Origin of the sequence: Bacillus sp. FSL M8-0350 (assembly GCF_038593345.1) — a bacterium.
In the GTDB taxonomy this organism is placed as follows: domain Bacteria; phylum Bacillota; class Bacilli; order Bacillales; family Bacillaceae; genus Bacillus; species Bacillus safensis.
Window position 1 is genome coordinate 1,091,028 of sequence record NZ_CP151985.1, and the last position, 115,343, is coordinate 1,206,370.

The following is a 115,343-nucleotide window of genomic DNA, read 5'->3' on the forward strand; positions in this document are numbered from 1 at the left end:
CTCTCACCGGGCCTGTCTCATGGTGGACATCTGCCGTGTGAAGAGGAAACGCACTATGAGTGGCTGCATTTCTCAATTGACCGATTTGAGCTGACGAACCGGCCGAGAGAACACTGGATTGATATGAAACAAAATCAAGCGACCTTCGAAAAGCCGGCAACCTATGAATTTAGTCTGCCCCGTTTAGGAAAAGTGAAAGGGCGAAGTGTGTTAAAAAAACATCTTTCAGCGATGAGAGCACTAAATCATGATGCATCTGAACTTCCGCTGAAAAAACAGCTATTATTTGAGGAAATGCTCATTCACCTGCAAAAGGAAGCATTCCATATTCCAAGTGCAAAGGAGACTGTCGCATCAGAAGTGGTTCATTATCTTGAGCATCACTTTATGGAGAAATTACACATGGAGCAGCTTGCAGAGAAACTGCACTATCATCCTGATTACATGACAAGATGTATGCAGACGGTGTATGGATTGACGCCAAACCAGTACAGCCATCGTCTCAAAATCGAAAAAGCCAAAAGCATGCTGGCCTCAACGAATGAAAAAATCGCTGCCATTGCAGATCATGTAGGTATTGACGACCCTACTTATTTTTCTAAGCTGTTTCGGCAAAATGAAGGCATGACGCCGATTGAATACCGTCATTTAGCAAAAAGAACAACAAAGTAAAGGAACGTGAACAGATGAAAAAAGAAAAGGAAGAGCTTGTGAACATACGTCCATTAACCGAAACGGACTTAGAGACGGTGTGGCATTTAAAATTTAAAGCATCAGACCAGTCCTATCGAAAATGGAATGCCCCTTATTTTTATGAACACGAAATCCCGCTTGCTGCATTTAAGAAACGGTACTTACAGGAAGAATCCATTCCCCAAAAGCTATATGGCATTGAAATAGATGGTGATATCAAAGGCACCGTATCATATTATTGGGAGAATGAACGTACGAGGTGGCTTGAATGCGGCATTATCATTTATGATTCACGCTTTTGGAGCGGGGGTATTGGGACAAAGGCATTAAATCTTTGGATTGATGTGTTATTTACGTATATTGATATCCCTCGAATTGGTTTAACAACTTGGTCAGGTAATGAACGGATGATGCGGTGCGCAGAGAATTGCGGATTTATCCTTGAGGGGAGACTGAGAAAGGTCCGTTATTATCAAGGGGTTTATTATGATTCAATGCGCTACGGAATGTTGAGAGAAGAATGGAGAAGCCTTCCGCGGAACAATGATAAAATATTTTAGGACAAAAGTATCGTATGTTTGAATAAACTGAAAAAAATCGGTTTTTCAAGCGAATAATAGAAAATGTGTTTTTTTTACATAAGGGGGAATTTAAATATGAGATTAACGGGTCTATTCGTTTCACTTGCTGTTGCCATCTATTTATGGTTTGATGCGCCAAAACATAACAAAGACAAATGGCTGTGGGCTGTTTTAGGCGTGCTATTTAGCACCATCGTACTCGGTATTTATTTGATCAAGACAGAGAGGAAGGGGCTGGGCTGGACGATCTTGATTTTAACCATCTTGTTTTATCTCATGCTGCTCATCTCTGTTTTGATCGGTGTTATTCTTTTTTATCAGGCGCCTTCATGAAGAAGGGCCTTTTTCTTTTACCTTTTGAGCCGGTACACCAGCAATGACGATCTGCTGTTCATGAAAGGAACGATTCACCACGGCATTTGCTCCGATTGAAATATGATTTGCAATATAAATGTCTCCAAACAGCTTAGCACCAGGGCCAATCCATACGTGATCTCCAATGGTTGGGACATCCTTTTCGGAATGGTTTTGGCCAATATTCACCCCTTGATGAATATCACAAAATGCCCCAATTTTTGCGTGCTTATTCACAATTAAGAGACCACTATGATTGATTCTAAGGCCTGGGCCAAAGACGCCAATCGGAATATCAAAGCCAAGCTGCACGCCTTTCTTTTTATGTAAATAGCGATAAAACCATTTGCGCAGTAGAGCGCCGCTATTAGAATAGTATTCATATTTTCGTAAATACCTTTGATATTTCCATATATCGTCCCCAAACCACTTTGGTCTTCTGCGCGTAATCGCTAATGCTTTCTTATCCTGCGTTAAGTAATGGTGAAGATCGTGCTTTGTAAAAATCATCAAATTCCCCTCCATTCCTTTATGTTTCAGAGAAATTATACCACCCAAACCATTTATATCAAGAAAAAATGATGTTACTTCTTCAATTTTCTACCTTCATTTCATCCAAATTTCTTCATAAAATGAGCGCTTTAAGTTGAATAGAACAAAAGAACCAGGAAGAATGATTTGTAATTTTTTTCAATATCAAATCGTCTCATGCGTTCCATCTCCTTATGGCAGTAAGGTTTGTAAAAATTACTCGAAAATACTCATTAAAAAGAGAATATTGCATTCATATGCTTTTTGAATCATCTTTTTGAATACAATTGACTTTCCTATCTCACATCCTCTAGGCTAATAAATGAAAATGATAATCTTTATCAATTGGAGGAGTGTTTTATTATGTCCATCAAAACCGTTTCTAAAAATCAGCAATTTTTAGAGCAGCAAAGTCAAAGAGAATCTAATGCAAGGTCTTACCCGAGACGGTTCCCATTAGCCATGCAAAAAGCCGAGGGTATGATCGTGACAGATGCAGATGGCAGAGAGTTTTATGACTGTCTGGCAGGCGCAGGAACACTTGCACTTGGTCACAATCATCCGGTTGTTATAGAAGCTATTGAACGTATGCTTCATGAAAAAAGACCATTGCATACGTTGGACATAACCTCAGAAATTAAAGAAGAGTTTGTGAATGAAATTTTTTCTCACCTGCCAGAAGAGTTTGCAAAGAGAGCAAAAATTCAATTTTGTGGACCAACTGGCGGTGATGCCATAGAAGCTGCGATTAAATTAGTCAAGACAGCGACAGGTAATCGTTCCATTCTTTCTTTCCACGGTGCTTATCACGGTGCGACACATGGCACGATGTCATTAAGCGGAAATTTGTCTCCAAAGGAAAGAGTGCAAGGGTTAATTCCAGATGTGCATTTCATGCCTTATCCATATGAATATCGCTGCCCATTTGGCATTGGCGGTAAAGATTCACACCGTATTTCCAGTTCTTATATTGAGCGTGTATTAAATGATCCTGAAAGTGGTATTCTTCCGCCAGCAGGTATGATCTTTGAAGCTGTGCAAGGTGAGGGAGGCTCAATTCCAGCATCTATTGAATGGATAAAAGAAATGAGAAGAATCACAAAAGAAAAAGGCATTCCGCTCATTATCGATGAGGTTCAATCAGGCATTGGCCGAACAGGTAAGATGTTTGCCTTTGAACATGCAGGAATTGTGCCAGACGTTATTGTATTATCTAAAGCCATTGGTGGAAGCCTGCCGCTTTCAGTTGTGATTTATGATCAAGATTTGGATCAATGGAATCCAGGTGCACACATTGGCACATTTAGAGGAAATCAAATGGCGATGGCTGCAGGAACTGCTACGCTTAAATTTATAAAAGAAACCAATCTGCTAGATCATGTAGACCAATTAGGGAATCGCATGCAGGCTTATTTAAAAGACATTCAAAAAAATGTACCTGCTATCGGTGATGTTCGAGGAAGAGGATTAATGATTGGTGCTGAAATTGTCAATCCAAATGAAAAGCAGGATGTGGATGGAAGTTATCCAGCAAATCCTGAGCTAGCAAGTCTCATTCAAAAGAATTGCTTCGACAAAGGCTTAATTGTAGAGACAGGAGGCCGTTTCGGTAGCGTCATTCGATTCTTACCGCCATTGATCATGACAGAAGAACAGCTTGAACAAGTCATCGCCATTTTCAAAGAGGCCGTTTACGATGCAATCAACTAAAGCTAATGTGGATTCATTATTTATCAATCAAAGCCAGCTTGGAAGAGAGTCCTTCCGAGCGGCTCTTCATACATCTATCGACAGCTTACTGGATCAGTGGCAAAAAGACCAGGGACCATACAGCGGAATATTGCCTGGGAAATTAGCGGCTAGTGTCGAATCCTTATTTCAGTTTCAACCGTCTGGCGAATCAATGGAATCTGTCTTTCAAGATATAAAGCAGCATCTTTTGCCGCATCTTGTTGATGTATCGCATCCTAAATGCTTGGCACATTTGCATTGCCCGCCGCTCATACCTGCTCTTGCCGCAGAGGTGATGGTAAGCTCCTTTAACCAATCAATGGATTCCTTCGATCAAAGCGGTATTGCATCTTTGGTTGAGGAGGAAATTTTAAAGTGGCTATGTGCGAAGTTTTCTTATGGAAATCTAGCAGATGGGACATTTACGAGCGGTGGCACCCAATCTAACTACATGGGACTGCTTCTTGCAAGAGATGCATTTTGTGAAAACACATGGCAATGGAATGTTCAGCAGAAAGGCTTGCCGAGTGAGGCTCACCGCATGAGAATTCTTTGCTCTAAGAATGCTCACTTCACTGTGAAAAAATCTGCATCCCAGCTAGGCTTAGGGGAGCAGGCAGTTGTTCTAGTAGAGACAGATGAGCATCACCGCATGGACCTCAACGATTTGAAGAAGAAACTTGTTGAGTTAAAGGAACAGGATCTCCTGCCTTTTGCGGTAGTGGCGACTTGCGGGACAACTGATTTTGGCAGTATTGACCCGGTTCGAGAGGTGTATGACATCGTCAAGCCATATGGTCTGTGGATTCATGCAGATGCTGCCTATGGTGGAGCGCTTGTATTAAGTGAAAACTATCGAGATAAATTAGACGGTGTTGAGCTTGCTGATTCCATCACGATTGACTTTCATAAACAATTTTATCAGCCGATCTCTTGCGGGGCATTTTTGCTGAAGGATAAGAGACATTTCGGCTTGATCAATTATCATGCAGATTATCTTAATCCAAAAGAAGATGAACTGGATGGAATACTACATCTTGTCCATAAATCTGTCCAAACGACGCGCCGGTTCGACGCACTGAAATTGCTTCTTTCTCTTCGTCTGATTGGGGAGGAAGGGTTTGGTGACATTATTGACCATACCATTGATTTTGCGAAGGATGTGGCTGCGCTTATCGAGAGAAATGATCACCTTGAAGTGATCAATCCTGAACCAGAAATCAATGCAGTTGTGTTTCGATTTAAGGGGGCGGATGACATCAATAGAATCATCCATCGAACGTTATTCAAATCAGGAACTGCTGTCATTGCGAAAACAGTGGTGGATGGTCAAACATGCTTAAAATTCACTTTGTTAAATCCGAGAACGACAATCACACATATTGAGGAAATCCTTTCTGACATCGTTGATATCGGGATCGCTCATATTCAATCCGGGAGGGTACTACGTTGAGTCAATATAAACAAATGGCTGAAAATGCAACTATGCAAAGCTTTTTAAACTGTTTTTTACGTGAAACAGGAATCGATCGATCTGCAAAAAAAGAGACGAAAGCAGATGGTTCGCTTGTATTCGTGGCAAAACTAGCAAAGCAAGACCTTGAGCTTGTGATTCCGATCCGATATTTTTCATCTGTAGGCCGCCATCTCTTTGATTTTCCGATTCGCTTTCGTCCAAGTGGCAGCGAAAAAGAGGGAACGGTCGTCGATTACACGACACTTGTTGCTTTATGTTCAAAGGAGCTTCTCATTGCATATGGCCGCACAGATGCAGAGGATGAATTCATGCTTCGCATCATTTTAAGCTGCCGAAATATTGAACGATTCTTAAAGGAGAGAGAAAGTGATCAAGCTGCTTTATCTCAAGCTGATTTTGAGTACATCGAGGCTGAGCAGTCACTTCTCCTTGGACATTTAACACATCCTACACCAAAAAGCAGACAAGGGATGACAGAAGAAGAGGAAGCCGTCTATTCTCCTGAGCTGAAAGGAGCTTTCCAGCTTCATTACTTTAAAGCGCACCATTCGATTGTGCTTCAGGATTCGTCTATTTCACAATCTGCGGCAAGCCTCATGTTAGAAGAGCTTTCGCGTCAGGTGCCAGAAGAAACAGAGAGGCTGAATAGGTTAACAGAAAACGGAGAATATGTGCTCATTCCGATTCATCCGCTGCAAGTCAAAGTGGTCATGGAGAAGGCATTCGTGAAGCGTTATATAGAGGAGGGGAAACTGACTTATTTAGGATCGCTCGGGTCTGAATACACAGCGACCTCATCCTTTAGAACGGTCTATCAAAAGGATTCTGCTTACATGCTCAAATTCTCTGTTCCTGTGAAAATTACAAACTCGTTACGCATCAATAAACAAAAGGAACTGGATCGAGGAGTAGAGATGTCCCGCATCCTAAAAACAGAATTAGGCGTTTCTTTATATGAAAAATTCTCTGGATTCCGGGTCATTGAAGATCCTGCATATCTCTCTATTCGAGGAGATGAAACGGAATCTGGCTTTGAAGTGGTCATTCGTCAAAATCCATTCTTGCATCGTGAAAAAGGCGCAAGCTTAATTGCTGGGCTGTGTCAGGATCATGCGTATGGAGGAAAATCGAGATTAGCAGGAATTATTCATAAACTTGCAGGCGCAGAAGGCCGGTCAACAGAAGCGGTCAGCCAAGATTGGTTTAAACAATATTTGACTATTTCGTTAAAGCCGATGCTCTGGCTGTTTGAAACGTATGGTCTTGCACTCGAGGCCCATCAGCAAAATGCTGTTGTGCAAATGAAGGATGGTTATCCAGAGACCTTCTATTACCGTGACAACCAAGGCTACTATTATAGTGAATCGAAAAAGGATAAGCTCGCGAATCTAGTTCAAAACTTGAGCGTAAGAAGTGAAACCATTTGTGCGGATGATGTAGCCGTTGAGAGACTCCGTTATTATTTCTTCTTTAATCATTTATTTGGTCTCATTAATGGCTTTGGCACGGAAGGATTAGCAAAGGAAGAAGACTTGCTGGCACTCGTGAGAGATACATTGCTCGCTCATGAGGAGACGTACGGAGCATCTGATCTGACTAACAGCCTTCTCCGCTCAAAAGAACTTCCTTCAAAAGCGAATTTGCTGACACGATTTGAAGATATGGATGAGCTGACTGGATCTCTGGAAACACAATCTCGTTACACGGCTGTCTTGAATCCGCTCTTTTTACATAAGGAGGCGCTGATTGGATGAGGCAACGTATTAGGTTTATTCGCGCTGAATATGAAAGAGACGTTCAGCTTGTCCATAAGTGGATGCAAGAAGAGTACGTTCACCCATTTTGGCATTTGAATATTCCGTTTCCTGCTTTTGAAAAGCATTTTTATCAGGCCATACATGATCCGCATCAAACCCTTTATTTAGGCACGATTGATGGGACGCCAATGAGTTATTTTGAGGCTTATAACGTGAAAGGGGATATCATTGAATCCTACTATGAGCCTTCTCCGCATGATCAAGGCATCCACCTGTTAATAGGGGAGCCGAATTATGTGGGAAAAGGATTTGCTGCGCCGCTCCTTCAGGCAATGACAGCATTTCAATTTGAGCAGAACAAACGAACAGAAAAAATCGTTGCTGAGCCGGATATTCGCAATGAAAAAATGATTCATGTATTTGAAAAATGCGGCTTCGAACGTGTAAAACCAGTTACTTTACCCGACAAAACAGGTCTTTTGATGTTTTGTGATCGAGAACGATTCGAAAGGAAGTATAACCATGACGCGGTTCAACAAGCAAAATAATGTAGTGGATGTAATAGGGATCGGCATTGGCCCGTTTAACCTGGGGCTTGCCGCATTATCTGAAGAGGTAAATGAAATCAACGCTTTGTTTTTTGAAAGAAGTGAAGCCTTTCACTGGCACCCAGGGATGCTCATTGAAGGGACAACACTGCAAGTCCCATTTTTAGCGGACCTTGTCAGCATGGCAGATGTGAAAAGCAAATATAGCTTTCTCAACTATTTGCAGGAACAAAACCGTTTGTATTCATTTTACTTTCTAGAGGACTTCCATATCCCGCGCAAGGAATACAGTCATTATTGCCGCTGGGTCGCTGACCAGTTAGATTCCTGCCGATTTGGCATGAACGTCGAATCTGTCTCACTGATTGAAAAGGCAGGGGAAAAGCGCTATGAAGTGCATGTCCGTCATGTAAAGGACCAAACTGTAGAGGTGTTTGAAAGCAAACATCTCGTCTTAGGAATTGGCACGCAGCCGGCGATACCCGCATCGCTCCAGCCAGCTTTAGGAGAGAAGGTTTTTCACTCAGCTGACTATTTAAAACGAAAAAAAGAAGGCTGTTTCAAAGGGAAATCTGTAACAGTTATCGGCTCTGGTCAAAGTGCGGCAGAAGTGTTTTATGACATTTTATCAGATGATGAGGCAAAGGATATTCACTGGTTTACACGATCAAAAGGATTTTTCCCAATGGAATATTCAAACCTTGGACTTGAGTATTTCTCCCCTGACTATATTGATTTCTTTTATGAGCTTCCGCAAGCCAAAAAGGATGCGTTATTAAAACAGCAAGACTTGCTGTATAAAGGTATCAGTTCGGCGATGATTCGTGATATTTATCATTTGCTTTATGAACGTTCTGCCTGCGGAAACCAGCTGAACACAGTGCTTCAAGCCATGACAGAGGTCAACTTGATTGAGGAAACAGCGGGCGGGTTATCACTTTCATGCACGCAATGGGTCAAGGAAGAATCCTTTACACATGAGACGGATATTGTCGTATTGGCGACTGGCTATCAATCCGTTCTGCCGCCATTTATCAACCCTATTTCTCATCACATTCAATGGGATGATCAAGGGAGATTCCAAGTTGAACGTGAATATCGTTTGAAAACAAATACGATGGGTGAAAATGATATTTTTGTACAAAATGCAGAGCTTCATACACATGGAGTCGGCGCTCCAGATTTGGGACTGGGGGCTTATCGAAACAGTGTGATCATCAATGAACTGGCTCGTCAAACTGTGTATCCACTTTATCAAAAGCACGTCTTCCAGACATTCGGTACACACAAGAACGCACACACATTTGAAGAAATGAAAGGATAAGGAGGATGAAGCGATGAGTGTACAAGATGAATTGAAAAAAGCGGTGAATCCTGCTGCTTGGAAAAAGGCAAACCAGCGAATGGTGGCTAAAATGCTGTCTGAATATATGTATGAGGACATGCTTCATCCTGTTGAGCTGGATTGTAAGGATGGCATCGCGCAGTATGAATTAATCATTCACGAACATAAGAAATATCGTTATCTGGCAAAACCTCGGTTGTTTGATAGTTTTGATACAATCGCTGAATCAATTGAGTACTGTCAAGATGGAAAATGGTTAAAGGATGTCAGTGCTATTGTGTTTTTACTAGACATTCAGCCGATCATTCCAATGTCTTCTGACACAACAGGCCATCTTATCAAAGAGCTTCACCATACTTTGTTAGCCGATGTCCATTTGCTGTCGAAAAAAGCACTTCGTGCGGATGAACTGACAGATACGGATTATGCATGGATTGAAGGAGAAATGACAGGCCATCCTTGGATTGTGTATAACAAAGGACGTATAGGATTCAGCTATGATGATTACTTAGCCTATGCACCAGAACGGCAGGAATGTGTGCAGCTGTCTTGGATTGCTGTACATAGAGAGCTTGCGACATTCCATGCAGTCGATCATGAAAACTATGAGCAGGTGATCGCCAAAGAATTAGATGAAGTCACGATTCGTCAATTTCAGCGTGTGTTAAAGGATGAAGGACTGAATGCAGCTGACTATTATATGATGCCTGTCCATCAGTGGCAGTGGACGCATATGATTATTCAGCATTTCCCTGAAGATTTGGCCTTGCGCCGGATTGTGTATTTGGGAGAGGGGCTGGATCAATATATCCCGCAGCAGTCGATCAGAACCTTTACAAATATCTCAAATAAAGACAAGCATCATATTAAACTGCCAATGAGTATTTTAAATACGCTCGTGTACCGTGGACTCCCATCAGAACGTACGGTCATTGCCCCGCGCATTACAGCGCATATTAAAGGGATTGCCGATCAAGACTCATTTTTATCTGATGTGTGCCGCGTCATTTTACCAGGTGAGAATGCAAGTATCAATGTCGATCATCCATACTACAGCAAACTGCCTGGTGCGCCATATCAATATCTTGAGATGCTCGGTGTCATTTTTAGAGAAAGCATTTATACGTACTTAGAAGAGGGGGAGAGCCCTGTTACACTTGCGGCACTTACTTACGAGGATCATGAAGGTGAGCCGTATATCAAGCAGCTGATTGAAAAATCAGGTCTCTCAGCAAAAGAATGGATGGCGAAGTTCTTCCATGTCGTGATGCCGCCGCTGCTGCACTTTATGTATCAATACGGCACAGTCTTTTCACCGCATGGGCAAAATACAATTCTTGTGTTAAAAAATCATCAGCCGCATCGTTTGGCGATCAAAGATTTCGTTGATGATGTGAATATAAGTGACCAGCCGCTGCCTGAATTAGCTTCATTAGAAGAAGATTTAAAAGAAGTGCTGCGCAGTGAGCCGCCAGAAGGTCTAGTACAATTTATCTTTACAGGATTATTTATTTGCAATCTGCGTTATGTATCCAACGTATTAGACAATCACAATCTGTTAGATGAAACGACTCTTTGGCGTTTGCTTGCGGAAGAAATTCAGCAGTATCAAAAGCAATTTCCGCAGCTAAAAGACCGTTTTGAATTATTTGATCTATTCCAGCCGAAGCTGACAAAGCTTTGCTTAAATCGTAATCGAATGATTGATTATGGCTATGGAGATGGTGATGACCGCCCGCATGCATCAGAGCATGGGAAGGTCACAAATGCACTCGCTCATGTTCTTTCGTCAGTTGGGGAGAAGTAATAGAAAAGCTGTAGACATTAAGTGTCTACAGCTTGTTTGTTTTTTAAGAAAATGCTTGAGAGGCAAGAAAATAGAAAAGGGCGGGATCATTCAGTTTTTCTTTCCCGCGAATCATCATAAAATGGGCTACGTTTGTTTTCGTAAATCCTGCTTCAACAAGTGTTTCATGCAGGCGTTCAGCAGTTTCTTCCTGCATATCTAAACGAATTGCCCCTGAATAAGACGAGATGAGTGATTGGATGAGCGAGAGAGCGGTTTGTTCATCGTTTGCTGTAAGCGGTCCAATCATTAGATTAGCAGGGGTTTCGACGCCAAATGCAAAGCCAGTTGTTTCATGATGCTCATTCTTTGCGATCAGCCGGAACGATGCTCGTTCCATTCGCTTTCTTATAAAGCTTGATCGATTGGTGCCTGCACCTTTTTCGTCAAGTGCTTCAATAGACGGCAGGTCCGTTTCATCAGCAGGAGAAAGGTGAATCCCGCCTGACACACGAAAAGCCGATGGAGGATTCGTGGTCTGTGCTTTGTATGTATGAATATAGCCGGCCGTTTGAAATCCGATTTTTTCGTAAACGGGCTGTCCTTGTACAGTAGCAGTTAAAACGACAGGAACACTTTGATCGCTTCTGCGAAGCAGGGTGTCAATCATTTTCCGTGCAAGGCCTAAGCCGCGATGTGTCTCAGATACAATAACGGCACCAATTGATGCTGCTTTATCATATTGGAAAAGTCCTGCACATGAGATCACTTGTCCATCTGTTGTTGAAAAACCTGTAAAATATCCGTTTGTTAAAAGAGATGTAAGCTCATCCGCATTGTAATCAGGCCAGTCGACCTCTTTTGACAATGCGATAAGATCGGGTATGTCATCAAGTGTTAAAGTTCGTTGTACAACGTTTTCCAATACACGCAACTCCTTCTTAGCTGATTTCATCTATATGTATCGTACCATATGAAGGCATAAGAAAAAGGAAAAGGGATATCCTTTTCCTCACAGCGTGTATCAAAAAAGAAGAACCCCCAATGACGGAGGGTCCAGTCTTAATGAACATTAAAATATCGAGCTTCAGGGTGGGAAACGACGATCGCTGAAACAGATGCTTCAGGTTCCATCATGAATCCTTCTGTGAGATGGATGCCGATTTTTTCAGGCTGAAGCAGCTTGAACAGCTTTTCTTGATCCTCAAGATTTGGACACGCTGGATAACCAAAGGAATAGCGCTGCCCTTGATATTTCGCTTGGAATCGTTTTTCCATTGTAAAATCGACTGGGTCAGGGAATCCCCATTTGTCACGAATCACTTGGTGGGCTCTTTCAGCTAATCCCTCTGCAAGCTCAAGTGCCAGAGCTTGGACAGCATGCATTTTTAAATAATCTCCTTCCTGCTTAAATTGCTGCGCGACCTCGCGTATACGCGCGCCGGCTGTGACGGCGAATAAGGCAATATAATCTTTCTCGTTTTCATTACTTTTCCGTACATAATCAGAAATGGAGCGGTACGGGAGCTTCTCCTGCCTTGGAAATTGGAACGTTTCAATGATGCGGTCAGACTCTTCGGGATCATAAATATGCAAATCATTTCCGTCTGAACTGGCAGGGAAGAATTGATACACAAATGCTGGCGCAAACCAGTTTTTCTCTCTGCCTTCGTTTAGAAGATCTGTGACAAGCTGTTTTAATTCCAATGCTTTTGGCTGCTTTTCAGCTAATAAGGTTTTGATCTTTCCCTTTAAGCCGAGATGATGACCAATAAGCATTTGTTCATTCACATAAGGCATAATATGATGCAAATCGATGTCCCTCACATAATGGCGTGTGGTATTTTCTGGTGTAAATACCGGTGCCTGCGGGAGAGATGCGCGTTTTTCTAGTAATTCAATGACAGCTTTCGGCTGCTTTCCTTCTTTCTCCTTGATAGGTGCCGCTGGCTCTTCTGGCGGCTTTGTTTGAAATTGCAGTGGATTTGCTTTTAACTCATTGGCTAATGACAGTCCGTCCATAGCATCTTTTGCGTAAAGAACAGGCCCATCATAATGAGGCGAAATTTTCATTTTTGTAAATTTACGAGAAAGGGCAGCACCGCCGACCAAAATAGGAACAGAAATGTTTGCTTTTTGTAAATCCTGAGCGGTTAGTACCATTTGCTGTGCGGACTTTACAAGTAAGCCTGATAACCCAATCATATCTGGTTTTTCCTTTTGCACAGCTTCAATCAATGTTTGAGGTGTCACCTTGATGCCGAGGTCGACCACTTGAAAGCCATTATTGCTCAAAATGATGTCGACAAGGTTTTTCCCGATATCATGGACATCTCCTTTTACAGTCGCAAGAAGAATCTTTCCTTTCCCGCTTGCATGCTGCTTTTCCATATATTGCTCAAGAAACGAAACAGATGCTTTCATGACCTCTGCCGATTGGAGTACCTCGGCTACGATCAGTTCGTTTTGATTAAAAAGACGACCAACTTCAGCCATTCCCTGCATTAACGGGCCATTGATGATATGAAGCGGCGATTCATAATGCTCCAAAGCAAGGGCTAGATCATCGATGAGACCTTCTTTCGTTCCCTCGACGACGTAGAGCGCCAGCCTTTCATCAAGTGATAAGGAGATCTTTGGTTTTTTCTCCGTTTTCTTTTTACCGCGGTAAAATTGGGTGAATTCAGCTAGTGTTTGATCATTTGTTTCATAAAGCAAGGTTTCAGCTAGTTTGATTTCTTCCTTTGGAATGGAAGCGAAGCGTTCAAGCTTTTCTGTATTGACAATGGCATAGTCAAGCCCTGCTTGCACGCAGTGATACAAATAGACGGCATTTAAGATTTCTCTGCCAACAGGCGGAAGTCCGAAAGATACGTTGCTGATGCCTAAAATAGTGAGGCACTCAGGCAGGGTTTCCTTGATCATTTTAATGCCTTTGATTGTTTCTTCAGCGGCGCCAATATATTGCTCGTCTCCAGTGCCTACGGGAAAGACAAGCGGATCAAAAATGATGTCACTTGCGGGAATTCCATACTTCCTCGTTAGCAAATCGTGAGAACGTACAGCAATTTCAAGCTTTCGTTCTGCTGTCACGGCCATTCCTATTTCATCAATCGTGCCAACAACAAGTGCACCGCCATATAGCTTCACAAGAGGAAGAATCTCTTCAAAGCGTTCCTCGCCATCCTCAAGGTTGATGGAATTGATGATGGCTTTCCCTTGAGAATAGGTGAGTGCCTTTTCAATCACGTGTTTGTCCGTTGAATCAATGACAAAAGGGGCTTTCACCTTTTTCATGGCTTCTTGTAAAAAGCCTTCCATGTCTGCTGCCTCATCACGGTCTGGGTCGGCGAGACACACATCAACGACGTGAGCACCATTTTTCACTTGAGCACGAGCAATTTCTGCTGCTTCTTCAAACTTTTGTTCCGCAATGAGCCGTTTGAATTTGCGAGAACCAATGACATTTGTCCGTTCGCCTACAAAAAGAGGACGCATCGAATCCTCATAAATAAGGGGCTCAATTCCTGATACGGTATGCTGCGGTGATTCGCGATTGATATGACGCGGCTGAAGCGTGCGTACTTCATCTGACAATGCTTGAATATGCGCAGGTGTAGTCCCGCAGCAGCCGCCGACGATATTTAACCAGCCTTCCTTAGCAAAGGCGGCGATTTTCTTCGCAAGAGAGGCAGGGGATTCATGATATTGGCCTTCTTCATCTGGGAGACCAGCATTCGGATAGCAGCTCACCGCTGACTTTGCGATGGAGGAGAGCGTGCGGATGTGGTCTGTCATAAATTCTGGACCAGTCGCACAGTTCAGGCCCACACTGATGGGTTTCATATGCTCAAGAGAGATATAAAAGGCTTCAATATCCTGGCCAGCAAGGGTGGTGCCCATCGGTTCAATTGTACCTGATACCATGAGTGGTAATTGAATGCCCGTCTGCTGAAAGGCTTCTTGAATCCCTTTGAATCCAGCTTTTACATTCAGCATATCTTGGCTTGTTTCTAAAAGAAGGGCATCACACTTTCCGTCAATCAGAGCGCGGGCCTGCTCTTCATAGTTTCTGACGAGCTCACTGAAGGTTGTGCCTCCTGTCACAGATAATGTTTTCGTTGTTGGGCCCATTGCGCCTACAACAAAACGAGGCTGCTCCGGTGTGGAGAAACGGTCTGCTTCTGCCTTTGCCAGCTGCGCAGCTCGAACATTGAGTTCATAGGCAAGATGGCCAAGCCCATATTCATCAAGGACGAGCTCTGTCGCGCCGAACGTATTTGTTTCAATGAGGTCAGCATTTGCTTCGAGGTACTCCCTATGGATCTTAGAGATGATGTGAGGGGCTGTCACATTCAAATACTCGTTACAGCCCTCATACTCTTCTCCGCCAAAGTCCTCTGCTGTCAGGCTGGCGTTTTGAATCATTGTGCCCATTGCCCCATCAAGCACGAGGATGCGTTTTTTGAGCTGTTCAGTGATAGTTGACATGGACGTTAGACTCCTTTTCTTTCTGATGGATGTAGGTGGTCAGTTCTGCTGTTAAATCTGATCGAAGGAAAGGAGTAATTAAATAAATGCCATTAAACAATTCGCAGGCTGTATCTAATAAAGAGCGGGCAATCGCTAAGCCTTCTGCTCGCTGCTTTTCTTTATCCTCGCCAGCTTTGGCCATAATGTCACGAATAGAATCAGATAATTTGATGCCTGGAATTTCGTGATGAATAAACTCGGCGTTTCGGCTGCTTGTTAATGGCATAATGCCGATGTAAATCGGTTTATCCAAGTGGCGGCTTTCCTCATGAATTTTCACAAGCTGTTCCTCAGAATAAACAGGCTGAGAAATAAAATAATCAGCACCGTATTCGATTTTTTTCTCAAGACGTTTGACTGCTTTATCAATATGGCGCACATTTGGGTTAAACGCGCCAGCCACTGAAAAATTGGTCTTTTTGCCAAGGGGCTTTCCTGAGAAAGAAAGGCCTTCATTAAATTGTTTGATGAGACGAATCAAATCAAAGGAGGTTAAATCATAGACAGATGTTGCGCCTGGGAAGTCTCCAATTTTAGATGGATCGCCTGTGATCGCTAAAATATCGGTTAATCCAAGGGTGTCGAGCCCCATTAAATGAGATTGAAGGCCAATCAAATTACGGTCGCGGCATGTGATATGAACAAGAGAACGCATATCGAGTTGCTGCTTTAATAATGCGCCGCAAGCGACATTGCTAATGCGCGGAGTCGCAAGAGAATTATCGGCTAACGTCAATGCATCAATGCCAGCATCCTTTAATTCATTTGCAGCAACGAGAAATTTTTCGAAGTTCAGCTTCTTCGGCGGATCAAGCTCTACGATAATCGAACGTTTTTTCACAGCCAGCTCATCAAGACCTGGCTCAGTGCGCTGATCTTGGATGGAAATGATTTCTTCTTTTAACACCTTCACTTCTTTTTCAGTGATCGGTGCTAAATCTTTGACCGCTTCAGCCATTGCGCTAATATGCTGAGGTGTTGTTCCGCAGCAGCCTCCGATAATACGTGCGCCCTGATTTCTAAATTCAAGTGCACTTTTTCGGAAATACTCGTTATCGGTATCATAGACGAGTCTGCCTGCTTCAAGAGAGGGGAGACTGCTGTTAGGATAGACAGATAAATGCGAATTTTCCAAAAGTGGAACGCCTTCTAGTGCCTGAATCATGTGATAAGGGCCCAGCCGGCAGTTGATGCCGACAACATCTGCACCAAGAGATGATAACTCAGATAAACCATCCTTCAGCGGGGTACCATCCTGCAAAACGCCTTGTTCATGCATAGAGACGTTCATGACAATCGGAAGAGTCGTTTCTTTGCGGGCAATTTGGAGAACAGCCTTTGCTTCTTCTATGTCATAATACGTTTCAAGCAACAATCCGTCAGGTTCTTCATTTAATAGGATGTACAGCTGCTCTCTAAAGCTTCGTTTGATTTCTTCTATAGAGTAGGCATTTTTGTTAAACGTCCGAATGCCGCCAATTGTTCCGAGTACATAAGCAGAGCCTGCGGCTGCTTTTGCAATTTGTACTGCTTTTGTATTGATGCGTTTCGTTTCTTCCTCTAAGCCGTAGCGGGATAGTTTAATATAATTCGCGCCGTATGTGTTCGTTTGGATGATGTCAGCGCCAGCCTGCACATATGCCTCGTGAACGCGTTTCACTTCATCCTCTTTCGATAAATTTAATTCTTCAAAGCAGCGGTCAATGCCGTAAGAGTATAAAAGTGTTCCCATCGCTCCGTCAGCTATCAGTACGCGGTTTTGTAAGTCTTGTAATAGGCCCATTGTATTCCTCCTTATTTCTATGTAACAAAAAAAGCCTTCTGATAAGAAGAAGACTTTTTGGCTGTATCGTAATTCTTCTCCTTATCTTCCAAGCAGTTGCTTGCTGGATTTAGCACCTTGGTCATAGAAAATAGATTTCTACTACACCGGTTGCTGAGGCTTCACAGGGCCAGTCCCTCTGCCTCTCTTGATAAGAAAGCAATATGAACATGTCAATGAATTGAACTTCCATCAACTGTAACGAAAAATGCAGAAATAATCAATGGAAAATTTGAAATTTATCGAAAATTTATAAATTGGACATCAATCGGCAAATCAGCCTTGCGCATAAGAGAAATCACCTCTTGTAAATCATCTTTATTTTTCCCTGTCACACGCACTTGGTCATCCTGAAATTGTGATTTCACTTTGATGCCAGACTGCTTGATAAGCGCGTTAATCTTTTTGGCGTTGTCTTGATCAATCCCGCTGATGAGCTTCGCACGCTGGCGCACTGTACCGCCTAGGGCATGCTCAGTTTTTCCATAATCGATATTTTTAGTTGGAACATTTCGTTTGATCAGCTTTGTCACAAGCACATCTTTTAGCTGCTCAAGTTTGAAGTCATCATCAGAGATGAGAACGAGCTCTTCTTTTTCGAGAGAAATATCACTTTTACTTCCTTTAAAATCATAACGGTTTTTAATTTCTTTCAGTGCTGCTTGAACAGCGTTTTGCACTTCAGGCAGTTCAACCTTCGATACAATGTCAAATGAGCTTTCTTTTGCCATCACACATGACCTCCAAGTTTAGATATTGCGTCTATTTTATCATGCAAATAGCAGAAGAAGAAAACTTTATCAAAGAGTACAGCCGCCAGCCGTATAAATCGTGTCCAGTTTGTCCACTTTAGCTAACAGAACTAGAGATGTTCATGCGGGGAGAAGTATAGTAGAATAGAGTGAATCAAAAGATGAACGAACGCTCTTTTATGGGCAGATAGGAAGGAAGAGAACATGAGACCAGGTGAGCAACTGACCTTGCAAATAGAGAATGAAATGGAATACGGCTACTTTTTGACAGACGGTGAAGATTCGGTCCTCTTACACCGCAGTGAAATGACAGAAGATATTGGTGACCGAGATGAAGTAGAGGTCTACTTATATGTAGATCATGAAGAAAGACTCGCTGCCACGATGAAAATACCTACAATTAACGCACATACATACGGCTGGGTAGAAGTCGTGGACGTGGTAGAAGACATGGGCGCATTTGTCGATGTTGGGCTGTCAAAGGATGCACTTGTTGCAACAGAACATCTCCCGCCTTTTGAGGAAGCATGGCCGAAAAAAGGAGACAAACTCTACTGTATGCTGAAAGTCACAAGCTACGGCAGAATGTTCGCAAAACCAGCCACAGAAGACGTGATCAGTGAATTGTTCACTGAGGCACCAGAAACCTTAATGAACAAAGAAATCACTGGAACCATTTATCGTTTAATTGCAACAGGTTCCTTTATGCTGACAGATACAGGCGTGCGAGGGTTTATTCACCGCACGGAACGAAAGGAAGAGCCAAGATTAGGATCGACCGTTACAGGACGCGTCATTGCAGTGAAAGAGGATGGAACCGTAAACGTTTCTCTGCTTCCTAGAAAACAGGATGCATTATCTGTCGATGCAGAAGAAATTTTAACCTATATGAGAACAAGAAACGGCGCCATGCCTTATGGAGACAAAAGTGATCCAGAAGATATCCGCGAAAGATTTCAAATGAGCAAGGCAGCCTTTAAACGAGCACTAGGTCATCTCATGAAAAATGATCTAGTTTACCAAAAAGAAGGCTGGACATACGAGAAAAAGTGAGCATTTGCTCACTTTCAGCGTGTAGACAAACCCTCGCATTCGCCCGCAGGTCTGCGCTCCGGTGCTCACGAATGTCAAATTCGCTCCGCTCCTGTGCTCGTCCTTCCTAGACTGCAAAGGTTTTCTATTACACTGAAAAGAAGACAAAGGGCTAAAATCAAGATCATTTTAGCCCTTTGTCAACAATCTAAAAGTGAGCATTTGCTCACTTTTTTATTTTTGTTTTAAATAATGGATTTTTTCTATGAAAAAAGTCATGAAAAACCTTCACTATATCATTGAAACAACGCCCCTCAAATCCGATAAAAAAGGAGTAAGGATGATAAAAGGAGTGTGTTTTTGGATGAAAGTGAAAATATCATTACTTCTGATGGCAGCCATGCTTATGGTGCTCGCCGCATGCGGTAATCAACAGGAAGGGGCGCCAAAATCAACTGCGAAGCATATTGGCGTTATGCTCACAGATGATGGTCTTGGTGATCAATCATTTAACGATTCATCATTTAAAGGATTAGAAAAAGCACGTGATGAGCTTGGCATTGAATTTGATTATAGAGAAATTGCAGAAACTGATACATATGAAAAAGGGCTGACAGAACTCGTAAAAGATGGAAATGATCTTGTCATTGGTGTAGGTTTCAGTATGCAAGAAGACCTGGAAAAAGTCGCAAAGAAATATCCGAAGAAGCAGTTCCTTTTGATCGATGCTGTATCTGAGCTGAAAAATGTGACCTCTGTGACGTTTAAAGAAGAGCAAGGCAGCTATTTAGCGGGAGCACTTGCTGCAATGACAACGAAAAGCGATGTCATTGGATTTGTTGGGGGTGTTGACGCAGATGTCATTCATCGTTTTGAAAAAGGATTTCAAAAAGGCGCCAAATCAGTCAATCCGAAAATCAAGATCTTATCCACCTATGCCGGTACGTTTAGTGATGCAGGCAAGGGTAGTAAAATAGCCAAAGACATGATCAAAAAGAAAGCAGACGTTTTATATGCCGCAGCCGGTTATACAGGTGTCGGTGTATTAAAAGAAGCGCAGTCACAGGGGAAATATGCTATTGGTGTAGACAGCGATCAGTACTATACTGCTGAAAAAGCGGTCATTTCGTCTATGGTGAAAAAAGTCGATGAAGTGGTCTATCAATTCAGCGAACAGCTCGTTAAGAACAATCAAATGAAAAGCGGGCATGTTGTCTATGACTTAAGCAATGATGGAATCGATATGGCAAAAATCCGGATCCTGAAAAATGCTGAGACACTGACCAAAAAATTAAATGGTCTGAAGCAGACGCTTCTAAAAGAAGAGGGGGACGCATCATGAGCTTACGCGTCAAAATTTTACTCAACTCACTTATCTCACTTCTTTTAGCAGTTGGCGTTATCGCCTTTATCATTGTCAGCATGACAAAAATCCAATCATCAAATGAGACAGATGTCCAAACCTTATTAAATGTTCAAAAAACGAAGGCAAGCTTTGAAAGTGTCGAGCAAGCCATGACCAATTATTCGATGACACTCTCAGATGAACAGCTAGAGATCGTTCAAAACGATATTTCTACAGCAAAAAAACAGCTGCAAACGTTAAACAAACATGCAGGAAATATGAACAAAGAGGCATTAACAAGGTTAAATTCAAAATATGACACGTGGACCAAGGAAGCAAACAATGCCATTGGTGAAAAAAACGCATCGGATGCAAGACGTGTGGCAGCAAGAATTGATGGCGTTTTAAACGATGTGCATACGATGAATAAAAGGGCAGAAGAAGCGTATAAACAAAATCTAGAGGCTGCAGCAGACAATGTCCAATGGATTATCACAAGTGCACTCGTCTCAGCCCTCACACTGATTGTCATTGCCGTCTTTTTGAATATTGGATTAACGCGATCCATCGTGACACCCATTAAATCACTATCCTACAGAGCAAAGCAGATCGCAGAAGGCAACCTTGCTGTGGAGCGGATGGATATTCAGCGCAAGGATGAAATCGGCGGTTTGAATGAATCCTTTAATCAAATGACAGATCAGCTGATTAGTCTGATTAAAGAAATCAGCAATGTCTCAAGCCGAGTAGAGACATTCTCGATCCACCTGAATGATGAAAACAAAAAGATGATGGAGTCTGCGAATCAAGTATCTGTTTCGACAGACGAAATGGCCAATGGATCACAAGCGATTTCAGAAGATCTCCAGCACGGCGTCAGCTTGATTGAGAAAATGGACCAGCATGGACGTAAAAATTCCGAACGCTCACAAACGGTCATCCGCAGTACAGAGGATGCCATCGAAGCCGTAGAAAGCGGAAAGCACACGTTAACAGAAACAAAAAAAGCGATTGAAAAAAATACACATGCGACGAGACAAATCGAAGAATCAGCAGGAGAATTCACGCAATACGCCAGCGGAATCTCGGCCATGGCCAAAACGGTTTCTGACATTGCGGACCAAACAAACCTGCTTTCCTTAAACGCAGCCATTGAAGCGGCAAGAGCAGGTGAAGCTGGAAAAGGCTTTGCCGTTGTAGCAGATGAAATTCGCAAGCTTGCTGATGAATCGTCTAATGCAACAAGACAAATCTTTGACATGGTCAGTCATATTGAAAGAGGCATTCAATCCATTAGTCAAACTGTCCAAGAAGGGGTCAAGCTTTCACTTCAGCAGCAGGATGCGATGGACAAAACCTCACACTCCTTTGAAGATATAGAAACAAAAGCGCAGCATATTAAACAAGAAATGGCGGTCTTAAATGACCAAATTATGCAATCAACAGAACTTGGCGGACAAGTACTGCACTCGATTGAAAATATTAGTGCAGTGGTAGAAGAAACAGCAGCTGGCAGCGAAGAAATTTCTGCCTCAGCCAATGAACAGCTGCAATCGTTCCATCAAATGAACAAACAGGTCGAAGAATTGATGAGTATGACGGCAAGGTTAAATGAAACCGTGCAGCGATTTAAACTTTCATAAGAAAAGCACCCTTCCCGTGTTGTGTCAGGGAAGGGTGCTTTTTATGATCATTTGCCTGTAAAAAAGATCGCAAGCGTGCTAGGTCCTGAATGGGACCCAACAGCGGCGCCGATGATCTGAATATCAATTTCCTTTGGATGAAATTCGGCTTCGATCAGCTGTTTCATGTCTTCCGCCAGTGCAGGATCATCACCATGACTAATACCAACGGTTTGGTTCGACCAATCCGTTCCGCGTTCTTTCATTAGTTCAATAATGCGTTTCAGCAGCTTTTTACGTCCGCGGATTTTTTCAAGCGGGATGAGTTTTCCATCTTCGACATGTAAAATGGGCTTAATGCTTAACAAACCGCCAACAAATGCGGACGCTTTACTGATTCTTCCCCCTCTTGCTAAATACGATAAATCGTCTACAGTAAAAATATGTTGTAAAGATTCACAAAAATGCTTTACAGACGTTTCAATTTCTTGTATTGTATTTCCGTCAATGGCAAGTGATTGAGCGTGTTTGACAGCAAGCCCATAGCCGAGTGAAGCGCATTTAGAATCAATGATTCGTAAATCAAAATCAGGGTATTCTTCCTTCACTTCGTTTGCCATCATCACAGCTGTCTGGTATGTACCTGAAAGCTCTGATGAAAAAGCGACATAGATGGCAGATGTATGGGTTTGAGCGGCAGAAACAAAGGTTTCCTTGATCCGGTTTGGTGAAGCCTGTGACGTTTTTGGACTGGCTCCTTGTCTCATCGCATCAAATACTTGTTTTGGTTCAATGGTGATCAAATCCTCAAATTCCTGCTCGCCAAGCAATACGCGAAGCGGAATGAGCGTTATGTTATGTTCATCATAATAAGAAAGAGGCAGATCAGCAGCACTGTCTGCTATGATATGAACAGTCATATAAATCCCTTCTTTCTAAAAAATAAGCCATATTTTACATCTTTTTAGCCTAACTATATCATAGAAATCATCTTTTCGTGTTCAAATTCTAAATTTTAGGGAAAACCATAGAGAGAATGGTAAGTGGAGGAATGACAACATGTTCATTGGAGAAGCAAAAAAACTCATTGTCGTCGTTATTGGTGCATTACTCAATGCGATTGGACTGAATTTATTCTTAATCCCAGCTGACGTATATGCGAGCGGTTTTACAGGGGTAGCCCAGCTGTTATCCAGCTTAATCGATCAATATGCGCCATTTTATGTATCAACAGGGATTCTATTATTTATTTTAAACATTCCAGTCGGTATTTTAGGCTGGATGAAAGTTGGCCGTTCCTTTACTTTGTACAGCATCATCAGTGTTGCGCTGACGACCATTTTCCTTGGTATTTTACCAGAAACGAGCGTTTCCCACGATATTTTATTAAATGCTGTGTTTGGCGGTGTCATATCCGCAGTAGGGATTGGGATCACGCTCAAATACGGGGCATCAACAGGCGGACTCGACATTGTTGCTATGGTTTTAGCGAAATGGAAGGATAAACCGGTTGGCACGTATTTCTTCATTTTAAATGGAATCATCATTTTTACAGCAGGATTATTACAAGGTTGGGAGAAAGCATTATATACCCTTGTCACATTATATGTGACCACAAGGGTCATTGATGCCATCCATACAAGACATGAGAAGCTGACCGCGATGATTGTCACGAAGAAAGCAGATGAAATCAAAGAAGCCATTTATGGAAAAATGGTCAGAGGCATTACGACTGTACCTGCAAAAGGCGCATTCACCAACGAGCAAAAGGAAATGATGGTGATCGTCATTACAAGGTATGAGCTATATGAACTTGAACAAATTATTAAAGAAGTCGATCCAAAAGCCTTTACAAATATTGTTCAGACAACCAATATTCTTGGATTTTTCAGACGAGATTAAAAGGTGGGTAGCAGATGAAAAAAGGGTTGGTGCTTCTTCTCATTCTATTGGTTTTAGCCGCTTGTGGACAACAAAAAAAGGATGAACCAGACAAGGAGGTATCCGGTCAAATGGGAGAAAAAACGGTTGAGCTCACAGTAGACCCCGTCCAGAAAGGTTCTTCAGTTCAATTTAACATGTCGCTGAAAAATGAATCAGATCGAGATTTTGAATTTACCTTTAACACAAGCCAAAAATTCGAGCTTAGTTTGTATGACGAAAACGGGAATGAACAATACCGCTATTCGAAAGACCGTATGTTCACACAGGCCATCCAAACTTTTGTGCTGAAAAAAGGCGAGGCCTATGATTTTCAAGATACATGGTCAAACGGTGTAAAGCCCGGAACATACGAAGCAGTCGTAACGTTTAAAGGAAAAGCAGAAGGGCTGAAACAAATCACGGAGAAGAAAACATTCCAAGTCAAATAAGCAAGGGAATCAAAAAAGCTGTCCACTTAATGTGGCCAGCTTTTTTATGTTAGAGATCATCGAGCAAGTCTTGGAAGGTATGCAGCTGGTTTCTTTCTGCATCTGTCGAATTGGCAAATGCAGAGGATACGGCATTTTTCGCACGCTTGACTGCCTGTTGACGCTCTAACCCAGATGAAAATGAAGAAGTAAGAGCTTCTTCAGTAAACGATTTGGCTTGATCAAAAAGTTCGTTTCTCACAATGAACCTCCAGAAGCATCAGTCTTCATATTCCCTCTGTCTGACGCTTCTTCAAGTGTCGAACGATAAGGAAAACGTGCGTCATGAAGACTGACTGAATCTTTACCTTGTTGTATAAAGCGTTTCGATTTGCTTCTTTTACCCATTCGGAATCCGCCCCTTTACACAAGCTGACAGGACAACCTGTCTAACGGTAGTATGCCCGCTTCCATCTGCTATGTATGAATGGAAAAATTAAAGCGAGAAGTAATTCGTTAGAAACTTTGCAATCCCGTCTTGTTCATTTGTATCAGTGACTTCATTTGAGACACGTTTCACGGCATCAATTCCGTTGCCCATTGCTACACCGCATCCAGCAAATTCAAGCATTTCTAAATCATTGTCTTCATCTCCGAATGCGACAATCCGCTCCTTAGGAACGCCGTAATAATCACTGATCTTTTGCAGTCCAACGGCTTTGTTCATGCCTGTTTTAATGATTTCAATCACGTGCCACGGGGCAGCCCAGCGCCTGTGATCAATCATTTCTGCATGGACATCTGATAAATAGCTTCGAATGGCTCCAACGTCCTCTTCTTTTGCATGAATTAACACGCTCGTCACATTCTCTCCAAGGTTGTCCCTAAGGTCTCCAACAGTGACTTTGTTTGCATTCATATTAAAGATATCAATGAGTTTTTCATCATGATAATGGAAATACAAATCGTCTAACACTTCAGCTAACACATTGTGCACTTTATACTCTTCACTAATGTCTACAAGCTGTTTGACCACTTGAAGATCAAGTGACGTATGAAATCTGCCCCATTTTTCATCAAGAGGATGATGGACAAACGCTCCGTTAAAATTCACAATGGGTGAATCAAGCTGTAATTGCTGATAATAAGGAGAGCTGGATCGAAATGGCCGGCCTGTTGATATACAGACGTGATGACCGCTGTCTCTCACTTTTTGAATGACGTCAAGTGTGTGCGCAGAAATGGTTTTATCATCTTTTAATAATGTGCCATCCAGGTCAAGTGCGATTAGATAAGGTTTAGTCTCCATAAAATCTCCTTTGATCTGTAAGTGATAGGAGGCAATTTCATGTTAGCGCCTCTATCTATAGTGTATCTTTATCACATCTTTGTTGTCTACATGTTAAAATAAACAAAGACGGGAATGATAAAGGAGGATTCAGAGGCTGTGATCACCATTGATGAGCAAATTACGCGCGATATTCCATTTTTACATATCGTAAAAGCTGAAAATAAAGACAAACCGCTGCCGCTTGTATTTTTTATTCATGGATTTACAAGTGCACGCGAGCATAATTTACACTTCGCCTTCCATTTGGCGGAAAAAGGCATGAGAGTCATTTTGCCTGACTGTGCTTATCATGGTGTAAGATCAGAAAACCTCAGCTTAGAGGAACTGGCATCAAAGTTCTGGGAAATTGTCCTGAACGAAATTCGTGAAATCGATATACTCAAAACATACTTTCAAGAAAAACAATTGATTGAAGCCGATCTGATAGGCGTTGCGGGTACATCCATGGGCGGCATCACCACCTTTGGTGCACTTGCCAAGCATGATTGGATCAAAGCCGCTGTCAGCTTGATGGGAAGTCCAAACTATACGACATTTCTAAAAGCACAAATCATGGACATGCGTCACAAAGGGTTGATGAAAGACATTACAGACGAAGAGGTTCATCTGCAATTAGACGCTCTGCGCCCATATGATTTAACGCTGCAAACAGATCGATTAAACAAAAGACCGCTGTTATTCTGGCATGCAGAAAACGATCCTGTCGTCCCTTACCGGCACGCAAAAACTCTATATGATGAGTTAGTAGCCACACAATATAAGCAGGATCCGCATCTGATTCGTTTTATCACTGATGGACAAGCTGGACATAAGGTCTCAAGACAAGCGATGTTCGAAACGATTGACTGGTTTGAGACACATCTGAAAAGCACAAACGTTTAGTCATAAGAAAAAGTACGTTATACTAATGGAAAAAGGAGTGGATATCATGGATGAAGCATTGAAAGAAAATATTTTAGGCGCCCTAGAACAGGTGATTGACCCTGAGCTGAATGTCGACATCGTCAACCTTGGACTTGTCTATGATGTCGATCTTGATGAGAATGGAAAAGCGGATATCACCATGACCTTAACATCAATGGGTTGTCCTCTTGCACCAATTATCGTAGATGAAGTCAAAAAAGCATTAAGTGATCTTCCAGAAGTAAAAGAAACAGAAGTTCACATCGTATGGAATCCCCCTTGGACACGAGACAAAATGTCAAGATACGCAAAAATCGCGCTCGGTATTCAATAAGCACAAAATGAAAAATGCCTGGTATGAGTTAAACTCATGCCAGGTTTTTTTATGAAAAATTAAGGTGGAGGAAGAGAGTAGCTTGATATAATGGATGTAATTTTATAGAACGGAGTACCTATCATGAAACAAAAATGGCTATGGATCGTTCTTTTGATCGTATATGCTGCTGCATTTCTTATATCAATCACTATACGAGAAGGCCAAGTACACAAAAAAAAGGATCTTGAGGCTTTTACTGATGTCAGTCATCTCATGCCTGTCAAAATCAAAAAAGTTGTTCAAGGGAAAGAGATAGACACGTTAAAAGAAGTATTGAAAGAAGCAAAAGCTAAACACCTGCCGATTTCTATTGCCGGAAAACAGCATAGTATGGGCGGCCACACATATTATGAAAACGGCATCGTGCTCGATATGACGGAATTCCGCCAGATTTTAGCGTTTGATCCAAAAAAGAAAACGATTCGGGTTCAAAGCGGTGCTACATGGGATGATATACAAAAATATGTGAATCCATATGGCCTAGCTGTGAAGGTGATGCAATCGCAGAATATCTTTACAATTGGCGGATCTTTAAGTGCAAATGCACATGGACGTGACATTCGCTACGGGTCACTCATTGATACGGTACGTTCTTTTAGGCTGTTAAAAGCAAATGGTGAGATTGTCACAGTAAAGCCAGGTGATGATTTGTTTTCTGCGGTCATTGGGGGATACGGATTGTTCGGTGTCATTTTAGATGCTGATCTTTCTTTAACAAAAGATGAATTATATAAAATGGAGACAACCTCTCTAGATTACGATGAGTATACGGATTATTTTCAAAAGCATGTCAAACACAATAAAGAAGTACGCATGCATCTTGCCAGAATCTCAACAGCAAAAACAAACTTTTTGAAAGAAATGTATGTGACGAATTATTCCCTCTCTTCAGATCAAAAAAACGAATCATATCAAGAGCTGAAAGAAGATCAACTCGTTATGCCATTGAAATTTATGCTCGGCCTTTCCAGGAGATTTGATATGGGGAAAGATCTGCTCTGGAATTTGCAAAAGAAGTATTTCCTAAGTCAAAATGATCAGCTGATCACAAGAAACAATGTGATGCGTTCTGATTCTGCCTTTTTGGAATATAAAAATGAGTCAGACACAGATGTGCTGCAGGAATATTTCGTCCCAGTTGACCGTTTTCGTGCGTACATCGATGACATGAGAGCCTTTTTACAACAGGAAGATTTGAATCTAATGAATATCACAATCCGCTACGTTCAAAAAAATGAAAAAGCGGATCTCTCATATGCGAAACAAGATATGTTTGCCCTTGTGCTTTTAGTGAATTACGGGTTCGAAAAAGAAGAGAAGGCGGAAGCAGAGCGGATCATTCGAAAAATGACAGATATCACGCTGCGGCACGATGGAAGCTATTACTTACCGTACATGCCTTATCAAACGAAGGCGCAAATGAAGCGGGCTTATCCTAAAACCGATGTATTTTTCCAAAAGAAAAAACAAGCAGATCCAGATGGCACGTTTACCAACTACTTTTATGAGAGGTACAATACACAATGAATGCAAAAGCAATGAAATGGTTCGTCTACTCTCAAAGTCTGCTGTTTTTCGCCAGCAGTTTGATATTCCCCTTTTACATTCTTTTTATTAAAAATGTTGGATCAAGCTATTCACAGTTTGGACTCGCCTATGGTCTGTTTGGTTTAAGCGGTGCGTTTATTCATTTACTTTTAGGAAAACTGCCGGAAACCACCGACAGGCGGCTCTTTTTAATCATTCATTCGTTTGGTATGGCGTTTCTTTTATTGCTTTTTCCGCATATAACAGAAGTGGGGCAAGTGTATATAATCCAGCTTGCACTTGGTGCACTTGGTGGCTTTCAAAAACACGGAGAGAAATTGCTTGTTACTGATCTCACAACAGAGAACAAACGAATGAAAGAAGTCGGTCACTATCATTTTTGGACAGCCCTATTTTCATCCATTGCCATTATGCTTGGCGGCCTGTTTGCTGATTTCTTTACCGTTTACTTCATTTTTTATGCAAGCTCCATATTATATTTATGCAGTGCACTCATGGTCCTCTATATCAAAAACGAAAAATAAATCCGCATGTCTCATGAAGATATGCGGTTTTTTTGTTGAAAAAAAATGAAAACAAATATTAAATATACAATTGAATTAATTTTTATACATGTTATAATGTTAAATAATTTCACAAAGATCAAGAGGGTGTATTGACGTTGAAAATAGGTATTATAGGTGCTACAGGATACGGTGGTGCGGAATTGGTTCGTATCTTCAAGCATCACCCGCATGTGGAGGAATGTATATTGTATTCATCAAGTGGTGATGGGCAATCATACAGTCAATCTTATCCGCATCTAACAACGATTACTGACCAAACATTAAAAGCCATTGACCCGGCTGCCATTGTGCGAGAGACAGATGCTGTGTTTTTAGCGACACCAGCAGGCGTATCAAGCGAACTGACGCCAAAGCTTATGAATCAAGGAGTGCCGATCATTGATTTATCAGGTGATTTGCGCATTCAAGATGGAGCAACCTATGAAGCTTGGTATAAACGAAGGGCAGCGGATGCAGCATCTGTTCAACAAGCGGTGTACGGTTTATCCGAACTGAATCGTGACAAAATTCAACAGGCTGAAGTGATTGCCAATCCGGGCTGCTTTCCTACCGCAGTTCTTCTCGGTTTAGCACCGCTCATCAAACAGAATGTCATCGATGAATCCATGATTATAATAGATGCAAAAACAGGGGTGTCCGGTGCAGGACGATCTGCCTCACTTGGCACGCATTTTTCAGAACTAAACGATAACTTTAAAATTTATAAGGTGAATGAGCATCAGCATACGCCGGAAATAGAGCAAATATTAAGAGAATGGAATCCGCAGACGGCGAACGTCACATTTTCTACGCATCTTGTCCCGATGACAAGAGGGATTATGGCGACGATGTATACACAATTAAAAACAGATGTCACAAAAGAAGAATTGATGAAGCGAATGAAAGACTTTTATGAAGATTCCTATTTTGTCAGAGTGAGAGATCACGGCGTTTATCCACAAACGAAAGAAGTATACGGCAGTAACTTCTGTGATATTGGCTTTCATTTAGATGAGCGAACAGGGAGACTGACAATCGTGTCGGTCATAGACAATCTCATGAAAGGTGCGGCCGGTCAAGCGGTTCAAAACTTCAACATCATCAAAGGCTTACATGAAGAGGCGGGCCTCACAATGACACCTCTTTATCCATAAGAGAACAGGGGAGACAACAAACATGATCGAATTGAATGAAAAAAGCATTGTCAAAATAGATGGTGACGTATCATCACCAAAAGGCTTTGAAGCAAAGGGGATTCACATTGGCTTGCGCTATTCAAAAAAAGACCTTGGCCTCATCGTCAGCGAAGTGCCAGCAGCAAGTGCAGCGGTCTACACACAAAGTCACTTTCAAGCTGCGCCTCTCAAAGTCACACAACAAAGCTTAAAAAAGACAGGACAATTAAAAGGTGTCATTGTCAATAGTGCCATCGCCAATGCATGTACTGGTGAGCAGGGATTAAAAGACGCATACGACATGCAGGCAGCCTGTGCAGATATGTTAGGTGTAGCACCTGATTATATTGCTGTTTCTTCTACAGGTGTCATTGGGGAATGTCTTGAGATGGATAAAATCAAAAAGGGCATCGCCGAGTTAAAAGAAGCAAAAGCCGAAAAAGGCCATTTTGAAGAAGCGATCTTAACGACAGATACTGTCATTAAAAATACAGCATACACCCTTACGATAGACGGAAAAGAGATCATCATTTCAGGCGCAGCGAAAGGCTCTGGCATGATTCACCCGAACATGGCGACAATGCTTGGCTTTGTCACAACAGATGCAAATGTCGAACAGGAAGCCTTACAGCAAGCGCTTCGTGACATTACGGATGTGACCTTTAATCAAATTACCGTCGATGGAGAAACTTCGACAAACGATATGGTGCTTGTGATGGCAAATGGAATGGCACAAAACGATGCACTCAATGAAGAGCATCCAGAGTGGCCATTGTTTAAAGAAGGATTAAAACTAGCTTGCGAGGATTTAGCCAAAGAGATTGCGAGAGATGGAGAAGGCGCAACCAAATTAATTGAAGCAAAAGTCGCTGGTGCTAAAAATAACTTGGAAGCCGGCATCATTGCAAAAAAAATCGTTGGTTCAAGTCTTGTTAAAACCGCTGTATATGGTACAGATGCCAACTGGGGCCGAATCGTTGGAGCTATTGGTCATAGCGCAGCTTCCGTCACACCGGAAGAGGTAGAAGTCTATTTAGGCGGACAATGTTTATTCAAACACAATGAACCGCAGCCATTCTCAGAAGAGGAAGCAAAAGCATATCTAGAGCAGGATGAGATTACGATTTTCATTCAAATGAGTGAGGGGAATGGTGAAGCTGCAGCATGGGGCTGTGATCTTACCTATGATTATGTGAAAATTAACGCGAGCTATCGCACATAAAGAAGGAGATAGACATGAATAAAACGATCGTGTTCAAGTGTGGAGGCAGTGTCATTCGAGAACTTTCAGATACATTTTATGAAAATGTCCGCTCACTTCAAGCTGCTGGATTTAAGCTGGCTATCGTGCATGGCGGAGGACCTGAAATCACCGACATGCTGCAAAAATTAGAAGTGAAAACAGAATTTGTTGACGGTCAGCGTAAAACAACGAAGCCTGTGTTAGAGGTAGCCGAAATGGTTCTCTCGGGAACAGTCAATAAATACTTTGTGTCAGAGCTCGCAAAGCATGATATATCATCTGTCGGCGTATCCGGTAAAGATGGGCAGATGCTTGTCGCCGATTTCCTTGATCAAGACGTTTACGGGTACGTTGGTGAAATCAAAGAAGTTCATCCAGAAATGGCAGAAGCACTCATGGAAAAACAATTCATTCCTGTGATTGCGCCGCTGTCTATGACGGAAGAATGCCAAACCTTAAATGTGAATGCTGATTTAGCTGCATCAGCTGTCGCCGGAGCTATGAAAGCTGATAAGCTCATGTTTGTCACAGATGTTGAAGGCATTTTAAAAAATGGTGAACTATTAGATGTCGTCACAGAACAAGAAGCCCTTTCACTCATTGATGAAGGCATTATTTCCGGGGGAATGATTCCAAAAGTACAATCCGCTTTGAGTGCTTTATCAGGTGATGTAGATGAAGTGATGATCGTAAATGGCAAAGGCAGTATCTTTACAGGAGAAACCTTTAAAGGAACAAGAATCGTGAAACAAAAGGAGGCGGTCCTGTGAGTCATCTTTTTCAAAACTATGGACGGTGGAATGTTGAAATCAAAGAGGCAGCAGGTTCTTGGGCAATCGATACAAATGGAAAAAAATATTTAGACTTTATACAAGGCATTGCTGTTACAAATTTAGGCCACAATCACCCAAAGGTCAATCAAGCCATTAAGGAACAGCTTGACCACGTCTGGCATGTATCGAATCTATTTGAAAATGGACTGCAAGAAAAAGCAGCAGAAAAGCTGGCAGCAAACAGTTCAGGGGATCTCGTGTTTTTCTGTAATAGCGGGGCAGAGGCAAATGAAGGTGCCATTAAATTAGCACGTAAAGCGACTGGGAAAACAAATATCGTCACATTTTTGCACTCTTTCCATGGGCGCACGTATGCTGGTATGGCTGCCACAGGTCAAGATAAAATCAAAACTGGCTTTGGCCCTATGCTAGAAGGCTTTCACTACGTACCGTTTAATGATCCAGACGCTATGTCAGCCTGTGCAGTCGATGATGTGGCAGCGGTGATGCTGGAGGTTGTGCAAGGTGAAGGTGGAGTGAATCCAGCGACACCAGCATTTCTTGAAGCCGTTCAAGCATTTTGCAAAAAGCATGAAGCACTGCTGATTGTAGATGAAATTCAAACGGGCATCGGTCGTACAGGAACAGCATTTGCGTACGAAGAGACGTGTCTTGACCCTGATATTATCTCAGCAGCAAAAGGGTTAGGGAACGGCTTTCCAGTTGGTGCAGTCATAGGGAAAAAAGCTCTAGGAGATGCATTCTCTCCAGGTTCACATGGTACAACATTTGGTGGGAATATGCTCGCCATGGCCGCTGTGAATGCGACACTCGATGTCATTTTCAAAGAAGAGTTTCTTTCAGAAGTGAAAGAAAAGGGTGATTACCTGTTAGAAAAGCTGCAAAATGTCAAACAGCTGAATATCGTAAAAGAAGTGCGGGGAAAAGGATTGATGGCAGGTATTGAATGTGATCAGCCAGTCGCCGGCTATATCACAGCTCTTAGAGAACAAGGGCTGCTGGTGCTTCCAGCTGGTCCGAATGTCATTCGTTTATTACCTCCGCTGAATGTGAAGAAAACAGAGCTGGATCAAGCGATCGAAGCAATTGTTCAAGTATTAGCCAATAAAACAGTTTCGGTGTAAATTTTTTTACAAACGAACGTATAAAAATACATTTGTATCATTAATTATTCAATTTTTGGGGTGACATAAGCATGAAAGGTTATTTAAATTTAGAAGATGGAGCCTCTTTTGAAGGAGATCTGACAGGAGAAGCTGGCATCACAGGTGAAGTGGTCTTTTTTACAGGTATGACAGGTTATCAAGAGGTGCTCACAGATCCTTCCTATAAAGGTCAGATCATTGTTTTCACATATCCGCTGATCGGAAATTACGGCATTAACCATGAAGACTTTGAGAGCAAGAAGCCTCAAGTAAAAGCGGTAGTTGTTTACGAGGCAGCAGAGCATTTTTCACATCATCTTGCAGCGGTCAGCTTAAAAGATTATTTACAAAAGTGGAATATCCCGCTTCTGACACATACAGATACGCGCGCAGTTGTGCAAAACATCCGGGCAAATGGAACGATGAACGCTGTGCTCAGTGTAGACGAAAACGAAACGCCGCCTGCAATGAAACAAGACAATGTCGTCGCACAGGTGACAGATAGTGAGATCTACACACAAGGCAGCGGTGAGGAACATGTGGCGCTCATTGATTTTGGCTTTAAAAAATCAATTGCAGATTCGCTTGCAGCGCGCGGCTGTAAAGTAACCGTCATTCCATATAAACAAATGGAAAAGGTATTTGAGATCAAGCCGGATGCGATCCTCTTGTCAAACGGACCTGGAGACCCGAAAACCATGACACCGTATTTAAAAACAATTCATGACATCATGATGTCATTTCCGACACTTGGGATCTGCCTAGGTCACCAATTAATCGCTCTTGCACTTGGCGGAGATACGTATAAGCTGCCATTTGGCCACAGGGGAGCGAATCATCCTGTTCAGGATACAGAATCCAAACGTGTCTTTATGACAAGTCAGAACCATAGCTATGTTGTGAATGAAAAAAGCATGAATGACAAAGAAGTGGACGTGAAATTCCTTCATGTCAACGATGGATCTGTAGAAGGATTCATTCATAAAGAAAAGCTGATTATGTCAGTTCAATTTCATCCAGAAGCACACCCAGGGCCTGCTGAAAGTGAATGGGTATTCGATGATTTTATTGAGAAAGTGAAACAAGCAAGGAGAGAAGTCGCACATGCCTAAAGATCAAAGCATACAAACCATTCTAGTCATCGGGTCTGGTCCAATCATCATTGGTCAGGCAGCAGAATTTGATTACTCAGGAACACAAGGATGTATGGCCTTAAAAGAAGAAGGCTACAAAGTCATCTTAGTGAATAATAACCCAGCAACCATTATGACAGACGAGTCATTTGCTGATGAAATCTATTTTGAACCGCTTTCAGTTGATTCAGTGACAAGAATTATTGAAAAGGAAAAACCAGATGGTCTTTTAGCCAACCTTGGCGGACAGACAGCTTTAAACCTTGCTGTCGAGCTAGAAAAAGCCGGTGTGCTGAAAAAGCATGGAGTGACCCTGCTCGGAACGTCAGTTGAAACCATTGAAAACGGTGAAGATCGAGAGAAATTCCGTGCTCTCATGAAGCATTTGAACGAACCTGTGCCAGATAGTGAAATTGTGGATAATGCGGAAGATGCTCTTCAATTTGCAAAAGAAGTCGGCTTCCCAGTCATCCTAAGACCAGCATACACACTTGGCGGTAAAGGCGGCGGAATCGCTCTAACAGAAGAGGCTTTTAAGCCGCTCATTGAAGGAGCTCTTTTAGCGAGTCCAATTCACCAGTGTTTAGTTGAAAAAAGCATAGCTGGCTTTAAAGAAGTCGAATATGAGGTCATGAGAGACCGTCAAAATACGTGTATCACGGTATGCAACATGGAAAATATCGATCCAGTTGGTGTGCATACAGGAGACTCGATTGTCGTTGCACCTTCCCAAACATTAACGGATCAGGATTATCAAATGCTCCGTTCAGCGAGCCTGAAAATCATTTCAGCGCTGGATGTAGTCGGCGGCTGCAACATTCAATTTGCCCTTGATCCACTCAGTAAAGAATACTTTGTCATTGAGGTGAATCCTCGGGTCAGCCGTTCTTCTGCTCTTGCATCAAAAGCAACAGGCTATCCGATTGCGAAAATGGCAGCTAAGCTTGCGGTGGGTTATACGCTAGACGAATTGAAAAACCCGCTTACAGGTACAACCTATGCTAGTTTTGAGCCGGCACTAGATTATGTTGTCGTGAAATTCCCGCGCTGGCCGTTTGATAAATTTAAACAGGCAGACCGTCAATTAGGCACAAAAATGAAGGCGACTGGTGAAGTCATGGCGATTGATCGGAATTTAGAGTCAGCCATTCAAAAAGCAGTTGCATCACTTGAAATTAAAACGAAGGGCTTCCACCTGCCAGAACTGAAAGAGCAATCGACAGAACTTTTATTTGAACTTATCAAAACACCAGACGATCGCCGGTTTTTCGCTGTTATGGAGCTTCTTTCAAGACAAGAAAAGGTTGAAACAATTCATCAAACGACGAAAATCGATCGATTCTTCTTACATGTGTTCCAGAATATGATTACGCTCGAACAAGAATTGAAAGATCATAAGGGGACTCTATCAAAAGATACCTTGAAAAAGGTAAAGGAAAAGGGTTTCCTTGATGAAACGATTGCTCTGCTTACGGGTCACACGGAAGAGTCAATCAGGCAGCTTCGTCAAGAATACGGCATTGCTGCTTCATTTAAAATTGTCGACACATGTGCGGCGGAATTTGATGCTAAAACGAATTACTTCTATTCCACCTACTTCGGCAAAAGCGATGGTGAACATCAAGAAAAAACAAAGCAGCGTGCACTCATCATTGGCTCTGGTCCGATTCGAATCGGGCAGGGGGTCGAGTTTGATTATAGCGCTGTTCATGGCGTTCTGACCTTGCAAAAGCTTGGATTTGAAACCATCATGATGAACAACAATCCAGAAACAGTCAGTACTGATTATGAGATTGCAGATCGTTTATATTTTGAGCCGATTACATTAGAGCACATCCTAAACGTTGTGGAAGCAGAACAAATTGATTTTGTCATTGTCCAATTTGGCGGACAGACTGCGATTAACGTCGCAGAAGGCTTAGAAAAAGCCGGTGTCACATTGTTAGGTACGTCCTTTGATACGCTGGATGCACTTGAAGACCGCGATTTATTCTATCAGCTTCTTGATGAACTGAATCTTCCTCACGCAAAAGGAGATACGGCTCATTCAAAAGAAGAAGCACTCGTACATGCGAAAAGCATCGGTTACCCTGTATTAATTCGTCCATCGTATGTCATTGGCGGAATGGGAATGATCGTTGTTCAGTCAGAAGCACATTTGGCATCACTGCTTGATCAGCCAGATCATTTGCCATACCCAATCTTAATTGATGAGTATGTCACGGGAAAAGAAATTGAAGTCGATCTTATTTCTGACGGAAAAAAGGCGTTCATTCCAACCATCGTAGAACATATTGAGAAAGCGGGCGTGCACTCAGGTGACAGCTTTGCCATTTTACCAAGTATCTCAATCAGTGAAGACATCAAACAGCAGGTGCATACCGCGTCTGAACAAATAGCGAAGAAATTATCATTCAAGGGCATTATGAATATCCAATTTGTCATCAAAGGGGATCAGGCGCTTGTATTAGAAGTGAATCCGCGGGCAAGCCGGACTGTACCAGTCGTCAGTAAGGTAATGGGCATTGATATGATCCCAATGGCCACTCAATTATTAGCTGGTGCATCGCTTGAAGAACTAAACCCTGCAACGAAAAACAAAGGGGGGACAGCGGTCAAATTCCCAGTGTTCTCATCACATGCCATTCAAGATATCGACCTCAAGCTGACACCTGAAATGAAAGCGACTGGAGAAGGAATGTGTGTAGGCAAGAACGCCGAAAGCGCATTGAAAAAAGTATTTGCACCGATCTGGAAGCAAAAAGGAAGCCTTTTTATACAAGGCAGCGAGCAATTGATAGATGAAGCGAAGCATGCAGGCTTTGACGTCTGGACTGGCAGCTTTGAATCTTGGCTGCAGAATGAAGATAAATCCCTTCATATTCATTTAGGAGAAGATGAAGAGGCAAAAGAGCAGCGTGTAAAAGCACTCACACACGGCGTTCAAGTCCTAACCGAATATGAAACAGTTCAAGCATTCCTGCAAGGAAAAAATGGAGATGTATCACCAGTATCGCTCCATGAATTATATAAAAAGGAAGTGACGGCATGAGTCAAGTCCACGTGCAACCGGCATTATACGGAAAAGACTTTTTATCATTAAAAGATTTCTCAATCCATGAGATTGCATATTTAATTGAAAAAGCGGAAGAAATGAAACAAAACCCATATCAAGATTTATTCAAAGGAAAAACGTTAGCGATGATCTTTGAAAAATCTTCAACTAGAACCCGTGTCTCGTTTGAAGCGGGGATGACGCAGCTAGGAGGACATGCGCTCTTCCTCAGCTCAAATGATTTGCAAATTGGCAGAGGAGAAACCATCAGTGATACAGCGCAGGTGCTGTCTGGTTATGTCGACGGTATTATGATTCGAACCTTTGAACATGAGAAGGTTGAAGAGCTTGCACAATACGCGTCTATTCCAGTCATTAATGGATTAACCGACTACTCACATCCATGTCAGGCGCTTGCTGATTTATTAACCATTAAAGAAACAAAAGGTACTTTAAAAGGAATCAAAGTGGTTTATATCGGTGACGGAAATAACGTGGCGCACTCCTTGATGGTCGGCTGTGCGCAGCTAGGCTGTGACATTGCGGTTGCATCACCAAAAGGCTATGAACCACTTCAAGAAGTCACAGACACTGCCCGTGAGTTTGCAAAACAATCAGGGGCAGAAGTGACCGTGACCACAGATCCTGTTGCAGCTGTAAAAGATGCAAATGTTATTTATTCAGATGTGTTTACAAGCATGGGGCAGGAAGCAGAAACAGAGAAACGTCTTGCTGAATTTAAAGAATATCAAGTCAATAACGAACTGATGAGTCATGCAGCAAAGGATTATATTTTCCTTCATTGTCTCCCGGCACATCGCGGGGAAGAAGTGACGGCAGATATTATTGACGGGCCGCACTCAAAAGTATTTCAACAGGCAGAAAACCGCCTGCATGTGCAAAAAGCGTTAATGAAAGAACTTATGTATCAACCATCCAAATAAATCCAAGTGTCCCTGACTCGTATGAGCAGGGACTTTTTGCATAAAGGATTGGAGAGGCAAGGGACGGGACATAATAACATCAATCGAGAAAGGAGGATGAAAATGGGTCAGCAGCATCAGTTTAAATCAGGGAATAAAGCACCGAATAATGGTGTGTATATCGAGATCGGTGAAACTGGCAGTATGGTGAAAGATCCTTTAAAGATTAAGCTTAAAGCAGGCGATGTCTTTCCTGATAACTCGAACCATAATCGTGTTTGGACCTACCAAAGAAAGCCGTAAGCAATTGACTAAGAGTCAGCAGGAATAAGACTTTAGAGGCATGTGTCATGCCTCTTTTTTCTTTATAATAAAAAACAATTAAGTTCAAATTTTCAAATAAATAGTATGAAAAAGAGAGAACTTAAGGTAAAATATGTAATATATTGTTGAAAGGATTTGTGTGATGGAAAAGATGAATCTCAGTGAAAGTGTTTGGAATAAACGCTTCACCTCATTATTCATATCAAGACTCATTAAAAACACAGGGGAAAGTTTTGCTTTTACATCCGTCCTTTGGCTATTGATTTTAAGAGGGGATGGAGCGCTCGGTACAGGACTTCTTCTAGCAGTAACGGTTCTCCCTTCATCTTTGTTAGCCCCAATTTTAGGACCTCTTATGAAAAAGCACCATTTGTCTAAATGGATGTTCGCTTCAGATGTTGTTCGAGCAACAATTGTACTCATTATTCCACTTTTGCACTTTTCGCATCTATTGCCTCTATGGTTATTGATTTCATTAATGGTTATTCAATCGGCAACAGGTGCAGCATATAATCCAGCTTCGGTGGCGATCTTACCGCAGATTGTTCCAAAGCATCTCATTCAAAAAGCAAATGCAATCCTGCAATCTTCTTTTGAGATTGTTGCACTTGCAGCAGTCATGGTAGCTGGTCTTTTGGTTAAATTAATTGGACCTGCAGATACTCTGCTGATCACCACTGCTTTATTTGTGATTTCTGGTCTGTTTATTATCGGGGTCAAACTAAAGAAAACCGATGAAGAAAAAGCAGCGGGCATTAAACAAGCGAAGAATACATATTTGTATAACTTAAAAAGAGGGTTTCTCGTTGTCAAAAACCATCACATTTTATTTGCGCTCACGCTGTATTGTATCTTAATGAATGTCGCAGCAGCTCCGTGGCAGGCACTGTCAGCGGTATACGTAGCAGAAGCGCTGCAAAGCGACTCCATGGTGTATTCCATTTTAAGAGGTGTTGCCGCAGTTGGCGCGTTTATGATGGGCTTTGCTCTGGCAAAGGTGAAAATTAAGAGATTTGGTTTGTTCTTTATTGTCGCTGGCATGATTGAAGGGGCTGCATTCTTTATGACAGGGATGAGTACATGGCTGCCGGTTGTTCTGCTTGCTTCCTTTATTTTCGGAGCTGCTGTCAGTGCGATCAATGTGCCGGAAATGGTCATTATTCAAACATCTGTTGACCAAGAGGATCAGCCGCAAGTATATGCTGTGATCAATGCCTCATCAAATGTCTTTCTCCCGCTTGCAGCTGTCGTATCAGGCGTCCTGGCAGAAAGATTTGGAGCGGGACCTGTCATTGCTGGCGGAGGAATCCTTGAAATTTTATCAGGTATCGCGATCTTCCTGTTTACAGGGCTTGCGAAAAGCCATTTGACAGAGGACAAACAGAAGTCCGAAACCGTCGAGGTGTAAACAATAAAAACCCCCTGTATGTTTAAGGCAGGGGGTTTTAGCGTGCCGCAATCACTCTGCAAAAAGAAAAAAGAGCTAAACATCAATTTAGCTCTTTTTCACAAGTCATATTAAGAATGTTTTGTTGAACTTTCCGTTTCTTTCATTGGACTTACTTCAGCAAAGATGAATAAAATAACCGTAAACACAACTGCAAGAATGGAAGTGAGCGTAAAATCATAAGCAGCTCCATTCATAGAGGCAACGATGTAACCAGCCATATGTGTCAGCAGAAAAGTCCAAATGAGGGTGATAATATAATGCATAATCCCACCGTCCTTTATGTAATAATCTATTGATTATCATACCATAGATGCAAGTGAAGGGAAAAGACTGTTTTCCGCCTTTATGTGACCATTTTGAGACCTTCTGCTATAAAAATAAAAAGAATTCTTCTGTCTTTAGGGGATTTCCTTATTCCTACAAGAGTTGTTGTTCATATCATAGAAAGCAGAATCACTGAAAGGAGGCTGGCCATATGGGTGTAAGCGAACGTTTTTTCCAGCTTGGTTCCCAGTGGAACATCATTCACCTTCCTCAAAAACCAAATGGCTTTGGCATTCTAATCCTCGGTGACCGGAATCACTTTGTGCAGGAAAATACATCATTCTGGCTTCAGCATTATGGAAGAAACCAGCTTTTAACTGCCTTAAAGGATGAAGGATATACATTGTTTAATAGTCATCTTCATGGGAATCACTGGGGATGCGAAGATGCTGTTTTTAGCGCCAAGCAGCTCGTGCATCACACACTAAAACAAGAAATATTAAACCGGGAAATTCATGTGCTCGCAGAGGGAATGGGTGCACTTGTTGCCATGAGCCTTGCTGAGGAGATGCCTGAAGTACTAAGGTCCATTGCGATGGTGAATCCATGTCTGAATCTGGATGCACAACGAGAAAGAGAAAAGGAACACAAATTCTTTTATAAGCAGCTGCTCAAAGAGTTAGCAGAGAGCTATGGCTGTTCTGAAAAGGAAGCTGGAACGTATCCACTGCCTTCTTGTCCTGTTCATTCTGCTCATGTACCGATTCATATATGGCAAAGGCTAAACGGCGCACCTTATGCATATGAACTTCACGCAAAGCCTTTTATTGATCAGCATATGAAAAATCCAGAACATTGTCAGGTCGATCTCACGCTGCATATGTTTGATCATCCGAGAAGAATCTTTCAATCCATTCACAAGTTTTATAAATCGCATGAAAGAGAATTGTGATGAATAGGATGATAACAGCCCTTCATAGAAAGGGCTCTTCTTTTTATTCGATATTAAAAAAGGGGACATGAACATGGAAACAGGACTGATCATAGGGGCAGATGAGTTTTTTGGCCTGACACTTTGTGAATATATGATGAAAGAGGGCATTCAAGTGGATATCACGCGTCCTCATGATCTTAAAGAAGAACAAAAGGCACTGTTAGAAGAGCGGATGATGTGGCTGGGCAGAAATGATCTCGTTCGTGTCATTGACCTTCAGGATAGCAAGGACACGTATGACCTCATTTTTATTCAATCAGAGGAACCGCATAACAGGCAGAAAGACATCAAAGCAGAGCATGGCATGTACCAGATTCTTTATGAAAAACCTGAAAACGAATCAGCGAAACAGAATGTGCCGGCAGTTATTCTTCCTCGCATGTTCGGACCATGGACACTCAATGAAGATCAAACAAAGCGTGCAGATTCACTTTTTGTAGAAGATGTGGCAAAGGAATTGTTACAATGGGCATCGGACACAGGTCAAAGACAGGACATGACGTATGAATTGAAGGTAGAAAGCCAAACAGATGACAAACAAGCAGAAGACATGATTGCAGAATGGAAAAGACAAAACTCAACATTTTTCGACAAAAAGCAAGAATGATCTTCCATCTTATCTTTTTTCAGTATAAAATAAACCTATATTTAACATACAGGTTCATCACTGCATGTTGTAAAAGGGAGTTGAACATGGCATGAAGTACCAGCGGCTTGTCATGATCTTTTCGTTCCTTCTTCTATTATCTGCCTGCTCGCAGGCGCCTTTAAAAGGAAAAATTGAGAAGGTGGGTTTACTCGTCCCCGATACGATCAATGATCAAGTTTGGGGAACGAAAGGTTATAAAGGCTTATTAAGTATCCAATCAACATTTGGTGTAGATGTTTATTATAAGGAAGGAATGGTCGACAAGGAGAAAATCGTTGATGCCATTGAAGAATTCCATAAAAAAGGAGTCAATTTGATTATTGGCCATGGCAATGAATACAGTGAAATTTTTAACTTGATCAGTGAAGATTATCCAAACATACAATTTATTACGGTCAATGGAAACAAGCCTCAGGCGGGCAATGTCACAAACGTGACGTTTAAAGGTGAAGCGATGGGCTTTTTCGGAGGCATGACAGCTGCACATATGTCAAAAACAAAAAAGATTGGTATTCTTGCTACATATGATTGGCAAAGTGAAGTAGACGGCTTTATCAAAGGAGCAAAATATCAAGATGAACATGTACAAGTATTAGCAGAGTTTGTCGAAAACTGGGATGATGCTGACAAAGCGGTGGAGCTCTATCAAAAATTAAAAAAGCAGGGCGTTGATGTTGTGTATCCAGCAGGTGATGGTTATAATATCCCTGTCATTGAACAAATCAAAGCCGATAATTTATCAGCGATCGGGTACGTCACCGATCAATCCAACCTCGGCAGCCATACAGTTTTAACGAGCACTGTACAGCATGTTGATAAAGCGTATAGTATCATTGCAAAGAAGTTTAATGAAGGCAAGCTAAATGAACAAGATGAGTACTCCTTTGATTTTAAAGAAGGAGTGGTCGAGATGGGGAAATTTAGTTCCACCATTGACGACGCTTTTGTGAAAGACATTGAAAGTGATATTGCGTCATACAAAAAAACAGGTAAACTGCCAAATGAAAAGTGAGGAGACGACGACATGCAGCACGAAAAATCGATGGAATTTTTACAAATTGCCATGAAGTATTTTCCACAGGCGAAGGAAGAGTTAGATAAAGCAGGGATTCAGCTTGAGCCTGAAGCACTTCAGCCGCTTCTAACATTATTTACATCTGTCATGCAAGAAGCATACGAGCTTGGAAAAGCAGATGCAGAATCAGAAAAAGCCACAGAATAGTGGCTTTTTTTATGATAATTTTTTCTTGAAGGCACTAATCATAGGACCAACATCTTTAAACACAGGCTTCAGCTCATCGATGGAATTCATAATGTTCCCAATTTGATTCATGACATGCATGTAGTCAATTGAGTCCTCACTTGAAGATGTCTCCGCACGTTCCTCCTTTGCCTCTGTCTTGCTTTTCTCCTTTTCAAGCGGCTGTCCAAACATCATTGCTGAGAAAATATCTTTTTGCGCCATATCACATGTTCCTTTCTACTATTGGTATATATCATTAATCTATGAAAAAAGTGAGAGGAAAGGTTAGACGTTTGTATTGCCAAGAAGAAAAAAATAAGGTAAAATTAGTACCAGATACTAATATAAGATCACAATATCACATGCTCGTATGAGTAAAAGGAGTCTTATTCAATGAATGCTGGAATTATTGGCCTTGGCCGCTATATACCTGAAAAAGTATTAACAAATCATGATTTAGAAAAAATGGTTGAAACTTCTGACGAGTGGATTCGTACTAGAACAGGTATAGAAGAAAGAAGAATTGCATCTGATGATGTCAATACATCTCATATGGCGCTTGCTGCTGCAAAAAAAGCATTAGCTGACGCAGATGTGGCTGCAGAAGATATCGATATGATTCTTGTGGCGACAGTCACGCCAGATCAAGCATTTCCGACAGTTGCTTGCATGATTCAAGAGCAGCTCGGTGCACATAAAGCATGTGCAATGGATATTAGCGCTGCGTGTGCTGGCTTTATGTATGGGCTTGTTACTGGAAAACAATTTATCGAATCAGGAACTTACAAACACGTGCTTGTCGTCGGTGTTGAAAAGCTTTCTCGCATTACCGACTGGGATGACCGCAATACAGCTGTTTTGTTTGGAGATGGAGCTGGAGCTGCTGTGCTGGGAGAAGTCAGCGAAGGTAAAGGAATTCTATCATTTGAACTTGGAGCAGATGGAAGCGGCGGGAAGCACTTGTACTTAGATGAAAAAGATCATACAATCATGAATGGACGAGAAGTATTTAAATTTGCTGTAAGACAAATGGGCGAGTCAAGTGTAAATGTCATTGAAAAAGCTGGACTATCAAAAGAAGACGTTGATTTCTTGATCCCGCATCAAGCAAATATTCGCATTATGGAAGCAGCACGCGAACGCTTAGAGCTTCCAGTTGAAAAAATGTCGAAGACTGTCCATAAATATGGAAACACATCAGCAGCATCCATTCCAATCTCACTATGTGAAGAAATCGAAGCCGGAAAAATTCATGACGGCGATGTGATTGTAATGGTTGGTTTTGGTGGCGGATTAACTTGGGGCGCAATCGCTATGCGATGGGGCCGATAAAAGAGTGGGGTGCACAAATTAATGGATAAAAAACGAGTAGTTGTTACAGGATTAGGTGCTTTGACACCACTTGGCAACGATGTAGAGTCAACATGGAAAAATGCTTTAGCGGGTGTATCAGGGGTTGGACCGATTACACGTGTCGATTCAAGTGAATATACCGCAAAAGTAGCGGCAGAACTAAAAGATTTTAACATTGAAGATTACATGGAGAAAAAAGAAGCGCGAAAAATGGCACGCTTCACGCAATATGCAGTCGTTGCTGCTCAAAAAGCGCTGGAAGATTCACGTCTTGAAATCACAGATGAAATCGCACCGCGTGTTGGTGTATGGGTTGGGTCTGGTATTGGCGGACTTGAAACATTTGAAGAGCAGTTCGAAGTGTATTCAAATAAAGGGGCAAGACGCGTCAGTCCATTCTTCGTCCCAATGATGATTCCTGATATGGCGACAGGCCAAATCTCTATTGCACTTGGCGCAAAAGGGGTTAACTCTTGTACAGTGACAGCATGTGCAACAGGAACAAACTCAATTGGTGATGCATTTAAAGTTATTCAACGCGGCGATGCAGATGCGATGATCACAGGCGGAACAGAAGCGCCATTAACAAAAATGTCGTTTGCAGGTTTCTGTGCGAACAAAGCCCTTTCGACAAATCCTGATCCAAAGACAGCAAGCCGTCCATTCGACAAAAACCGTGACGGATTTGTCATGGGTGAGGGTGCAGGGATTATTGTTCTTGAAGAACTTGAGCATGCCTTAAAACGTGGTGCGACCATTTATGCAGAAATCGTTGGTTATGGTTCAACTGGAGATGCCTACCATATAACAGCACCAGCTCCAAATGGAGAAGGCGGCGTCCGTGCAATGAAAGAAGCGATTCGAGATGCAGGTTTGTCTGTGGAAGACATTGATTATATCAATGCCCACGGTACAAGCACACCTTACAATGATAAATTTGAAACAATGGCGATTAAAGAAGTGTTCGGAGAGCATGCAAACAAGCTTGCGATCAGTTCGACAAAATCAATGACAGGTCACTTACTTGGCGCAGCAGGCGGAGTAGAAGCCATTTTCTCTGTTCTTGCGATTAAAGACAGCGTCCTTCCTCCAACCATTAATCTTGAAACACCGGATGAAGAATGTGATCTTGATTATGTAGCAAATGAAGCACGTTCAAAAGAAGTACAAGTGGCTTTAAGTAACTCACTTGGTTTTGGCGGGCATAATGCGACAATTATTTTCAAAAAATACGAAGCATAATACTTGCTGAGAAAGCGGCGGTCGATAAACAGATCGCCGCTTTTTTGCATATGATGAAAATGGAGGTGTTCAGCGGTATGGGTCTGATCAATACACAATATCTCATTCATCAATCATCATCATTTCAGGAGCTTGCAGCGCGCTTTGTTCCTTATTTTAAAGGGGCCGAGGAAAAAGAATGGTCGTCTATCCTCGCTCACCTGCAACATCACGGGATGGTTCGGTCTTGGAGCTCGTGCAAAAACATGATCGACAAGCTCAAGGAAAAAGGGTACTTCAAGCTTGTCATGAAAGAATATCAAACGCTTCAAAAGCAGTGGGAAGGTCCAGACATTCCTGTGTTTATTTTACCTGTCAATGAGAGCAGCAGAGAAATCAGAGAGCAATTTTATTATCAATCCGGCATGGCATTTGATGACAAGGTCTTTCTTTTTTTGTCTCCAAATACCCCGAAGGAGCGAATCGGTACATTGCTGACTCATGAATATCACCATGTATGCAGGCTGCATTTTCTCTCAAAAGAAGAAAAAGACTTTACATTCCTCGATACAATCATGATGGAGGGGCTCGCTGAATATGCTGTGTATCATAGATATGGAGAAAACTATACAGCGAAATGGACCACCTTCTATAGCGAAGAACAGCTTCAGCGTATGTACAAGAAATGGGTATCCAGTCATCTTGATCAAAGAGTCCAGGACGACGAAAGGCTGATACAGAATCTTCTTTATGGAAAAGGGAACTACCCTAAAATGCTTGGTTACGCTACCGGGTTTTATATCGTGAAAAAATATTTCAATGAGCACCGAATCAGCGAGGAATCTATGATTGCAGAGCCAGCAGAAACCTTTTTAAAGGCAATAGAATCACAAAGTGAATAATTCACATAAAAAGAGACATATTACAAATTTACTAAATACTTCTTGATTTCGTCATAACGATGTAATAATATACAAATAATTCTTTTTATTTTTAAAATACAGAATATTCAAGTTCGATTCTATTGATCTAAGGAGAAAGGGGCGAATGAATGAGCACGCTGCTTGAAGTGCAAAACTTAAAAACATATTTTTTTCGAAAAAAGGAACCGATACCTGCTGTGGATGGCGTTGATTTCAGCATCAACAGAGGAGAAACTGTCGCATTAGTCGGTGAGTCTGGGTCTGGCAAAAGCATTACGTCCTTATCCATTATGGGTCTGATTCATGGCACGGGCGGGAAAATTATGGACGGTTCCATCAAACTTGATGGAAAGGACCTTGTTACATATAGTGAAAAGGAATTATGCAGCATCCGTGGTAATGATGTATCTATGATCTTTCAGGAACCCATGACCTCACTTAATCCCGTCTTAACCATCGGAGAACAAATAACAGAAATCCTCATCTATCACAAAAAACTTTCAAAAAAAGAAGCGGTCAAAAAAGCGGTTGATCTGCTGAAGCTTGTTGGTTTTTCCCGCCCGGAGCAAATCATGAAAGATTATCCGCATCGTTTATCAGGCGGCATGCGGCAAAGAGTGATGATTGCCATAGCGCTAAGCTGTGATCCGAAGCTTCTCATTGCAGATGAACCGACAACTGCCCTGGATGTGACCATTCAAGCACAGGTACTCACTTTAATGAAAGATTTATGCTCTACCTTTGGTACATCTATTCTTCTTATCACACATGATTTAGGTGTCGTGTCTGAAGTGGCAGATCGAGTGATTGTCATGTACTGCGGACAGGTTGTTGAAAATGGGACTGTCGAAGAGTTGTTTGAACAGCCGCTTCATCCTTACACAGAAGGGCTGCTTGAATCGATTCCTGTCATTGACGGAGACATACAGCCGTTAACAGCCATCAAAGGAAATGTTCCTGCGCCAGATCAGCTTCCAGCCGGATGCCGCTTTGCTCCTAGATGTCCGCAAGTGAAGGAACGCTGCCTTGGAGAACTGCCTAAGCTGAGAACATTTGAAGATGGCAGAAGCGTCAGATGTTTCTTATATGAGGAGGCAGACCACACATGACACTTGCTCAAAATCAAACACAAATAACAGACTTACCAGAGAAAGAAACGATCCTTGAACTGAAACAGATTCGAAAACATTTTCCGATTAAAGCGGGCGTCTTTCAGAAGAAAGTCGGTGCAGTGAAAGCTGTTGACGGCATAGACTTGAAGATTTATAAAGGTGAAACGTTAGGTATTGTCGGGGAGTCAGGATGCGGGAAATCCACCCTAGGCCGGACAATGATTCGCCTATACGAACCAACCGACGGTCAAATCTTTTTTAAAGGGCAAGACATCACGCGCGTGTCAGAATCAAAGCTAAGACAATCTACACGAAAAAACATCCAAATGGTTTTTCAAGATCCCTTTGCATCACTCAACCCTAGAAAAACACTTCGAAGCATCATCAAAGAACCCTACAAAACACATCACTTATATTCCTTAAAAGAAAGAAATGAAAAAGTAGAACAGCTTTTATCAAAGGTAGGTCTTCATCCAAGCTTTGCGAACCGCTATCCCCATGAATTTTCAGGCGGGCAGAGGCAGCGGATCGGCATCGCTCGTGCGCTTGCCATGAATCCCGACATGATCATCGCAGATGAGCCTGTATCAGCACTTGATGTATCTATTCAGGCGCAGGTTATTAATCTGATGGAGGAGCTTCAGGAGGAATTTGACCTTACCTATCTATTTATCTCTCACGATTTAAGTGTGGTCAGACATATTAGCGATAGAGTCGGCGTCATGTATCTCGGCAAAATGATGGAGCTTGCCGATAAGCACAGTCTGTACGATGAACCGCTCCATCCGTATACACAGGCTCTGCTTTCTTCCGTTCCTGTCACCCGTAAAAAAGGGCAGACGAAAAGAGAACGCATTATGCTGCAAGGCGATTTGCCGAGTCCTGCAAATCCGCCAAAAGGCTGCGTATTTCACACAAGATGCCCGCATGCGAAAGAAATCTGTAAAGAAAAAGTACCAGCATTTCAAGAATTAAAAACGAACCACTTTGTTGCCTGCCACCTCTACAACGCTTGATCAAGCTTGTATGATCTCATCTTTGAGAGGGGGGATGAAACAGGATTCAGTCATTATTTTTAAAAAAGAATAGGGGGAATTGTCTATGAAAGGTAGAAATAGAAAGTCCATTCTGGTCAGTTTACTGCTGATTTTTACATTAATCCTTGCTGCTTGTTCTGGTGGAAATAAAACGTCTGGAGACAGTGAAAAGAAATCCACAGGTAAACCGGTACAAGGCGGCGATCTTGTCATCGGTTCAATTGCAGAGCCAACATTATTTAACTCGCTGTATTCTACAGATGTGGCAAGCTCTGATATTGAGGAAAGAATCTACAGCTTCTTACTTCAAACAGACGGAAAGCTCAACCCTCAGCTATCGCTGGCAGAGGATATTAAAGAATCGGATGATGGCAAGCAGTTTGATGTCACCATTAAAAAAGGTGTGAAGTTTCATGATGGTGAAGAACTGACTGCTGATGATGTTGTGTTTACATACAGCATACCAATCAATAAGGACTACAACGGGGAGCGCGGATCAGGCTTTGAAGTTTTAGAGTCTGTTAAAAAGACAGGGGACTACTCGATCGAATTCAAGCTCAATAAAAAAGATCCTTATTTTTATAATGTCACACTAGGAAGCTACGGTATTTTACCTAAGCATATTTTAGGTGATGTGCCTATAAAAGATCTAGGTGAAAACGAATTTAACCGAAAAAAACCAATCGGTTCAGGTCCATTTAAATTCGCAGAATGGAAAGAAGGAGACTACGTCAAACTAGAAGCCTTTGACGATTATTGGGATGGACGTCCTTACCTTGATACTGTCACCATTAAAACCATTCCTGATCAGAATGCAGCGATTGCCCAGCTGTCAGCAGGAGATATTGATTTCTTTGCTGTACCAGGATCCGAGCTGCAAACAGCTGAAAAAGTGAGCAACATTAAAATCGAATCTGATCTAGGACTCAATTATTCATACATTGGCTGGAACCAGAAAAATGAACTCTTTAAAAGTAAAAAGGTCCGCCAAGCACTGACACATGCCATTGATCGTCAAACGATTGTTGACCAAGTGCTAGATGGAGACGGCAAAGTAGCCAATATTCCAGAAAGTCCGCTGTCATGGAACTATCCAAAGGATGAAAATGTTCCAGTGTTTGAGTTTGATCAAGAAAAAGCGAAAAAGATGCTGAAAGAAGAGGGCTGGGAGGATACAGATGGAGACGGCTATCTTGATAAAGATGGCAAGAAATTCTCCTTTGTCATAAAGACCAACCAAGGAAATAAAGTTCGTGAAGATATCGCTGTCGTTGTCCAGCAGCAGCTCAAAGAAATCGGTGTAGAAGCGAAGCCGCAAATTGTGGAATTCAGTGCACTCATTGAGCAGACGACACCGCCTAAGTGGGATTATGATGCGCTTCTGCTCGGCTGGAGCCTTGCGACATTCCCTGATCAATTCAGCATATTCCACTCAAGCCAGTCAGAAAAAGGTTTAAATAACATCTGGTATAAAAATAAAGAGGTCGATAAGCTGTTAGTTGATGCTAAAAACTTAAGCGATCGAAAAGATTATTCAAAGGCATATGAAAAAATTTATAAACTGATCGCAGAGGATCAGCCGTATACGTTCCTTTACTATGCTAACTCACATCGTGCTATGCCATCTAATCTCCAAGGCTACTCTTACCACCCGAAAGATGAATATTACAAAATCGAAAAATGGTGGCTTGAACAGTAGGCTGATAGTGAAGAAGGGGGGATTCTCCCCTTTCACCGTGAGAACAATCCCTTGCATTCGGTGTCAGTTCTCTGCGTGGGTGCTAAAAAGATCACTTCGTTCGCTCCGCATCAGCACGAGAATTCAAGGGTTTTCAGATCACGCTGAAAAGCAGACAAAGGGCTAAAATACCATCATTTTGGCCTTTTTTTTACAGATTGGCGATCCGATGAAAAAGGAGTTGTGCATATGGTTACATATATCATTAGAAGGACATTACTCTCCATTCCCATTTTATTAGGGATTACTATCTTGTCCTTTGCCATTATGAAAGCAGCACCAGGCGATCCGATGTCACTCATGATGGACCCTACCATTAGTGCGGCAGACCGGGAAGCCTTTATTGACAAGTACGGCTTGAACGATCCTGAATATGTGCAATATATGAAATGGCTTGGCAATATGCTTCAAGGTGACTTTGGCACATCCATTGTCAAAAAGGGAACACCCGTGGCTGATTTGATTTTTGCCCGGCTGCCAAATACCCTCATCCTCATGATCTTTTCTACATTAGTTGCCCTGCTGATCGCCATTCCATTTGGTGTCCTTTCAGCAAAACGTCCATATACAAAGCTTGACTATGGCATTACGGTTACATCTTTTATCGGACTGGCTATTCCAAACTTTTGGTTTGGTCTCATCCTCATTATGGTTTTATCGGTGAACCTGGGTTGGTTTCCAACTGGCGGAGTTTCTACCTTGAATGCCGATTTTAATGTGTTAGACCGGCTCCATCATATCATTTTACCTGCCTTTGTTTTAGCAACTGCTGATATGGCAGGGCTGACCCGGTACACAAGGTCGAGTATGCTTGATGTGATGAGGCAGGATTACATCCGCACAGCAAGAGCGAAAGGCTTTAGAGAAAACAAAGTCATTTTTAAGCATGGTTTAAGAAACGGTCTTATGCCTGTCATAACGATTTTCGGATTAATGATACCATCTTTTATTGGCGGCGCAGTCGTGGTGGAACAAATCTTCACCTGGCCTGGACTTGGAAAGCTGTTCATTGATTCTGCCTTTTCGAGAGATTATCCGGTCATTATGGCAATGACCGTTATTTCCGCAGTGCTTGTGGTGGTTGGAAATTTAATAGCGGATATTTTATATGCGATCGTTGATCCGCGTATTGAATATTAGAAGGGAGCTGAAGCACAATTGGCACAGCCTAATATGGGAACACCTCCTGTTGATATCAAATTAAAGGAGGGCCTTCCGCCAAAGCCTGAGACGATGCTGCGTTTGTTTTGCGAGAAATTTTTCAAAAATAAATTGGCGGTTGCCGGCTCCGTGATCTTATTGATCATTATTTTTTCTGCCATTTTCGCTCCAGTGATCGCTCCATATGCACCAGAGCATCAAGATTTATTGAAGCGGCTCCAGCCGCCAAGTGCTGAGCATTTTATGGGCACAGACAAGTTTGGCCGTGATATTTTCTCAAGGGTGCTATATGGCGCGCGCGTTTCTTTATTGGTCGGTTTCGTCTCGGTGGTTGGTGCAATCACTATTGGAACTGTCGTTGGCGCGGTCGCGGGGTATTTCAAAGGGTTTGTTGATTCCTTGTTAATGAGGTTTGTGGATGTCGTGTTGTCGATTCCAGACATTTTCCTATTGATCACGCTCGTCACCATTTTCAAACCGGGCATTGATAAATTGATTTTAATCTTTGCTTTGACAGGCTGGACAACAACCGCCAGGCTCATACGCAGTGAATTCTTATCACTTCGAACAAGAGAATTCGTCCTCGCGGCAAGAACCATTGGAACGAAAAATCATGTCATCATCTTTTCACATATTTTACCGAACTGTATCGGTCCTATTATTGTATCAGCTACATTAAAAGTAGGCTCCGTCATTTTAGCTGAATCAACGCTCAGCTACCTTGGCTTTGGTATTCAGCCGCCAACAGCAAGCTGGGGCAACATGCTGCAAGATGCACAAAATTTCTCGATTATGGTGCAAGCGTGGTGGTACCCGCTTTTCCCAGGTTTACTCATTTTGCTGACTGTTTTATGCTTTAATTTTTTAGGAGATGGGCTGAGAGATGCGCTTGATCCTAAAAAGCTGAAATAAAGTTTAAAGGGGCTCTGCGGTTCCTGAACGAAAGAAAGACATGAAGCCATCATATACTCACGTTGAAGTTTTGATAAAGTTGGAATAATTTCTCTATCCCTTGCCCATACTGTGGACAACAGTTTTTATAAAGTGAGGGATTGGTTATGTTATTTCTTCATGACGTATGGGTGAATTGGTTTGAAGGGGAAGAAAATGGCTACAATGTGTGTCATTTTCATGAGTGGCGTAAGGAGGACAGCGTTGAACTGTTAGATCAAGTGCCTTTACTTAAGGTGCAGAGTCCTTTGTTTGATTACATAGAAAATGATCTTTCAGAGCTGCCAAAGACACTGCTAGAGTCTGTATTTGAGAAATCTTATATTCGAAAAAATCATGAACGCCGTAAATTAGAGTATTGCTTTGTGGTCACAGACGGCATTCGAATTATTGCGGTAGATACGATTGGGTATTCCATACCTGTGAGAAAAAGCCGCTTGATCCCAAGGCAGGAGCAATTGGTGTATGAAATGGTGAAAGATGTGAAGGCAGAGGAATATGAATTTTCTAAGGACAGCCTTGAATCGACGAAAGAGTATCACATTCTATCACTGCCGCCGCAGCATATCAGCGGATTAACGAGAAAAGAAAGACAGCTGAAACAACTGATGTTTATGGCGCTCGATCAATTAAAAGGGCTCAAAAACAGGGCGGAGATTGCGTATTGGTATACGGAATGGAACCCGCGCATGTACAACCAAATCAAACGAATGTCTTTCGAAGAGATTTGGAACATGCTTTACAATGAAACGATTGATGGGTGGTCAGAGAATCATTTAGCCTTCTGTGAAAAAATGATTAAAGGACAGCCTTTTTTCGAAAAGCTTTGGGAAATGGAAAACGAATCAAAAGTAAATTAGAAAAAGCTTGCAGCGAGTCGTGCTGCAAGCTTTTTTTATTTGCGTTTTCTGCCAAGACCCATCGCATTCTCCATTTTTTTCAGCATTTTGTTTGCTGCGCGGTTTGCTTTTTCAGCACCTTCGTCTAGAATACGGTCAAGCTCGTCTGATTCAATGAGTTCATAGTATCGATCTTGAATTGGTTTTAAAGCATCAACGACAACGTTCGCAAGATCTCCTTTAAACTCACCATATCCTTTGCCTTCGTACTTTTGCTCCAGCTCTGCAATGGATATGTTGCCTAATACAGAATAAATCGTCAGCAAGTTGGCTATACCAGGCTTGTTCTCTTTGTCATACTTGACGATGCCTTCTGAATCCGTCACAGCACTTTTAATTTTCTTTTCAAGCTGCTTTGGTTCATCTAATAAGGTAATGAAAGATTTTTGGTTCGGATCGGATTTGCTCATTTTTTTCGTTGGATCTGTTAAAGACATAATCCGCGCGCCTTCTTTTGGAATTTTCACTTCAGGCACAGTGAAGATGTCATTGTACTTTCGGTTAAAGCGTTCAGCGAGCGTTCTAGTCAATTCAAGATGCTGTTTTTGGTCTTCTCCAACAGGGACTAAATCAGTACCATATAATAAGATATCGCCAGCCATTAATGGGGGATACGTTAATAGGCCTGAAACAACTGCTTCTTTACCAGCGGATTTGTCCTTAAATTGGGTCATTCTTTCTAATTCCCCAATATAAGCAACACATTGAAGCATCCATCCTGCCTGGGCGTGAGCAGGTACCTCTGATTGGATAAACAATGTCGCTTTCTCTGGATCAAGACCAACAGCTAAATAAAGAGCTGCTAAGCTTCTAATATTTTGACGGAGAGCTAATCGGTCCTGACTCACTGTAATCGCATGTTGATCGACAACACAAAAATAGCCATTATAGTCATGCTGCAAATCGACAAATTGCTTCATTGCTCCAATATAGTTCCCTAATGTGACAGAACCGCTCGGCTGAATGCCTGAAAAAATTGTCTTCTTTGTCATACTAAAACCTCTTTTCTTCAATATAAAAAGGCCCACCCATCACTTTTCAACAGAAAAGGGACGAATGAACCGTGGTACCACCCTTGTTATTTCACATAGAAATCACTCAAGACGTTGATAACGGAGACTGCTCCGTCTAAGCCTACTCACTTTTTTAGAAGTGTTCGGTTAGCTGCTCCAAAGCCCATTCCATACATGCCATTATCTGCTCACACCGGCCGCAGACTCTCTGTAAATGGTGAATATATGTACTCTTCTTTTTCATCGCAACAATATGTCTATCTATTATAAAGGATGACCATGAAAAAGTCACGAAGCCATTATGTGACCTTCTCATCATGCCTATTGACACTTAAAATTTTAGATAAAATACCAAATATCTGTCAGAATTTTTTAAAAAAGGATGATTAATTATATGTATAAAACATTATTCCTGCTGAATTTGTTAAATTATTTTAATCAATTTACGCTTTAATTTGTTGAAGTGATTGAGACTTTAGTTTATAAAAATCCCTCTTTATCCCCATTTACGTTTTTAAAAAATATATGAAATTGATATTGCAATAAATTATTCTATTCATTATAATGAATTTGTTCACACGTTTGTGCTAGGCTCTTTACATAGTGAAAATTCAGAAAAAACAAAAGAAATAGAAAGTAAGCTATTTAGGGACTTTTTTACGCTATTTCTTAAATCTGAATCTCATCTTCTATCGAGACCTTTGAACTAAAAACATATTATAAGGGGGAATACAGTTGAAAAAGCGTTGGTCTGTTGTTACTTTAATGCTTATTTTCACACTTGTATTAAGCGCTTGTGGTTTCAGCGGAAACAAATCAGGCGACAGCACGAGCAGTTCTGGAGAGGCTAAAACAACATTAAATGTGAATATCTCCACTGAGCCTTTTTCTCTACATCCGGGATTGGCAAATGATTCAACTTCAGGTAGTGTCATCCGTCAGACTTTTGAGGGATTAACAAGAATTAACGCTGAAGGAAAGCCAGAAAATGCAATGGCTTCTGATATCAAAACAAGTGCTGATGGTAAAACTTATACATTCACACTTCGTGATGCAAAATGGTCTAATGGTGACCCTGTAAAAGCAGAAGATTTTGAATATGCTTGGAAATGGGCATTAGATCCTAAAAATGAATCTCAATATGCTTACCAGCTTTACTATATTAAAGGTGCTGAAGCAGCAAACAAAGGGAAAGCGAAAGTTGCTGATGTTGGCATTAAAGCTAAAGACGACAAAACGCTTGTAGTTGAGCTAGAGAACCCAACACCGTTCTTTACTGAACTAACTGCATTCTATACTTATATGCCAGTCAACAAAAAAGTGGCTGAAAAGAATAAAAACTGGTACACAAATGCTGGTGAAAACTACGTATCTAACGGACCATTCGTTCTTTCTAAATGGAAACATGGCGGTTCTATCACGCTTGAAAAGAACAATGAATACTGGGATAAAGATACTGTGAAATTGAAAAAAATCAACATGTCTATGATCAAAGATACAAACACTGAACTTAGCATGTTCAAAAAAGGCGAGCTTGACTGGGCTGGTTCTCCGACTGGAAGCCTTCCAACTGAGTCTTTAAAAACATTGAAAAAAGAGGGCGGTCTGAAAATCCAAACGATCGCTGGTATCTATAACTACAAATTCAACACAGAAGTAAAACCTTTAAACAATGCAAACATCCGTAAGGCCCTTGCATACTCAATCAACCGTCAAGCGATCGTTGACAAAATTACGCAAGGTGAACAAGTTCCAGCAATGGCAATCGTTCCACCAACAATGGAAGGATTCACAGACAACAAAACTGGCTACTTCAAAGATCACGATGTAGATACAGCTAAAAAGCTTCTTGAAAAAGGTGCGAAAGAATTAGGTTATAAGTCTGTTTCTGATCTTCCAACATTGAAACTTTCTTACAACACAGATGAAGGCCACCAAAAGATTGCACAAGCAATTCAAGAAATGTGGAAAAAAGATTTAGGTGTGAAAGTTGAACTTGATAACTCTGAGTGGAACGTATACATCGACAAAATCCACAGCGGAGACTACCAAATCGGACGTATGGGCTGGTTAGGTGACTTCAACGATCCAGTGAACTTCCTTGAGCTTTACAAAGATAAAGACGGTGGAAACAACGACACTGGATGGGAAAGCAAAGAGTACAAACAATTGTTGAATGATTCTGCAAAAGAAACAGATAAAACGAAGCGTGAAGAAATGCTGAAAAAAGCAGAAGAAATCATCATCAACGATATGCCTGTAGCACCAATTTACTTCTACACTCAGCTTTGGGTACAAGATCCAAAACTTAAAGGTGTAGTTGTATCTGGACTAGGTGATGTTCAATACAAATGGGCACATTTCGAAAAGTAAGAGTAATAGTGTAAGAGATCTACGGCAAGGATCTTAAGGTATATGGAGGATGTCTCTCCATATACCTTTCTTGCTGATTAGAGAAATTGTTGTAAAATCATGGAGGTGCAATTCCGTTGCTTAAATATATCGGTAAGCGATTAATATATATTTTAATCACACTGTTTGTTATTGTAACTGCAACTTTCTTTCTCATGCAGGCAGCACCTGGTGGTCCATTCTCTGGAGAGAAGAAACTTCCTGCTGAAATTGAAGCAAACCTAAACGAGCACTACGGATTGGACAAGCCCTTATTTGTTCAATATGTAAACTACCTAGGTTCAGTTGCAACATTAGATTTTGGTCCCTCATTTAAATATAAAGGACAAACCGTAAATGACTTAATCAGTTCTGGATTCCCCGTTTCCTTTACCCTCGGAATTGAGGCAATTCTCCTCGCATTAGCATTTGGTGTATTGTTTGGGGTCCTTGCAGCGCTCTATCATAACAAGTGGCAAGACTATACGATTGCCATTTTAACGATCTTTGGAATTTCAGTTCCAAGTTTCATTTTAGCGGCGCTACTACAATATGTATTTGCATCTGAGGCAAGTATTATAGCGATCTTCCCAGTTGCAGGATGGGAGTCTTGGGCAAGCACCGTACTACCTTCTATTGCACTTTCCTTCATGCCAATGGCATTTATCGCTAGACTTGCACGGTCAAGTATGCTTGAAGTACTAAATAGTGACTACATTAGAACGGCTAGAGCGAAAGGGTTAACAAAATCTGCTGTGACGATCAAACACGCCATCCGAAACGCATTGTTACCTGTTATCACATACATGGGACCAATGGCTGCTTCAGTTTTAACAGGTAGTTTTGTCGTTGAGAAGATTTTTGGTATTCCTGGCTTAGGCTCTCACTTTGTCACAAGCATTACAAACCGTGATTACACCGTCATCATGGGTGTCACAGTCTTCTACAGTATTATTCTATTAATCAGTATTCTAGTCGTTGACGTCCTCTACGGTATTATCGATCCTAGAATTAAACTGACGAAGGCGAAGAAAGGGGTCTAACACATGGAAGAGATGAGAAAAGATTTATTTGTGCCTGCGACAGCTGACGCAGCAGAATCTGAAAAAATTTCTAAACCTAGTCTATCTTTATGGAAGGATGCCATGCTTCGCTTCCGTGCCAATAAACTTGCAATGGTTGGACTTACAATCATTTTTATTATCGTGATGCTGGCCATCTTTGTTCCGATGTTTTCTAAATACGATTACTCTACGACTGATTTGCTGAATGCTGACCAGCCGCCTTCAAAAGAACACTGGTTTGGTACAGATGATTTAGGACGTGACATGTTTGTCCGTACATGGGTCGGGGCAAGAATTTCGATCTTTATCGGGCTTGCTGCAGCGGTGCTTGACGTGATTATCGGTATTATCTGGGGAAGTATTGCTGCATTCAAAGGCGGCCGTACAGATGAAGTGATGATGCGTATCGCAGACGTTTTATGGGCAATTCCAACACTATTAATGGTTATCTTAATGATGGTTGTTCTGCCAAAAGGATTATTAACGATTATCCTCGCCATGACAGTCGTAGGCTGGATTAACATGGCACGTATTGTTCGGGGACAGGTTTTACAATTAAAGAGTCAAGAATACGTTCTTGCAGCACAAACATTAGGTGCGAAAACATCTAGACTTTTATTTAAACACTTAATTCCAAACTCAATGGGACCAATCCTTGTGACGATGACATTAACGATTCCTTCTGCTATCTTCACAGAGGCATTCCTAAGCTACCTAGGGCTTGGTGTACCGGCTCCGTTAGCGAGCTGGGGAACAATGGCGTCTGACGGAATTCCAGCCATGACGTATTACCCTTGGAGATTATGGTTCCCAGCCGCATTTATCTGTATTACAATGTTTGGTTTTAACGTGGTTGGAGACGGACTAAGAGACGCTTTAGATCCGAAGTTGCGTAAATAAGGAGTGATTAGGATGGAACGTGAACGTATTCTAGAGGTGAAAGACCTTGCAATCTCATTTAAAACATATGGTGGAGAGGTTCAAGCCATTCGTGGTGTGAACTTCCACTTAAATAAAGGCGAGACACTTGCTATTGTAGGTGAATCTGGCTCTGGTAAAAGTGTGACATCACAAGCGATCATGAGATTAATTCCGATGCCGCCAGGTTATTTCAAGCGCGGACAGATCCTGTTTGATGGCCAAGATATTGTCAAGAAAACTGAAAAACAAATGCAAACCATTCGAGGAAAAGATATCTCAATGATCTTCCAAGATCCGATGACGTCTTTGAATCCAACGATGAAAGTCGGGAAACAAATTACAGAAGTGCTGTTCAAGCATGAACAAATTTCAAAAGAAGCGGCTGAAAAAAGAGCCATTGAACTATTGGAGCTCGTTGGAATTCCAATGCCTGAAAAAAGAATTAAACAATATCCGCACGAATTTAGTGGCGGGATGAGACAAAGGGTTGTCATCGCCATGGCGCTTGCAGCAGATCCAAAGCTGCTGATTGCCGATGAGCCGACGACTGCACTTGATGTAACAATTCAAGCACAAATTTTAGAATTAATGAAAGAAATTCAGCAAAAGGTTGACACTTCGATTATCTTTATTACGCATGATCTAGGTGTTGTTGCCAACGTCGCTGATCGTGTAGCTGTTATGTATGCAGGACAGATTGTGGAGACAGGGACTGTCGATGAAATTTTCTACAATCCTAAGCATCCGTATACATGGGGACTTTTAGCATCCATGCCGAGTCTTGACACAGATGGCGGAGATGAAGGAAAGCTGACTGCCATTCCAGGAACACCGCCAGATCTGACAAACCCGCCGAAAGGAGATGCATTTGCACTCCGCAGCGATTATGCAATGAAAATTGACTTTGAACAAGAACCGCCAATGTTCAAAGTATCAGATACGCATTATGTGAAATCATGGCTACTTCATCCGAATGCACCTAAAGTTGAACCGCCTGCTTCTGTAAAGGCGAGAATGCGTGAACTAGAAGGTAGCTACGAAAAACCTGTATTAGTAAAAGAGGGTGAATAGCATGGCAGAAAAACTGTTAGAAATCAAAAATTTGAAGCAGCATTTCCATACAGCAAGAGGAACTGTGAAAGCAGTTGATGGGGTTTCATTTGATATTTACAAAGGTGAAACGCTTGGTCTTGTAGGTGAGTCTGGTTGTGGTAAATCCACTACGGGCCGTTCGATCATTAGACTTTATGATGCGACAGATGGTGAAGTTCTTTATAAGGGAGAAAATGTACACGGGAAGAAATCAAGACAAAAAATGCTTGAGTTCAACCGTCAAATGCAGATGATCTTCCAAGATCCATATGCTTCACTCAACCCTAGAATGACAGTGCTTGATATCATTGCAGAGGGCATCGACATTCATGGCCTTGCAAAAACAAAACAGGCGCGTAAAGAGCGTGTGTACCAATTACTTGAAACTGTTGGCTTGAACAAAGAGCACGCGAACAGATACCCGCATGAATTCTCAGGCGGTCAAAGGCAGCGTATCGGAATTGCCCGTGCATTAGCAGTAGAGCCGGATTTCATCATCGCCGATGAACCAATCTCTGCATTAGACGTGTCGATCCAAGCGCAGGTCGTCAATTTATTGAAAGAGCTTCAAGAGGAAAAAGGTTTAACGTACTTATTCATTGCCCATGACTTGTCCATGGTAAAATACATCAGCGATCGTATCGGTGTGATGTATTTTGGAAAATTGGTTGAGCTGGCACCAGCGAATGAATTATACGAAAACCCGCTTCATCCATATACAAAATCATTGCTGTCTGCGATTCCGCTTCCAGATCCTGATTATGAGCGTAACCGCAAACGAATCAAGTATGATCCATCTGTTCACAAAGGAACAAACACCGAGTTCCGTGAAGTGAAGCCAGGTCACTTTGTGAGCTGCACAGAGGAAGAATTCAAAGAGCTACAGGCGAAACAATCATAAGAAGGAAGAAGCACTGCTAAGTCAGTGCTTCTTTTATTTGGGTCTGGTTTCATATATTGGAAAGTGTCACTCATCAAAAAGAAATAAACTCAATCATAGGTGAAGTGATAATGAGGAGTTTAATTCAAAATAAGGAAAAATATGATACGCTTAAGTAATGAAAGTTCAAATTGTATACTATTTCGTTTGGGGGAGGACAATTGAAAAAAATAACATTATCAAATGGAGAAACAGTTGAAGTCGAGTGTCTTAGTTGTGCTTTAACGAATGGATTAGTTGAACCAGAAGGTGGTGTGGTTATTGAAACAGAGTACTTTCACGCCCTTCAAGATGTCGCTTATCCAATCAGAGGGCTAATAATTTTAGCTTCAAAAAGACACATCAAATGTTTAGATGATTTAACTAATTCGGAAAGATTAGACTACATAGACGTTTTAGCAAAGATAAGAAAAGCACAAAGAACCGCTTTAGGGATAGAACATGTCTATTATTTTTACAACGAAGATACAACCCATCATTTTCATACTTGGATGGTACCAAGATATGAATGGATGTATAACTTCGGGCGTTCAGTTGAATCAGTCCGACCAGTATTACTTCACGCTAGAAATGAAATGAACACTAAAGAAAATATTTTAGAAGTTAAGGAAGCCATCAACATTCTGACCAAAGAATTAAACAAATAAAAGGAGGGAAAAATAGGATGTTGAGATGGAAAACCTTTCGTTATTCATTGCTTCATGTTCTCATTGTATTCATGCTTTTTTCAACGTCTTTTTTCAGGAAACCAAACGGAGGAAAGTGGATGCTCGCGTTTATGGTACTCATTGGGATTGTGTCTTTTTCAATGGAATATATGCTTAACCGAAAGACAAGCGGTCAGAAGCAAGAAGCATGGCGCGTAAAATATCTTTATTTCATTATGCTTCAAATTGCGATGACAATTATCCTGTTTGTCTGTATTCAACTCGTCATGAATCGTTCGTTATAAAACTTTTTTTGCGTTAATTGAAAAAAAGTGAAACTACTTAAGACTTTGCTGCGTCTTACTAGTACAGGCGTTTAAATAGCAGGAAATCGGGAATATCTAAGGAAGTGGTTCTTAACTAAAGCATAAGGAGCAGATCCATGAATTGGTATGAAAAGCTCAGTGAATACTTCCCGATAGAAGAAATGAAGTCAAAAGAGCATATGGAAGCTTTATTAAAGGAAAGAAGTGATATTTATCATAAGGAAGAAGGACCTCATCATGTGATGATGTACGCCGAATTTGATTCTTTCATCTTTATTGATTATTTATTTGTTTCCAAAGATGCAAGAGGTGAAGGCCTCGGGTCAAAGCTTATTCATAAGCTGAAGGAAAAAAAGAAACCGATCTTGCTTGAGGTTGAGCCTGTAGATGAAGATGATGCAGATACTGCAAAACGCCTAAAGTTTTACCAAAGAGAGCACTTCAAGCATGCAGAATCAATCGGTTATAAACGCAAGTCACTTGCAACAAATGAAGTGAACCGCATGGAAATTCTTTATTGGTCGCCTCTTACAAATCATGAGGAAGAGATCATGGAAGCCATGAGGAAGACCTATGAACGAATCCATACGTATAAAGATGAAGAATGGTATGGACAATCGTATGAGGATGTTGATGATGTATTGAAGATCATTGAAAATAGAAAGCAAAAAAATATTTTCGATCAACTCGACTAAATGAGAATGTTCTGACATCCAGCAGCACCACAAAATGAATGAAATTGTCTAGTTTTTGTCACAAAAATTGCAAGAAAATCTGTTCACACTTACTTTTTTATAGTATAATCACTATAAAGATTACTTATTTAGAACAATTTTAATTTAAGAATACAGATCAATATTCATTCTACAAATTGAGGAGTGAAGATTTATGGTAACATTATACACATCACCAAGCTGTACATCATGTAGAAAAGCAAGAGCGTGGTTAGAAGAGCACAATATCCCATATCAAGAGAGAAACATTTTTTCTGAGCCTCTTTCAATCGATGAAATCAAAGAAATTCTTCGAATGACAGAAGACGGTACAGACGAAATTATCTCAACACGTTCAAAAGTATTCCAAAAACTAAATGTCAATGTTGAGACAATGCCGCTTCAACAATTGTATAAACTAATCAATGAGCATCCAGGTCTTTTGCGTCGTCCAATTATCTTGGATGAAAAAAGATTACAAGTTGGGTACAATGAAGATGAAATTAGACGTTTCTTACCAAGAACGGTTCGTACATTCCAACTAAGAGAAGCTCAGCGACTTGCTAACTAATAAAAACATAAAAAGCTGCCGATCATTTGGCAGCTTTTTTTATTTATTTTCAGCCGTTTGTTCGTAAAAGAGGCTCGCTAATATGACCACTATGACGGTTAAAAACGGAAGCATCAATTCAAGCGTGGCATGCTGTGCCATAAATTCAGCCAATTTCACATCACGTACAATCATTTCACCCCCTGTAAAGGCCAAGAGAGCACTTCCTCCGTATAAAAGAAACGGAAATTTAGTTAAAGCTGCATGAATCAGCTTGCTTCCCCAAATAATAATCGGTACAGAAATCATGAGACCAAAAGCGGTCAGAAGCATGTTGCCTTTTGCTGCACCTGCAACTGCGATGACATTATCAAGTGACATAAAAAGGTCGGCAATCACAATGGTTTGAACCGCACGCCAAAGGGAGCCGCTGCTCTTTATCCGAATCGATTCCTTCTTTTGTTCAATTAACAGATTGTATCCTATATAAAGGAGAAAAAGACCGCCAATAAACTGCAAATAAGGGATAGTCAATAAATAAACGGCGGCACCAGTCATTGTAATTCTCATCAACACGGCTAAAAGAGTGCCGATCCAAATGGCTTTATTGCGTTTGTCATGTGATAAACTGCGACTCGCCATCGCAATGATGAGCGCATTATCTCCGCCTAAAATCAGGTCTATGCCAATAATCATCAGTAAGGATACGATCCACTCTGTTTCCATCTATTTCACCTCATGTCCCAAATAGAGCTCGTACAACCAATATATGAGGACAATTCAAATATATGTTTCTGCAAGTTTTCTCTGCAAAAAATGCGTTTTTATTTCTTTTATTCATGTTTTATCATAAAATAGACAGTACGAAGCAATACCTCAATTCTTTAAACGGTTAACATGTAGACGGAACGGGTAAAGTGTAGTAAAGTACTATTAATTGGGAGCTTGTATGTCCCTTCAACATCTTATATAGAAGGGAAGGTTGGCAAAATGGAAATCGAAAGAATAAATGAACATACAGTCAAATTTTATATTTCCTACGGTGATATTGAAGATCGCGGATTTGACCGTGAAGAGATCTGGTACAATCGTGAACGCAGTGAAGAGCTGTTTTGGGAAGTAATGGACGAAGTGCACGAAGAAGAAGAATTTGCAGTAGAGGGACCGCTTTGGATTCAAGTACAGGCACTTGACAAAGGTCTTGAAATTGTCGTGACAAAAGCCCAACTTTCTAAAGATGGACAAAAGCTCGAATTGCCGATTCCAGAAGATAAAAAAGATCAAACAGATGAAGAAAGCTTAGACGCACTGCTTGATGATTTTCATAAAGAAGAGCAAGATCAAGAAGACCATAATGAGAAGGACAAAAAACTTCAACTTCAATTCGTATTGAAAATGGATGACTTTGAAGATTTGATTGCACTTTCTCAATTAAATATGCAGGATTTTACCACAAGTTTATATTCGTTTGAAAACCGTTATTATCTATATGTTGACTTCCACGAGGATTTGTCAGATGAGCAAGTGGAGAATAAGCTCAGCATTTTGCTTGAATATGCTCATGAATCAGTGGTCAGCATCTACAGACTGAAAGAATACGGTCAGCTGATTATCGAAGGGAATGCCCTTGAAACGATTCAACAGCACTTCTCGTAACTAACAAAAAGTCGATTTCTATAGAGGAATCGGCTTTTTTATCTGAATGAATAGGTAAATAAAGAGATCGGCAAGGAGAAAAATGAAATGAGAAATGTAGTCAAAGTTCTATTTTTTCTAATCATTACGGTAGGTGCTTATTTAATCATCCAATTGATTGTCGGTGATTTAGCGGTAAGTGTATTAAGTTCTGTGAGTGTTCTATTTACTTTATCGATTATTTTCATCGGATTTGTTATTTTCTTGGAGAACCGGAATCCATCTCAAACGATTACATGGCTTGTCCTGCTTGGCAGCTTTCCGTTATTCGGCTTTTTGTTCTACATTTTCTTTGGACGCAATATCAAAAAGCGCCGGCTGTTTGAAAAGAAGGCGGTATTGGACGAGAAGTTAATTCAGGAAGATGAACGTATCCATAGAGAAGCGATTGAAAAAATGACGCATATGGGTGATCATCAGCAGCTCTTATTTAAGCTGGCCCACAGACTCGGACATACTCCTATTACATATCGCACGTCCTCTAAAGTTTTAACCAATGGTGAAGAAACATTCTCTCATATTTTTGAAGAGATTAAAAAAGCAACTCATCACATTCATTTAGAATATTACATTCTCCGCCACGACGACCTTGGCCAAGAATTAAAGGACATTCTTATTGAAAAAGCGAAAAATGGCGTGATTGTCCGCTTTTTATATGACGATGTAGGAAGCTTAAAGCTCTCCCGTCAATATATTGCTGACCTAGAAAAGGCTGGCGTTCAGATCGTTCCGTTTTTACCAGTAAGGCTCCCCCTTTTAAATAATAAAATCAACTTCCGAAATCATAGAAAAATTGTCGTAATTGATGGGGAAGTGGGATTTGTCGGCGGGCTTAACATTGGAGACGAATACATGGGCAGAAGCAGACAATATGGATTCTGGCGTGATACTCATTTGATGATTAAGGGCGAAGCTGTTCGTGACCTCCAGCAGATTTTCATGCAGGATTGGTACTATATGACGAATGAAAGATGCTCTGGTGTGGACTATTTCAAAGATTTCAGCCACCTTGAGAGTACAACAGAAGGCGTACAAATGATTGCTGGCGGGCCTGACAAGCAGTGGGAGGTCATTAAAAATCTCTTTTTCTCCATGATCATCTCCGCCAAAAAGTCCATCTGGATCGCTTCACCGTATTTTGTGCCGGATGATGATATTTTGTCTGCATTGAAAATTGCCGCATTGAGCGGAGTAGATGTACGAATTATTGCTCCAAAGAATCCAGATAAACGGATTGTTTTCCATGCATCTCGTTCATACTTCCCAGAGCTTCTTGACGCAGGAGCAAAGGTATACGAGTATGATCAAGGCTTTATGCATAGTAAATTTATTATTGTGGATAGCGAGCTGGCTTCGATAGGAACGGCAAACATGGATATGAGAAGCTTTCATTTGAACTTTGAAGTGAATGCCTTCCTCTATAAAACAAAAAGCACCGAGAAGCTCGTCAATGATTTCTTAGGTGATTTAGAGCAGTCACATGAAATTGTTCCAGAAGAGTTTGCAAAGAGACCCTTGGGGGTCAGACTGTTTGAATCAACATCAAGATTATTATCACCACTTTTATAAAGATTGTATTTTCCCCCTTTTCTATAAGGGGGATTTTTGATTTTACTAAGGAAATGATCAGTAAAATCATCTTTTGACACGATAAAAATTCATTTTGTCTATTCGCTTCCTTAAAGACGAACAAGCTATAATACGCTCATCAAAGAGCGAGGGGCGAACTGAATGAATGCAGCAATTATGGATAACGGTAAGCTTATCCGAATGACACATCATCTATCGAAAAGCCGTCTGGAGCATGTAAGAACGACGTGCAAATTTTATTGTCCTGAGTGCAGGGAGGAGGTGCAATTAAAGCTAGGGGAGCATCGTGTCTATCATTTTGCGCATAAACAGCTGACAGCATGTCCGTTAGCTTCAGGCGAAACGGCTTATCATCAGGCGGGAAAGGAAGCCATTATGAATTGGCTGAAGGGGCTTGGACATAAACCGGCGCTGGAAAAGTTTATGTCAAATATTCATCAGCGTCCTGATGTGACCGTCTCTATAGGAAATGAAAACTATGCAATTGAATTTCAATGTGCAAATATTTCCCGGCAAGAGCTTCGCAGAAGAACAGCAGGTCTCCGCGAGGCAGGGCTCTTTCCCATATGGATGATAGGGGCAAATCGTTTAAACCGAAAATCTGCCCAGCTTTTTTCTTTCTCCTCCATTCATTGGGGAATTTTAAGGGAATCAGAGGAAAGGCGCTTGATTTTTTTCTGCCCGATCCAGAAAAGGTTCATCCATCTTGATCAATTCCTCGTGTTTCAACCAACGAAAATATGTGCGGCCATGACTGTCAGACCACTTTCAGCATACCGTGATATTCCGGCACTTCTATCTCTGCCTTCCAGCAAGCGTCAAGTAAATCAACAATGGATTAAATGTATACAGCAATTTAGGCAGCGTCCTCCTCGCAGTTTATCAAATGAAAGCAAACGTTTGAGAAATATTTTTTATGAGCATCATCAAACAGCATTCCCTTTTTTGCCAACTGAATTATTTATTCCGGTGCAAGAAGCGTATATCTTTACAAGTCCCGTGTATGTTTGGCAAGGGTGTCTCTATGATTGGATGATGCGGAAAAAAGGAAGCGGAAGAGTGACGATTCAACAGCTGATGATGGAAATCAATCGCTGTGTGCAAATGAAAGAAGTGAAACTCCGATATGGCGATGTTTCAAGAGAAGAAATAAAAGAGGTGGTCACTGCATATGTAAATGCGCTTGTAAGACAAGGGTTTTTACATATGACGAAAGAGGGTAATTATGAAGTATCGTCGAATCAAATGCCTATACGAACACTAGATGAAGTGTTAAAACGAGATGCTTTCTTATTTCATTAGCATGTTTCATGACCACTTTGATCATGATAAGAAAAAGGTGGTGTTGCTATTGAATCAAAAGAAACGCTTTTTCCTCATTTTTTTAGTCTGTTTGGTATTTATTTCTGCATATGATTTGACAAATATAGTTCAAAACAAAGAAGATAAATACAACACCAATTTCTTTCACTTTCCGAAAGGTTGGTTTAACACAACTCATGCAAGGGGGATTCATATGACTTCACAAAACAAAAACAATCATTTACCAGACAGAAGCGAAGTAAAAGAAGAAAACAAATGGCGTCTTGAAGATATTTTTGAAAGCGTCGATGCATGGAACAAGGAATTCGAAGCGGTCAAAAAAGAAATTCCGAAGCTGGCCCAGTTTAAAGGAAAGCTGGCCCATTCTGCTGATGTTCTGTATGAAGCCCTCACCTTTCAGGATCAACTTTCTGAAAAGCTTGGCAAGCTTTATACATATGCGCACATGAAATATGATGAAGATACAACGAACTCATCATTTCAGGCGTTAAATGATAAGGCATCGAATCTATTTACACAGCTGTCTAGTACATCTGCTTATATTGTTCCAGAGATTTTATCGATCCAAGAAGATAAATTGCAGCAATTCATACTAGAAAAAGAAGAATTAAAACTGTATTCACATGCTCTCGAAGAAATTAATAAAGAGCGTCCACATATTTTAAGTGAAGAGCAAGAAGCTTTATTAGCTGAGGCATCTGAACCACTTTCATCTTCATCTACTACCTTTAGTATGTTTAACAACGCCGATATTTCGTTCCCTTCTGTAAAGGATGAGAATGGGGAGGAAAAGAAGATTACCCACGGCAACTTCATCACATTTTTAAATAGTGATGATCGTGAAGTGAGAAGAAATGCCTTTAAAGCTGTGTATAAAACGTATGATCAGTATAAGAATACACTTGCTTCTACACTGAGCGGTTCGATTAAAAAGGATAATTTTTATGCAAAAGTGCGAAATTACAAATCCGCAAGAGAAGCAGCATTATCACGAAACAGCATCCCGGAAGAAGTGTATGACAATCTAATTGATACAGTTCATCAATATTTACCGTTATTACACCGCTATATTGAATTGCGTAAAAAGGTATTAAAGCTTGATGAAGTGCACAATTACGACTTGTATACACCACTTGTGAAAGATGCTGGCATGAAGCTCACCTATGATGAAGCAAAGGATTATATGCTGAAAGGGTTAGCGCCATTAGGAGAAGAATATGTGTCCGTGTTAAAAGAAGGACTCGACAATCGCTGGGTAGACGTTTATGAGAATAAAGGGAAACGAAGCGGTGCTTATTCATCTGGGAGCTATGGTACAAATCCATATATCCTCATGAACTGGCAAAATAATATTGATAATTTGTTTACTCTGGCTCATGAATTTGGGCATTCTGTACACAGCTACTATACAAGAAAGCACCAGCCATATCCGTATGGAAACTATAGTATCTTTGTAGCTGAAGTGGCTTCCACTACAAATGAAGCGTTACTAGGCGAATACCTGCTCAATCATTTAGACGATAAAAAGCAGCGTTTGTATGTGTTAAACCACTTGTTAGAAGGATTTAGAGGAACGGTATTCAGACAAACGATGTTTGCTGAGTTTGAGCATCTTATTCATGTGAAAGCACAAGAAGGAGAGGCTTTAACGCCAGAATTTATGACAAACCTTTATTACGACCTGAACAAGAAGTACTTTGGTGACGGCATGGTGGTTGATAAGGAAATTGGATTAGAGTGGACGAGAATCCCTCATTTTTATTACAACTATTATGTGTATCAATACGCGACAGGCTATAGTGCGGCGCAGGCATTAAGCAAGCAAATCTTACAAGAAGGAAAACCAGCGGTAGAGCGCTATACCGATTTCCTTAAAGCAGGAAGCTCTGATTATCCAATCAATGTGCTGAAAAAAGCAGGGGTTGATATGGCTTCTAAAGAACCAATCGAAGCAGCATGTCAATTGTTCGAAGAAAAACTAAAAGAAATGGAAGAGCTCATCTCCAAAACAGGTGAGTAATGAAAAGACTTCTGTCAGACGTGTGAGTGCTATCTCATCTTTTGACAGGAGTTTTTTTCTCATAAAAAAAGACCTCTTCAGATGTCGAGGCCGTTCCATGTCAATCATCAACCTTTAAAACCTCTAAAGGTCTTACGGTGATTCATTCGATAAAGCGTAAAAAGAATTGAAGCAAATAAGAGTGGAGACGTCAAATAAAGAGGAAGCATCTTCATTAAGCCTAATATATTTAAAAAGAAACATAAGCCAATGGCAACAAGTCCAATAGTTGTGCTGCGCATGCAGATCCCCCCATTTTTTTGTTACTTTTACTATATGAAAGTGACAACCCTCTTATGTTTTGTGACAAAAATATGAACATATAGTATATCTGTTGTCATAAGTCGACAAAATTTGATATACTACAGATGTGAAATTAATCACATACAAACATTACCCCTTTGTTTGACCGTGAAAAATTTCTCCCATCCCCTTTGTTGTCGTTAAGACATAGTGAAACCGCGCTTATCCCGGCGCGGTTTCTTCGTGTTTATAAATGGAACGAATGTTCCTTTTTGGAGTAAAGAAAAACATGGGTCAGCACCCATGTTCATTTTCACAGCGATAGACATCAAGATCTGTATGGTGGTCATTCTCTTTATAGCGCCAAAACATTTCTTGCTGCACTTGTACACGTTCTACCTTTTGAGCGAAAGCCAGCTTCTTCATTTCTCGTTCAACTTCTTCAAGCGTCAGGTCATAGACAACGGCTATCTCTTTTGCGGAAGCAAATTGAAAGTAAGCAATAAACCATTCAATTGGAGGACGTTCTGATGGTGTTGGTTTTTCACCAATCATTTCAAAAAGAATTTCCTCGTATATATCATAAGAGTAGGCACCTGAAATTTTTAATCCTTCATCTCCATTTACGGTATTAAAAAAGGCGAAGGTCGGAAGCTCAGATACGTCCATTTCAGCTGCAATTTTCATATCACATTGCAGTGCTTTCACAGCACTTTGAGAATGAATGTCGCGCTGGAATTCCTCGATGTCCAGACCAGCACTTTTTGCATTTTCTATCAGTACCTGCTCACTTGTGACATCTTGCTGATGGCAAAAAAGTGATTCTTGAATAAGACGCAAAAATTTCATTCCGCATTTTCTGCCTTGAAGCTCCGCTGCTTTTAGTGCGAGTGAGGCGAGGTAGGGTGATGTCACAATTTGTTCAGACAGCATTTGTTCTTTTTTGGTCTGCGTTTTAGTGGCAAATTTCCCCCATGCTTCAGTCAGTAAATGTTTCTTTCTTTTCCGATTCAAAGCATTAATACTAGAACTTGTTACCGTTCGTAAAGTGAAAAAACGGCCATATTTCATTTTTAACTTTTTAATGGATGGCTCTAATAACCAGCAGTCTGGGCTTAGAGGATCAATGAATACATAGATTTCAATCGGCTTTTGAGGATGTCCGTGACAGTGTGAGAAATATTGATCGTGCGTATTGCAGCTCAAGATCGTCCATCCTTTTCAGGTGTTTGGTTGACCATATGACGAGCCGTCAGAGAAAGCCGTTCAAATAAAAAGTCACGAATATCGCCGGTTAATCCTACTTGATCCATTGCATCCTCCATGCATTCAAGCCATGCGTCAGCCCGCTCCTCAGTAATCGGAAAAGGGAGATGTCTCGCCCGCAGCATTGGGTGGCCATGCTCTTCTGTATAAAGCGGTGGTCCGCCTAAATATTGCGTTAAAAACTGTTTTTGTTTTCTTGCTGTTTCTTTTAAGTCATCCGGGAAAATAGGATGAAGCAAAGGATGACACTTTACATTTTCATAAAAAGTATCAACAAGTTGCGATAGAAGTTCCTCTCCAACCGCTTCGTAAGGTGCGTTAAACGATTGTACCATGTTGACTACTCCTTTTACTCGTAGTTAATAGGATGACTCACCCTATTGCGCATTTCATTTATTTCAAAAGTGATATTCAGTTTGTTCTATTTTATTGTTTCTATTCTTGTACTTATTTTAACAACCTCATCTCAATTCCACAAACAAACCGCTTTGGTCTGCTCGAAATAAAGAGAGAATCGGATTCTGTGATCAATTGACCATATCATAACACATTCAGTCAAAAAAGGGGGAAAAGCGACATACAAAAAACCGAAGAGGTTATTCTCTTCGGTTTAAGCGAAATATTGAGCTGTGATTTTCTTGACATAATTTTGTGTTTCTTTAAATGGAGGAATGCCCCCGTATTTATCTACATTTCCTGAGCCTGCATTATAGGCAGCTAAGGCGAGTGAGATATTTCCGTTATATTTATTGAGCATTTGTTTTAAATACTTCGTTCCGCCTTCAATGTTTTGGGACGCATCAAAGGCATTGTTGACGCCAAGTGATTTAGCAGTAGATGGCATGAGCTGCATGAGTCCAAGCGCACCTGCATGGCTGACAGCATTTGTGCGGTAGCCGGATTCCTGCTTGATGACCGCGTGAATCAGCTTTTCGGGAACGCCATGCTTTTGAGCCATTTGTGACACGATTTGATTAATCTCTTTTGATGATGAGCTGCTTGAGACAGCCTTTTGAAGCGGCGGCGTGTAGCTGTTGTTTAAGACATTTCCAATGCCATTCGCTGTATTTAATTGATTGTCATTTGCATATAAAGATTGGGCCTCAAGCTGATCACTGCCGGAAGTGGCAGATAAATATGGGTTTGTACGCGCATATTGCGTGTTTGGAGCCGTTGATGGATCCGTGCCCAAAAAAGCTGAGATGGAAAGCGGGAGACGTGATAATTCTGATCCGCCTAAAAAATCTTGCAGCAGCGACTGAAATGAAGCTTGGGCATTCGATTCTTGACCCCCAGGCATTTGCGTTTGTGCTGGATCTGTCTGTAACGTTTTAAGCGCTTGAAGCTGCATAAAGGATTGAAGTTGATTGACGTTCATCATGTTCCTCCTTCAAGGAATTCATCTATTCTGTGTTTTCATTTTTTCTTCATAAAAACGAACGACTTTGTTTTTTGTGTTTCGTACTGGAATATGAAATTTGCGGAGCAATGCGGAGAAAGCGGCTTGTCCGATTTCCAGGTCGCTCACTTCAAATTCAAGTTCATAGTCCTCTACTGTTAAATATCGGCTGTGATCCAAAACAATTAAGCCTTCTTGGATCATTTTTTCTGCTCTTGACGTTTCAAGTGAACCAAAGTACACAATTTGATCCTTTTGAATGTTCAGGTGGTCTAATCTGTCTGCAACTTCACCTTCTGGCAGCTTAAAATCGTCAAGTTGAGAAGGGGGAGCAATCGTTTGGTGGGTTTCGAGCAAGCCTATTTCGTGTGGTTCCTTTAATGTGAGCACCCATTGACCGTCTTTTTCTCTCATTCTTAATGCAGCCAATTGAGATTTTATATCAAATTGAGGTGTATCAAAATAATAGTTGGTTTGCGTATGGAAATCCGCATCCTTCAATTGAAAATGCTGTTTCAGCTGTTCAAATTCTTCTTTCATTAATAATTGCTTTAGTTCGATTTCAATTTCCTGTGCCATTTGACATCAACCTTTCATTAGAGGAAATATGATTATTGTACATGAAGTGTGTTCAACATGTAAAAGACTGTTTTTTTCTCTCTATTTTCTTTAGGAATGGACCAAAATGAATGAAGAATCTTGGGAAAGGATCATTTAAAAGAGAAAAACAGGATTTTCTCAAAAAGTTCGGTTTATCAATATTGAACTTGATATGATAAAATAAAGCTGTACTTTGTTGTAAAGGAGATCATGATGCAAAACAGAATTGAAATCACAGAAGCAACTTTAAAAGAAGACAGGCTGATTTTGACAATCCAGTCAGAAGAGCAAATCCAAAAAGCAAAAGCATCAGGACAAATGCTTGTTGATTCTGATCACTTTGCGTTCGTTTACATACTTGAAACCGAGGAGTCCTTTTCGTATCTTATTTTAGGGGAACATACATGGGCTCCATTAAAAGAAGCAATGAATCGTGACATCCCTGTCTATTTGGCATCAGATGAACATTCACTAGAACTCATTCAGCTTCAACAGGAATTACATTATTTAATCGACAATATTAAAGACAATGCCAATTACGGAGATATGGAAGAGAAAGTGAAAAGCACATTCCTCTGAAATAATTAGGTATATGGAATTGGGGGAAGTTTCATGGACAAAAAACAATGGGATCAATTCCTCGCACCGTATAAACAAGCAGTCGAAGAACTAAAAGTGAAACTAAAAGGCATTCGAAAGCTGTATGAATTCGAGGATGACCATTCACCAGTAGAATTTGTCACAGGCCGAGTGAAACCCGTTGCCAGCATATTAGAAAAGGCAAAGCGTAAAAACATCCCGATGCATGAGATTGAAACGATGCAGGATATTGCTGGGCTTCGCATTATGTGCCAGTTTGTAGAAGATATACAAGTCGTGAAAAAAATGCTCCAGTCACGTAAAGATTTTGTGGTTGTAGATAAACGCGACTATATTGCAGAACATAAAGAAAGCGGATACCGCTCTTACCACCTTGTTGTGTTATATCCGCTGCAAACCGTAAGCGGAGAGAAACAGCTCCTCGTCGAAATCCAAATTCGTACGCTTGCGATGAACTTTTGGGCGACCATTGAGCATTCTCTGAATTATAAATATAGCGGGAACATCCCGGAGAAGGTCAAGCTGCGCCTTCAAAGAGCATCTGAGGCAGCATCTCGTCTCGATGAAGAAATGTCCGAAATTAGAGGGGAAATTCAAGAAGCACAAGTGGCATTTTCCCGGAAAAAGAAAAACGACAGCTGAGCCAGTTTGATCAAATATGATGCTGCCCTCTCATAGCAGCAAGGTGAAAAAGGAGAAGAATTCATGAAATTTGCAGTTTCTTCAAAAGGGAATTCTGTATCTGACACGCTCAAAAGTAAAATTCAGACTTACTTATTGGATTTTGGTATGGAACTAAATGAAGAGGAACCGGATCTTGTCATTACGGTTGGTGGAGACGGCACCCTTCTTTATGCGTTTCACCGTTATAGCGACCGTCTAAATGAAACAGCTTTTGTCGGTGTTCATACAGGTCATCTTGGCTTTTATGCTGACTGGGTGCCGAGTGAAATTGAAAAACTCGTCTTAGCCATTGCGAAAACGCCTTATCATATTGTGGAATATCCGATCTTAGAAGTCATTGTCAGATACAACGACGGCGGCAGAGAAGAGAAATATTTAGCAATGAATGAATGTACAATTAAAAGCATGGAAGGGACACTTGTGGCAGATGTTGAAATCAGAGGCCAGCTGTTTGAAACATTTAGAGGTGACGGTCTTTGTCTGTCTACACCATCTGGCAGTACGGCCTATAATAAGGCACTGGGTGGCGCCATTATTCACCCTTCCATTAGAGCCATTCAGCTGGCAGAAATGGCTTCAATCAACAACCGAGTGTTTCGGACGGTCGGTTCACCGCTTATTTTGCCTGACCACCATACTTGTGTGATTAAGCCGAGGAATGATGTCGATTTTCAGGTGACCATTGATCATTTAACACTGCTTCATAAAGACGTCAAATCCATTCAATGCCGGGTGGCAGACGAGAATGTCCGTTTTGCCAGATTTAGACCGTTTCCGTTTTGGAAAAGGGTGCAAGATTCCTTTATCGGAAAAGGAGAATAAGAAAGAGGTTGTTCCCGCTGGAATACTTTACGTTAAACAAAACCATAACAGCCAAAGAAGAAGGGCTGCTTTTAAAGGAATATTTAATTGATCTTGGCATTTCGAAAAGAATGCTGACAGATATTAAGTTTGCTGGCGGTGACCTCCTCATTAATGGAGAGCATGTTACCGTGAAGTGCGAGCTACATGAAGGGGACAGGCTCACCATTTTATTTCCCGAGGAAAAAGTGAGTGAAGGACTAAAGCCTGCACCGATTCCACTTGATATTATATTTGAGGACGAGCATGTCCTTGTGCTGAATAAAAGGCCGTATATTCCTTCAATCCCTTCTCGGGAGCACCCTGAGCACAGTATTGCGAATGGATTGCTGCATCATTATGCCAAGCAGTCTGTTCGGCATACGGTCCATTTGGTGAACCGTCTTGATCGTGACACATCTGGCGTCATGCTTGTGGCGAAGCATCGCTTTGCCCATAGCCTTTTATCAAAGGCGCAAAAAAGTGGAGCGGTTAAGCGAACATACAGAGCGTTTACACATGGCATGATCACAGAAAAACATGGAACGATCGCTGCAAAAATTGCCCGAAAAGGGGATAGTATCATCGAGCGGATGGTTGATGATGCTGGGCAGGAGGCAGTAACGCATTATTCCGTGCGAGCGGTAATCGCTGAGTTGAACATGTCGGATGTGTCTCTCTCACTTGAAACCGGGAGAACACATCAAATTCGTGTTCATATGCAATTTCTTGGGCATCCGCTCATCGGAGATACGCTGTATGGCGGAACGACCGAGCGGATAGACCGGCAGGCACTGCATAGTGAAACCCTTGTGTTTCCTCATCCGATGACAGGTGAGCAAATGACATTTTCAGCCCCGCTTCCTGATGATATGAAATCATTGCTTTTTTAAATAGAGAAACCCGGTCACCTGGAGCGCAGGACCGGGTTTTTTTATGATGTGAAATGCTGAAATCTAGAATCGTCATAAGGCATGGATGAAGGAACGGAGACCGTTTTAAGCTCAGGGTATGTGAGGGCAGACAGCTTGTTGCCAAATACGCAGCCTGTATCAATATTGACCGTTCTGCCAACGAATCGAGGTTCTTTCACTGGTGTATGGCCATACACAATCCACGGTTTTCCGTGATATTCCTTTGCCCAGTCCTTGCGAACAGGCCGTCCATCTGGCCATGTTTCTCCTGTGACGGCACCAAATAATAAATAGGACCGCATTTGTTTATTCGGCTTTTTTCCAATATCCTTTTCCTTCATCGCTGCGTGTGCAATGATCAGCTCATCAGGAATGAGTACATCATAAAGCGGAGCCTTCTCGAATAACTGCTTAAATTCATGTGACAATTTGTTTTGTTCATGGATTGGCAGTTTTTTTATTTCGTTCACTGTGGTTTCGATGCCATGAAGCAATTTGACGGGATTTCCTTTTAAGTAGCGATAAAGCTTAAAGCAGTGGTTGCCAGGTACATAACGGATTGCGCCGTGTGAATAGGCATGAATGACAAATCGCATGACGTCTACTGACCGAGGTCCACGATCTGTTAGATCACCAACAAGGGCCAGCGTTCTCTTATCAGGATGGACGGGTAATCCATGTTTGAGTTCGTATCCTAGTTTGTGTATGAGGGTAAGCAGCTCTTCGTAGCAGCCATGGATATCACCAATAATATCGAATTTCATAAGGTTTCCTCCTGATTTTTTCATCCATTCATCGGATATAAAGAAGTTTGAATTTTAGAAAATATAACGAATGGCTTTCATTTCATTTGGGCAATTGTTAGAATCAATGCTTTAACGTAAGACTTAAAAAATTAAACATGAATGTTAGGAGGCTTTAGCCAATGGAGCATACATCTGTTTCATCACTCGTTGTCGTTATTATTGTCGCCTTTTTCACCCCTATTTTATTGCACCGATTTAAGCTGACCATTCCGGTCGTTGTAGCTGAAATCATCATGGGGCTCATCATTGGGAAAAGCGGCCTTCAACTGGTTGTCGAACATGATGCGTGGTTAGATACATTATCCATGCTCGGTTTTATTTTTCTGATGTTTTTAAGTGGACTTGAAATAGATTTTTCTTCTTTTGAGTCAAAGAAGAAAGCACGAGAACTTCCAAATGGTTTAAAAGAACCAAATACATTTAAAGCAGCCACCATTATTTTTCTTGGGGTATTTTGTATTTCCTTTATCCTGTCCTATGCGTTTGTACTCGCAGGGTTTATCCAAAATGCCTTTTTAATGACGCTCATTATCTCTACCATTTCATTAGGCGTAGTGGTGCCAACCTTAAAAGAGGAAAAGTTGATGCAGACGAATATCGGTCAAATCATTCTGCTTGTAGCTGTCATTGCCGATTTGGTCACGATGATTTTGCTTGCTGTGTTTTCCTCCATTTATGGAGATGGAACAGGGAACATGTGGCTCCTGCTCTTATTATTTGCTGCAGGCATTCTTCTTTATTTATTTGGCCGCGTCTTTAAGACTAAGTCAATTTTTCAGTCGATGTCTAAAGGAACCGTGCAAATTGGGACAAGGGCAATCTTTACTCTCATTATAGTCTTAGTTGCCTTATCTGAATCACTCGGCGCTGAAAATATTCTTGGGGCGTTTTTAGCTGGTGTGCTTGTGTCCCTTCTTTCGCCAAATAAAGAACTCGTTCAGCAGCTGGACTCATTTGGCTACGGATTTTTAATCCCGATCTTTTTTGTGATGGTCGGAGTGGATCTGAATATATGGGCACTGTTTAAGGACCCGACGATTATGATCATGATTCCGCTTCTGTTTATTGCGCTACTTATAAGTAAGCTCATCCCGATTCTTTATTTGAAAAAATGGTATGACATGAAAAAGGTCATTGGCTCCGGCTTTTTATTAACTTCAACTTTATCTCTCGTCATTGCAGCTGCGACGATTGGTGAGCGGCTCGGTGTCATTGATCATAAAATGTCAGGAGCGCTGATTTTAGTTGCTGTGCTAACGAGTATTTTAACACCTGTTTGGTTTAAAGCGCTGTTTAAAAAAGAACAAGCGGCAAGCCATAAGAAGCGTGTGACCTTTATTGGTGCAAATCAGCTGACTTTACCTGTCACACTTGATTTACATCAAGATGAATATGACATTCGGATTTTGCATGTGTTTCAAGAAAATAAGGAAGCACTGCTGGCAGACTCTATCTTTGAAGTCGAATCAATTGAACAATACGACGATGAGACGCTGAGAAAGGCAGGCGTCGGTCAAGAGGATGTCCTTGTCGTCGCAACAGGCAGTGAGACGAAAAATAAGGAAATTGCTTTATTTGCAAAAGAAGAAGGTTCAAAACAAGTCATTGCAAGTGTCAACAAAGCTGAGGCAGAGCTGACATTGAAGGAAGCGGGTATTGATACGTTTTCTACTTTCCTTTCATCTAAAACGGTGCTAAGAGCTTTGATTGAAGCACCTGATGCGATTCGATTGCTAACAAATGAGGATTCTTCTTTGTATCAAATTCAAATGAACAATCATCGTTATCATAATGTCATGCTAAGAGAATTTCCTTTCACCGGTGATTTGGTATTTGTCCGTATTTTCAGAGGGGTAGACAGCTTAGTACCGCATGGAGATACGACACTTAGAAGCGGCGACCGTGTGCTTGTATCGGGCTCCCGGGAGTATGTGGCAGGACTAAGAGCCCAATTAGAATGACAATGAACCCTTGACCAATGAACAATTCCTGATTAAGATAGAGGTACAACATCATATATTTGATCCACTAGGGGAGTCCTTTAAAAGGGCTGAGATAAAAGTGTTCACTTTTAGACCCTCATTACCTGAACAGGTTCATACCTGCGTAGGGAAGTGGTGCGGTTTTTGACTATGCTTTTTACAAATTCCAAGCCACTTTCCACGCGGAAAGTGGCTTTTTTATATGGAAAAACAGGAGGAGAGGAACATGACGTTTTCAACAGAATGTAAAGAGGCTGCAGCAACATGGTGGAATGGAAGCTTTACACATCCTTTTGTCAAAGGGATTGGAGATGGCACACTTTCACTCGATCGTTTCACCTATTACGTGATGCAGGATTCTTATTATTTAACTCATTTTGCAAAGGTGCAGGCATATGGAGCGGCGATAAGTGAGGACTTACATACGACGGGCAGAATGGCGTATCATGCCCAGGGCACGTATGAAGCAGAGCTGTCGCTGCATAGGAAATTTACAGAGCTTCTGCAAATTTCTGATGAAGCCATTGAGAACTTTAAGCCTTCTCCCACTGCTTATGCGTATACCTCTCATATGTACCGATCTGTAAAAAGCGGACGGTTTGAAGAGATTTTAGCCGCGTTATTACCGTGTTACTGGCTCTATTATGAGGTAGGTGAAAAGCTGAAACAAACAACACCTGACCATCCAATTTACCAAGAATGGATTTTGACATACGGAGGCGATTGGTTTAAGGAACTCGTCTTTGAACAAGTGAATCGCTTTGATGAACTAGCAGAAAAAGCACCAGACCATGTACGGGCCAATATGAAAGAAAATTTCGTGATTTCAAGCTATTATGAATATCACTTTTGGGAGATGGCGTATCAAAAAGAAATGTGGCAAACAGCATGCTTAGATGGGGTTGGTGCAAATGGAACTCCACGCAGTGACAAATGATTCCCTTCCTGCGGGTGAACTGATCAAACAAATAAAAGCCATAGCGTCTGAAGTGGATTTTATTCATATTCGGGAACGGTCTAAAACAGCAAGTGAGCTTGTTGATCTCGTGAAGAATCTCCTTTTAGAAGGTGTACCGAAAGAAAAGCTCGTAATCAATGACCGCGTAGACGTTGCACTGCTTACCAATATTCACAGGGTGCATCTCCCGGGCCACAGCTTTTCGCCAAAAGAACTGCGAAAAAAGTTTCCTCACCTTCATGCGGGAGTATCTGTCCATTCGATAGAAGAAGCGAAAGCAGCAGAGAAAAATGGAGCAGAGTATGTCATGTTTGGGCACATATATGCTACCTCTTGTAAACCAGGACTTCAGGCAAGAGGTGTACATCTTGTGAAGAAACTGACTTCTGCACTAACGATTCCAGTGGTGGCCATCGGCGGGGTGACCCCAGAACGAGTTCCAGAATTGAAACAAGCAAATGTGAAAGGAATTGCTGTCATGTCTGGGATTTTTGCTCATCATCAGCCGCGTATGATGGCACAAGCATTTTCTGAAAAGGTAAAGGAGAATCCTTATGAAAAAGCATTATGACGTTGCAATCATTGGTGGTGGAATCATAGGGGTCTCCATCGCCTATCACCTTGCAAAAGCAGGAAAACAAGTGGTCTTATTTGAAGCCAATGAGATAGGGAAGCAAACGACAAGTGCGGCTGCCGGGATGCTCGGTGCACATGCTGAAGGAGAAGGTCATGAGGATGTTTTCTTTCAGGCAGGCAGAGCAAGCCAGGCATTGTACGAAAAATTAAAAGTCGATCTTCTGCATGAATCAGGCATTGATATTCGAACTTCAGCGGGCGGTATCATGAAGGTCGCCTTTACAGAAGAAGAGAAGCAAGCCCTTTGCCGGATGCAGCATTTGTCTACATTTAAATGGCTTGACGCAAGCAGCGTAAAAAAATGCATGCCTCAAGTTACAGATCACATGCTGGGAGCAGGTTTGATTGAAGAGGATGTGCATGTGGAACCTTACGCTGTATGCAGGGCTTTATGGCAGGCGGCCGTCCGGTACGGGGCAGATGTGAAAGAGTGTACACCTGTGATCGAAGTGAAGCGGGACAAAGAAGCGTTAACTGTCAGAACAACGAAGGGCACATTCACATGTGATGATCTGACAGTCGCAAGTGGTGTATGGTCTGGCCGTTTTTTTGAAGAACTCGGATTATCGCATTCTCTTTATCCAGTAAAAGGGGAATGTGTGTCTGTATGGAATAATGGTCCGGCGCTCGCACACACCATTTATCATGATCATTGTTATATCGTTCAGCGAGATAGCGGAAAGCTTGTTATCGGCGCAACAATGAAGCCAAACGAGTGGCAGGCTGTTCCAACGCTTGGCGGCATGGAAGCTGTGATTCAAAAGGCGTCTCAGCTTATGCCTTCTATTAAGGAGATGCCGATTGAAGAGTGCTGGGCAGGCCTTCGTCCGGCGACAAACGACCGGCATCCTTATATCGGAAGACATCCAGAAGACAAGCGTATTCTTTTTGCTGCAGGGCATTACAGGAATGGCATTTTACTAGCGCCGATTACTGGAGAAATCATTCGTGACCTGATATTAGACGAACCGGTCAAAGAGGAATGGCTTCACGCGTTTCGTATTGGACGAAAGGAGGCACTATTCGTATGAAGATTCAATTGAATGGCAGAATCGTTGATTTCGATCAAGAGAATGGAACGATCTATGATCTGCTATCAGCCTATCAGCTTGAAAACCGTGTGGTGATCGTTGAAAAGAACCATGAAATCATTGATAAAGAAGCGTTTCAACAAGTAGAAATTCAACCAAATGACACGATTGAAATCGTTCATTTTGTAGGAGGAGGATGACCCAATGCTGCACATTGGCGGAAAAACATTCACATCAAGACTATTACTCGGAACAGGAAAGTACCCATCATTTGAGGTTCAAAAAGAAGCGGTGAACGTATCGGAAGCCGAAATTTTAACCTTTGCTGTCAGAAGAATGAACATATTCGAAGCATCTCAGCCTAATTTTCTGGAGCAGCTTGATTTATCAAAATATACGCTGCTTCCGAATACAGCTGGAGCAAGTACAGCAGAAGAGGCAGTGCGTATTGCCCGTTTAGCAAAGGCTTCTGGGCTTTGTGACATGATTAAGGTAGAAGTCATTGGCTGTTCAAGGTCTCTTCTGCCAGATCCAGTTGAAACATTAAAAGCATCTGAAATGCTGCTCGAAGAAGGATTTATCGTGCTGCCATATACATCTGATGATGTGGTGTTGGCAAGAAAATTAGAAGAACTCGGTGTCCATGCTATCATGCCTGGTGCTTCACCGATTGGTTCAGGCCAAGGCTTACTAAATCCTTTGAATCTCTCATTTATTATTGAGCAGGCGAAGGTGCCGGTCATTATTGATGCTGGCGTAGGTTCTCCAAAAGATGCAGCTTATGCGATGGAGCTTGGAGCAGACGCTGTATTACTAAATACCGCTGTCTCTGGTGCAAAGGATCCTGTGAAAATGGCAAAAGCAATGAAACTCGCGATTGAATCAGGAAGACTAGGCTATGAGGCAGGACGTATTCCGCTGAAAAACTATGGGACAGCGAGCAGTCCACAGGAAGGAATGCCGACATTTTGAGCACTCGTTATTCACGCCAAGAGCTTTTTCAGCCAATTGGAACAGAGGGACAAAAGCGGCTAAATGACTCAAAGGCGGTCATTATTGGAGCGGGGGCACTTGGAACCGCAAGTGCTGAAATGCTCGTTCGTGCCGGCGTTGGTTCTGTCACTATTTTTGACCGAGATTATATTGAATGGAGCAACCTTCAGCGTCAGCAGCTTTACACGGAGCAAGACGTGAAGGATCGGCTGCCAAAAGCTGTGGCGGCTGAAAAAAGACTCAAGCAAGTAAACAGTGACGTGCACATCAAAGGAATCGTGATCGATGTGACTGCTCACAATATTGACGAACTTGTCAGTGAGGCTTCAATCATTGTCGATGCAGCGGATAATTTTGAGGTAAGAATGATTGCAAATGATGCCGCTGTCAAACATCAAATACCGTTCCTTTATGGGGCCTGTGTCGCCAGTTATGGCATTCAATTCACTGTGATCCCTGATGAGACGCCGTGTTTACACTGTCTGCTTGAACATTTGCCCGCCCAAGGCATGACATGTGATACAGCAGGTATCATTAGTCCAGTTGTGCAGCAGGTGGCAGCATATCAAGTGGCAGATGCACTTAAATATTTAACAGGACATCAAGTGACGCCAATATTAAAATCCTTCGATTTATGGAAAAACGAACGGTCTGATATTCGATCGGCCGCGTCTTTAAAGAAGAAGCAATGTCCAAGCTGTGGACTGAAGACTTATCCATTTCTTTCATATGACAAGAGAGCGAAGGCGGATGTGCTATGCGGCCGCAATACGGTACAAATCCGCAGTGCAGCAGAAACACCACCGCCTATACATGAAGTAGCTCTTCGGTTAAAGAGGGCAGGAATGGATGTGCTTGAGAATCCATATTTGCTTTCGTGTCAAAAGGATGAGTTTAAGCTTGTCTTATTTAAAGATGGCAGAGCGCTTGTTCATGGTACGAATGATATTGCCAAAGCAAGAACCATTTATCATCAATGGATTGGCTAATGAGAGGTGTGAAGAAATGACGATCAAAAAAGCATTCACAATCGCGGGTTCTGATTCTGGCGGCGGAGCAGGCATTCAGGCAGATTTGAAAACTTTTCAGGAACTCGGTGTGTACGGAATGTCTGCGATCACAGCGATTACTGCGCAAAACACACTAGGTGTTCATGGGATATACCCGCTTTCAATTGAGGCGTTAGAGCGTCAAATAGATGCAGTGGCAGAAGACTTACCGCCAGATGCCGTCAAAACAGGGATGCTGTGGAGTGCAGACATGATCAAGATTGTAGCTGAAAAAACGGTTCAATATGATATGAAGCTAATTGTAGATCCAGTCATGATCGCAAAAGGAGGGGCCTCTTTATTAAATGAAGATGCGGTCTCTGCGATAAAAACACACTTGCTGCCTGTCAGCTATGCTGTAACGCCGAATCTTCCTGAGGCAGAAGTACTGACAGGGATACAAATTCAGACGAAAAAGGACCGCTATGTGGCAGCGGAGCATCTTTATGAGCTAGGTACGAAACATGTTGTGATTAAAGGCGGCCATGGTCCATCTGATGGGATGATTACAGACCTGCTGTATGATGGAAAAGGCTTTATTGAAGTCACAAATGAACATATTGATACACCGCATACACATGGCACAGGCTGCACGTTTGCAGCAGCATTAACAGCTGAAATTGCGAAAGGATATTCGATGAAGGAAGCCTTTGAAACAGCAGAAACCTTTGTTCATGAAGCCATTAAATTCCCTTTGCGTATTGGATCTGGACACGGGCCTACGAACCATTTTGCTTATCAGCAAAACAGAATCAAATGATAAAGGAATCGAACCGTCTTCACTTAACGAAGACGGTTTTTTCGCGAAAATGAAACTTTCTTTCAGCGGAAATTGTCATTCTCTTATGATCTGTGATAATATTATGATCAGGTACTAATACTATGTCTTGAAAAAATAGGAGGCTTTATTACATATGAACTTTTCTTTAGAAGGCCGTAATATCGTGGTTATGGGTGTTGCCAATAAACGAAGCATCGCTTGGGGAATTGCCCGCTCACTTCATGAAGCTGGAGCTCGTTTGATTTTTACTTATGTTGGAGATCGTCTTGCTGAATCGGTAAAAGAGCTGGCAAGCACACTTGAGCGTGATGATTCAATTATTCTTCCATGTGATGTGACAAGTGATGAAGAAATCGAAAAATGTTTCGCTGCAATTAAAGAAAAAGTACAAGTCATTCATGGCGTTGCGCATGCCATTGCATTTGCAAACAAGGAAGAGCTTGTTGGCGAATACTTGAACACGAACCGTGAAGGTTTCCTTTTGGCGCACAACATTAGTGCATACTCATTAACTGCTGTAGCCAAAGCAGCACGTCCATTGATGATAGAGGGTGGAAGCATTGTGACGCTTACATACCTAGGCGGAGAGCGTGTTGTATCAAACTACAACGTAATGGGTGTAGCGAAAGCATCACTTGAAGCAAGTGTGAAATATTTAGCAGCTGATTTAGGCGCAGAAGGTATCCGCGTGAATAGTATTTCTGCTGGTCCTATTCGTACGTTATCTGCAAAGGGCATCAGCGGCTTTAATACCATTCTGAAGGATATTGAAGAGCGTGCACCGCTCCGCCGTACAACAACTCCTGAAGAAGTTGGCGATACAGCTCTATTCTTATTCAGTGATCTATCTCGCGGCATGACAGGTGAGAATCTGCATGTTGATTCCGGCTTCCATATCATTGCCCGCTAAACGAATACATGACTTGCAGCATACCGATGAAGGGTATGCTGTTTTTTTATTTTTCTTCTGATTTGAGGCCTCCGTTCATATATATAAGGAATGAATCATTCGGGAGGGATTAGTATGTCAAATAAAGGTGATGAGAATCAAAAGCCGCTGATGTATATTGTTCAGCCGAGCTATCAAGAATCAAAGCCGGCCATGCAAAATATTGTGAGAAAGCGAAAGAAATCAGAAAAACAGCCAGAAAGTGAGACCAATGCAAAAGATGTGATCAAAGAAAGCGCGCAGGAGGAACCTGCCGCTCAAGAAATAGAGCAAAAGAAAGAAGCCGAGCCGCTTAAACTTCAACAAGAACGAGATATGACACACGAAGCTGAGTTTACAGAAGAACAAGAGATTACACAAGAAGCAGAGGCTACACAGGAACAAGAGGATACACAAGAAGCCGAACGTACACAGGAACAAGAAATCACACAAGAACCAGAGCTCATACAAAAGCGAGAGCCTCAAGAAGAAGAGGGAAATCAGCCAGAAGGTGTCTTCCATGAAACAAAAGAAGAACCAAGAAGAAAACGAGTGAAAAAGCCTTTAAGTCAGATGAGTATTGATGAAAAAGTCGATTTTCTCACAAGACTGCCTCATAATATGCCAAGAGCTCTTTGTCTGATTGAAGCTGATGGTAAAACATATAGAGGAATCATCATGGATCGAAAAGATGATACAGTGGTCATTCGTACAGCAGGCGGGGGAAATCCAGTCGAATTAGCGATTGCTGAGATTACTTCCATCCATCCGCTAGGTTTTTAACTAATAAAAAAAGTCCCTTATAGGGACTTTTTTTGTTAGCAGTTACGATTGATGAGTCGTGGGTTTAGGCACTCGATTGCGCAGAAGCAGTCAAGGTCTACTTCAATGCAATATTTCGATTTTTCTAATCGGAACACATCACATAAGGAATCTTTATCTGTAAAATCTAAAATATGACGGTCTTTGTCAAATGCGATAAGCAAGCTGAGTGTTGCACAGTGATCACAGATATGTTCGACTCTGAAAAATGCAGTGCTGAAGCAAGGGCCTGGATCTACTTCTCCGACGTTTCCGAATGCGACGAATGGTTTTGATTTGGATGTAAAGAGAACAAACGGGACAGTGTCACCTAATGAATGTGATGGAGAAAGGAGATTGCTGTAACAGCTTGTCGGGCACTCTTCTTTGACAGCATTTTGCAAGTCGCTAATGTTTTCAACAGCCTCTGTTACACAGCTCCATGAATGGTTGCGGCTCATATTCAACCCTCCTATACTAGGAAATTTGTTTGAGTGTTTGAGCACTGTCATCATCTACAAGCTATCTTTGCCGGCTCGTGCATCTACTTTTAACCAATGCGGAAGCGGCCGCTTCTTATGCTGACTGCTCCGCATGATTGGCTGTCATTCGTGAGGAAGGGGATGCTTTGACTTATGACAAGTTAGATCAGCGGCCTGTTGATTTAGCCGTGGTGATGATGCTTTTTATCTTTCGATGGCATGACTCTGTCGACAAGCTCTGGGTTTAAGCATTGGATTGCGCAGAAGCAGTTTAAATCAACCTCAATACAAAAGTCCGTTTTTTCTAGACCAAAGAAGTCAGGGTCACAAGGGTGACACACGCTTAGCGTATGTCCGTGTACATCAACAGGTCTTAATACAGATAACGTAGCACAGCAGTCGTGTAATTTTTCAACCCGGAAGAAAATAGATTCGAAGCATTGGCAATCGTCAACGAATCCTCCAATGTTTCCGAAAGTAGAGAACAACCCGCCCTTTTTATCAAAAAGTAAAAACGGAATTGTATCTTTTCCAGAAACTGTTGGGCTTAATAAATTACTGTAGCAGCTCGTAGGACATTTATCTTCTACAGCTTCCTGCTCTGCTAAAATCTTATCAACCGCATCGCATACACAGTTTTCATCATGTCGGCCATGGTGTTTTCCGCAGCTCATGGATTTCAGCTCCTTTAACAAGGTATTTGACTTTAGTCCTTAACAACATATGTATGCGCCCTCTAGTTGGTGTGGGTAAATGACCATTTATATTTGTTGTATTTTTATAAAAGGAAAAGCAGAGCTTTTCGCTCTGCTTTTGGACATTAGAGGATACCGATTGCAACGATTGTCGCAACAAGTGTTTGTGTAAGTGTTTGGATTGCGATAGAGATGTCCGCATCGATTGTAGAGACTGTAACGTTTCTTGAATTTTCGATGACAAGTTTTTGGCGGTTTGTTTGTTTGTGAGTAGCTGCTTGTAAGAGATCCTGCGTGACGCGGTCTGCCAAATCACCGTCTGCGATTGAGATATTTGTAATGGTGATGATCGCTGTTTGAATCGCTACTTGGATAGATGCTGCAACCTGTGCATCAACAGAAGATACGTTAATGTCACAAGAGTCTCTGACGATAATGACTTCCTCAGATGTCTGCTTTGTGAAGCTTACTTGATCCAAGTCTTGTAAGACATCTTCATCATCATAATAGTCGTCACAAAGTGCTTTTCTTTCATAGTTGCAATCGTCGTGGCGTTCGTGGTATCTGTGGTGTCCGTGGTGTGAACAGTTACGATCTAGAGCGACCCAAGAATATGGTTTAGAATCCATTTCTATTCCTCCTTCCGTTTACTTTATTAAATGCTGGAATGCGTGGTTTTGTCTCGGGCATTTACCCTAGCAGGCAACCCATTTTTATTTAATCGTTATTACGCTGTGCATTACGACGCTGCTGAATACGATTTCGAAGTGAATTTCGATTTGGACGTACTTTTGGTTCAGGCACTACTTCTTCCGGCTGTTTTGCTGCCTCAGCCTGCCTTTTTTTCTCCTGCTGCTGTTCTACGAAATCATTTGCTTTCTTTTGTAAGTCCTCGACTAATTTCAAAATCATTCTTCTTTGATCGTCTGAAATTTTTGCTTTCTGATCATCAGTGATATTGTTTTTGTTTAACACATCACTGACAAGAAGACTTGTTAATGGATCAATATCCGTATTGATTTGAAACTCCTTTTTTTCGTTCTCTTCAGCCACGATGATTTCACCTCTTTCATACGTCATTAGAAAAAGAAAGGGTCAAAGAATGCCGGCTTCAACTAAGAGCACATTCAATGTTTGAGTGAGAATTTGGACGGAGTTCATAATGGATGCATCTGATAATGTAATCGTAATGTTATAGCAGTTGATGATTTGAATCACAGTTTTCTTTTGGACTTCCACTTGTTGTGTGGATAAAAGCTGGTCTGTGATGTCAGCAGCCAATTCATCGTCTGGTACAAGAATTTGGATTAAAAGAGTAATGATTGTCGTTACGGTCGCTTGAAGGGAGAGTGCGGCTGTTACATCTGTTTTATGAATTGTGACATTTTCGGAATCTTTGATCTCAATGAAATCATCATAATTGCTGATTAATTCGTTTAACAGTTGTGTATATAATGTTTCAGCACTTTCTTCAATAGACAATACTTTCACTCCTTTCTTATCTATACATTATTTAATGCAACAAGGACGCAAGGTGGAATCGGAAAGTGTGAAAAAGTACAACCCAATTTTATTTCCGCTCGATTCATCATGACGGTCTTTTTTCTTGCATATATAAAGAAAGGACGGAAAAAGAAGAAAGAAGGAGGTGGAGGCTTCTGAGCGGTGCTTTGTCATTTGTCGTGTTTGCCCTCGCATCCTTTAGACTGACGAGACTGATTGTGTTTGATACCATTACTGCGCCATTCCGCCGTCTATTTCATGAAGAACAGGAAGAGGTAAACGAACAAGGTGAGGTCGAAACATATATCATCATTAAAGGGGAAGGACTGCGGTCTTGGGTTGGAGAACTGTTAAGCTGTTATTGGTGTACTGGCATATGGTGCACTGCTGCCTTGCTTCTGATATACATACTTTTTCCTGTCATCAGCATGTGGCTTAATTTACTATTAGCGATTGCCGCAGCAGCAGGCATCATTGAAGCGGTCGTCTCGAAGCTTGTGAAATAAACAGGCATTCTGATCAGACACGCTTTCAATAAATGCATATACTATCATGGAATAGGAAAGGAAGGGTTGCGATGAAACCAACTGAAACGCCGTCACATATGCTTCAAGGTTATCCAGCGCAGTCAAATCAACAATCTGTATATACGAAGAAAATCAAAAAAAATGGCTGCGGCTGTGGAAACAAAAAGAAACCTCAATAATAGAAGAGAAAAACAAAAGCCGGATTTATCCGGTTTTTTTGTTGCCTTTTTTTGAGTGGTGCATATGTAAGAGAGAAGGGGTGACCAGAATGGATGCATTCGAACAATTAATCGGTTCCTTGTTCACTAAACCCCATGATGGGAAAGAACAAGCGCACGAAAAGGCTGAAATGGATCTAGCGGATAAAGCGAATGATCTTGAGGAGCACTTAAAAGCATTTGGCGTGAAGATGGAAGCTTTTGCGAAAGAAACAGAGGCATTCATGATGCGTCATAGAGAGGCAGATTACGTCTTTAAACAGCAGAAATAAAATTCCGCACTTTTTTATGTGATCGTCCAAACCATTTCTTTCATTTTTCATACTTTGTAAGGGAGAAGAGGAGGTGCTTAAATATGAGTTGTTACGGTGGCGGTTCTTGCGGCGGCTACGGCGGTGGCTACGGCGGCGGATATGGATCAACATTTGTTCTTGTCGTTGTGCTTTTCATCCTTCTAATTATCGTTGGTGCTTCTTTCTTTAACTACTAAAAAGTAAGAAGGTGAGGGAAGCAAGGGGGAAGCCTTTTGCTTTCCTTTCTCTTTGGTCAAACAAGGCTTTAGGATAGGCACATATCTCGCCTATTTTCATATAGTAAGGTGATTACTCCACAAAGAGGAGGCAAATGAATGGATAATAAATTCTTTAAAAGCGTAGAAAACAAAACTGGTGTGAATATGAATGATGTGTTTAAACTTGCAGGTTCTTTGCAGAATGCCAACTTTAAAGATGAGAATACCGTTCGAGGTGTTATTAAAAAAGTAGCGCAGCTTGCGAACAAACGTGTACCTAAAGAAATGGAAGACAAAATTGTTCAATCGATTACAAGTGGAAAAGAAAAGCTTGATTTCAATACAATCTCTAAAATGATGAACAACAAAAAATAAACAACAGGCTCTCCGTTTAAAGGGGGGCCTGTTGTTTTTGCGTAAATAATTCACGGTTTTTCTTTAGAAGAGGATACAAAAAGCGAGAACGATGAGCCGTTTTTCCTCGTCTAAATGATGGAACAGACAGATAGAGAGATTGTTCTGCTCTTGTCATGGCAACGTATAATAAACGGCGCTCTTCTTCCAGCGCTTCTTCATCACCGTTTCTGAGTTCATCCAGTGAGAAATCATGAGGCAGTGCTCCGTCGACCACACAAGTGATGTAGACTGTCTGGAATTCAAGTCCCTTTGCACGGTGAATCGTCATGAGCTGAACACCGGGTTCATCTGTTTTTTCCTTTTCTGCAGACTTCATATGTTCGGCATGTGCGAGAAAGGCTTCAATCGTTTCAAAGCGTTTGGCGGCTGTTTTCACATCACGTACATCATCCGCCCCTTTTTCAAGGACATTCGTATCGTTCACCCGTTTTTTTAAGTAATCCCCGAGTCCCATCTTTTGTTCAATAAATGTCACCGCGTCCGATGGCTTTAACGTTCGTAACGTTCGGAACAAAGGAACAATTGATTGCAGCTTTTTCCTTTGAAACGGCTGTATATCTGTCAGTTTTCCGAGCGCTTCTACCATTGAGCAATCTTCTGTGATGGTCAGTGCTTTTAGTGTATTCAGGGTTTGCTGCTTTAAAAAGAAAACCGGCAGCAGCTGTTTCATGGCGGCCACATCGTCTGCATCCTGACTTAAGGAAAGAAAGGCAAGAAGAACCCGAACCATTCGTCTGCTGTAGAAGGCTTTGACACCAGCATCCGTCTCATATGGAATCGCCGATTGATGCAGCCGTTCATAAATCGCACGGCCGCCTGTATTCGTTCGAAAAAGCACGCAGAAGTCATTCGGCTTTGCGCCGTTTTTAATTTTCTCTTGAATATCTGCGACAATCATCGTCGCTTCCTCTTCTTCATCATATGGATAAAAAAGCGTCGGAGGAATTTTCTCCTCGCGCACGGCTTTTAACGTCTTCTCATAACGATGCTGATTTTTCTTAATAATCGCATCTGCACTTGCGACAATCGTATGGTGAGACCGGTAATTCGCATGTAAATGGACGATCTGAGCCGAAGGATAGTCCTGTTTGAATTCAAGAATGAAAGCAGGACTGCTCCCTCTAAAGGCGTAAATGGCTTGATCATCATCACCTACACAAAATAACTGCTCTGATTCTCCGGCTAACAGCTGAATCAATTGATATTGTACTGGATTAATATCCTGAAATTCATCCACTAAAATATACTGGAATCGTTCTTGATACCGTTTTAGCAGTTCGGGCTGTTCTGTCAGCATATGTAAGCAGGCAATCGCCATATCATCAAAGTCAAATTGTTGATTGTCTCGTTTTTGCTGTTCATATGATTGGTAGATCGTCCACATGTGTTTTTCCTTTTCATCCTTCAAATCAGGAAGTTCACCTGGTAAAAAGGCATTTTTCCAATAGCCGATCGATTGCAGTACTTGATCAGTAGGGTAGTCTTTCTCATCAAGCCCTTCATTCATTATGGCTTTTCGAATGTATTGCTCCTTTTGCCAGTCAAACTTGATCAGATGCTGGCCGTTCCATTTGCTTGCGTCATTGTGAAGCAGCATTTTATAAAAAAGACTGTGGAAGGTGCCTGTCACTACTTGGCTGGCTTGTGAAGGATGAAGCTGGTATTGCTTGCGCAGTCTTTCTTTCATCTCATTGCTCGCTTTTGTGGTGAAAGTTACGAGTAAAATATGGTGAGCAGGAATATGATGATGGGACATGAGATAAGCCGCTCTAGCCGTCAGGACTCTTGTTTTCCCGCTGCCGGCACCAGCCAGCACAAGCATCGGACCATCTAAATGTGTGACAGCTTGAAGCTGCGGTGTGCTAAAGGTGATATGCGGGAAGAGGTCGATCGTATGAACTTCTTCATTCTCTTCTAAATGTAAGGCGTCGCTAAATTGAATCGACCTTGGTTCCTGCCAGTCATATGATTCGCTCGTTTGCGAGATGATCTGTTTGCCGGTTGGAAAACGGAAGCCGCCAAGTTCTTTATAGGAAGCCTTTTCCTCTTGTTCAGCCGTTTGATGATGATCTGCTTGTTCTTCAGCTTGTTCACAAATCTCTTGCTGAGATATATGCTTATGAATAAAAGCGGGTTCATCATGTATATTTAATCTAAAAAAGACCGGTTGTCCGCAATATGGGCAGAATAATTGTCCTTTTTTTCCCTCGTCATGGAGGAATTGATAGTGTTCTCTCGAATACGTATGTAATGAGATCGTTCGATCATGTCGTCGTGCGCATTTCAAAGCTAGTCCTCCAATAGTCAATCAATCTTAAAATGAAACACATCTAATCATATCAAATGAGGCGTGTTTCAAACAGTCATAATTAGGGAATAGTAGAATAGAAGAGAAGCAAAGGAGGCGTTCTTGATGGGATATATAGCCCCGATTCAGCCGGATCTGTATTTTCAATATATCAATCGTCCAGCTCCTCAGGATAAAGAAGACTACGCGAAAGTACCAAAGGTTACTCGCACCTTTCATGACAAGATATACAGAGAGCTGGAGAAAAAAGAGGACTTAGTGACAGAAGCGGAAACGAAAGTACAGCAAAAAAAGCGGGAACGCTTTGTACGAGATATGTTTATGGAGGAAGGCAAGGGCATTCATATCAATACGTATATATAAATGATTGCGCTTTCTTCCTGTGGCGAACGATAATGAAAAAGAAAAAGCCAGGGCATCTTGAATGCTCTGGCTTTTCTTTTGGTCAAACAGACAGTGTTTTTGTCATTTTGACATGTGTGATTCCCGCTTCTTCAAACGGTTCAGAAACAGCTTTGTAGCCTTTCTTTTCGTAGAAAGGAAGCGCTTGGACTTGAGCATGCATAACCGCTTCTTTTGCTCCATTAGCAATCGCTTCTGTTTCTAGCGCCTCTAATAGTTTGTGGCCAAGGCCGAAGGAGCGCGCCTCTTTTAACACACAAATTCTTTCTAGCTTTGCCTTTGATCCCTCAATGATCCGCAGTCTAGCGGCCGCCTGAGGCTTTTTGTCATCATTGTAAATGACAAAATGGGTGGCTTTGTCTTCTAGTTCATCTATTTCGATCTCTACTGGAACTTCTTGTTCTTTTACGAATACTTCTTTTCGAACGTAATATGCATCTTCTCGTTGTGTTTGTTCTGTTGCGATGACTGTTTTCAAATGTCTTTAACCCTCTTCTCCTAAAATAAATGTTTCATAGACGGTCCAAGATCCGTTCTCTAATTGATATAAAAGGTGGAAGCGATCCACTGTTTCTTCATGGTCAATTTTTCTCAGCTTTAATGTGCCAAGTACGTCTGAATGCTCATCATCGGATAGTTTTTGAGCGACTGTCACATGCGGAACAAAGGCATATTCAGGTGTACCAGCAAGTGGATCTGCATACAATCTTTCATTGAGCGCCATGATGTCCTCGTTCGGTTCTACTTTCATATAAATGACGTTGTTTACAGGAGCGAATGAACTGAATTTTTTAATACGTAACGTAATAGGAGAAGCATTTTTTGCATAATCTCTTAACGTTGAGACGACCTCAGCCGCTTCTAGATCCGTTAATTCAAAAGGTGTTCTTAATGTTAAATGAGGCGGTATGAGTGCATAGTTCGGATCATAACGCTTCCGGTAAGAGTTCGCAATATCTTGCAATTTTTTTGATGGAAATATAACAACTCCGTATTTCATCATGTTCCCTCCTGAATAAGAAAGTATTTATTATTGTTTATTATAACAAAATTCAGTTGATTAACGAATATGGGAGCATTCTTTTTAACGAAGGCGCAATGAGCGGCTGCCAAAACGTCCATTTATGATCCCCTTCGAATGTCTCAAATAAGTAATCCGCACCAGATTGTTCAAGAAGGGCCTTTAAATCTTCGTTCGGCTGAACAAAATCAAGCACCTGGCCATCTGTTGTTTTCACAGCGGTTTCCTCAAGCCCAATTTGATGGATAATGGCATAATGAGAAAGGGCTGTCGACTGTTTGACGGCTTCTAGAACCGACTCGTCAACGTAAGGGGACTGCAAAATCAGCCCGCCAAATAAAGAAGGATAATCAATGGCTGTCATGAGGGAAATCGTCGCACCCAGTGAATCACCAATAAACGTCCGTCCTGATCCAATTTGATAGGTTGGATAGTGTTGATCAATATAAGGGACCAGTTCATTTGCTAAAAAGCGTTTATACGCTTCAAACTTTGTGCCGTCTGGATGATACGTGTTCCGTCTTTCCGTGACATTTTCATAAGGAACACCAATGATAATCGAGCGTTCCATTTCTTTGTTTTGCATCAATTCTTCTGCCTGTCTGCCTATTTTACCTAGGCGGAAATAATCATGACCATCCTGGGCAATGATGACATGATATGTATAAAGGGGGGAGTAATTGACTGGCAAATAGATCAAAATGGTCATGTCCGCCCCAAGTTCTTTTGACTGTATGGTTTCTTCTTGAATGATTCCTGTTTTCTTCACCATAATCCATTCCTCCAGCTAACCAAATTCATCATAAAGTGAAACGTTTCCATTCATTGTAACACGAAAAACAGCGTTGTTCCTATATGCTAACATGCAATCAAACCGTATAACATCGATTCTGTTATAAAATACAGAAAATTTTAATTAATCATGACATTTCCCCTTGAAAAATGAGATTTAATAGGTTACAGTATTAAGAATTAGAACAGACAGACAACACATTCTTATCGTGAGAGGTGGAGGGACTGGCCCTTTGAAACCTCAGCAACCGGTATGCATCACTTCATGTGATGTACCAAGGTGCTAAATCCAGCAAGCAGCTTTTTTGCTTGGAAGATAAGAGGAAGCGATTAAACCCCTTCTTCTTATGAAGAAGGGGTTTTCTGTTTTGAAATCAGATTTTTACTTAGGATGGTGTCAAATGACAGAACATGTGGAAACGAAATTAGCGCAGATTGGAAACCGTAGCGAAGAGGTGACTGGCACTGTCAGTCCTCCCGTTTATCTTTCGACAGCATACAGACATAGAGGCATAGGGGAATCTACAGGATTTGATTACATTCGAACGAAAAACCCAACAAGACAGCTCGTAGAGGATGCAATTGCTTCACTCGAAGAAGGGACGGCCGGTTTTGCCTTCAGTTCGGGAATGGCGGCGATCCAAACGATCATGGCTCTATTTGAAAGCGGAGATGAACTCATCGTCTCTTCAGACCTATATGGCGGTACATACCGTTTGTTTGAAAACGAATGGAAAAAGTACGGCCTGCGTTTTCTTTATGATGATTTTTCAGATGAAGACTGTTTACGCTCTAAAATCACGCCAAACACAAAAGCGGTCTTTATTGAAACACCGACAAATCCACTGATGCAGGAAGCAGATATTCAAAAAATAGCGAAGATTGCAAAAGAGCATGGCGCTTTGGTGATTGTCGATAACACCTTTTACACACCAGTCTTGCAAAAGCCGATTACGCTTGGAGCGGACATTGTCATTCATAGCGCAACCAAATATTTAGGCGGACATAATGACGTTCTTGCCGGGCTTGTCGTCACAAAAGGAGAGCAGTTGTCTGAAGACATGTTCCAGCATCAAAACGCGATTGGAGCGGTTCTATCACCATTTGACTCATGGCTTTTAATGAGAGGAATGAAAACACTTGCTCTTAGAATGCGCCAGCACGAGGAAAATGCGAAGGAGCTGGCTGGGTTTTTAAAGAAACAGCCAGAAATTCAAGATGTGCTTTATCCAGGAAAGGGAGGCATGCTGTCATTCCGAGTAGCCAAAGAGGACTGGGTCAATCCATTTTTGAAGCAGCTGAAAACGATTTGTTTTGCTGAAAGCCTTGGCGGAGTCGAAAGCTTCATTACGTATCCTGCAACACAAACGCATATGGATATTCCAGAAGAGATTCGCATTGCAAACGGTGTATGTAACAAGCTGCTCCGTTTCTCTGTTGGCATCGAGCATGTAGATGATCTGAAATCAGACCTAAAACAGGCACTATCACAAGTAAAAGAGGAGGTACACGCCAAATGACCACACACGATTGGACACTCGAAACACAACTCGTTCATAATGCGTTTAAAACAGACCGTTCAACAGGTGCAGTCAGTGTACCGATTCAGCATGCATCCACATTTCATCAAAGCAGCTTCGATGAATTTGGCCAATATGACTACTCCAGATCGGGAACTCCGACACGTCAAGCATTAGAGGATACGATTGCAGCGCTGGAAGGAGGAACGAGAGGGCTTGCCTTTGCATCAGGCATGGCTGCTATTTCAACCGCTTTTCTTCTATTATCAAAGGGAGATCATGTCCTTGTCACAAGAGATGTGTACGGCGGGACTTTCCGAATGATCACTCAAGTTCTTTCAAGATTTGGAATTGAGCATACCTTCGTGGACATGACGGATTTGAATGAAGTCAAAAGAGGCATTCAATCAAATACAAAGGTCATTTACATGGAAACACCGTCAAATCCAACACTAGGGATTACAGATATTGAAGGTGTCGTCCAGCTTGCGAAAGAGCATGGCTGTCTGACTTTCTTAGATAATACGTTTTTAACACCTGCGCTTCAGCGTCCGCTGGACCTTGGTGTTGACGTTGTTCTGCACAGCGCAACGAAATTTTTAAGCGGCCACAGTGATGTGCTGTCAGGCTTAGCCGTGGTGAAAGATAAGAAGCTGGGAGAGGAACTCTATTCACTGCAAAACTCCTTCGGTGCAGTCCTTGGCGTGCAGGATTGCTGGCTCGTGCTAAGAGGATTAAAAACCCTTCAGGTCAGATTAGAAAAAGCAAGCCAAACGGCATATGAACTCGCTACATTCCTCAAAGAACATCCTGCGGTGAAAAAAGTATACTACCCAGGCTTAGATGACCATCCGGGTGCAGATATTCAGCGAAAGCAAGCAAGCGGAGCAGGAGCCGTTCTCTCATTTGAACTAGAAAACCAAGCGGCTGTCAAAGAATTGGTGGATGCCGTTACATTACCTGTATTCGCCGTCAGCCTCGGCGCCGTTGAATCGATTCTGTCATACCCAGCCAAAATGTCCCATGCGGCTATGCCAAAAGAAGAAAGAGAAAAAAGAGGGATTACAGATGGGCTGCTTCGTTTAAGTGTAGGTGTCGAAAACGGAGAAGACCTCAAACGTGACTTCAAACAAGCACTTGATCAACTAAAGCCTGTTCTTGTGAACCAATCATAAAGGAGATAAAAAAGCCGGCACAGCCGCCGGCTTTTTGACCTTTTTTGAACAAAACCATTGACGGCTTAATATGATGGTTATATAATAGAGACTGTCAGTAACAGAAAGCCCAGAACTGATACATAACCCGATTCCGTAGCTCAGCTGGGAGAGCGCTACCTTGACAGGGTAGAGGTCGCTGGTTCGAGCCCAGTCGGAATCATCGTTGAAACCCTTGCGTAGCAAGGGTTTTTTGTTTTTTTTGACAACGAATATTTGTTCTATTTATTTTAATTGGGGACGAATTGGGGGGCGAACTTTATCCGCCAGATTGTTTCCAGTTGGCAGGAGGTTTTCGATTGCTTGCCTAACAGTCTTCTCGTCTTTACCTGTTTTTCTTTTCAGATCATCAATTGTTGGATTCTTACGGAAGCGGCTCATATTATAAATAATTCGATAAATCTTTCTCTCGAGATCAGACAGACAATCACCACCAAAAATAGTTTGTCAGAATATGGGGTTTTTTGCATATCCCCCGAAATTGTTCATTAAGATTATCCCGGGGCTACTGTTAATGGGGTATGGCAACCAAAAGCGAAATATGGGGCCATATGCAAAAAACTTCCATTAACAAAAAGTAAATTGGTTCGTATTTCTAGCAGATACAAACCAATTTACACTATGAATTGGCGATCTTATTGATTAAATGGGCAGATAAACGCTTTTTCATTCGTTTGTATCCACTACTCACTTTCTCGTTATTATCTAGTGTCATCAGTTATTTTTTTTGAAATGGCCCGATAATTATCGAATGGTTGCCATACCCCTATTAGAGTGCGAATCGAGTCTATGTTCTCGTACTCATACCATCTTCTAAAAGTCGATTTATAAATTAGTTAGCAACTTTTTAGCAACCTCTCTAGTTGAAAAAGGATTTTGACCAGTTATTAGGTTGCCATCTTGCACGACAAAAGAACGAAAGGCTCTAGCCTTTTGGAAAATTGCTCCATTCTTTATTGCTATATCTTTGTTTAAAAATGGTACGATAGATTTTTTAGTACTTAAAATTTCCTCAGTTGTAGTAAAGCCTGTAATCTTTTTATCTCTAATAAGATAATCACCATTCTTATCTTTAATGTTTAATAAACCTGCTATACCATGACAAACTGATACAATATAACCACCGTTATTATAAATGGTTAAGCTAATTTGTTGTAATTCAGGATTATTAGGGAAATCCCACATAACACCATGACCACCAGTATAATAAATTGCAATATAATCATTAGGATTAACATCTGAAGGTTGCATAGAATTTCTTAATGCTCGATTTTGAAAATCTTCACTTTCATAGATAGAAAAAGTTGATTCGTCAGCATATTTCATACTACGTGGATCAATAGGTACAAATCCTCCCCTAGGACTGACATAATCTATTTCAAATCCACTTTTGGTAACTTCCTCAACAAATTCAGTAGCTTCACCAATCCATAATCCTGTAGCCTCAGTTGTATTTACATATCTCGTTATATTAGTTAAAACTACCAAGATTTTCTTCATTATTTTCCCTCACTTTGTTCAATAATAGTTGTAACGTGATTTAATAAATTTTTTAATTGTTTCATTGGCAGCATCAGCCATAAAAAGCAGTTTATAGAGGTTGAATTTGGATCACAGAAGGTCTAATCTCATATTCGTCGACCTTTCTCGGTGATTGGCCAAACAGACAATGCCTGAGGCTTCACCGCACTTTATTAGACGGTAAATCATTTGCCAAGTAATTATTTTATTTTCAATATAACTTTTCCTTTTGCCCTGCCTGTTTCTGAATAATTCAAAGCCTTTTGTGCTTCCTCAAATGGGTAAATTCGATCAATTACAGGCTTAATCTTTCCGGATTCAATTAATTCAGTAATGATTTTTAACTGTTCACCACTTGGTTTCATAAATAGAAAAGTGTATTTCACATTATATTGTTTTTCCAATTTCGTTATATTGTGAGTAGCAATTCGGAATAGGTTTGTTTTAAGGAAACCTGATCCATATTCTTTTCCAAAACGTGCGTTTGGCAAACCTGAGATAGAAACAACTTGTCCTCCAGGTTTCACTATTTTAAATGCTTTTTCCAACGTTTCCCCACCGATCGTATCGTATACCCCATCATAATTGTGCAGAATCTCATCAAATTGTTCATTCTTATAATCAATAATCTGATCTGCTCCAAGTGACTTGACAAGTTCATACCCAGCTTTGCTTGTCGTAGTCGAAACGTACACTCCCATTGCTTTAGCAAGCTGAATGGTAAAGGTACCTACGCCGCCTGATCCAGCTTGAATTAACACTTTTTCTCCAGGTGATAACTGTAAAACATCATGTAACGCTTGGTAGGAAGTGAGTCCAACTAAAGGAATAGATGCAGCTTCTTCAAAAGATAGATTTTTAGGTTTTAAAGCTATGGCATCTTCATCTATTGCAATATATTCAGCAAAAGTACCAATTCTGCTCTTACTAGCCCGACCGTATATTTCATCTCCTACCTTAAACTTCTTTACCCCTTTCCCTACTTGTTTAACTATACCTGAAAAGTCATTCCCCAAAATAAGTGGCATATTGTATTTTATCAGCATCCGCACTTTGCCATCTCTTATTTTTAAGTCAACAGGATTAATACTTGCAGCAACTATTTCTGCTAAGACATCATTTTCTCCAATGGGAGGTATTGGCATGTCAGTTAGCTTAAGTGGAACCTTCCCATATTTTTCAATAATCATCGCTTTCATAAAGTCATCACCTCAACGTTTAATGATAATCACAAACCAATTAATGCTGTTTCTTTCTAAATACCCTCTAAACATCAATAATATATTTCTTTTCTCCCTTAATAGGCTCATTTCTACTTTCCTTTTTAAGGAGATTTTATTTCAAAAAGTGACGAGCCAATTTTAAGTTTTTGTCATTGTAAGGCGGGAACAGCAGCGGCACATTTATTTTAGTGCTAGTTTTAAGAAAGCTTTTTTCGTGTGAAAAAGTAGTAAAGCTATAATGACCGTGGTAAGCTCCTATTCCAGAGTTACCAACCCCGCCAAAAGGCAGTTCAGGGTTTGCCAAATGGGTTACGGTATTATTGATACTTACCCCGCCAGAGGAAATTTCCGTCAACACTTTTTCTTCCACTTGGTTGTCAGATGTAAAAAGATAAAGTGCTAGCGGTTTAGAGAGTTTGTTAATGGATTTGATCGCATCATCTAAATCACTGTACGTTAAAATGGGGAGCAGTGGACCAAATATTTCGTCTTCCATTGATGCAGATGTCCACGTAGCTTCGATCAATGTTGGTTCAATAAAACGTGTATTCGGATTCGTTGCTCCTCCGAAAATGATTTGATCTTTATCTTTTTCAAGAATGGTTTTTAAACGAGTAAAATGTCGATTATTAACAATACGACCAAAATCCTTACTATCTTCAATATTTTGACCATAGAAGGCTTTAAGATTTTGCTTCATTTCGTTAATCAGGGCTTTTTTAACATCTTCATGTACCACAAGATAATCAGGGGCAACACAAGTTTGTCCCGAGTTTAACGTTTTTCCCCAGATGATTCGAATTGCAGCAACTTTTACATCGGCACTTTTATCTACAATAACAGGGCTTTTTCCACCTAGCTCAAGAGTAACGGGTACAAGGTTTTTGGCGGCTGCCTCCATGACAATTTTTCCTACAGGAACACTTCCCGTGAAGAAAATATAATCAAAAGGTGCATTAATAAGGGATGTGTTCGTTTCAATTCCGCCTTGGACCGAACGTATATATGATTTGTCAAAAGTGGTTTCAATCATTTCTGTAATGACAGCTGAGACATTAGGAACCACTTCCGAGGGTTTGAGAACTACACAGTTTCCCGCTGCAATTGCTCCAATAAGCGGTTCTATCATAAGCTGAAATGGATAATTGAATGGACCGATAATTAATACTGTCCCATAAGGTTCATACCTAATCATGCTTTTTGACGGAAACAAGGTTAATGGTGTTTTTACTTTTTTTGGCTTTGCCCATTTTTTTAAACGCTTCATTGTATGGGTAATACTGTTTAACACAAATCCAATTTCTGAAGTGTAGGATTCAAAAGGATGCTTTCCTAAATCCTCTTGAAGAGCTTCAGTGATTTTTGACTCGTATTTAATAATTCCTTCTTTTAATATTTGTAATTGCTGCAAACGAAAATTTAAATCTTTTGTTTGGTTGGTATTAAAGAAATTATAATGCTCTTTAAGAATATCTGTAATATTTTCTGGTTTTAATTCTGCATTAGTCATGGTTCAACATCCTCCTTATTAATTTCTATATTATTTGAGGAACTATTTTCTACATCTTCTTCTAGATGACCCGTTAGTTCTTTTAATAAATTAATGGCATCTTGTAATGAAGGAGAATAAAATCGCTGAGTCCCTTTTTGCTGAACTTGAATCAAGCCTTGCTGACGTAAAAGCTTAAGATGATGAGAAACAGCGGGTCTAGAAAGACTTGATTGCTCCGCAATTTCATTTACCGTCATCTTACCTTGTTCACAAAGCTTAACAATAATTTTTTGTCTATGTGGGTCCTTTAAGGTTTCAAATACTGGAATACACTTTTGGAAAGTTTGTAACGACTTAGAACTCATATTGTCCCTCCATGGCAAAGTAATTGATAAAACGTTTAAATGTTTAAGAACTTAAACATTTAAACAGAGTATATAATATTGTATTTTTAATGTCAATTAGTCGGGTTTATTTTATACTCATATCTAGTCAAAACCTTGGATATTAGCATCTGTATAATTAATCTTTGAGAATTGATTCAAAAAGAATAATAAATATTAGAAGTGGAACATCATTAACTTTTAATGTTCAGCAACTTAAAAATGAGACTATGTTTGATGATTCGCTCTTCGAATGAAACAACTTTCTCATTCGACTCCCTCAATAGCAATATAATAAAAAGCAGCTAAATGACAATTCTGATCTCCTGCTATTGCAGCTGATTGTTTACGTATTTATTTTCAAACAGTAATGAAATTTAGATAAAAACATTACTATCTCTTTAACTAAGCTCTTCTCTTTTTAAAAACTTCTAAACCGTGATTAGTAATGTTCTGAAGTAAAGAAAACCAAGCATTATAATTAGGCTTCGGATTTCTTCTTTTACCTATGCGGACAAGTTGCTGAGCATACCAACCTAAATCTAACATAGAGCCGACTCTTGCATCTAACCATTTAACACCTGTTCTAATTGGCTTAATCTCTAATGTTTGATACGTACCTGCAAAAATACGATTTGGAAGATCAGGAACTACAACAAATGGTTTCCCTATACCAACCATATCCACTGCTCCACTTTTTATTGCGTCAGTCATACCTTCTTCTGAACGAAATCCTCCTGTTACAACTAAAGGAGCAGATACTATTTTTCTCGCGTTTTCAGCATACTCTAAAAAATAAGCCTCTCTAATTTTGGTACTATCATTAAGACTTCTTTCCATCATTACAGGGTTTTCATAATTACCTCCAGATATTTCAATTAAGTCTATGCCGACTTCTGACATTCTCTTTAATACTTGCATGGATTCCTCTTCTGTAAATCCTCCTCGTTGAAAATCAGCAGAGTTGAGCTTGAGTCCAATAGGAAATTCTCCCCCCACCTGACGGCGAATTTCATAATAAGTTTCTAACAAAAACCTCATACGTTTGTTTAAACTTCCTCCCCATTCATCCTCTCGTTGATTATGGAGAGATGATAAAAACTGACTAACTAAGTATCCGTGAGCACCATGTATTTGGACACCTGTAAAACCTGCTTTTTTTGCAATTCTTGCTGCGTTGCCGAAACGTTTAATGATATCTTTAATTTCATCTGTTGTAAGAGCTCGTGGTTTGTTAAACATGCCTGATACGTGGCCAGAAAGTGGTATTGCACTTGGCGCAACAGGAGTTTTCGATACGCTTCTTGGTGATTGTTTGCCAGGATGATTGAGTTGCATCCATAATTGTGTTCCATTTTGTGTTCCTGCTTTTGCCCATTTTTTTAACATATCTAAATCCCGTTCATCTTCAACTACTACATTTCCTGGTTCACCTAAAGCTTTTCGATCAATCATAACATTTCCAGTCACTAGTAGACCTGCACCACCTTTAGCCCATGCCTCATACAAAGTAACTAATAACTGTGTTGGATTATTCTTTTTAGTACCTAAAGTTTCACTCATTGCTGCCTTATAAAAACGATTTTTAATTGTTACTTTGTCAGATATTTTTAGTGGATTTCCTAAAATAGAACTTTTCATTTGTTGTCCATCTCCTTTTTTTAATACGAATCATAAAAAATTACTATCAAGATTACTTTGGAATATCCCAATAGTCTGTCATGTATTCTTCAATATGTTCTGTCAAACTTTTCAGCAAACTAATGGCACTTTTTGTTGGGTCTAAAAAGTAATAATTCATTGTTCCTTGACGATTAAGATTCACTACTTTCGCGTCTTTTAGGATCTTTATATGATGAGAAACAGCTGGACGAGAGAGATGTGTTTTCTTTGTAATTTCTCCTACTCGCATTCCTTCACAACCAGCGCTTATTAAAGTGATGATAATGGATTGTCTTGTTTTATCTCCAATTGCAGCCAACACTTCTTGACAATCTTCAAATTCTTGAGCTAATATATCTAGATTTCCAGTATTCTTCATAAGCATGACTCCTTAGTTCGAATGTTTAATCCTTTAAGCGAATTAATCATAACATATTATTTTTTTAAAAAAGCATTGGGAAAGAAAATCGAGACCATTAAATTTATTAATATGTTCAGTTATTAACATAAGTTTTCTAGTGCAAAGCAATCCTAAACTAGAGGATTTTGAAAGGATTCATTTCAAATGAAGGATTTGATTGGTTTAATTAACAAAGTTAAACGCAGGCTGTTGCCATACCCCTTAATGTTATTTTTCCCTGTGTTCCCCAAGCAACCCTTGTGTGAATTTTTTCACAAACTATAGAAGTATATTCATCCTTTTTAAATAAATCCCCAAAAAGAAACTGTATTGGTATCAATATTTATACAATTTTGTTAAACTTGCTTATTCCAGAAAAGGGCCATTTTGTTGAACAAGGCTGTTGAAAACTTAGTGATTCTGACAAGTAAAAAAACTCTTAGATTAGAATCTAAGAGTCTTAATAAGCAACCTAATTATGAGCCTTTTCTAGAGCTAGTTTTATACCAAAACCTATCAGTACAGTACCTGTTATTCCTTCAATAACCATTTGGGTCTTTGGCCTTTTCATAAAAGCACTAATCTGGTTAAGTAAATAGATATAGAACAAAAACCACACAACGGTTAATACGGTGTAAGTAATTCCCATAATAAGAAACGGAATGAAAGTATTGCTTTCGGAATCTACGAACTGTGGCAAGAAAGTTAAGAAAAAGATAGCTACTTTTGGATTTAGGATGTTTGTAAGAAAACCTTGTTTAAAACAAGATTTGCTCTCGTACTTATTTTCGGTAGTCATTTCTGTGGTTGCTGCTGTATTCTTGTTCCTTAGTGCCCATAATGTCTTAATACCTAGATAAACTAAATAGACCGCACCGACATATTTAAAAACAGAAAATAATAAGGATGATTTCACAATAATTGCTGAGAGACCTGCAACAGCAGCCAATGTATGAATGAGTAGTGCACAACTAGTACCAAACATCGTTTTAACCCCTCCTGTTCTACCAAGGGTGAGGGTATTCTTTGTAGCGATGGCAGTATCTGGACCCGGTAAAATAATCAAAAAAATACTCATAATTACAAACATATAAAAATTCTCCATGTATTAATCACCTCTCTAAATTTGATGACTTTAAAGTTATTTAACTTAATTTATCATATATATTTGGATAAGTAAGGTTTTCTAGAAATAATATTAATATTTTTTCTAGTAACGGGGCTTTAATGAAAGAAGAATTAATTGATTTTAAGATTGAGATCATGTTTTAGTTATTCCATTAAAGGGCGCATTTGTTGAATAAACAAAATAATCAAAGGCTGAGAATATGCAAGTTTTTATTCATTTCTTGCATATTCTCAGCTTTTTTATATTCAAAAAACATACCGCCAAAAACGACATCTTTTGAATACCAAATACAACTCTAGCATTCACTTAACACCGGTTTTATATAAAAATAAAAGATCCCTCGCTAAGTCAAGTCTTTCTAATTAAACCGCGCTTTTCAATCTCACGATATAACGTTGATTTTGTTACAGTCGTCCTTTTCTCGATCTGCTTAATGGTATATTCCCCCGTTTGCCAAAGCTCTATTGCATGATTTACTAGATCCTTGCTTTTTCCTTTCCGTCCAAACTTGACCCCGTTTTCCCTCGCTCTGATCTTACCTGCCATCGTTCGTTCACGAATGAAATTCCGTTCCATTTCCGCAAACAATCCCAAAAGCGTAACCATTGCCTTGGTCATGATATCGTTGCTTCGGCGTGTGTCAATTCCATCCGATAAGCATACGAGATGAATCCCCCTCTCCGTAAATGATTCGTAGGTTTTCAACACGTCTGAGATGGACCGTCCCATTCGATCCAATTTGTAACCAACTACTGTATCACCAGGTTGCACTACTTCAAGAAGTCGCTTAAATTCTTTACGTTCATTTATATTCTTGCCTGACATTTTTTCACAAAATAATTCATCAATACCGTATCGTTGCAATTCTTCAATCTGTACTTCTAAATCTTGATGCGCAGCTGACACGCGAGCATATCCGTAAAGCTTCCCCATTTGGCTTCCCCTTTTCGGTGTATTTTCCTCTTGATTATAGCCTTATATTTAGGGAGAATAAATAGGGAACGATCTAAAGTAAGAAAAACGGGGTGTCTGGCAGGTTCCCTTTATTCTCAAGTTTAGGGAATTAAACGAGCCATACATGCCAACAATCATGAATCTCTATCATAGGAAAGGGCGAATATGGATATTGAAAAAAATACAACGAACCAAAACCGGTTAAAAATTCTTAGGGAAGAAGAAATAAAGATTATTTATGACAGACCTATTTTCACCTATGAAGATCGCTGTCAATATTTTTTCCTCTCTCAACCAGAGAAGGAGTTACTAGATACATTGCGTTCTGTTAAGTCTCGGGTCTACTTCATCCTACAGCTTGGCTATTTTAAAGCCAAACACTTATTTTTTACATTTGACCTCTATGAAGTAGAGGAGGATCTTCAGTATATTTTACAGGAGTATTTCAATGTTAGTGAGATCAGTGATTTGAATTCGATTGGTAGATTTACCAGGCTTAAACAGCAACAATTGATTCTTGAACTGTTCAACTACCGCACTTGCGATGCGGAAGAACGGCGTAAGATGGAGGAAAAAGCTCAAAAAACGGCAACCTTTTGCAGTAAGCCCATTTATATATTCCGAGAAATCATGAATTATTTATCTAAACACCGCATTGTTGTTCCTAGTTATAGCTTTATGCAAGATATGATAGGAAAGGTAATTACTCATGAGCAAAATCGGTTAATCGCATTGATGCAAAATCATCTGAATCCATCTGATATCGAAGCGTTGAAGCGATTATTAGAAGATTCTTCAGGGCTATATGAAATCACCCGACTGAAACACGAACCGAAAGATTTTAGTGCCACTGAAATTAAGCATGAGATAAATCGAGGCAAACGAATACAAGACTTATATCAAGTCACTCAGAAATTGTTACCTGAGATAGGCATTTCTAATGAAAGTATCAAATACTATGCTTCATTAGTGGATTATTACTCTGTTTTCAGACTCAAACAATTGAATGAATGGATCAGCTACGTGTATTTATTATGTTTTGTCTACCATCGCTATCAGAGGATGTATGACAACCTGATCAATACTTTCACATATAGAGTAAGACGCTACACGGATGAGGCGAAATCAGTAGGAAAAGAACGAATGTACGAATCTCATCTAGAAAGCAGTCAAGACATGAAGAAAGCGGGAGAAGTGCTTCAAATATTCACTGATGATCACATTCCTACGGATACTCCTTTTCAGGAGATTCAGAATCGAGCGTTCGCCATTTTGGAACGTCCAAAGTTGGCTACCATCGCTGATCAAATTGTTACCAATACCAAATTGGATGAAGTTGCTTTCCGATGGGAACACATTGATCAGTTGGCTCTGCAATTTAAGAGGTCTCTACGATCCATATTTTTGTTGGTTGACTTTGCAGCTCCTTCTCCTCATGATCCACTGATTGAAGCAGTTCATTTTATGAAGCGAGCTTTTAAGAAGAATAAGCCATTAGGGCAGTACCCTTACGATGCGTTTCCTCAACAATTTATCCCAGATGGAATGAAGCGATACATCTATCCACAAGACTCTTCTGGGCAGAGAGTGCTGCGGGCGGATCGCTATGAATTTTTCGTCTATCAGCTTTTACGAAATGGTTTAGAAGCAGGGGATATTTTTTGTCGGGATAGTATCCGATTTCGCAGTTTCGAGGATGATCTCATTGGCGATCTAGAGTGGCAACAGAAAGAGAAATTGCTCACTGATGTTGGTCTGAGCCTTTTCAATCAGCCGATTCAGGCTCATTTAGCCAAACTTGAGAAGGAACTCGAAGCTCGTATTACAGAGGTGAACCAGCGTATTGAATCTGGAGAAAATAAACATATCCAAATAAAAAAACGTGGTTCACATAGTCGTTGGACACTCCCTTATACTCGTGATAGTGAGTCGACGAATCATCCATTTTTTGGGTCGCTGAAGTCTGTTGAGATTATAAGTGTGTTACAGTACATCAATGAACATTGTCAGTTCTTTGAAGCATTTGAGCACGTCTTGGGGCGTTATGCGAAACAAACCCGAGAAGATCGAATCCTTGTAGCTTGTCTGATTGCCTGGGGAACCAATATGGGACTGGGGAGAATGGGAGAAATTTCGGATATTGATTACTCCACACTTGCTAGCACATCCGATAATTTTATTCGCTTAGAAACCTTAAAAGAGGCAAGTGATCGTATCAGCAATGCCACAGCCAAATTACCAATCTTTCAACATTACAATATAGAGGAAGCCATCCATTCCAGTAGTGATGGGCGAAAAGTGGAAACAAGAATCAGTACGATTAATTCTCGTTATTCTCCCAAATACTTCGGACTGAAAAAAGGGATTGTCTCTTACACGATGGTGGCGAACCATATTCCTGTGAATGCTCGAATTATCGGAGCGAATGAGCATGAAAGCCATTATGTGTTTGACATTTTATACAACAACACAACGGATATTCAACCTGATGTGCATTCCACCGATACACACGGAACCAATGAAGTAAACTTTGCTATTCTCCACTTTTTTGGATATCAGTTTGCACCTCGTTACAAAGATATTCATGAGAAAGTCAGTTCCTCTTTGTACGGATTCAAACATCCTAGCCAATATGGCGATGTGTTGATCAAGCCTGTTCGAAAAATCAACACCAAGCTGATTATGGAAGAATGGGAAAATATTCAGCGTATCATGTTATCCCTTGCCCTCAAAACCACTACACAAAGCGTCATCGTTAGAAAACTTAGTTCTTATACTCGTAAAAATAAAACTAAACGTGCCTTGTGGGAGTACGATAATATCATCAAAAGTCTCTATTTTCTTCTCTATATCGATTCTTTAACAGTACGCCGAAATGTTCAGCGAGCATTGAATCGAGGGGAGAGCTATCATCAATTATGCAAAGCAATATCCTATGCTAATTTTGGAAAGTTACGCTTCAAGACGGAACAAGACCAACAAATATGGGGAGAGTGCAGCCGCCTGATTGCCAATTGCATTATTTATTACAATGCTAGTATCTTGTCTAATATGCTGACTTACAGAGAAAAAAATGGACAAGATTCAGAGATGTTAAAACGGATCTCTCCAGTTTCATGGCAACACATCAATCTCTATGGTCGTTACGAGTTTAATAGTAACCAAGAGTTCATTAATATGAATGAGATTATTCAAGAATTAGCTCAATCAAAGGGGCTTCTAGAAAAAGTCACCAACATCTCATCCGAGTAAGTAATATTAGGAATTAAGCATCTCCTGAACCATTTCAATTCCGGGGATGCTTCTTAATGAACAATCTCGGGGGATATGCAAAAAACCCCAATATAAGTTCGTGTTGAAGTTTAGTTAAATGAAATTAGGAGGAAATAAACTTTGAAATCTTTTTGGGAAATAGACGAGGAAGGTTACTATACGTTAAAAAAGATCACCGCAGAAGAAGTAGCTAAGGCTGAAAAGAAACTAGGAGTCACTTTACCAGATACATATAAAAAGCTCATATTAGAACAGAATGGTGGTTATACAGTTCATAATGCTTTTCCAACCACTCACTCTAATTCATGGGCTGAGGCTCATATTCAATTTAATCATCTTTTGGGAATTGCAGAAGATGAGGGGATTATGGATAGTGCCTATTTAATAAAAGAGTGGGAGCTGCCAGAAGGGCTTGTTTTGATTAACAGGGATGGCCATACTTGGGTAGCGATGGATTATCGAAAAACGAAAGAGAATCCTGCAATTCATTATTTTGATGTTGAGATGGAAGAAGACTTTAAGTTAGCAGATTCCTTTGATGAATTCATTGAGGGGCTTTATACAGCTGAGTACACTGCCGATGAGGAAGCAGCAGAGGGTGAATATGAACTTTCTGAAGTTCATTTAAGTAAAGAAGAACTTGAAGCCATATTTGAATTGGACGTCCTTGATGAAGAGAATCTTTATAAAATTCAATACTACCCGATGGTTGATTTGAACGAAATTGAATGTTTTTTTAAAAAGATGCAATATCACATTGAAAATACAAGAGATGAAGATGATCTTTATGAAGTAGCTTCTGCGATTAACAACGTTCTCTTATTGAATCCCAATATGCCAATCAACGATAAAATTAATGGAAATCTAAATCAAATTGCTAAATTTTTAGAAAAAAATAAAGATCCACTTATAGTAAATCTCGGAGAACATATTGCTATGAAAACAAGTTTCCTTTAGTAAGCTTGGGCACAAAAAACAGGCCATACTAGTGGAAGATTTATTTGGAGTATCATCAAATAATAAAAGGCATACCAGAGAGGCGAATTCGTCTCTCTTTTTTGCGGTTTCTTTTCGGTGTGGAATATTCAAACGGATGATAATATATGTAATTATAGGGAAAATAAAGGAATGGATAGGGGGAGGTTTGTTTGGGAGAAAAAGTAGCAAGCCCATTTGTTGCTAAAATGATCGGTGATTGGTACGGATATATAAAGAAACAGGACATTCTAAAGGCTGAAAATAAGAGAAAAGAGATCGTAATAGCCTTTGAAAATATGGAAGAAGATCAAAATGTCTTATTATACTTTAACTTGATTGATTCCAGATACAAAATGTTGGCGCAGGAGTTTGAGGGATCAAAAGATATATTGAAGCAAATAGACATTGAAGAGAAGCAGAAAACGGATGACATGATTCAGTATTATTATTTCTTCTTCAATGGCATGTATGAGTTTTATAAAAAGCGCTTTTCAGACGCTATCAACTATTATCATATTGCAGAGACCCGACTTCGAAACGTTCCTGACGATTTAGAACGTGCTGAATTTAATTATCAGCTTTCGATTGCATACTACGAAATCGCACAAAATCATTTCTCCATTAACCACGCCAAAAAAGCTTTAGAAAGCTTTAAATCAGCAGATTTACAAGAGAGTCGGGTTGCTACTACTCTAATGGTAATCGCATCAAATAAGATGGATTTAAACCAATTTGTACAAGCTGAATCCACCTATAAGGATGCTATCAATTTAGCAGCAGAATCTAAAATTGATTTTCCACAAGCGCTAGGGTATTTCAATCTTGGGATATGTTATGAGCGTCAAGGAAAGCTTCAGCAAGCTTTAGAATGTTTACAAAATGTCTTTTCGGTTGAATTAAAAAAGCCACACAAACCACTGTATATGAGAACAAATTACATGTTAGCGCGTGTACTCTTCCAGTTAGATAAAAAAGCTCAAGGGCTGGATGCACACAACGAGTCACTCATGTTAGCGAATGAATTAGCTGACAATGCGTATATTGCTAAGTTAAATATCATACATTCAATATATGTAACAGATGATGAAATTCAGCTCGACGCAGCTCTTGATGTACTGAAAAATCAAAAACTTTGGACAGATGCCGCAGAATTGTCAATTATGGCAGCAAGATTTTATAAAAAGCAGGATAATTACAAACTGGCATCAAAATACTTTGATGAAGGTTTGGAATCACAGGCCAAAAAATTGACATGGATGGAGGAGGAAGCTGAATGAAGCACCTGAAAGTTATGATATTAAGCCTTACCTTATTAATGGGGATCACAACCACTGTACATATAAATTCCTCAAATGATTTTCAAACCGCAGAAAACGGCTACTTTGGTTAAGCATGAAGTCTATTAATAAAAAAGCCCTTTTTGGGGGCTTTTTTTATTTGAATATTATCTGCTATTTTCATTGCTGTTTCAATTGATCAAAACACAACTTCAAAACGTATAGGCAAAATAAAAATAGACCCTGCAAGGTCTGTTTTTATGGGGACGGATGGGGCCTAATCATTACTATCTTTTTCATTAAGATTAGAAGTTCCCTATACGCTCCATTGCTTTATCAAAACCTTCATAGTCAATACTTGAATTATCTATACAAAAAGAATTTAATTACTGCGATTTTTCTCTCCCCAATCACATAACTGTTCTAAAATTGGTAAAAGTGTTTCTGCCTTATCTGTAAGACTATATTCCACTTTAGGGGGGACTTGTGGATATTCCTTTCGTATAATCATCCCATCTGCCTCTAAATCTTTAAGTTGTGCACTCAATGTTTTAAAGGTAATCGTTCCAAGTCTCCTTTTCATATCATTAAAGCGAACGGGTTGATTTTCCGAAAGGAGATACAGAATTAGCATTTTCCATTTGCCTCCTATAACTGATAAAGTATATCCAAAAGGTGTCTCTTGGATATTACCCGTTTTTCTATAATCGGCCATACTCATATTGACACTATCCTTTCTGGTAGTAACTATCTAAATAGTGCGTACTTTTTTTCTCTCTATATTCATTTTATACTTACTTTACTTTGAAATAAAGGAGAGAAAACGATGACTAATATTAAAACCTACAATCACAATCTATGGGATCACGGTATTACCCAAGGATATAGCGTTAAAGGAACAATCTACATTTCAGGTCAATTTTCATACGATAAAAATGGTATGTTCGTTGGTAAGGAGAATATTGAAGCTCAGACTCTGCAAACATTTGAGAACCTTGATCGGGTATTGGTGGAATTGGGAGCTACGAAAAACAACATTGCATATGTGGAAATTTTTCTTACAAATCCACAAGAACACTCAGAAACGGTCATAGATCTATTCAAGGAATACTTAGGTCAACACAGACCAGCTGGCAGTCTCATTGGTGTGACATATCTGGCTTTCCCAGAGCAATTGATTGAAGTCAAGGCTATCGCACACACTGATTAAATATGTTATCATTTGACCAATTCTCAATATCAATACAAGGGATAGAATAAGGATTCGAGCCAAACCATCTATGATGATTAAAATGAACAAACTATGCTAGAGTAATGCCTTACAGTATTTTTCTAACCTCAAAAGGTAGCCGAAAAAATGGGATAGACGGCTACTTTGGAGCAAAAATAGAAAATGCGGTCAAACGATTCCAGCTCTTGCATGCTTAGAGCTGATGGTATCTATGGTCCGAAGACAAAAGCAGCTCTTCAAAAAGCATTGAAAATAAGTAAAACCCCCTGTCCTGTGTAGGATAGGGGGTTTTTATGTTTTAAATGATTTAACTCTACTTGTGGTCAAAATTTAATGTTTTGGATTTGTAAACAAAAGTTTTACACCAAAACCTACTAAAACTAGTCCTGTTATTCTGTCAATGGTCATTTGAACTTTTGTTGATAATAGGAATTTCCTGATGTATCCAAGCAGAAATACAATCGTCGTAAACCACAGTATAGATAATAGGGCATAAATAGAGCCCATAATGACAAATTGAAGGCTAGTATTGAACTGTGGTGTAACGAATTGAGGTAAAAACGTTAAAAAGAATATAGCAACCTTTGGGTTTAAAGTATTTGAAATTAAACCTTGTTTAAAAGCTGATTGTTTTGGTACTACAACATCATGAAAAGATGTATCGTCTTTCTTTTTCTTGTTGATGAAAGAAGACACGCCTAGATATATAAGATAAATAGCACCTAAATACTTAATGATTTCAAACGCTAAGGCAGACTTCATTAAAATTAAAGAAAGTCCAAATGCTGCGGCAAGTGTATGAATGAGAGCGCCAGATGTAAGACCTAATGCCATCTTCATCCCATCAGATTTTCCTGTTCCGATGGTTCTTTTAGTAATTAACGCAAAATCAACTCCAGGAGAAGCAACGACAAATAAGGTAAGAAGAAGGAAAGTCACAAAGTCATTCATCTCCTCACATCCTTTCAAAAGTGATAATACATACTAACGCAGAAACATTTTCATTGCAACATGAGAGTGCCTTAATTAGCAAAAACATCGAACTAATGAATAAGTAAAACCCTTGGCCATAAAGGTCAGGGGTTTATTTCGGTGTTTATTTTTCAGGAGACGTTTTTCTGAAATCCTTATTCACTATGTTTGATCCCAAAAAAACAAAGGCTCCAAAAGGTGTGTCCAGTTTAAGAGGTTATTTGCAAAATATATAGACTTTTTGCGAGAATCCTCCGAAATGTAATACGGACTTTAAATTTTTTCATTTATAATTCTCTATTTGTCTATACTTTTCATATCGCTGTTGTATTAGCTCTTCCGAAGATAATGGTATCAATTTTTTTAGAGATGATTCGATTACAGATTCAATCATTTTTGCCTGTGATTTTATATCATTTTGTGCTCCACCTTTCATTTCAGGAATGATTTCATCAATAATTCCTAACTGTTTTAAATCTTTTGCTGAAATTTTCATATGTTCAGCAGCTTCTGGAGCATACTTAGCGTCCTTCCATAGGATAGATGCTGCTCCTTCTGGCGAAATTACTGAGTACCATGAATACTCTAACATATGGATATGGTTACCGACACTAATGCCAAGAGCTCCACCAC

The 115,343-nt window shown here is 40.7% G+C and carries 119 protein-coding genes, 1 tRNA gene, 1 pseudogene, 3 riboswitches and 1 other annotated feature (2 of these 125 cut by a window edge); of the genes and pseudogenes, 81 read left to right on the forward strand and 40 right to left on the reverse strand.

Features of this window, described 5'->3' with window-relative positions; translation table 11 throughout:
- From NSS80_RS05500 to NSS80_RS05510, 3 genes are all read left to right on the forward strand, one after another.
- A protein-coding gene (locus NSS80_RS05500; RefSeq protein ID WP_041117083.1) for an AraC family transcriptional regulator crosses the window boundary here: on the forward strand, positions 1–672 show its 3' portion. 195 nt of this gene lie to the left of the window's left edge; only the last 672 of its 867 coding nucleotides appear in the window; its start codon lies beyond the left edge, outside the window; the stop codon is at positions 670–672.
- Positions 673–686: 14 nt separating this feature from the next.
- Entirely contained in the window at positions 687–1,253 is a 567-nt protein-coding gene (locus NSS80_RS05505; protein ID WP_041117085.1) for a GNAT family protein, read from the forward strand.
- Between the two features lie 96 nt (positions 1,254–1,349).
- Positions 1,350–1,607: a hypothetical protein gene (locus NSS80_RS05510; RefSeq protein WP_034282121.1), complete on the forward strand. Its 258-nt coding sequence runs from the start codon at positions 1,350–1,352 to the stop codon at positions 1,605–1,607.
- Here the strand turns inward: NSS80_RS05510 and NSS80_RS05515 are convergent.
- A complete protein-coding gene (locus tag NSS80_RS05515; RefSeq protein WP_041117087.1) occupies positions 1,602–2,138 on the reverse strand; it encodes a serine acetyltransferase in 537 nt (178 codons plus the stop codon). The two genes, NSS80_RS05510 and NSS80_RS05515, sit on opposite strands and share 6 nt — an antisense overlap.
- A 384-nt stretch (positions 2,139–2,522) precedes the next feature.
- Between NSS80_RS05515 and NSS80_RS05520 the strand changes: the two genes are divergently transcribed.
- From NSS80_RS05520 to NSS80_RS05545, 6 genes are read left to right on the forward strand one after another with little or no spacing between them, the layout of a single operon-like run.
- Positions 2,523–3,869: an aspartate aminotransferase family protein gene (locus NSS80_RS05520; protein ID WP_024425084.1), complete on the forward strand. Its 1,347-nt coding sequence runs from the start codon at positions 2,523–2,525 to the stop codon at positions 3,867–3,869.
- The gene (locus NSS80_RS05525) at positions 3,856–5,343 is read left to right on the forward strand and encodes an aspartate aminotransferase family protein (protein WP_041117089.1); all 1,488 of its coding nucleotides are present in this window, start codon (positions 3,856–3,858) and stop codon (positions 5,341–5,343) included. The genes NSS80_RS05520 and NSS80_RS05525 overlap by 14 nt, the downstream gene beginning before the upstream one ends.
- Complete coding sequence (locus NSS80_RS05530; protein ID WP_041117092.1) at positions 5,340–7,121, forward strand: IucA/IucC family protein; 1,782 nt, start codon at positions 5,340–5,342, stop codon at positions 7,119–7,121. The genes NSS80_RS05525 and NSS80_RS05530 overlap by 4 nt, the downstream gene beginning before the upstream one ends.
- Complete coding sequence (locus NSS80_RS05535; RefSeq protein ID WP_041117093.1) at positions 7,118–7,672, forward strand: GNAT family N-acetyltransferase; 555 nt, start codon at positions 7,118–7,120, stop codon at positions 7,670–7,672. Before NSS80_RS05530 ends, NSS80_RS05535 begins: the two co-directional genes overlap by 4 nt.
- Positions 7,647–8,996, forward strand: a complete 1,350-nt coding sequence (locus NSS80_RS05540) for a lysine N(6)-hydroxylase/L-ornithine N(5)-oxygenase family protein (protein WP_041117094.1) — start codon at positions 7,647–7,649, stop codon at positions 8,994–8,996. Before NSS80_RS05535 ends, NSS80_RS05540 begins: the two co-directional genes overlap by 26 nt.
- Positions 8,997–9,009: 13 nt before the next feature.
- On the forward strand, positions 9,010–10,824 hold the full coding sequence (locus NSS80_RS05545; RefSeq protein WP_041117095.1) for an IucA/IucC family siderophore biosynthesis protein: 1,815 nt from the start codon (positions 9,010–9,012) through the stop codon (positions 10,822–10,824).
- Positions 10,825–10,867: 43 nt separating this feature from the next.
- On the opposite strand, the gene NSS80_RS05550 is transcribed toward NSS80_RS05545, so the two are convergent.
- The 4 genes from NSS80_RS05550 to NSS80_RS05565 all read right to left on the reverse strand — a co-directional run bounded on the left by NSS80_RS05550 (position 10,868) and on the right by NSS80_RS05565 (position 17,889).
- On the reverse strand, positions 10,868–11,728 hold the full coding sequence (locus NSS80_RS05550; RefSeq protein WP_041117096.1) for a GNAT family N-acetyltransferase: 861 nt from the start codon (positions 11,726–11,728) through the stop codon (positions 10,868–10,870).
- Positions 11,729–11,865: 137 nt separating this feature from the next.
- Positions 11,866–15,294, reverse strand: coding sequence for a methionine synthase (metH, locus tag NSS80_RS05555; RefSeq protein ID WP_317222114.1), 3,429 nt, complete (start codon positions 15,292–15,294; stop codon positions 11,866–11,868).
- A complete protein-coding gene (locus NSS80_RS05560; RefSeq protein ID WP_046310518.1) occupies positions 15,278–17,119 on the reverse strand; it encodes a bifunctional homocysteine S-methyltransferase/methylenetetrahydrofolate reductase in 1,842 nt (613 codons plus the stop codon). The genes metH and NSS80_RS05560 overlap by 17 nt, the downstream gene beginning before the upstream one ends.
- Positions 17,120–17,197: 78 nt before the next feature.
- A riboswitch (SAM riboswitch) is annotated at positions 17,198–17,316 on the reverse strand.
- Positions 17,317–17,397: 81 nt separating this feature from the next.
- Complete coding sequence (locus NSS80_RS05565) at positions 17,398–17,889, reverse strand: YajQ family cyclic di-GMP-binding protein (RefSeq protein ID WP_012009527.1); 492 nt, start codon at positions 17,887–17,889, stop codon at positions 17,398–17,400.
- A gap of 225 nt (positions 17,890–18,114) precedes the next feature.
- Between NSS80_RS05565 and NSS80_RS05570 the strand changes: the two genes are divergently transcribed.
- The 3 genes from NSS80_RS05570 to NSS80_RS05580 all read left to right on the forward strand — a co-directional run bounded on the left by NSS80_RS05570 (position 18,115) and on the right by NSS80_RS05580 (position 21,930).
- Entirely contained in the window at positions 18,115–18,963 is an 849-nt protein-coding gene (locus NSS80_RS05570; RefSeq protein WP_025093387.1) for a S1 RNA-binding domain-containing protein, read from the forward strand.
- Positions 18,964–19,306: 343 nt separating this feature from the next.
- A complete protein-coding gene (locus tag NSS80_RS05575) occupies positions 19,307–20,284 on the forward strand; it encodes a BMP family ABC transporter substrate-binding protein (RefSeq protein WP_041117101.1) in 978 nt (325 codons plus the stop codon).
- On the forward strand, positions 20,281–21,930 hold the full coding sequence (locus NSS80_RS05580) for a methyl-accepting chemotaxis protein (protein ID WP_041117103.1): 1,650 nt from the start codon (positions 20,281–20,283) through the stop codon (positions 21,928–21,930). The genes NSS80_RS05575 and NSS80_RS05580 overlap by 4 nt, the downstream gene beginning before the upstream one ends.
- 47 nt (positions 21,931–21,977) lie before the next feature.
- On the opposite strand, the gene NSS80_RS05585 is transcribed toward NSS80_RS05580, so the two are convergent.
- The gene (locus NSS80_RS05585; RefSeq protein WP_024425073.1) at positions 21,978–22,829 is read right to left on the reverse strand and encodes a DegV family protein; all 852 of its coding nucleotides are present in this window, start codon (positions 22,827–22,829) and stop codon (positions 21,978–21,980) included.
- 139 nt (positions 22,830–22,968) lie between these two features.
- On the opposite strand from NSS80_RS05585, the gene NSS80_RS05590 reads away from it, so the two are divergent.
- Complete coding sequence (locus NSS80_RS05590; protein ID WP_024425072.1) at positions 22,969–23,811, forward strand: YitT family protein; 843 nt, start codon at positions 22,969–22,971, stop codon at positions 23,809–23,811.
- A 14-nt stretch (positions 23,812–23,825) separates the two neighbouring features.
- Positions 23,826–24,281 (forward strand): BsuPI-related putative proteinase inhibitor, encoded by a 456-nt coding sequence (locus NSS80_RS05595; protein ID WP_317222113.1) that lies wholly within the window; start codon positions 23,826–23,828, stop codon positions 24,279–24,281.
- Between the two features lie 49 nt (positions 24,282–24,330).
- Here the strand turns inward: NSS80_RS05595 and NSS80_RS05600 are convergent, their stop codons facing one another.
- The 3 genes from NSS80_RS05600 to NSS80_RS05610 all read right to left on the reverse strand — a co-directional run bounded on the left by NSS80_RS05600 (position 24,331) and on the right by NSS80_RS05610 (position 25,569).
- Positions 24,331–24,522, reverse strand: a complete 192-nt coding sequence (locus NSS80_RS05600) for a DUF3813 domain-containing protein (RefSeq protein WP_024425070.1) — start codon at positions 24,520–24,522, stop codon at positions 24,331–24,333.
- Entirely contained in the window at positions 24,519–24,668 is a 150-nt protein-coding gene (locus NSS80_RS05605) for a hypothetical protein (protein ID WP_024425069.1), read from the reverse strand. The genes NSS80_RS05600 and NSS80_RS05605 overlap by 4 nt, the downstream gene beginning before the upstream one ends.
- A gap of 88 nt (positions 24,669–24,756) precedes the next feature.
- Complete coding sequence (locus tag NSS80_RS05610) at positions 24,757–25,569, reverse strand: Cof-type HAD-IIB family hydrolase (RefSeq protein WP_041117106.1); 813 nt, start codon at positions 25,567–25,569, stop codon at positions 24,757–24,759.
- Between the two features lie 138 nt (positions 25,570–25,707).
- Between NSS80_RS05610 and NSS80_RS05615 the strand changes: the two genes are divergently transcribed.
- The 13 genes from NSS80_RS05615 to NSS80_RS05675 all read left to right on the forward strand — a co-directional run bounded on the left by NSS80_RS05615 (position 25,708) and on the right by NSS80_RS05675 (position 40,183).
- On the forward strand, positions 25,708–26,493 hold the full coding sequence (locus tag NSS80_RS05615; RefSeq protein WP_034282104.1) for an alpha/beta fold hydrolase: 786 nt from the start codon (positions 25,708–25,710) through the stop codon (positions 26,491–26,493).
- A gap of 46 nt (positions 26,494–26,539) precedes the next feature.
- The gene (locus tag NSS80_RS05620) at positions 26,540–26,848 is read left to right on the forward strand and encodes a metal-sulfur cluster assembly factor (protein ID WP_024425066.1); all 309 of its coding nucleotides are present in this window, start codon (positions 26,540–26,542) and stop codon (positions 26,846–26,848) included.
- Positions 26,849–26,971: 123 nt separating this feature from the next.
- Positions 26,972–28,417 carry an FAD-binding oxidoreductase gene (locus NSS80_RS05625; RefSeq protein ID WP_041117108.1) on the forward strand — a complete coding sequence of 482 codons (1,446 nt, stop codon included), beginning with the start codon at positions 26,972–26,974 and terminating at the stop codon, positions 28,415–28,417.
- Positions 28,414–28,962 carry an MFS transporter gene (locus tag NSS80_RS05630; protein ID WP_317222112.1) on the forward strand — a complete coding sequence of 183 codons (549 nt, stop codon included), beginning with the start codon at positions 28,414–28,416 and terminating at the stop codon, positions 28,960–28,962. The genes NSS80_RS05625 and NSS80_RS05630 overlap by 4 nt, the downstream gene beginning before the upstream one ends.
- A gap of 137 nt (positions 28,963–29,099) precedes the next feature.
- The gene (argC, locus tag NSS80_RS05635; RefSeq protein ID WP_267542777.1) at positions 29,100–30,137 is read left to right on the forward strand and encodes an N-acetyl-gamma-glutamyl-phosphate reductase; all 1,038 of its coding nucleotides are present in this window, start codon (positions 29,100–29,102) and stop codon (positions 30,135–30,137) included.
- A 22-nt stretch (positions 30,138–30,159) separates the two neighbouring features.
- On the forward strand, positions 30,160–31,380 hold the full coding sequence (gene argJ / locus NSS80_RS05640) for a bifunctional ornithine acetyltransferase/N-acetylglutamate synthase (RefSeq protein WP_212052704.1): 1,221 nt from the start codon (positions 30,160–30,162) through the stop codon (positions 31,378–31,380).
- Between the two features lie 14 nt (positions 31,381–31,394).
- Positions 31,395–32,171 carry an acetylglutamate kinase gene (gene argB / locus NSS80_RS05645; protein WP_025093396.1) on the forward strand — a complete coding sequence of 259 codons (777 nt, stop codon included), beginning with the start codon at positions 31,395–31,397 and terminating at the stop codon, positions 32,169–32,171.
- On the forward strand, positions 32,168–33,319 hold the full coding sequence (locus tag NSS80_RS05650) for an acetylornithine transaminase (RefSeq protein ID WP_317222111.1): 1,152 nt from the start codon (positions 32,168–32,170) through the stop codon (positions 33,317–33,319). The genes argB and NSS80_RS05650 overlap by 4 nt, the downstream gene beginning before the upstream one ends.
- 71 nt (positions 33,320–33,390) lie before the next feature.
- The gene (locus NSS80_RS05655; protein WP_024425061.1) at positions 33,391–34,452 is read left to right on the forward strand and encodes a carbamoyl phosphate synthase small subunit; all 1,062 of its coding nucleotides are present in this window, start codon (positions 33,391–33,393) and stop codon (positions 34,450–34,452) included.
- A complete protein-coding gene (locus tag NSS80_RS05660) occupies positions 34,445–37,525 on the forward strand; it encodes a carbamoyl phosphate synthase large subunit (protein ID WP_317222110.1) in 3,081 nt (1,026 codons plus the stop codon). Before NSS80_RS05655 ends, NSS80_RS05660 begins: the two co-directional genes overlap by 8 nt.
- Positions 37,522–38,472 carry an ornithine carbamoyltransferase gene (argF, locus tag NSS80_RS05665; RefSeq protein ID WP_317222109.1) on the forward strand — a complete coding sequence of 317 codons (951 nt, stop codon included), beginning with the start codon at positions 37,522–37,524 and terminating at the stop codon, positions 38,470–38,472. Before NSS80_RS05660 ends, argF begins: the two co-directional genes overlap by 4 nt.
- Positions 38,473–38,574: 102 nt before the next feature.
- Positions 38,575–38,754, forward strand: coding sequence for a YjzC family protein (locus NSS80_RS05670; protein WP_008348517.1), 180 nt, complete (start codon positions 38,575–38,577; stop codon positions 38,752–38,754).
- A gap of 163 nt (positions 38,755–38,917) precedes the next feature.
- Entirely contained in the window at positions 38,918–40,183 is a 1,266-nt protein-coding gene (locus NSS80_RS05675; protein ID WP_034282089.1) for an MFS transporter, read from the forward strand.
- A 110-nt stretch (positions 40,184–40,293) separates the two neighbouring features.
- Here the strand turns inward: NSS80_RS05675 and NSS80_RS05680 are convergent, their stop codons facing one another.
- Positions 40,294–40,488 carry a YjzD family protein gene (locus tag NSS80_RS05680; RefSeq protein WP_003211779.1) on the reverse strand — a complete coding sequence of 65 codons (195 nt, stop codon included), beginning with the start codon at positions 40,486–40,488 and terminating at the stop codon, positions 40,294–40,296.
- Between the two features lie 212 nt (positions 40,489–40,700).
- Here NSS80_RS05680 and NSS80_RS05685 point away from each other — a divergent pair, with 212 nt between their 5' ends.
- From NSS80_RS05685 to NSS80_RS05700, 4 genes are all read left to right on the forward strand, one after another.
- Positions 40,701–41,441 carry a hypothetical protein gene (locus NSS80_RS05685; RefSeq protein WP_135032345.1) on the forward strand — a complete coding sequence of 247 codons (741 nt, stop codon included), beginning with the start codon at positions 40,701–40,703 and terminating at the stop codon, positions 41,439–41,441.
- A gap of 73 nt (positions 41,442–41,514) precedes the next feature.
- The gene (locus NSS80_RS05690) at positions 41,515–42,090 is read left to right on the forward strand and encodes a hypothetical protein (RefSeq protein WP_024426490.1); all 576 of its coding nucleotides are present in this window, start codon (positions 41,515–41,517) and stop codon (positions 42,088–42,090) included.
- A 91-nt stretch (positions 42,091–42,181) separates the two neighbouring features.
- Complete coding sequence (locus NSS80_RS05695; protein WP_024425055.1) at positions 42,182–43,144, forward strand: BMP family ABC transporter substrate-binding protein; 963 nt, start codon at positions 42,182–42,184, stop codon at positions 43,142–43,144.
- A gap of 12 nt (positions 43,145–43,156) precedes the next feature.
- Positions 43,157–43,354 (forward strand): ComZ family protein, encoded by a 198-nt coding sequence (locus NSS80_RS05700; protein ID WP_024425054.1) that lies wholly within the window; start codon positions 43,157–43,159, stop codon positions 43,352–43,354.
- Between the two features lie 9 nt (positions 43,355–43,363).
- Here the strand turns inward: NSS80_RS05700 and NSS80_RS05705 are convergent, their stop codons facing one another.
- The gene (locus NSS80_RS05705; protein WP_024426489.1) at positions 43,364–43,597 is read right to left on the reverse strand and encodes a hypothetical protein; all 234 of its coding nucleotides are present in this window, start codon (positions 43,595–43,597) and stop codon (positions 43,364–43,366) included.
- A gap of 171 nt (positions 43,598–43,768) precedes the next feature.
- Between NSS80_RS05705 and NSS80_RS05710 the strand changes: the two genes are divergently transcribed.
- The 9 genes from NSS80_RS05710 to NSS80_RS05750 all read left to right on the forward strand — a co-directional run bounded on the left by NSS80_RS05710 (position 43,769) and on the right by NSS80_RS05750 (position 53,731).
- Positions 43,769–44,707, forward strand: a complete 939-nt coding sequence (locus NSS80_RS05710; RefSeq protein WP_024425052.1) for a beta-ketoacyl-ACP synthase III — start codon at positions 43,769–43,771, stop codon at positions 44,705–44,707.
- Positions 44,708–44,728: 21 nt separating this feature from the next.
- On the forward strand, positions 44,729–45,970 hold the full coding sequence (fabF, locus tag NSS80_RS05715; RefSeq protein WP_024425051.1) for a beta-ketoacyl-ACP synthase II: 1,242 nt from the start codon (positions 44,729–44,731) through the stop codon (positions 45,968–45,970).
- Positions 45,971–46,047: 77 nt separating this feature from the next.
- A complete protein-coding gene (locus NSS80_RS05720; RefSeq protein WP_024425050.1) occupies positions 46,048–46,851 on the forward strand; it encodes a DUF2268 domain-containing protein in 804 nt (267 codons plus the stop codon).
- 149 nt (positions 46,852–47,000) lie between these two features.
- Entirely contained in the window at positions 47,001–47,981 is a 981-nt protein-coding gene (locus NSS80_RS05725; protein ID WP_025093401.1) for an ABC transporter ATP-binding protein, read from the forward strand.
- Positions 47,978–49,000 (forward strand): dipeptide ABC transporter ATP-binding protein, encoded by a 1,023-nt coding sequence (locus NSS80_RS05730; RefSeq protein WP_041110125.1) that lies wholly within the window; start codon positions 47,978–47,980, stop codon positions 48,998–49,000. Before NSS80_RS05725 ends, NSS80_RS05730 begins: the two co-directional genes overlap by 4 nt.
- An 85-nt stretch (positions 49,001–49,085) precedes the next feature.
- On the forward strand, positions 49,086–50,720 hold the full coding sequence (locus tag NSS80_RS05735) for a peptide-binding protein (RefSeq protein WP_024425049.1): 1,635 nt from the start codon (positions 49,086–49,088) through the stop codon (positions 50,718–50,720).
- Between the two features lie 228 nt (positions 50,721–50,948).
- Positions 50,949–51,899 (forward strand): ABC transporter permease, encoded by a 951-nt coding sequence (locus tag NSS80_RS05740; RefSeq protein ID WP_024426486.1) that lies wholly within the window; start codon positions 50,949–50,951, stop codon positions 51,897–51,899.
- A gap of 33 nt (positions 51,900–51,932) precedes the next feature.
- On the forward strand, positions 51,933–52,832 hold the full coding sequence (opp4C, locus tag NSS80_RS05745; protein WP_080769820.1) for an oligopeptide ABC transporter permease: 900 nt from the start codon (positions 51,933–51,935) through the stop codon (positions 52,830–52,832).
- Between the two features lie 146 nt (positions 52,833–52,978).
- Positions 52,979–53,731 (forward strand): YjbA family protein, encoded by a 753-nt coding sequence (locus NSS80_RS05750; protein WP_024426484.1) that lies wholly within the window; start codon positions 52,979–52,981, stop codon positions 53,729–53,731.
- Between the two features lie 35 nt (positions 53,732–53,766).
- Here the strand turns inward: NSS80_RS05750 and trpS are convergent, their stop codons facing one another.
- Complete coding sequence (gene trpS, locus NSS80_RS05755; RefSeq protein ID WP_024425046.1) at positions 53,767–54,762, reverse strand: tryptophan--tRNA ligase; 996 nt, start codon at positions 54,760–54,762, stop codon at positions 53,767–53,769.
- Between the two features lie 53 nt (positions 54,763–54,815).
- Positions 54,816–55,036, reverse strand: a binding site (T-box leader).
- 482 nt (positions 55,037–55,518) lie between these two features.
- On the opposite strand from trpS, the gene NSS80_RS05760 reads away from it, so the two are divergent.
- The 9 genes from NSS80_RS05760 to spxA all read left to right on the forward strand — a co-directional run bounded on the left by NSS80_RS05760 (position 55,519) and on the right by spxA (position 63,448).
- Entirely contained in the window at positions 55,519–57,156 is a 1,638-nt protein-coding gene (locus NSS80_RS05760; protein ID WP_024425045.1) for a peptide ABC transporter substrate-binding protein, read from the forward strand.
- Between the two features lie 116 nt (positions 57,157–57,272).
- Complete coding sequence (locus NSS80_RS05765) at positions 57,273–58,217, forward strand: ABC transporter permease (RefSeq protein WP_024425044.1); 945 nt, start codon at positions 57,273–57,275, stop codon at positions 58,215–58,217.
- A gap of 3 nt (positions 58,218–58,220) precedes the next feature.
- Positions 58,221–59,138, forward strand: a complete 918-nt coding sequence (locus tag NSS80_RS05770; RefSeq protein WP_024425043.1) for an ABC transporter permease — start codon at positions 58,221–58,223, stop codon at positions 59,136–59,138.
- 3 nt (positions 59,139–59,141) lie between these two features.
- Entirely contained in the window at positions 59,142–60,230 is a 1,089-nt protein-coding gene (locus tag NSS80_RS05775; protein WP_087975602.1) for an ABC transporter ATP-binding protein, read from the forward strand.
- Between the two features lies 1 nt (position 60,231).
- Complete coding sequence (locus NSS80_RS05780; RefSeq protein ID WP_024425041.1) at positions 60,232–61,152, forward strand: ATP-binding cassette domain-containing protein; 921 nt, start codon at positions 60,232–60,234, stop codon at positions 61,150–61,152.
- 200 nt (positions 61,153–61,352) lie between these two features.
- A complete protein-coding gene (locus NSS80_RS05785; protein ID WP_317222107.1) occupies positions 61,353–61,838 on the forward strand; it encodes a diadenosine tetraphosphate hydrolase in 486 nt (161 codons plus the stop codon).
- 17 nt (positions 61,839–61,855) lie between these two features.
- Positions 61,856–62,143: a hypothetical protein gene (locus NSS80_RS05790; RefSeq protein WP_111927229.1), complete on the forward strand. Its 288-nt coding sequence runs from the start codon at positions 61,856–61,858 to the stop codon at positions 62,141–62,143.
- A gap of 137 nt (positions 62,144–62,280) precedes the next feature.
- Positions 62,281–62,859 carry a GNAT family N-acetyltransferase gene (locus NSS80_RS05795; protein ID WP_342498441.1) on the forward strand — a complete coding sequence of 193 codons (579 nt, stop codon included), beginning with the start codon at positions 62,281–62,283 and terminating at the stop codon, positions 62,857–62,859.
- A gap of 193 nt (positions 62,860–63,052) precedes the next feature.
- Positions 63,053–63,448 (forward strand): transcriptional regulator SpxA, encoded by a 396-nt coding sequence (gene spxA / locus NSS80_RS05800; protein WP_003211421.1) that lies wholly within the window; start codon positions 63,053–63,055, stop codon positions 63,446–63,448.
- Positions 63,449–63,487: 39 nt separating this feature from the next.
- On the opposite strand, the gene NSS80_RS05805 is transcribed toward spxA, so the two are convergent.
- Complete coding sequence (locus tag NSS80_RS05805) at positions 63,488–64,153, reverse strand: TerC family protein (protein ID WP_034282060.1); 666 nt, start codon at positions 64,151–64,153, stop codon at positions 63,488–63,490.
- 264 nt (positions 64,154–64,417) lie between these two features.
- Here NSS80_RS05805 and mecA point away from each other — a divergent pair, with 264 nt between their 5' ends.
- The 4 genes from mecA (at position 64,418) to pepF (ending at position 70,055) form a co-directional block, all read left to right on the forward strand.
- On the forward strand, positions 64,418–65,083 hold the full coding sequence (gene mecA / locus NSS80_RS05810) for an adaptor protein MecA (protein ID WP_024425038.1): 666 nt from the start codon (positions 64,418–64,420) through the stop codon (positions 65,081–65,083).
- A gap of 87 nt (positions 65,084–65,170) precedes the next feature.
- Positions 65,171–66,691 (forward strand): cardiolipin synthase, encoded by a 1,521-nt coding sequence (gene cls, locus NSS80_RS05815; RefSeq protein ID WP_342498442.1) that lies wholly within the window; start codon positions 65,171–65,173, stop codon positions 66,689–66,691.
- Positions 66,692–66,853: 162 nt separating this feature from the next.
- Positions 66,854–68,014, forward strand: a complete 1,161-nt coding sequence (locus NSS80_RS05820) for a competence protein CoiA family protein (RefSeq protein ID WP_342498443.1) — start codon at positions 66,854–66,856, stop codon at positions 68,012–68,014.
- A gap of 214 nt (positions 68,015–68,228) precedes the next feature.
- Positions 68,229–70,055 (forward strand): oligoendopeptidase F, encoded by a 1,827-nt coding sequence (gene pepF / locus NSS80_RS05825; RefSeq protein WP_309300292.1) that lies wholly within the window; start codon positions 68,229–68,231, stop codon positions 70,053–70,055.
- Positions 70,056–70,162: 107 nt separating this feature from the next.
- On the opposite strand, the gene NSS80_RS05830 is transcribed toward pepF, so the two are convergent.
- From NSS80_RS05830 to NSS80_RS05850, 5 genes are all read right to left on the reverse strand, one after another.
- The gene (locus NSS80_RS05830; RefSeq protein WP_024425034.1) at positions 70,163–70,336 is read right to left on the reverse strand and encodes a hypothetical protein; all 174 of its coding nucleotides are present in this window, start codon (positions 70,334–70,336) and stop codon (positions 70,163–70,165) included.
- Positions 70,337–70,631: 295 nt separating this feature from the next.
- Positions 70,632–71,543 (reverse strand): ClpXP adapter SpxH family protein, encoded by a 912-nt coding sequence (locus tag NSS80_RS05835; RefSeq protein ID WP_024425033.1) that lies wholly within the window; start codon positions 71,541–71,543, stop codon positions 70,632–70,634.
- Complete coding sequence (locus NSS80_RS05840) at positions 71,540–71,938, reverse strand: thiol management oxidoreductase (protein ID WP_008355333.1); 399 nt, start codon at positions 71,936–71,938, stop codon at positions 71,540–71,542. Before NSS80_RS05840 ends, NSS80_RS05835 begins: the two co-directional genes overlap by 4 nt.
- A 275-nt stretch (positions 71,939–72,213) precedes the next feature.
- Positions 72,214–72,981 (reverse strand): lytic transglycosylase domain-containing protein, encoded by a 768-nt coding sequence (locus tag NSS80_RS05845; protein WP_041117136.1) that lies wholly within the window; start codon positions 72,979–72,981, stop codon positions 72,214–72,216.
- Between the two features lie 21 nt (positions 72,982–73,002).
- Complete coding sequence (locus tag NSS80_RS05850) at positions 73,003–73,581, reverse strand: CYTH domain-containing protein (protein WP_041117138.1); 579 nt, start codon at positions 73,579–73,581, stop codon at positions 73,003–73,005.
- A gap of 234 nt (positions 73,582–73,815) precedes the next feature.
- Here NSS80_RS05850 and NSS80_RS05855 point away from each other — a divergent pair, with 234 nt between their 5' ends.
- The 4 genes from NSS80_RS05855 to NSS80_RS05870 all read left to right on the forward strand — a co-directional run bounded on the left by NSS80_RS05855 (position 73,816) and on the right by NSS80_RS05870 (position 76,619).
- Complete coding sequence (locus NSS80_RS05855; RefSeq protein WP_034282045.1) at positions 73,816–74,181, forward strand: hypothetical protein; 366 nt, start codon at positions 73,816–73,818, stop codon at positions 74,179–74,181.
- Between the two features lie 33 nt (positions 74,182–74,214).
- Positions 74,215–74,844 carry a GTP pyrophosphokinase family protein gene (locus tag NSS80_RS05860; RefSeq protein WP_024425028.1) on the forward strand — a complete coding sequence of 210 codons (630 nt, stop codon included), beginning with the start codon at positions 74,215–74,217 and terminating at the stop codon, positions 74,842–74,844.
- Between the two features lie 63 nt (positions 74,845–74,907).
- Complete coding sequence (locus tag NSS80_RS05865; protein ID WP_003211364.1) at positions 74,908–75,708, forward strand: NAD kinase; 801 nt, start codon at positions 74,908–74,910, stop codon at positions 75,706–75,708.
- A gap of 8 nt (positions 75,709–75,716) precedes the next feature.
- Positions 75,717–76,619 (forward strand): RluA family pseudouridine synthase, encoded by a 903-nt coding sequence (locus NSS80_RS05870; protein ID WP_041117141.1) that lies wholly within the window; start codon positions 75,717–75,719, stop codon positions 76,617–76,619.
- A gap of 41 nt (positions 76,620–76,660) precedes the next feature.
- On the opposite strand, the gene prpE is transcribed toward NSS80_RS05870, so the two are convergent.
- Positions 76,661–77,404 carry a bis(5'-nucleosyl)-tetraphosphatase PrpE gene (gene prpE, locus NSS80_RS05875; protein WP_025093413.1) on the reverse strand — a complete coding sequence of 248 codons (744 nt, stop codon included), beginning with the start codon at positions 77,402–77,404 and terminating at the stop codon, positions 76,661–76,663.
- Positions 77,405–77,565: 161 nt separating this feature from the next.
- Here prpE and NSS80_RS05880 point away from each other — a divergent pair, with 161 nt between their 5' ends.
- From NSS80_RS05880 to NSS80_RS05925, 10 genes are all read left to right on the forward strand, one after another.
- Positions 77,566–79,407 carry a monovalent cation:proton antiporter family protein gene (locus NSS80_RS05880; protein ID WP_025093414.1) on the forward strand — a complete coding sequence of 614 codons (1,842 nt, stop codon included), beginning with the start codon at positions 77,566–77,568 and terminating at the stop codon, positions 79,405–79,407.
- 59 nt (positions 79,408–79,466) lie between these two features.
- Positions 79,467–79,576, forward strand: a riboswitch (TPP riboswitch).
- A 78-nt stretch (positions 79,577–79,654) separates the two neighbouring features.
- Positions 79,655–80,365 carry a thiaminase II gene (gene tenA / locus NSS80_RS05885; RefSeq protein ID WP_024425024.1) on the forward strand — a complete coding sequence of 237 codons (711 nt, stop codon included), beginning with the start codon at positions 79,655–79,657 and terminating at the stop codon, positions 80,363–80,365.
- Positions 80,340–80,957: a thiazole tautomerase TenI gene (gene tenI / locus NSS80_RS05890; protein WP_041117218.1), complete on the forward strand. Its 618-nt coding sequence runs from the start codon at positions 80,340–80,342 to the stop codon at positions 80,955–80,957. Before tenA ends, tenI begins: the two co-directional genes overlap by 26 nt.
- Complete coding sequence (gene thiO / locus NSS80_RS05895) at positions 80,941–82,053, forward strand: glycine oxidase ThiO (RefSeq protein ID WP_041117143.1); 1,113 nt, start codon at positions 80,941–80,943, stop codon at positions 82,051–82,053. The genes tenI and thiO overlap by 17 nt, the downstream gene beginning before the upstream one ends.
- Entirely contained in the window at positions 82,050–82,253 is a 204-nt protein-coding gene (gene thiS, locus NSS80_RS05900; RefSeq protein ID WP_024426466.1) for a sulfur carrier protein ThiS, read from the forward strand. Before thiO ends, thiS begins: the two co-directional genes overlap by 4 nt.
- A gap of 4 nt (positions 82,254–82,257) precedes the next feature.
- A complete protein-coding gene (locus NSS80_RS05905; RefSeq protein ID WP_041117145.1) occupies positions 82,258–83,025 on the forward strand; it encodes a thiazole synthase in 768 nt (255 codons plus the stop codon).
- Positions 83,022–84,035 carry a thiazole biosynthesis adenylyltransferase ThiF gene (locus NSS80_RS05910; RefSeq protein ID WP_041117147.1) on the forward strand — a complete coding sequence of 338 codons (1,014 nt, stop codon included), beginning with the start codon at positions 83,022–83,024 and terminating at the stop codon, positions 84,033–84,035. Before NSS80_RS05905 ends, NSS80_RS05910 begins: the two co-directional genes overlap by 4 nt.
- 16 nt (positions 84,036–84,051) lie before the next feature.
- Complete coding sequence (thiD, locus tag NSS80_RS05915; RefSeq protein WP_041117149.1) at positions 84,052–84,855, forward strand: bifunctional hydroxymethylpyrimidine kinase/phosphomethylpyrimidine kinase; 804 nt, start codon at positions 84,052–84,054, stop codon at positions 84,853–84,855.
- Positions 84,856–85,009: 154 nt separating this feature from the next.
- A complete protein-coding gene (gene fabI, locus NSS80_RS05920) occupies positions 85,010–85,786 on the forward strand; it encodes an enoyl-ACP reductase FabI (protein ID WP_342498444.1) in 777 nt (258 codons plus the stop codon).
- A 114-nt stretch (positions 85,787–85,900) separates the two neighbouring features.
- A complete protein-coding gene (locus NSS80_RS05925; RefSeq protein ID WP_041117153.1) occupies positions 85,901–86,587 on the forward strand; it encodes a CotO family spore coat protein in 687 nt (228 codons plus the stop codon).
- A 35-nt stretch (positions 86,588–86,622) separates the two neighbouring features.
- Here the strand turns inward: NSS80_RS05925 and NSS80_RS05930 are convergent, their stop codons facing one another.
- The 5 genes from NSS80_RS05930 to NSS80_RS05950 all read right to left on the reverse strand — a co-directional run bounded on the left by NSS80_RS05930 (position 86,623) and on the right by NSS80_RS05950 (position 89,273).
- Complete coding sequence (locus NSS80_RS05930) at positions 86,623–87,066, reverse strand: CotY/CotZ family spore coat protein (RefSeq protein ID WP_024425015.1); 444 nt, start codon at positions 87,064–87,066, stop codon at positions 86,623–86,625.
- A gap of 203 nt (positions 87,067–87,269) precedes the next feature.
- Complete coding sequence (locus tag NSS80_RS05935) at positions 87,270–87,761, reverse strand: CotY/CotZ family spore coat protein (protein WP_003211658.1); 492 nt, start codon at positions 87,759–87,761, stop codon at positions 87,270–87,272.
- A gap of 146 nt (positions 87,762–87,907) precedes the next feature.
- Entirely contained in the window at positions 87,908–88,411 is a 504-nt protein-coding gene (locus NSS80_RS05940; RefSeq protein WP_041117155.1) for a spore coat protein, read from the reverse strand.
- A gap of 88 nt (positions 88,412–88,499) precedes the next feature.
- Positions 88,500–88,835: a hypothetical protein gene (locus NSS80_RS05945; RefSeq protein ID WP_024425013.1), complete on the reverse strand. Its 336-nt coding sequence runs from the start codon at positions 88,833–88,835 to the stop codon at positions 88,500–88,502.
- Between the two features lie 42 nt (positions 88,836–88,877).
- Positions 88,878–89,273, reverse strand: a complete 396-nt coding sequence (locus NSS80_RS05950) for a spore coat protein (protein ID WP_231506869.1) — start codon at positions 89,271–89,273, stop codon at positions 88,878–88,880.
- Positions 89,274–89,440: 167 nt separating this feature from the next.
- Between NSS80_RS05950 and NSS80_RS05955 the strand changes: the two genes are divergently transcribed.
- The 5 genes from NSS80_RS05955 to NSS80_RS05975 all read left to right on the forward strand — a co-directional run bounded on the left by NSS80_RS05955 (position 89,441) and on the right by NSS80_RS05975 (position 90,916).
- Positions 89,441–89,791, forward strand: coding sequence for a DUF1360 domain-containing protein (locus NSS80_RS05955; RefSeq protein ID WP_024426459.1), 351 nt, complete (start codon positions 89,441–89,443; stop codon positions 89,789–89,791).
- Between the two features lie 71 nt (positions 89,792–89,862).
- Positions 89,863–89,991, forward strand: coding sequence for a hypothetical protein (locus NSS80_RS05960; protein ID WP_259279657.1), 129 nt, complete (start codon positions 89,863–89,865; stop codon positions 89,989–89,991).
- A gap of 89 nt (positions 89,992–90,080) precedes the next feature.
- Complete coding sequence (locus NSS80_RS05965; protein WP_041117157.1) at positions 90,081–90,302, forward strand: hypothetical protein; 222 nt, start codon at positions 90,081–90,083, stop codon at positions 90,300–90,302.
- Between the two features lie 83 nt (positions 90,303–90,385).
- Positions 90,386–90,520 (forward strand): YjcZ family sporulation protein, encoded by a 135-nt coding sequence (locus tag NSS80_RS05970; protein WP_034282023.1) that lies wholly within the window; start codon positions 90,386–90,388, stop codon positions 90,518–90,520.
- Positions 90,521–90,658: 138 nt separating this feature from the next.
- Positions 90,659–90,916, forward strand: coding sequence for a stage VI sporulation protein F (locus NSS80_RS05975; protein WP_034282022.1), 258 nt, complete (start codon positions 90,659–90,661; stop codon positions 90,914–90,916).
- Between the two features lie 16 nt (positions 90,917–90,932).
- On the opposite strand, the gene NSS80_RS05980 is transcribed toward NSS80_RS05975, so the two are convergent.
- Positions 90,933–93,245: an ATP-dependent helicase gene (locus tag NSS80_RS05980; protein ID WP_041117159.1), complete on the reverse strand. Its 2,313-nt coding sequence runs from the start codon at positions 93,243–93,245 to the stop codon at positions 90,933–90,935.
- Positions 93,246–93,371: 126 nt separating this feature from the next.
- Here NSS80_RS05980 and NSS80_RS05985 point away from each other — a divergent pair, with 126 nt between their 5' ends.
- Entirely contained in the window at positions 93,372–93,629 is a 258-nt protein-coding gene (locus NSS80_RS05985) for a hypothetical protein (protein ID WP_041117161.1), read from the forward strand.
- Positions 93,630–93,711: 82 nt separating this feature from the next.
- Here the strand turns inward: NSS80_RS05985 and NSS80_RS05990 are convergent, their stop codons facing one another.
- Genes NSS80_RS05990 through NSS80_RS06000 form a run of 3 tightly spaced genes read right to left on the reverse strand, consistent with a single transcriptional unit; the run spans position 93,712 to position 95,461 of the window.
- Positions 93,712–94,146, reverse strand: a complete 435-nt coding sequence (locus tag NSS80_RS05990; RefSeq protein WP_024426455.1) for a GNAT family N-acetyltransferase — start codon at positions 94,144–94,146, stop codon at positions 93,712–93,714.
- 6 nt (positions 94,147–94,152) lie between these two features.
- Positions 94,153–94,668, reverse strand: coding sequence for a YjcG family protein (locus NSS80_RS05995; RefSeq protein ID WP_024426454.1), 516 nt, complete (start codon positions 94,666–94,668; stop codon positions 94,153–94,155).
- Between the two features lie 52 nt (positions 94,669–94,720).
- Complete coding sequence (locus tag NSS80_RS06000; protein WP_041117163.1) at positions 94,721–95,461, reverse strand: esterase family protein; 741 nt, start codon at positions 95,459–95,461, stop codon at positions 94,721–94,723.
- 221 nt (positions 95,462–95,682) lie between these two features.
- A riboswitch (SAM riboswitch) is annotated at positions 95,683–95,804 on the forward strand.
- A 78-nt stretch (positions 95,805–95,882) separates the two neighbouring features.
- Between NSS80_RS06000 and NSS80_RS06005 the strand changes: the two genes are divergently transcribed.
- The 3 genes from NSS80_RS06005 (at position 95,883) to NSS80_RS06015 (ending at position 98,378) form a co-directional block, all read left to right on the forward strand.
- Complete coding sequence (locus NSS80_RS06005; protein WP_041117165.1) at positions 95,883–97,001, forward strand: methionine biosynthesis PLP-dependent protein; 1,119 nt, start codon at positions 95,883–95,885, stop codon at positions 96,999–97,001.
- A complete protein-coding gene (gene metC / locus NSS80_RS06010) occupies positions 96,998–98,176 on the forward strand; it encodes a cystathionine beta-lyase (RefSeq protein WP_041117167.1) in 1,179 nt (392 codons plus the stop codon). Before NSS80_RS06005 ends, metC begins: the two co-directional genes overlap by 4 nt.
- 129 nt (positions 98,177–98,305) lie before the next feature.
- A tRNA-Val gene (locus NSS80_RS06015) sits at positions 98,306–98,378 on the forward strand.
- Positions 98,379–98,440: 62 nt separating this feature from the next.
- On the opposite strand, the gene NSS80_RS06020 is transcribed toward NSS80_RS06015, so the two are convergent.
- The 9 genes from NSS80_RS06020 to NSS80_RS06060 all read right to left on the reverse strand — a co-directional run bounded on the left by NSS80_RS06020 (position 98,441) and on the right by NSS80_RS06060 (position 106,958).
- Complete coding sequence (locus tag NSS80_RS06020; RefSeq protein ID WP_065214243.1) at positions 98,441–98,638, reverse strand: hypothetical protein; 198 nt, start codon at positions 98,636–98,638, stop codon at positions 98,441–98,443.
- Between the two features lie 402 nt (positions 98,639–99,040).
- A complete protein-coding gene (locus NSS80_RS06025; RefSeq protein ID WP_041117169.1) occupies positions 99,041–99,715 on the reverse strand; it encodes a type 1 glutamine amidotransferase domain-containing protein in 675 nt (224 codons plus the stop codon).
- 221 nt (positions 99,716–99,936) lie between these two features.
- On the reverse strand, positions 99,937–100,935 hold the full coding sequence (locus NSS80_RS06030; protein WP_041117171.1) for an NADP-dependent oxidoreductase: 999 nt from the start codon (positions 100,933–100,935) through the stop codon (positions 99,937–99,939).
- Between the two features lie 136 nt (positions 100,936–101,071).
- Positions 101,072–102,469, reverse strand: coding sequence for an aldehyde dehydrogenase (locus NSS80_RS06035; protein ID WP_041117173.1), 1,398 nt, complete (start codon positions 102,467–102,469; stop codon positions 101,072–101,074).
- The gene (locus tag NSS80_RS06040; protein WP_052470346.1) at positions 102,466–102,816 is read right to left on the reverse strand and encodes a metalloregulator ArsR/SmtB family transcription factor; all 351 of its coding nucleotides are present in this window, start codon (positions 102,814–102,816) and stop codon (positions 102,466–102,468) included. The genes NSS80_RS06035 and NSS80_RS06040 overlap by 4 nt, the downstream gene beginning before the upstream one ends.
- 423 nt (positions 102,817–103,239) lie before the next feature.
- Positions 103,240–104,475 carry an NADH:flavin oxidoreductase/NADH oxidase family protein gene (locus tag NSS80_RS06045; RefSeq protein WP_041117175.1) on the reverse strand — a complete coding sequence of 412 codons (1,236 nt, stop codon included), beginning with the start codon at positions 104,473–104,475 and terminating at the stop codon, positions 103,240–103,242.
- Between the two features lie 52 nt (positions 104,476–104,527).
- Complete coding sequence (locus NSS80_RS06050) at positions 104,528–104,875, reverse strand: metalloregulator ArsR/SmtB family transcription factor (protein WP_052470347.1); 348 nt, start codon at positions 104,873–104,875, stop codon at positions 104,528–104,530.
- A 493-nt stretch (positions 104,876–105,368) separates the two neighbouring features.
- The gene (locus NSS80_RS06055) at positions 105,369–106,001 is read right to left on the reverse strand and encodes a LysE family translocator (RefSeq protein ID WP_041117179.1); all 633 of its coding nucleotides are present in this window, start codon (positions 105,999–106,001) and stop codon (positions 105,369–105,371) included.
- Positions 106,002–106,373: 372 nt separating this feature from the next.
- A complete protein-coding gene (locus NSS80_RS06060; protein WP_041117181.1) occupies positions 106,374–106,958 on the reverse strand; it encodes a recombinase family protein in 585 nt (194 codons plus the stop codon).
- A 186-nt stretch (positions 106,959–107,144) separates the two neighbouring features.
- On the opposite strand from NSS80_RS06060, the gene NSS80_RS06065 reads away from it, so the two are divergent.
- The 3 genes from NSS80_RS06065 (at position 107,145) to NSS80_RS06075 (ending at position 112,507) form a co-directional block, all read left to right on the forward strand.
- The gene (locus NSS80_RS06065) at positions 107,145–110,231 is read left to right on the forward strand and encodes a Tn3 family transposase (protein ID WP_041117183.1); all 3,087 of its coding nucleotides are present in this window, start codon (positions 107,145–107,147) and stop codon (positions 110,229–110,231) included.
- 141 nt (positions 110,232–110,372) lie between these two features.
- Positions 110,373–111,209, forward strand: a complete 837-nt coding sequence (locus NSS80_RS06070; RefSeq protein ID WP_041117185.1) for an SMI1/KNR4 family protein — start codon at positions 110,373–110,375, stop codon at positions 111,207–111,209.
- Between the two features lie 191 nt (positions 111,210–111,400).
- Complete coding sequence (locus tag NSS80_RS06075; protein ID WP_041117188.1) at positions 111,401–112,507, forward strand: Rap family tetratricopeptide repeat protein; 1,107 nt, start codon at positions 111,401–111,403, stop codon at positions 112,505–112,507.
- A gap of 382 nt (positions 112,508–112,889) precedes the next feature.
- On the opposite strand, the gene NSS80_RS06080 is transcribed toward NSS80_RS06075, so the two are convergent.
- Positions 112,890–113,228, reverse strand: a complete 339-nt coding sequence (locus NSS80_RS06080; RefSeq protein WP_024424994.1) for a helix-turn-helix domain-containing protein — start codon at positions 113,226–113,228, stop codon at positions 112,890–112,892.
- A 105-nt stretch (positions 113,229–113,333) separates the two neighbouring features.
- Here NSS80_RS06080 and NSS80_RS06085 point away from each other — a divergent pair, with 105 nt between their 5' ends.
- The gene (locus tag NSS80_RS06085) at positions 113,334–113,717 is read left to right on the forward strand and encodes a RidA family protein (protein ID WP_041117191.1); all 384 of its coding nucleotides are present in this window, start codon (positions 113,334–113,336) and stop codon (positions 113,715–113,717) included.
- Between the two features lie 131 nt (positions 113,718–113,848).
- Positions 113,849–114,017, forward strand: a pseudogene (locus NSS80_RS06090) (peptidoglycan-binding domain-containing protein); the annotation flags it as partial.
- Positions 114,018–114,068: 51 nt separating this feature from the next.
- Here the strand turns inward: NSS80_RS06090 and NSS80_RS06095 are convergent.
- Positions 114,069–114,689, reverse strand: coding sequence for a LysE family translocator (locus tag NSS80_RS06095; RefSeq protein ID WP_041117193.1), 621 nt, complete (start codon positions 114,687–114,689; stop codon positions 114,069–114,071).
- A 304-nt stretch (positions 114,690–114,993) separates the two neighbouring features.
- Positions 114,994–115,343, reverse strand: the final stretch of a protein-coding gene (locus NSS80_RS06100; protein WP_041117195.1) for an acetyl-CoA carboxylase carboxyltransferase subunit alpha. It continues 595 nt past the right edge of the window; 350 of the gene's 945 nt are visible here — the last part of the coding sequence; its start codon lies beyond the right edge, outside the window; it ends in the stop codon at positions 114,994–114,996.

Coding starts and splice junctions, on each gene's coding strand:
- NSS80_RS05505 (WP_041117085.1), top strand. CDS start 687: ATGAAAAAAGAAAAGGAAGAGCTTGTGAACATACGTCCATTAACCGAA.
- NSS80_RS05510 (WP_034282121.1), top strand. CDS start 1,350: ATGAGATTAACGGGTCTATTCGTTTCACTTGCTGTTGCCATCTATTTA.
- NSS80_RS05515 (WP_041117087.1), bottom strand. CDS start 2,138: ATGATTTTTACAAAGCACGATCTTCACCATTACTTAACGCAGGATAAG.
- NSS80_RS05520 (WP_024425084.1), top strand. CDS start 2,523: ATGTCCATCAAAACCGTTTCTAAAAATCAGCAATTTTTAGAGCAGCAA.
- NSS80_RS05525 (WP_041117089.1), top strand. CDS start 3,856: ATGCAATCAACTAAAGCTAATGTGGATTCATTATTTATCAATCAAAGC.
- NSS80_RS05535 (WP_041117093.1), top strand. CDS start 7,118: ATGAGGCAACGTATTAGGTTTATTCGCGCTGAATATGAAAGAGACGTT.
- NSS80_RS05540 (WP_041117094.1), top strand. CDS start 7,647: ATGACGCGGTTCAACAAGCAAAATAATGTAGTGGATGTAATAGGGATC.
- NSS80_RS05545 (WP_041117095.1), top strand. CDS start 9,010: ATGAGTGTACAAGATGAATTGAAAAAAGCGGTGAATCCTGCTGCTTGG.
- metH (WP_317222114.1), bottom strand. CDS start 15,294: ATGTCAACTATCACTGAACAGCTCAAAAAACGCATCCTCGTGCTTGAT.
- NSS80_RS05560 (WP_046310518.1), bottom strand. CDS start 17,119: ATGGGCCTATTACAAGACTTACAAAACCGCGTACTGATAGCTGACGGA.
- NSS80_RS05565 (WP_012009527.1), bottom strand. CDS start 17,889: ATGGCAAAAGAAAGCTCATTTGACATTGTATCGAAGGTTGAACTGCCT.
- NSS80_RS05570 (WP_025093387.1), top strand. CDS start 18,115: ATGAGACCAGGTGAGCAACTGACCTTGCAAATAGAGAATGAAATGGAA.
- NSS80_RS05575 (WP_041117101.1), top strand. CDS start 19,307: ATGAAAGTGAAAATATCATTACTTCTGATGGCAGCCATGCTTATGGTG.
- NSS80_RS05580 (WP_041117103.1), top strand. CDS start 20,281: ATGAGCTTACGCGTCAAAATTTTACTCAACTCACTTATCTCACTTCTT.
- NSS80_RS05585 (WP_024425073.1), bottom strand. CDS start 22,829: ATGACTGTTCATATCATAGCAGACAGTGCTGCTGATCTGCCTCTTTCT.
- NSS80_RS05590 (WP_024425072.1), top strand. CDS start 22,969: ATGTTCATTGGAGAAGCAAAAAAACTCATTGTCGTCGTTATTGGTGCA.
- NSS80_RS05595 (WP_317222113.1), top strand. CDS start 23,826: ATGAAAAAAGGGTTGGTGCTTCTTCTCATTCTATTGGTTTTAGCCGCT.
- NSS80_RS05605 (WP_024425069.1), bottom strand. CDS start 24,668: ATGGGTAAAAGAAGCAAATCGAAACGCTTTATACAACAAGGTAAAGAT.
- NSS80_RS05610 (WP_041117106.1), bottom strand. CDS start 25,569: ATGGAGACTAAACCTTATCTAATCGCACTTGACCTGGATGGCACATTA.
- NSS80_RS05620 (WP_024425066.1), top strand. CDS start 26,540: ATGGATGAAGCATTGAAAGAAAATATTTTAGGCGCCCTAGAACAGGTG.
- NSS80_RS05625 (WP_041117108.1), top strand. CDS start 26,972: ATGAAACAAAAATGGCTATGGATCGTTCTTTTGATCGTATATGCTGCT.
- NSS80_RS05630 (WP_317222112.1), top strand. CDS start 28,414: ATGAATGCAAAAGCAATGAAATGGTTCGTCTACTCTCAAAGTCTGCTG.
- argJ (WP_212052704.1), top strand. CDS start 30,160: ATGATCGAATTGAATGAAAAAAGCATTGTCAAAATAGATGGTGACGTA.
- argB (WP_025093396.1), top strand. CDS start 31,395: ATGAATAAAACGATCGTGTTCAAGTGTGGAGGCAGTGTCATTCGAGAA.
- NSS80_RS05655 (WP_024425061.1), top strand. CDS start 33,391: ATGAAAGGTTATTTAAATTTAGAAGATGGAGCCTCTTTTGAAGGAGAT.
- NSS80_RS05660 (WP_317222110.1), top strand. CDS start 34,445: ATGCCTAAAGATCAAAGCATACAAACCATTCTAGTCATCGGGTCTGGT.
- argF (WP_317222109.1), top strand. CDS start 37,522: ATGAGTCAAGTCCACGTGCAACCGGCATTATACGGAAAAGACTTTTTA.
- NSS80_RS05670 (WP_008348517.1), top strand. CDS start 38,575: ATGGGTCAGCAGCATCAGTTTAAATCAGGGAATAAAGCACCGAATAAT.
- NSS80_RS05675 (WP_034282089.1), top strand. CDS start 38,918: ATGGAAAAGATGAATCTCAGTGAAAGTGTTTGGAATAAACGCTTCACC.
- NSS80_RS05680 (WP_003211779.1), bottom strand. CDS start 40,488: ATGCATTATATTATCACCCTCATTTGGACTTTTCTGCTGACACATATG.
- NSS80_RS05685 (WP_135032345.1), top strand. CDS start 40,701: ATGGGTGTAAGCGAACGTTTTTTCCAGCTTGGTTCCCAGTGGAACATC.
- NSS80_RS05690 (WP_024426490.1), top strand. CDS start 41,515: ATGGAAACAGGACTGATCATAGGGGCAGATGAGTTTTTTGGCCTGACA.
- NSS80_RS05695 (WP_024425055.1), top strand. CDS start 42,182: ATGAAGTACCAGCGGCTTGTCATGATCTTTTCGTTCCTTCTTCTATTA.
- NSS80_RS05700 (WP_024425054.1), top strand. CDS start 43,157: ATGCAGCACGAAAAATCGATGGAATTTTTACAAATTGCCATGAAGTAT.
- NSS80_RS05705 (WP_024426489.1), bottom strand. CDS start 43,597: ATGGCGCAAAAAGATATTTTCTCAGCAATGATGTTTGGACAGCCGCTT.
- NSS80_RS05710 (WP_024425052.1), top strand. CDS start 43,769: ATGAATGCTGGAATTATTGGCCTTGGCCGCTATATACCTGAAAAAGTA.
- fabF (WP_024425051.1), top strand. CDS start 44,729: ATGGATAAAAAACGAGTAGTTGTTACAGGATTAGGTGCTTTGACACCA.
- NSS80_RS05720 (WP_024425050.1), top strand. CDS start 46,048: ATGGGTCTGATCAATACACAATATCTCATTCATCAATCATCATCATTT.
- NSS80_RS05725 (WP_025093401.1), top strand. CDS start 47,001: ATGAGCACGCTGCTTGAAGTGCAAAACTTAAAAACATATTTTTTTCGA.
- NSS80_RS05730 (WP_041110125.1), top strand. CDS start 47,978: ATGACACTTGCTCAAAATCAAACACAAATAACAGACTTACCAGAGAAA.
- NSS80_RS05735 (WP_024425049.1), top strand. CDS start 49,086: ATGAAAGGTAGAAATAGAAAGTCCATTCTGGTCAGTTTACTGCTGATT.
- NSS80_RS05740 (WP_024426486.1), top strand. CDS start 50,949: ATGGTTACATATATCATTAGAAGGACATTACTCTCCATTCCCATTTTA.
- opp4C (WP_080769820.1), top strand. CDS start 51,933: ATGGGAACACCTCCTGTTGATATCAAATTAAAGGAGGGCCTTCCGCCA.
- NSS80_RS05750 (WP_024426484.1), top strand. CDS start 52,979: ATGTTATTTCTTCATGACGTATGGGTGAATTGGTTTGAAGGGGAAGAA.
- trpS (WP_024425046.1), bottom strand. CDS start 54,762: ATGACAAAGAAGACAATTTTTTCAGGCATTCAGCCGAGCGGTTCTGTC.
- NSS80_RS05770 (WP_024425043.1), top strand. CDS start 58,221: ATGGAAGAGATGAGAAAAGATTTATTTGTGCCTGCGACAGCTGACGCA.
- NSS80_RS05780 (WP_024425041.1), top strand. CDS start 60,232: ATGGCAGAAAAACTGTTAGAAATCAAAAATTTGAAGCAGCATTTCCAT.
- NSS80_RS05790 (WP_111927229.1), top strand. CDS start 61,856: ATGTTGAGATGGAAAACCTTTCGTTATTCATTGCTTCATGTTCTCATT.
- NSS80_RS05795 (WP_342498441.1), top strand. CDS start 62,281: ATGAATTGGTATGAAAAGCTCAGTGAATACTTCCCGATAGAAGAAATG.
- spxA (WP_003211421.1), top strand. CDS start 63,053: ATGGTAACATTATACACATCACCAAGCTGTACATCATGTAGAAAAGCA.
- NSS80_RS05805 (WP_034282060.1), bottom strand. CDS start 64,153: ATGGAAACAGAGTGGATCGTATCCTTACTGATGATTATTGGCATAGAC.
- mecA (WP_024425038.1), top strand. CDS start 64,418: ATGGAAATCGAAAGAATAAATGAACATACAGTCAAATTTTATATTTCC.
- cls (WP_342498442.1), top strand. CDS start 65,171: ATGAGAAATGTAGTCAAAGTTCTATTTTTTCTAATCATTACGGTAGGT.
- NSS80_RS05820 (WP_342498443.1), top strand. CDS start 66,854: ATGAATGCAGCAATTATGGATAACGGTAAGCTTATCCGAATGACACAT.
- pepF (WP_309300292.1), top strand. CDS start 68,229: ATGACTTCACAAAACAAAAACAATCATTTACCAGACAGAAGCGAAGTA.
- NSS80_RS05830 (WP_024425034.1), bottom strand. CDS start 70,336: ATGCGCAGCACAACTATTGGACTTGTTGCCATTGGCTTATGTTTCTTT.
- NSS80_RS05840 (WP_008355333.1), bottom strand. CDS start 71,938: ATGGTACAATCGTTTAACGCACCTTACGAAGCGGTTGGAGAGGAACTT.
- NSS80_RS05845 (WP_041117136.1), bottom strand. CDS start 72,981: ATGAACGTCAATCAACTTCAATCCTTTATGCAGCTTCAAGCGCTTAAA.
- NSS80_RS05850 (WP_041117138.1), bottom strand. CDS start 73,581: ATGGCACAGGAAATTGAAATCGAACTAAAGCAATTATTAATGAAAGAA.
- NSS80_RS05855 (WP_034282045.1), top strand. CDS start 73,816: ATGCAAAACAGAATTGAAATCACAGAAGCAACTTTAAAAGAAGACAGG.
- NSS80_RS05860 (WP_024425028.1), top strand. CDS start 74,215: ATGGACAAAAAACAATGGGATCAATTCCTCGCACCGTATAAACAAGCA.
- NSS80_RS05865 (WP_003211364.1), top strand. CDS start 74,908: ATGAAATTTGCAGTTTCTTCAAAAGGGAATTCTGTATCTGACACGCTC.
- prpE (WP_025093413.1), bottom strand. CDS start 77,404: ATGAAATTCGATATTATTGGTGATATCCATGGCTGCTACGAAGAGCTG.
- NSS80_RS05880 (WP_025093414.1), top strand. CDS start 77,566: ATGGAGCATACATCTGTTTCATCACTCGTTGTCGTTATTATTGTCGCC.
- tenA (WP_024425024.1), top strand. CDS start 79,655: ATGACGTTTTCAACAGAATGTAAAGAGGCTGCAGCAACATGGTGGAAT.
- tenI (WP_041117218.1), top strand. CDS start 80,340: ATGGAACTCCACGCAGTGACAAATGATTCCCTTCCTGCGGGTGAACTG.
- thiO (WP_041117143.1), top strand. CDS start 80,941: ATGAAAAAGCATTATGACGTTGCAATCATTGGTGGTGGAATCATAGGG.
- thiS (WP_024426466.1), top strand. CDS start 82,050: ATGAAGATTCAATTGAATGGCAGAATCGTTGATTTCGATCAAGAGAAT.
- NSS80_RS05905 (WP_041117145.1), top strand. CDS start 82,258: ATGCTGCACATTGGCGGAAAAACATTCACATCAAGACTATTACTCGGA.
- thiD (WP_041117149.1), top strand. CDS start 84,052: ATGACGATCAAAAAAGCATTCACAATCGCGGGTTCTGATTCTGGCGGC.
- fabI (WP_342498444.1), top strand. CDS start 85,010: ATGAACTTTTCTTTAGAAGGCCGTAATATCGTGGTTATGGGTGTTGCC.
- NSS80_RS05925 (WP_041117153.1), top strand. CDS start 85,901: ATGTCAAATAAAGGTGATGAGAATCAAAAGCCGCTGATGTATATTGTT.
- NSS80_RS05930 (WP_024425015.1), bottom strand. CDS start 87,066: ATGAGCCGCAACCATTCATGGAGCTGTGTAACAGAGGCTGTTGAAAAC.
- NSS80_RS05935 (WP_003211658.1), bottom strand. CDS start 87,761: ATGAGCTGCGGAAAACACCATGGCCGACATGATGAAAACTGTGTATGC.
- NSS80_RS05940 (WP_041117155.1), bottom strand. CDS start 88,411: ATGGATTCTAAACCATATTCTTGGGTCGCTCTAGATCGTAACTGTTCA.
- NSS80_RS05960 (WP_259279657.1), top strand. CDS start 89,863: ATGAAACCAACTGAAACGCCGTCACATATGCTTCAAGGTTATCCAGCG.
- NSS80_RS05965 (WP_041117157.1), top strand. CDS start 90,081: ATGGATGCATTCGAACAATTAATCGGTTCCTTGTTCACTAAACCCCAT.
- NSS80_RS05970 (WP_034282023.1), top strand. CDS start 90,386: ATGAGTTGTTACGGTGGCGGTTCTTGCGGCGGCTACGGCGGTGGCTAC.
- NSS80_RS05975 (WP_034282022.1), top strand. CDS start 90,659: ATGGATAATAAATTCTTTAAAAGCGTAGAAAACAAAACTGGTGTGAAT.
- NSS80_RS05985 (WP_041117161.1), top strand. CDS start 93,372: ATGGGATATATAGCCCCGATTCAGCCGGATCTGTATTTTCAATATATC.
- NSS80_RS05995 (WP_024426454.1), bottom strand. CDS start 94,668: ATGAAATACGGAGTTGTTATATTTCCATCAAAAAAATTGCAAGATATT.
- NSS80_RS06000 (WP_041117163.1), bottom strand. CDS start 95,461: ATGGTGAAGAAAACAGGAATCATTCAAGAAGAAACCATACAGTCAAAA.
- NSS80_RS06005 (WP_041117165.1), top strand. CDS start 95,883: ATGACAGAACATGTGGAAACGAAATTAGCGCAGATTGGAAACCGTAGC.
- metC (WP_041117167.1), top strand. CDS start 96,998: ATGACCACACACGATTGGACACTCGAAACACAACTCGTTCATAATGCG.
- NSS80_RS06025 (WP_041117169.1), bottom strand. CDS start 99,715: ATGAAGAAAATCTTGGTAGTTTTAACTAATATAACGAGATATGTAAAT.
- NSS80_RS06030 (WP_041117171.1), bottom strand. CDS start 100,935: ATGAAAGCGATGATTATTGAAAAATATGGGAAGGTTCCACTTAAGCTA.
- NSS80_RS06035 (WP_041117173.1), bottom strand. CDS start 102,469: ATGACTAATGCAGAATTAAAACCAGAAAATATTACAGATATTCTTAAA.
- NSS80_RS06040 (WP_052470346.1), bottom strand. CDS start 102,816: ATGAGTTCTAAGTCGTTACAAACTTTCCAAAAGTGTATTCCAGTATTT.
- NSS80_RS06045 (WP_041117175.1), bottom strand. CDS start 104,475: ATGAAAAGTTCTATTTTAGGAAATCCACTAAAAATATCTGACAAAGTA.
- NSS80_RS06050 (WP_052470347.1), bottom strand. CDS start 104,875: ATGAAGAATACTGGAAATCTAGATATATTAGCTCAAGAATTTGAAGAT.
- NSS80_RS06055 (WP_041117179.1), bottom strand. CDS start 106,001: ATGGAGAATTTTTATATGTTTGTAATTATGAGTATTTTTTTGATTATT.
- NSS80_RS06060 (WP_041117181.1), bottom strand. CDS start 106,958: ATGGGGAAGCTTTACGGATATGCTCGCGTGTCAGCTGCGCATCAAGAT.
- NSS80_RS06065 (WP_041117183.1), top strand. CDS start 107,145: ATGGATATTGAAAAAAATACAACGAACCAAAACCGGTTAAAAATTCTT.
- NSS80_RS06080 (WP_024424994.1), bottom strand. CDS start 113,228: ATGAGTATGGCCGATTATAGAAAAACGGGTAATATCCAAGAGACACCT.
- NSS80_RS06085 (WP_041117191.1), top strand. CDS start 113,334: ATGACTAATATTAAAACCTACAATCACAATCTATGGGATCACGGTATT.
- NSS80_RS06095 (WP_041117193.1), bottom strand. CDS start 114,689: ATGAATGACTTTGTGACTTTCCTTCTTCTTACCTTATTTGTCGTTGCT.